Source organism: Selenomonas sp. F0473 (assembly GCF_000315545.1).
In the GTDB taxonomy this organism is placed as follows: domain Bacteria; phylum Bacillota; class Negativicutes; order Selenomonadales; family Selenomonadaceae; genus Centipeda.
Map to the genome: position 1 here is coordinate 1,308,197 of NZ_JH992902.1, position 112,872 is coordinate 1,421,068.

Genomic DNA, 112,872 nt, shown 5'->3' on the forward strand with positions numbered 1-112,872 from the left:
TGGACTCGAGTTCGCGCAGGCGCTCCTCAATGAGACCCTGATATCCGTCGCTGATGCCCCAAACCCGCACGCCCTCGTAGAGCGCCGTCCGGGCGACGGCGCGCGCCGCGGCATTCATGCCCGGACTGTCTCCTCCGCTCGTCATGACCGCAATGCTCTTTAACATCGCAATTCCCCCTGCCCATTTGCAAAATACACACGCTCCGCCTGCATCCATTTTCCTAAACTTCCTTCATCATATCACAAATGACAAAAAAAATCCCCTATTTTTTCAGGGGATTGGACGTTTCACGTGAAACAATTTGGAGGCGAGGCTTTATGCGGGACAATTTTATTCGGCGCCAACTGCAAATATTCTACTTCAAGATGCAGTCTAAGCGACACGGAAGTTTCGATGCGTGGCGAGGAATGACGAGAACGCGAGGGAAGGTGTAGTTAAAAGCCTACGTCGACCGAAGCGTTTGACGACATGACGATGCCGGGCGCGAAAATCCCGCGTCACGTTTATGGTTCGCGGGCAAGGTCGCGGAACCTGGTATACTCCTTTTGGAAATACAGCTTGACCGTATCGGTCGCGCCGTTGCGGTGTTTGGCGATACTGAGCTCCGTAATGTTCGCGTTCTCCGTGTCCTGATTGTAGTAATCCTCACGATAGAGGAACATGACGATATCGGCGTCCTGCTCGATGGACCCGGACTCGCGCAGATCGGAGAGCATCGGCCGCTTGTCCGAACGGCCTTCGGTCGCACGCGAAAGCTGCGAAAGGACGACGATCGGCACGCTGAGCTCACGGGCAAGTATCTTCAGCGAGCGCGTCATCTCCGCCACGGCAAGTGTGCGGTTCTCCACACGCCCCGGCGCCTGGATCAGCTGGAGGTAGTCTATCGCGATAAGATCGAGTCCGTGCTCCGCCTTGAGGCGCCGCGCACGCGAGCGAATATCCGTGACCGTCGTGCTGCTCGTATCGTCGAAGTAGAGTTTGGTCTTCATGATGCGGTCGGCCACCTTCACGAGGCGCTCCCACTCCGCATCATCGAGCTCGCCGCGCGCAAGATGCGTCGCGTCAATCTGTCCCTCCGCGCAGAAAATACGATGCATGAGCTGCTCCCGCGGCATCTCGAGGGAGAAGAAGGCCACCGTTTTCCCCTCCAGCGCCGCATGTGCGGCAACATTTAGGACAAACGCCGTCTTGCCCATGGCCGGACGCGCCGCCACGATGATGAGGTCCGATTTCTGGAGGCCCCGGGTCACGCTGTCGAGGCGCGCAAGGCCCGTAGAAAGGCCCGTAATCCCGCCCTTTGACTTGGACAGTTCATTCAGACGGTCTACGGCGTCAAAGACGACACGCTTCGCAGGAATGAACGACGCCGTCGTCTGCCCGCCCGCAATCGCGAGGATCTTACGTTCCGCCTCACTCAGTTGTACGGCAATCTCATCGCCGGCCTCATAAGCCGCGCCCGCAATCTCCGTACTCACATCGATAAGACTGCGGAGGATCGCTTTTTCCTTGACGATCTTCGCATAATGTTCTAGATTCGCCGTGCTTGGCACGGCGTTCGTGAGGTTCGCAAGGAAGGAAATTCCGCCGACCTGTTCGAGGAGGCCGGATTTCCTCAGAGCCTCTGTTACCGTAACGATATCTACGGGTTCTCCCGCGCGAACAAGCCCCTCCATCGCGTCAAAGGCGGCGCGATGCGCCTGACGATAGAAGTCCTCGGCACGCAGGAGTTCGAGGGCCTGCGTTGCGGCGCTGGGCTTCAGCATCATCGCGCCGAGCACAGACAGTTCCGCCTCAATATTCTGCGGCGGTATACGGCCTTCCGGCATAGTTTTTCTCCTTTCGTCGATATCTGCTGCGGAGGCTCATGCAGGCTCCGCCGTTTTATGTTCCGACGGCAAAGTTTCCTTGGGCGGCTTTTCTTTCCACGAGTCGTCCGTAAAGAGGACGGCAAAGGCATCCTCCGCGCGTTTCAGGCGATGAATTTCAAGATCAAGATGCGCCTCGGGAATATCCTTCTCATTCTCCCACGGGATGATGAGCGTGGTAATCCCCGCCTGGCGCGCGCCGTACGCCTTCTCAAAAACGCCGCCGACCGGCTTGATCTCTCCTTGGAGCGAAATCTCGCCCGTAACCGCGACGTCCTGGCGAATCGGCACGCCGGTCACGGCGCTGACAATTGCGGCAAGAATTGCCGTTCCCGCGCTGGGCCCGTCGATGTTGCCGCCGCCGATCGCGTTGACGTGGATGTCGTAGTCATGGAGATCGCGTCCCGTGAGGCGGCGCATCACCGCCGCCGCGTTAAACACAGAGTCCTTTGCCATGCTGCCCGCCGTTTCGTTAAACCGCACGGTCCCTTTTCCTTTTTCAGCGGCAGGGAAGGCGACCGCCTCGATCTCAATGATGGAACCGAGGAACCCCACGACACCGAGGCCGAAGACACGGCCGACCGCAGGCGTGTCGGACGCCTTTTTCCGTCCAAACGGATAGAGACGGCTCACCTGTGCCACCTCGTAAATATCGCCTCTTGTGACAACAACATTGAGATTTTCGGTGCCTGCAAGAGCGCTTGTTTCACGTGAAACAGGCTCATCCGGGTTCGATATGTGCGCAGCATTCGACGCCGTCTGCACGGTGGAAGAGGGAGCCTCTCCGTTATCGGGAGTGCCGCACGCCGCAGCTCTATGCGCACCGCCCGAATCGGCGGCCCCTGAAGACATTGTTTCACGTGAAACGTCCGCGGGCGCGCCGTTTCTTACAGTTTCTTCCGTGCCGCGAGCGGCGTCCGGCGCGGTGTTTTTCAGTTCATGTTTTTTTTGCAGGCCAAATGGCCGACGGGCCGTCTCCGCATCGGCATTCTCCGGTGTTTCACGTGAAACAATTCGGGCGATCTCATCGTCGCCGAGGCGGTTGAGGGCGAGGCTATAGGCGTCGGCAAGGATATTAATCGCTTTGCGCCCCTCGACGGTGTACTCGCTGATGAGCTCTGCCGCGCCGGGTGCGAGCGTCACATGCAGGCGCTTTGCCGCATTCTCCACGATCCGCAAGATATGCGCGGGCGTCAGCGGCTCAAAGTAGATCTCCGCACAGCGCGACCTGAGCGCGGGGTTAATATGGTCCGCATCCCGCGTTGTCGCCCCGATCAACACGAAATCCGCCGGTGCGCCCTCCTCGAACAGTTTCTTGATATAGGGCGGCACCCGCTTATCGTCGGGGTCGTAGTACGCCGACTCAAAGTATGCGCGCTTATCTTCAAGCACCTTGAGAAGCTTATTCTGCAGCATCTCGTCCATCTCTCCGATCTCATCGATGAAGAGGATGCCGCCGTGCGCCTCAGTCACGAGTCCAGGTTTCGGTTCCGGCACGCCGCTGTCCGCGAGGTTTTTCTGTGCTCCTTGGTAAATCGGATCATGTACCGAGCCGAGCAGGGGATTCGTCATGTCGCGCGGGTCCCAGCGCAGCGTCGTCCCGTCCGTCTCCACGAACGGAGCGCTCTCGGCAAAGGGGGACACCGCGCGCTTTTTCGCGGCCTCGAGCACAAGGCGCGCTGCCGTCGTCTTTCCGACGCCCGGCGGACCATAGAGCAGGAGATGTTGGGGGTAGGGGGAACTGAGTTTTGCCATGAGCGAGCGCACGGCCCGCTCCTGCCCGACGATCTCCTCAAAGTTCTGCGGGCGCAGGAGCTCCATCACCGACTGTGTAAGCCGCACGTTTTCGAGGGCCTCGAGATTCTCCCGTTTCTTCTTGTCGTGCGGCGACTCCGCTCCGGGGCTCTCCTCGGAGATTACCTGCCGCCGGATATCCTCCACGTACTCCTCATGGTCCTGCTCGAGCTTTTCGCTGACTTTGCGCTCGATGCGGTCCTCGAGGTCGCGGCGCGCGCGGATATCCGCGAGCTGCTCCGTCATATGCATGAGGATCTCCGGAATCTCCGCCTCTGCCGGCGGCGGCGAGATCAGGGGGTCCTCCTCGAGGATGCGCATGAGGGCGAGCACGCGCTCACGGCGGTCCTCCGACCGCATCAGCTTCATCGCGTTCATCTTGCCCGCTTCTATGACGAGGTTCTCCGTCCCCATCGTATCTGCAAGCATACGAAAGATAGCGGCAATCTCAATGTCAAGCGCCGCCTCCTGAGAAGGAGACGGCGGCACATCGGATGTACCGCCGTTTGATCCAAACAAATCCTTAAAAAAAGACATAGATTATTCCTTACGAACGTGAATCTTAATCGTTGTCGCAATGCTCGGATGAACCTTGACGACCGCCTCGTAAAGGCCTTCTCCCGTCACCTCTCCGCGGATGGCGATTTTGCGCCGATCCACGTCGATGTTGCGCTTTTTGAGGGCCTCCGCAATATCCTTGCCCGTCACGGCGCCGAAGAGGCGGCCGTTCTCGCCGATACGCACGGGGATGTCCACCTCGACTTTTTCGAGCTGCGCAGCCATCAGCCGTGCCTCGTCCGCCGCCATTGCGTCCTTGCGGGCCTTTGCCCCCGCCTGTGCCTTTGCCACGTTCACATTCTCTGTGCTTGCGGGCAGCGCGAGTTTTTTCGGCAGAAGAAAATTGCGCCCGTAGCCGTCCGCGACCTCGACAATCTCGCCCTTTTTCCCAATATTTTTAACGTCAGCCTGCAGTATCACTTTCACTGTGGTCACTCTCCTCTATATACGCTCTTGCCTGTTCGATAACGCCGGCACGCACCGCGCTGAGCGGGACGCCTTTCACTTGTGCGCCGGCCACGTTTGCGTGTCCGCCGCCGCCGAAATGCTCCATAATCACCTGCACGTTCATCTCGCCCGATGCGCGCGCGCTGATCCCCACCGTATCGCTGTCAAGCTGGAACACATAGATGCTCATACGCACCCCGTCCACACGCAGCATACCGTCCGCCGCCTGCGCCGCGATGATCTGCCCGTTCTGGAGCTGCTCCGGGATACTGCCGACGATGAGCCCGCCGGGGAAGAACTCCGCATTCGCTTTTGCGCGTGCGAGCGCCACCGTCGTCTCATAGTCGCTCTGGAAGAGGCTCCTGACGAGCACGGGGTCCGCTCCCGCGCGGCGCAGGTATGCCGCCGCGTCGAATGTGCGGATCCCCGTATTCACGTTGAAATTTTTCGTATCCACGACGATTCCGGAATAGAGCGCCGTCGCCTCAAACTTCGTCGGCCTGATATTATCGCCGAAATACATCAGCAGTTCGGTCACGAGTTCGCTTGCCGAACTCGATGCCGTCTCGATATAAACCAGCAGGGGATTCTTCACAAAATGTTCACTGCGGCGGTGATGGTCGATCACGACCACCTTCGGAATGCGCTCGAGGAGCGTCGGATCCGCAAGGATGTGGGGGATATGTGCATCCACCACGACGAGCAGAGCCGATGCCGACGAAACGCTCACGATATCGCCGGCACGGACGAAGAGATCCGCGTAGATCTCCTCCTTCATGAGCACATCCTCAAATCGATCGATGCCCTCGTTCATATCGCTGAGCACGATGCGCGCTTTTTTCCCAAGCGCCCGCGCCATGCACGCGACGCCCAGCGCCGCGCCGAAGCAGTCGTAATCCTCGTTGTGATGCCCCATGACGTAGACCTCGTCCGCGCTCTCCATGATATCGCGCAGGGCGTGCGCCACAACGCGCGCCTTCACGCGCGTGTGTTTCTCCACGGCCTTGGCCTTCCCGCCGAAGAACTGCGTCTTGCCCGCGATGTCAAGCGCCACCTGATCGCCGCCGCGGCCGAGCGCAAGGTCCAGTTTCGCCTCCGCCTCCTCGCCGAGTTCCTTCAGCGACTGGTCGGCGGCGAGCGAGAGACCGATGGAGAGCGTCACGGGGAGGCCCTTCGTATTCGTCAGTTTGCGTACCTGATCGAGAATATCGAACTTCTCCGCGATCGCATGATCGAGCGCCGCACGGTCGAGGAGAGCCACGAACTCACCGTCCGAAACGCTGCGCATGAAGCCGCCGAGACTGTTCATCCAGGCGTCGAGGCGCTCGCGCACGGCAAGTAGGAGCATCGAGCGCTCCGCCTCCGTCTGCCCCTGCATGATCTCGTCAAAATTATCGAGTTGGATGTAGAGAAGGGCAGTGCGGCTCGCATGAAAACGCTCTCGGAGCGTCGTGAACTCCGTCTGGTCCTCCACATAGAACGCCATGAGCGGATCCAGCTGCGGCGGCGTCGGGAGCGGCCGGTGGTAAACATGGTAAGTGCGCCCCGCATGCGAGAATCGGTACTCGCCCTCGGTGCCCCATACCGGGTCGACCACAAGCTCCTGCCAAAAATCCGCAACCGCGGTGCCCTGTTCCGGTTCCACGCCGCCGAGATACTGTCCCAGCTGATGATTGCACCATTCCAGATGCCCGTCCTTGCTCACCACAAGGATCGCCTGCGGCAGACGGTCCACGGCGTAGTTCATGACATTATTAACATTGCGAATAATGCTCATACAATAGCGTTCAAATCGCCGTTCTCTGTCATGACATCGTTCCCACGCAAATGCGGCAAGCGCCGCCCACAGGACGAGCGCCGCCATGCCGACGTAGGAATTGTAACAGAATGTCACAAGCGCCAGCGCGAGCATAACGATCAGATGGATCGTCAGATCGATCCACGCGGATAAGTTCCGCGGCATAGTATCACCTTCTTCAGGAGGGCGTATAGGGTGCGGCCTCCTTATTTTTACCGCTATAAAGCGTGCATCAGAATTTTATTGTATGGTTATCGTCTATTCAGCTAATATTTTATAATAAAACTGCTCTCATGTTTCACCGTGCATCTTCCCGCGGTAGTCGTAGACCATATCGACGAGCCCCGTCCACGAAACGACCTGTGTGATGACCGCATTCACCGCAACGAATACGTAGAGCAGCGTGCGCACAAGCGGCGACAGTCCGAAGCGTTTCATCATGAAGTGCATGAGCGAGAGTCCCTGGATCAGCCCCGCGAAGAACGCGATGAGATAGACGTTCAGCGCCGCCCGGTAGAGCAGCGCGATATCGCGCGTCGCGCCCCAGTAGAGGCCGACGAGCGCAAAGCCGAAGAGATAGGGGAAGAGTACCGGCAGGCGCCACTCCTCGAACGGCGAGAACGATACGGTGCGGATTCCCAGACGAGCAAGCGCCTTGTACAGAACCGTCATAGAGAAGCCCGCCTCGATGACGGCGCTCGTCACGAGGAGGGAGGGCAGCATCTGGAGAACCGTCGTCATGACCCGTTCCATCGCCGCCCGCGTCTCCGTCAGCTGCGCCTCGTTCATGCCCAGCGCGCGATAGATATCGATCGTCTGCTCCACCGCCCGGCTCATCTCCGACGGTTCGAACACGAGCGGATTCATACCGAAGATCGCAAGCACCAGTCCCGCACTGATAAGTTTTCCGCCGAGCGCAGCCCCGGCGCCCGCCATGAGCACCTTGACCGCATCCATATGACGCCGCAGGAGCGCGCCGATCGCGAGCCCCGTCGGTGCGAACGCCAACACGAAGAAGGCCCCCATCGCCGGCGTTGCAAAGAGCGTCAAGATAAGGAGCGAAGTCGCCGTCATGAGCAGGCCCCAAGGCAGGCCGGCACGCACGACAACCAACGCGACAAAGACCGGCCAGAGCGCTCCCATGACCATGGTCAGCATCGGCAAGTAGATTGCCGCGAGCGCATAGACTGACGCTGCGGCCGTCATTACGCCCGCAGTCGCAACAGGGCGCGCATATTGCTCGTTCATCCCGTATCCTTTCGGCGGCCCCGCCGCCCGCTGTCCCCGTTAAACACGCTTCCTTATTATAGCAGGTTTTAAGTGTGCTGTCACGGACGGCGGGCGAAGCGAAATTTTCAATATCGCACGCGCCGCCGCCGGCGATCTGTCAGCCGAATCGACGGATTTCCTCACGGAACGCCGGCGGACCTCCGTTTTATTACGGCTCGCTATGCGTCGGCGCGGCGCGCAAGCGCCCCTCGTCGATGATCCCCGCCATGCGCAGCAAATACTGTGCGTTCGTCGTCCTACACCGCCCCTCGCGTATCTTGAAATCAAAGAGAATCTTATCTCCCTCGTAATGCTCCTCAAAGTGCGCGTTTGCGATGGGAATTCCCTCGCGGCCAAGATCGCACAGCTCGAAGTCGTGCGTCGTCACAATCGTGATCGCATGCGGCAGCGTCAGATACCGGATCGCCTCGCGCGCACCGACGATACGGTCGGCGGAGTTCGTCCCGCGGAAGATTTCGTCAATCAGGATGAGCATCGGCCGCCCCTTGCGGCTGTACGCCATCATTTTCTTGATACGCAGGAGCTCCGCATAGAACGTCGAAATCCCGCCCGCGAGATCGTCGTGAATCTGTATCGACGTGTAGACCGCCATCGGCGTCAGCGCAAACGACCGCGCGCACACAGGCGCGCCGGCGTATGCAAGCACCGTATTGGAGCCCAGCACGCGCATATACGTTGTCTTTCCGGACATATTCGATCCCGTGATCACGAGCGTGCCCGCCGTGAGGTTCGCGTCATTCGGCGTCCCCGCCTCCTCCGTCAGCACCAGCGGCATCGCGCCCTCGGCCGTGAGACGCGGCGCGGGCTCGTCGAGGAACCGCGGGAACGTATAAACCTCGCGCGTATGCCCGATCATCGCGAGCGAAAGCAGCAGCTCCATCTCCGCCCAAACGTCGAGCCAGGCGCCCGCCGCCGCGCCCGCCCGCCGGCGCCAGAGCGCAAAATACGCGCGGCAGTGGAAATCCCAAAGGAAGAGCGCATTTGCGAGGATAAAGAACACGAAGTTCCGCCGCATCGCCACACAGTCCGCGAGGCGTGTCAAGCGGCCCTGCGCCCGCGTCGCACGCAGGGGGACAAAGAGCGGCGCAAGGATCCCGCGCAGAGCGTCGCCGCGCAGGGGGGCGCGCTCGAGCGCACGAAAGATATTCCCGTAGAGCCGCAGTTCCTGCGCCATGCGGCCGAGCGGCGCGAGCACGCGCTGCGTCCGCGGATAAACCGCGAGCGCAAGCGCCGTATTGACGGACCATATCGCGAGCGCCGGCGCCCATGAGCCGCCGCCAAAGGCCGCCCATAGGAACGATCCCAGCCCCGCAAGCGAAAAGAGCGTCCCCGCCGTGAAGTAGAGACGCGGCGAGATCGCCGGCGGCTCCGCCAGCTCCCGCACGAGATCTCTCGTATCGTGTCCGTCCGGCAGACGCGCCCCGCGCGCCGCCAGCTCGAGGCAGAGCAGGGGATGGGAGAGCAGCTCCCGCACCGCCGCTTGGCGCCGCTTCGTCTTGAGGAGATCCCGCGGCGCCGCCGAAAGCGCCCGTGCGAGGCGATCGCGCCCCGCCTTTGTCCGCGCGCAGCAAAGATACTGATAGAGCGACGCCGTGCCGAAGATATGCAGATCGCGATCGGGCGGGCGCTTTTCCTTGCGGTACTGCGCGCCCGTCACAGGCTCATTTTTCCAATCGCCCGTGAACCGCGCGAGATAGGCCGCCACGACGCCGAGATACGCCCGCATGAACCGCCTGTGCCGTTCGAGCCGCGCATGCCGGACCACAAGAATCGCAAAGAGGATCAGCAAAAACAGTCCGAGCAGCATCTCGCCGGGCAGCCGGCGGTCATAGCCGTGGATCAGCAGCGCCGCCATCAGCGGGAACACAAGCGAGCGTGCGAGCACCAGCCGGCGGTTCTGTCTGCGCAGCGCATTGATGAGCGCGAGCGTGTTCTCCCATGTATTTTCGTAGAATGTTTTCTTCAAAAGACACTCCTTCTCCATCTGTCGTTTGATTTTATTATAGCACAGCGCCTCTGTGTGGACAATTTCTCTCCGAACTGGTAGAATATGGACACTTCGGTCAACGAATGTCAAGGAAAGGCGGATCGGATCGCTATGAGAGATACGGCAGAGGCCGCCGCGCGCCTTAAAGCCGCCGTGCGGAGCCTTGACCTGCGCATGCGCGCCGCGGCGGGCGACCTCGACTACGAATCCTATCTGCACAAAAAGCGCGCCCTCGAAGCCGCGCTCTTCGCCCTCAGCCGGGGGCGCGCGGCGGATGAAAAGGTTGACCCCGGCACAATTTCATCCTGATTTCAGGCCTGTATGATAGATTGAATTTCATTAAGATGAAAGGAAAATTACTATGTCACAGCGTATGACAATGGAAGAAGTTCTGAAGGAATACGGCGTCCCGCAGATCCGTCTCGACGTACACGCGACGCGCAGCGATCTGCTGAAACTCCGCGAGAAACTCATGGCGATCCGCGACCTCTCCGACGGGCGCGAGCAGGGCTATCTCGACATCGACTGCAAGCTCTACATCGACGTCGACGACATCGACCGTTACCTCTCGGGAGAACTCGATACCGTGGGGGAGATCTATGCGTTTCCCGAGGATATCAAATCTTTTAGAGAGTGATGCGGGATTTTCGCGCCTAGCGTCGTCACTGTGAAAAATACCGCGGTCAACGTGGCGCTGCCACGCCTCCCTTGTATTTCCTCGTTCCTTGCTATGCATCAAAACTTCCGCGTCACTTATGTTACGGCAGCAAGGCGAAGGGCATGTTGATACGTCCGTGAATCGCCTCCCCGCGGGGGCGGCGTGCGCCGACACGTTCTGCAAAAAGGACGTGCCGCCCAGCCGCGGAACCGCCCGGCGCATGATTTTCCGCCGGGTGGTGCGGCGCCCTGTCCATAGAGCACATATGCATCGCGCACGCCGTTTGCGATAAGTGGCGTAAAACATGCCCTGAGCCCCCCACAACATAAAATCAAAGGAGAACATAAATGAACTTCAAGAAACTCTTCGCCGCCGCAATCATCGCCTCCTTCGCCTTCGGTGCGGCGCCGACCATCGCCCCCGACCTCACCGCGGGCATATTCATTTCAGAGGCGGAGGCTGCACGCGGCGGCGCGCGCATGTCGCCGCGGCGCGCCGCGCCTGCGGCGCCGAAATCCGCCCCCGCGCAGAGCGGCGGCGGCAAGTCCGTCTCCGGCAACGGGGCCGGCTATGCGCCCTCAAAGAGCGCCGACCGGCTCGATAAGAACGCGCCGAACGCCGCCTCCGCCAAACCGGGCGCAGCGGCAGGCGCGGCCAATCCCGGGCGCGGCGCCACCGGCTGGGGCAACGCCCTCCGCAGCATCGGGTTCCTCGCGGGCGGCATGCTCCTCGGTTCCATGCTCGCCTCCATGTTCGGCCTCGGCAGCGGTTTCCTCGCAGACCTCCTCGGCGTATTTGCGAACATCGCGCTGCTCTTTGTCGCCCTCACGGTCGTCCGCTGGATATGGAACCGTTTCCGCGGACGCAAGGAAGAGGAGAACGTTTACCGCAGCGCCGCGCGTCCGCAGCAGGCCGCGCCCCGCGCGCCGATCGCCGATATCCGTCCACCCGGAGCCTCGGCCCCGATGCCGACACGTGCCGATGCGGACGACAGCCCCCGGGCCGTCGCCGACCGCTATCGGAACCGGTGACCCCCTGCCTCGGCAGCGCCGCTCCGCGGGCGCGGCTTGATCCGGATCGCCGTATCAAAGGAGTTCTTTTATGCTTCCCGACAAATTCTTCGACTGCCTGAAATACGAGGGCGTCGTCGCCATCGGCACAGCCTCCGCGCAAGGGGAGGCGCATATCGCGAACACGTGGAACAGCTATCTCATCGTCACGGAGGAGGAGCGGATCCTCATCCCCGCGGCAGGCATGCATAAGACGGAACGGAACAGCAACGAGAACCCGCACGTTGAAATCACGCTCGGCACACGCGAGGTCGAGGGACACCGCGGCCCCGGCACGGGATTCCTGCTTACGGGAACCGCAGCGTTCCTCAAAGAAGGCGCCTTATTCGACCGGATGAAGGAAAAATGCCCCTTCGCCGCCCGCGTACTCGTTTTCACTCCGGAGCGCTGCCGCCAAACATTATAACCGCATAGAATCATCGGTAAAACATGACCGCCGTACGAAGATCGTTCGTCCGGCGGTCTTATATTTTTCTCGTCCGCCTGAAAATATCCCTCCCGTAAATAAATAAAAAATAATTCTATAAAATACCTATAAATAAATATAAATTACAATAAATACTTCTGAAATTCCATACGTCCTCCTTCCGGTTTATGCCGCAGCGTACGCCGAGACACCGGTTTCAACGCGGCGCAGGATATGATGAAAGGGAGAGGGGCGGCGGCGTTCGGCAACATAAGCGAAACGTTCGCCTCGCGTCACCGATTCTTCCCTTGAAAAAGGAATCATAATCGTTCATAATGGAAGGAAACAACATGTCACAAAGGAGCGATACCATGGCCAAAGAATCTGCCTATGCCGCCGTCGATACGCTGACTGCGCGCTATCCCGCGCTCGAAGTATGTGCCGCGGATGTCCGCGCCGCGATTACGGCGCTCTGCGATTGTTATCACGGCGGAGGCAAACTCATCGTCTGCGGCAACGGCGGTTCCGCATCGGATGCGGAGCACATCGTCGGCGAACTGATGAAGGGCTTCCTCCTGCCGCGCCATCTCGACGAGGCGATGCTCGACAAGCTGCACGCGGCATGCGACGCGAAGGATCCGCGTGCGGTCGATTACTTCATGCAGAACTTACAGGGAGCGCTGCCCGCGGTCTCGCTGCCCTCGCAGCTCGCGATCAGCACGGCGTTCTCGAACGATCAAGCGCCCGATCTGACGTTTGCCCAGCAGGTGCTCGGCCTCGGGAAACCGGAGGACGTCCTGCTCGGCATCACGACCTCGGGCAACTCGAAGAACGTCATCTACGCGTTCGAGATCGCACGGGCACTCGGCCTCACGACGATCGCCCTCACGGGCACCCCCGGCGGACGCGTCGCGGCGGACGGTCTCGCGGATATCGTGATCAAGGCGCCCGCGAGCGAGACGTATGTCATTCAGGAGTATCATCTGCCGATCTATCATGCGCTCTGCATCGCAGCCGAAACGGAGTTCTTTGGTGTGTGATGCGCGATATTTGCGCCTCGCTGTGTCACTGCGAAAAATCCTGCGGTCGACGTAGGGCTGTCTACGACTCCTTTGGATTTTTCTCGTTCCTTGGCGCATCACTTAGGTTACGGTACTGAGCGCGCCATGTCGCTTCGGTCACGGTACCGCACGTGCCGCAGCGTTTAAGCCGCGCTTTTTTCGCAGGGCAAATGCCAAGCGGCATGAAACGCCATCATGAAAGAACCTCATTTCATTAACGAAGGAGACGACGCTATGCCTCTCACCCACGCCGACTTCATGAAACTCGCCAACGGCAGCGATATCCGCGGGGTTGCCGTGCCCGGCGTCCCGAACGAGCCCGTGACGCTGACGCCCGAGGCAGCCAACCGCATCGCCGCGGGCTTCATCCGTTTCCTCTCGGAGAAGACGGGCAAGCGTCCCGAGGAACTGCGCATCGCCGTCGGGCACGACTCGCGCATCTCCGCGCTCGCCATCAAGGACTGCGTCCTCACGGGCATCACCCACACGGGCGCGCACGGCATCGACTGCGTGCTCGCCTCGACCCCCGCCATGTTCATGGCGGCCATCTTCGAGGACACCGCGGCCGACGGCTCCGTCATGATCACTGCGAGCCATCTCCCGTATAACCGCAACGGGCTGAAATTCTTCACCGCCGCGGGCGGCACAGACAAAGACGACATCGTCAAGATCCTCACTTACGCATCGGAGGCGGAGGAGGCGCACGGAACGCTCGACCACGTGCTGAAATTTGACCTCATCGGACGTTACAGCGAATACCTCGTCGACAAAATCCGCGCGGCGCTCGGCGGTGCAGAGCAGCCGCTTGCGGGCATGCGCATCGTCGTCGACGCGGGCAACGGCGCGGGCGGCTTCTTCGCGGGACGGATCCTCACGCCGCTCGGTGCGGATACCGCGGGCAGCCGCTGTCTCGACCCCGACGGCCGTTTCCCGAACCACGTGCCGAACCCCGAGGATCCCGCGGCCATGCTGTCCATCAAGGAAGCCGTCATTGAAAATGACGCCGATCTCGGCCTCATCTTCGACACGGACGTCGACCGCATGAGCGCCGTGCTCGCGGACGGCACCGACATCAGCCGCAACGCCCTCATCGCCATGATGGCGGCCATCCTCGCGCCCGACTATCCCGGCAGTACGATCGTCACCGACTCCGTCACCTCCGACGGGCTCCACGACTTCCTCGAGAAAGACCTCGGGCTAAAGCATCTCCGCTATATGCGCGGCTATAAGAACGTCATCAACGAGTGCATCCGCCGCAACGAGGCGGGGGAGATCTCGCCGCTCGCGATCGAGACCTCCGGCCACGGCGCGCTCTCGGAGAACTACTATCTCGACGACGGCGCCTATCTCGCGGTCAAACTCCTGATCGCCGCCGCCAAGGCGCGCGCGGAGGGGCGCACCCTCGACGATCTCATCGCCGCGCTGCGCCGCCCGGCGGAGGCGCGCGAGATCCGCATCGGGATCATCGGGGAGGACGACCCGAAAGCATACGCCGCAACTGTTCTCGCGGCATTCGAGGCGCGCGCCGAGGCCGCGGGTCTGCGGATCGCGTCGCCCTCCTACGAGGGCGTGCGCATCGTCTTCCCGAACGGCTGGGCGCTCCTGCGCATGTCCCTGCACGACCCGAATATGCCGCTCAACATCGAGTCGGACGAGACGGGCGGCGCGGACGGGATCGAACGCCGCGTGAAAGAGCTGCTTACAGGTTTCGGCTCTCTTGATCTGTCTTGTTTTCACGTATAATGAAAAGCGCCCGCAGGCCGCGCCGCCTTCCTCGATAAGGAGGCGGCGCTTTTTCATGGAGCGCCTATACTTTTTCATTTTAAGTATGCTATAATAAATTGCCGCTTAACGTATCCGTATGCTATGGAAAATATGTTCCGGCAGTCAAAAGGGAAGGGGAAGCCTGCGTGAACAAGATGATCAAATTCCTGCGAAGCAACCGGATTACGCTGCTCTGCATCGGTCTGCTCACCTTGATGGTCGTCGCCGCATGGCAGTCGATGAAGACGCCGCTCGATCCGTCGATCGAAGCGGAATACTTTGTGCTCGAGGGGGAGCCTGCGTACGGGGATATCGTCGGCTTCCATGCGGACGATATCGACTGGAAGCCCTACGATTTCCCAATACCGCCGCCGATGCCCGCAGGCGCGACGACCGTCTATCTCTCGTTCGAGATACCGGCTTCGGCGCGCTTCGTCGGGGATCACTTGCTCTTTACGACGACGAATCAGGACGCTTACGTCTATGTCGACAACGACCTCGTTTATACGCACGGCGATTGGGCGTCGCTGATGGACACGCGCGGGCGCGCGTTTCACTATGTATATCTTGACAACACATCGGCGGGCAAACGTCTGACGATCATGCTGCATTCGGGCTATCGGAACTGGCTCGGCAGCATCGACTACCTGAAGTTCGGGAACGAGCGCCTGCTCATCAACAAACTCAGCGCGACCGACGCGATCTACATCGCGAGTCTCGCAGTCGCGTTCTCGCTCGTCGCGCTCCTCATCGTCGGCCTCATATGGCGCGACACACATCTGCGGCGGCGAACCAATCTCTACCTGATCCTGTTCCTCGTAAGCTTCATCCTTTGGACCTCGGGAACCTCGTCGTTCTTCCCGCGCGTTTTCGGCATGGCGCATCTGTGGTGGGAAGTGCACCTTATCATGCTCTACGTCCTCCCGCTCTCGCTCATCCCGATCATCCGCGAAATCGTCTCGCCGCGCTTCATCAGACACGTGCAGACGATGTGGAACCTCTTCCGCCTCGTCTTTGCCCTCGCGACCCTCGCCGAACTCGTCGGGATGGGCGGTTATATGAACTTCCTCTTCATCTACTATCCGCTGCTCCTCGTCGGCTTCCTCATACTCATCTTTACCGTCGTCCGCTCGAACTGGGACCGTCATCCCGTATGCCGCTATGCGACGCTCTCGCTCACCTCGTTCATCATCTTCGGCGGACTCGACGCGTACCATTGGGAGTACCACCGCACGGCCGTCATGCTCGCAACCACCGTATTCTCCGTCTACACGACCCTGCCGTTCATCTTCTTCCTCATGCGCGAGCAGATGCTGAACGACGCCAAAATCGCCCGGGAGAATACCGCGCTCTCACAGGAGCTCGAACAGACGCAGGCGGAGGCCGTACACGACTATCTCACGGGATGTTACAATCGGCAGTACCTCCAAACGGCCTTCGAAGACTTTTCTCGGCTGGCCGACGAACGCGGCTTCCGGTTCTCCTTTGCCATCTTCGACGTCGATCGCTTCAAATCGGTCAACGATACGAAGGGACATCTCGAGGGCGACAACGTCCTCAAAAAGATTGCCGAAACCGTACGCGGGGAGATCGACCGCCGCCATGTGTTCATCCGCTACGGCGGCGACGAGTTCATTCTGCTCGCCCTGCACTACGACCTCGCGGAGATGGCCGCGTTCTGCGAAGATCTCCGCGGGAAGATCGCCGGGGCGCTCGGCGGCGTCACAACGAGTTTCGGCGTCTCCACATGGCACGGGCCGAAGGACCGCCTGCGCGCCCTCATCGACCGCGCCGACCGCGCGCTCTACCTCTCGAAGGAAAAGGGGCGCAATGCCGTCTCCGCCGAGGACGAGGGGGACGTCGTATAAAATTCGCATAGGGAACACAATAGGGCACCCGTCGTAAAAGAGTCGGATGCCCTATTTGATTTGGGCAAGCGATTCATGCTACAATGACCGGAGATTTCACCCTGCCGTATGAACGAGAGGAACGATTATGCACACACCAGATCACGGAATAAAGGAAAATTTCTTCCGCTTTGCGGGGCGTCTCAACCGGCGGCGCTACCTCCTGCGCTCCCTCCTTCTCTTTGTCCTCACGCTCGCGCTCTGCGCCGCCATCGTCGCGGTCATCGCCGCCCAGGCGTTTGATCCGACTCATCCGGAGCCGGGCGAGTTCGAGATCACGGGGGAGATGTCGGCGGCGCTCGGCGGCCTCCTGCTGCTCTTCATCCCCATCACGGTCTCGGGCAATATGCTCATGATACGCCGCCTGCACGACCTGTCGATGTCGGGCTGCTATATCCTGCTCCAATTCATCCCGTTCCTCACGCCCGCGCTCATGCTCTATCTCTTCTGCAAGAAGGGAACCGCGGGGGAGAACGCCTACGGCGCAGACCCGTGCGCCGCCGCGCTCGCGCCGGATACGGCGCCCCTGCCGGCGCCTGCCGCTGCGGGCGCCTTTGATACGGCTGCGCCCGCAGGGGATGCGGCGGACGAGATGCCCGCGTTAGGCGCCTCATCTATGGCGGACGCTGCGCCGCTGCGGTTCTTCACGAGAACCGGCAGGCTTGACCGCGGCGGCTTTGCCATGATAATCGGCACATTCATCGGCCTATGGGGGCTCATCACATGGCTCGAAGACGCCCTGCTGCTCGCGCCGATTTATCTCCTCTCCGCCGGACTCCTCCGCGAGAGCACGCCCGCATTCTGGGTGCTCAGCATCTCCGTATTTGGCCTCACCCTCCTATGCGGCCTCTTCATCCTGCCGCTGCTCAGCATCCCTGCCGCACTGCGCCGCCTGCACGACATCGGGCGCAGCGCGTTCTTCATCCTGCCCCTTGCCCTCTCGAGCATCGGCATCATCGTGTTCGGCGTCGGCGCCTCGTTCATGAGCAGCGGCCTCATCGGGTTCGCACGCATCGGCCGCGGCGCCGCTTCTCCGGAGGAGGGCGCCGTCGTGCTCGGCATGTTCGTCGTCGGCAGCCTCATCGTCACGGTCATCGTCCTCTTCCTATGCATCTACGGCGGATGGCTGTTCCTCAAAAAGGGCGCCCCTGGAGAGAACGCCCACGGCGCGCCCCCCGCACCGGCCGCGCCCTTCTCCCTGGGCGCGGCATATCTTTCCGCCGCGGGCACGATCGACCGCGACACCTTCATCCTGCGCGGCCTCATCGCCGTTGCCGCATCCCTCGCCCTCTGCAAGATGATAGATTCCCTCATCGTCACACCGCTCGGCATGATTGCCACGGGGCTCGAACTCATCCCGTACGGCGTGGACGACTATATCAGCCTCCTATTGATTACCCTCGCGCCGCTCGGCGCGCTCCCGCTCGTCCTGCGCCGCCTACGGGCGATAGGGCGCAGCGGCGCCGAAGCGTTCTTCGTCTTCGCCGCGCTCCTGCCGTACCCCATCGTCTGCGTCCCCATTGCGCGCGTGCTCGGGCTGCTGCAGGACAATGCGTTCCTCCATGGCGGCGACCCGCAGGTGCTCTTCGACATGCTGACCGTCACCCCGACGAGCGGCTCCATCGCCGTCGCCGCATTCGCATTCGTCTGCGGCGTCGCGAGCGTCGTCGGAATCGTACGGCTGCTCCGCAGGTAGCCCGCGCCGCATGCCGGCGACATTGCCGGCCCCGCGCTCAGCATCCTCTGCTGTATCGTCAGCATCGTCAGTATCGCCCGTTTACTCCAAAATGACATCCGACAATAGATATCCTATTGAACTGCGACACGTCTCTATGGTACAATCGTAACCGTATTTATCGTATCAACAGAAAGGAACTATCATGTACACAATCGACACCGGGATCAAGGGGAACTTCTTCAACTACGAAGGACGTCTCAATCGGAAACGCTACATCTTCCGCAACCTCGCGCTGTTCGGCATCGGCGTCGCGCTCTATGTCATCGTCATTGTCCTCTTCGTAATCGTCGCCGGCAGTCAGCCGCAGTCCGTGCAAAACGAGAACGCGCTTACGGCGACAGTGTTCGGCCTATACGGGCTGTTCTTCCTCCTCTGCCTGCCGCTCACTGTTTCCGCCTACATGCTGATGATCCGCCGTCTGCACGATACCAACCAGTCGGGCTTCTTCTGCCTTCTGAATTTCGTGCCGTTCGTCAACATCGGCCTCGGGCTCTACCTGCTCTTCAAAAAAGGGACCGAGGGCGACAACGACTACGGTTCCGATCCTCTCGATATGACGGGCTACGTCTACGGCGGGGATGCGCCCGCAGTGCCGGAGCATGACGACAATCCCTACGCACGCACAGATACCGCGCCGAAAGAATAATATCATAGAAACGGGGGGTGCCGCACGAAACAAACTCATGCGGCACCTCCTTGCTTTTCCTCTGCACAGCTTTTAATATGCTCATGATACCGTAAATGAAAGGATTTCCATGCACCCGATCGACCATGGCTTCCGCGCCCATTTCTTCGTGTGGCGCGGCCGTCTCAACCGCATGCGTCATTTCAAGCGGCAGGTGGCCGCCCTCGCACTTTACTGCGCGGTGCTGGCCTTGCTCATATTGGTTCTAGATACGCTGGAACCGTACATGCAATACGATATGACGGATGCGTATAAAACCGTCACATTGATCGTCGTTGCTCTGATGGTTCTCGTATCGCTTTTGTATCTCGTATCCGGCACCATGCTCCAGATCCGCCGCCTGCACGATCTCAATATGTCTGGTTATTTCTTATTACTCACGCTCGTGCCGGGCCTCGATGTCATCCTCTTCCTGTATCTCACATTTGCAAAGGGAACGGAGGGCGACAACCGGTTCGGTCACGACCCGCTCGGCCCCGCCGACACGCCCGATTTCAGGAAAGAGAATCCCCCCGCGTGCGCCGCCTCCGGCACGCACGACGCACAACGGGGCGACAATCACAATAGGTGCACAAAGGAGGGAGAATATATCCCCCTTGATCTCCTTTCCCGCAGCGGCAGACTCTCGCGGCGTGATTTTGCACTGACTGTCGGCATCCTATTCGGCGGCTCCGGCCTCATATTCCTGCTCCTAGAGGTGCTCTCCATTCCTCTCATTTACTACATCGCGGTATTTTTCTTCCGTGATATGACAGCCGCATTCTGGACGATGATGACCGGCGCTTGGTTCATCGCCTGTATCGCCGTTTGTCTCGCCCTGTTGACGCTCTCGCTCCCCGCCGTCATTCGCCGCCTGCACGATATGAACTGCAGCGGCTGGCTCGCCCTGCCGCTTGTCCCGTGCTCGCTCATCATCCTTGGGTTCACGCTCATCTCGTCCCTCCTGAGCATCGGCATTGCCTTGTCGGTGATTATCAGCGGCAATCCCACCGGATACATCGACGGATTCGACCTGACAACCGATATGAATGAATTTCTCACCGGCTCGATTTTTCTCATCTTTCTCATATTTATGGTCACTCTTCCGCTCCTATCGGCCTACGCCGCATTTCTCTTCTTCAAAAAAGGCAGTCCCGCTGAGAACCGCTGGGGGGCTCCGCCCATCTCTGATAAACGCCCACCCGAGCGCGCGGCCTTCTTTTCCACGAACGGCAGTATCGAGCGCAGGCTGTTCATCACACGAACTCTGCTCCTCCTCGCTGCCGCGGGCGTCATCATCCCGACCGCCCTATATCTCGTCAGCGTCCCGATATTCTTTATCCTCATAGGGCTCGGTATCCTGCCATTCGGCGCACATATGCACGTATTTGCCATCGCCCTGGCGCTTTATCCCATCGCCGCACTCCCGCTCGTCATCCGCCGCCTGCGCACGCTCGGACGCAGTCCCTACGAGGCCGTCTTCGTCTTCGCCCCGCTCATTCCCGTTCCCTTCGCGCTCTCCCCGATATCAGAATCCTTCGGTATCCTACAGTTTATCTCATTCGCCCATGATGTGCCGCTCCGCAGTCTCCTCGACCCGCTCATCGTTACGCCGACGGCCGGCTCCATCGCGTTCGCCGCATTCTCCTTCGTCTGTGCCGTCTCCGGCATCATCAGCATCGCCCGACTCGTCAAAAAATAAAAAGTGAGGTCGCTATGTTCTGCCCAAAATGTAATAAATTCATCCCGTCCGCCGCGCATCGCTGCCCGAACTGCGGCATCGAGATCATCTCCGGGTTCTCGCCGAACTACGGCGCGGGCTTCGATCTCGGCGATGACGACACCGAGAGCCGCAACGACGCGCCGCCGCGTCCCTCCGCGGACTCCGACCTCTACGACGACGTACCCGATACGGATGCCGCAGGGGAGGGGACGGCAGCGAACGTAAAATCCTCCGGGCTCGGCGGCAAACTCAAATCGCTGTTCGGATTTGGACGGGGAAACTGAGGCGCAGCAAAAAATAATAAAGAACGGAGCCGACGCACATTTTTGCTGCGCATCGGCTCCGTTTTCTATGCGGTTTTTGATATTTTCTTATTCCGTCGGCGGATCGACGGTCATGTTCATGGTCGCCATCGATGCGACGCGGTCGTTCTCTGCGATGGTCATGAGCTTGACGCCCTGCGTGTTGCGGCTGATGAGCGAAATCTCGTCGACGGTCGTGCGGATGACGATGCCCTCGGTCGTGATGAGCATCAGCTCTTGGCTGCCGCGGACGACGCGGATGCCGACGACGGGACCCGTTTTCTCCGTGACCTTCATATTGATGAGGCCCTTGCCGCCGCGCGTCTGCGTGCGGTACTCGTCCGCCGCCGTACGCTTGCCGTAGCCGCCCTCGGTGACGGTGAGCACCTCCGAGTCGCTCCTCAGGACATCCATCGCGACGACCTCGTCGCCCTCGGCGAGGGTGATGCCACGCACGCCGCGCGTGACGCGTCCCATCGAGCGCACGCCGCTCTCGGGGAAGGTGATCGCCTTGCCGAGGCGCGTGCCGAGCATGATGCGGTTCTCGCCGTCGGTGAACTTCACGCCGATGAGCTCGTCGTCCTCGTCGAGGTTGACGGCGCGCAGGCCGCTCTTCCTGATATTCGCGAACTCGGCGAGCGGGGTCTTTTTCACGACGCCCTTGCGCGTGCCGAGGAAGAGGAACCGGTCGGGCTTGAACTCGCGCACTTGGATGACGGCGGTGATGCGCTCGTCCGCCTCGACGGCGAGCAGGTTGACGATGGCCGTGCCCTTTGCCGCGCGCCCGCTCTCGGGGATTTCGTAGGCCTTGAGCACGAAGGCGCGCCCGCGGTTCGTGAAGAAGAGAATCGCATGATGCGTGGTCGTAATCAGCAGGTCGCTGACGATGTCCGTCTCCTTCGTCCCCATGCCGCGCACGCCGACGCCGCCGCGCCGCTGCCGGCGGTAGGTGTCGAGCGGGATGCGCTTGATGTAGTTGCTCATGGTGAGCGTGACGACGACGTCCTCTTCGGCGATGAGGTCGGTGATATCCATCTCGCTCGCGTCGAACGTGATCTCCGTGCGGCGCTCGTCGCCGTACTTGTCGCGCACCTCGATGAGCTCGTCCTTGATGATGGCGAGCACCTTGCTGCGGTCGGCGAGGATGCTCTTGAACTCCTCGATGGCGGCGAGCACCTCTTGATACTCCTGCTCGATCTTCTCTCGTTCGAGCCCCGTGAGGCGCTGGAGACGGAGGTCGAGGATGGCCTGCGCCTGTTTCTCCGTGAGGTTGAAGTCCTCCATGAGCGCCGTGCGCGCGATGTCGGCGGTGCGGCTCTCGCGGATAGTCGTAATCACGGCGTCGAGGTGGTCGAGCGCGATGGTGAGGCCTTCGAGGATATGGGCGCGCGCCTCGGCCTTTGCGAGCTCGTACTGCGTGCGCCGCGTGATGACCGTCTCCTGATGACTGATGTAGTGGCCGAGCACCGAGCGCAGGTTCATGATGACGGGCTGGCCGTCGACGAGCGCGAGCATGATGACGCCGAAGCTGTCCTGGAGCTGCGTGTGCTTGTAGAGCTGGTTGAGGATGACGTTCGGCGCGCTGTCGCGGCGCAGCTCGATGACGATGCGCATGCCGCTGCGGTCGGATTCGTCGCGGAGATCCGTGATGCCGTCGATTTGCTTGTCGCGGACGAGCTCGGCGATTTTCTCAATCAGACGCGCCTTGTTGACCTGATACGGCAGCTCCGTGACGATGATGCGCGGCTTGCCGTTACTCATGGTCTCGATGTGGGCGCGCGCGCGCATCTTGATGACGCCGCGTCCCGTGGTATATGCCTTGCGGATCTCCTCCGTGCCGAGGATGAGCCCCGCCGTTGGGAAATCGGGGCCCTTGATGACGCCCATCAGTTCCTCGACCGTTGTGTCGGGGTTGTCGATGAGCATGAGCGTGCCGTTGATGACCTCGACCATGTTGTGCGGCGGGATGTTCGTCGCCATGCCGACCGCGATGCCCGCCGTGCCGTTGACGAGCAGCTGCGGGAACTTTGCCGGCAGGACGGTCGGTTCCTTCTCCGAGCCGTCGTAGTTGTCCGTGAAGTCGACCGTTTCCTTGTCGATGTCGCGCAGCATGAGCTCCGAGATTTTCGACATGCGCACTTCGGTGTAGCGCATCGCCGCCGCAGAGTCGCCGTCGACCGAGCCGAAGTTGCCGTGCCCGTCGGCGAGCATGTAGCGCATGGAGAAATCCTGCGCCATGCGCACGATGGCGTCGTAGACCGAGCTGTCGCCGTGCGGGTGATATTTACCGAGCACTTCGCCGACGATACGCGCCGACTTCTTGTACGGCTTCGTGCTCGTCATGCCGGAGCCCTGCATCGCGTAGAGGATGCGGCGGTGCACCGGCTTCAGCCCGTCGCGCACGTCCGGCAGCGCGCGCGCCACGATGACGCTCATCGCGTAGTCGATGTAGGAGTTCTTCATCTCGTGTTCGAGATTGACCGGGACGACGCGGCCGCCCTGTCCAAAATCCAAATCCAAAATGTCACCTCTTCGTGTTCGTCTCATAAAATCCGTCGTTATTATAGCATTTTCGCGGAGAAAAGTCTACGAGAGGGCGGGGCGTTAAACCGTGGCGAAACGCGCGGCTTTATGATAGAATGATTTAGTTGAATTGAACCGCCTACAGGAAGGGCCTATTATGAACGTGAAACTCGACGCAGCCTCACGCGAGGCGCGCATCCTGCGCACATCCTATATCGGCATTGCCGCCAACGTCCTCCTCGTCGCCGTTAAAGCCGGCGTCGGCAGCCTCGCCGGGTCCCTCGCGCTGGTCACCGATGCCCTCAACAACCTATCCGATGTTATTTCATCCGCGGTCACCATCGCGGGAACAAAAATGGCCGGTAAAATGCCCGACGCGGAGCACCCCTTCGGTCATGGGCGCCTCGAGTACATCGCCGCCCTGATCATCGGAGCGATCGTCCTTGCCGCCGGTCTCGGCGCTGCCGCAAGGTCTGTGGACGGCATTCTGCATCCCGCGCCGGTCGCGTACTCTGCCGGCTTTATCGGTATTGTCGTCGTCACGATCATCGCCAAAGTGTCCCTTGCCGATTACACAATCAGGGTGGGGCAGTCGGTTCACTCGGGCGCGCTCAAGGCCGCCGGTATCGACGCCAAAAGCGATGCCGTCATATCGGCGGTGACGCTCCTGTCCGCGGCGGCCTATTTCCTATGGGACTTGAACATCGACGCCTATGCGGGCGGCCTGATTTCCCTCGCCGTTATAAAAGCGGGCCTTGATATTCTGAAAGAAACCGGTTCTGCGCTCCTCGGAGAGCGCGTCGACAGCGACCTCACAAAAGCCATTTACGATAAGGTGCGCTCCTATCCCGATGTTTTAGGCGCCCACGATCTGCGGCTCAACAACTACGGGCCCGATTATTACCTGGGTTCCATCCATGTGGAACTTGACGGGAGCCGGTCTTTGAGCGACACGTATCCCGTGCTCTTTCAAATCGAGCGGGAGATCCTAAAAGAATTTAACTGCATCGTTACGGTCGGCTTCTACGCCGTCGACTTCGCCTCGCCGAACACCAAGAAGGTGCGCGGCATCTTAGCGCGTTACGCCGCCGCGGAAGAAGCCATCGCCGGATTCCACGGCATCTGCCTCTACGACGGCCGCAAGGAACTCTTCTTCGACGTTACCTTTCACTTCGGCTATGACTACCGTCCGCTCCTCAAAGCCATCCGCGAGGAGATCTCCGCCCTCTTTCCCGACTATACCGTCATTGCGAGACCGGACATCAACTACTCCGACGGGGAGTATTAAAAGTTAAACAGTCTCTGCGAAGCTCATTAGAAGAAAGGGGCGCTAACGAAAAGAAGCGGGATCGGAGAACTCGTTCGGATTCAAATAACGCGGCCGCCGCCGCGCTTTTTTATTTTCGGCAAATCTTGACAGATACCGTCGCCGATGATATTCTAATCCTAATATAAAAATGATATAAAAATAAATGATATTTATTGAGCAATGTTTGGCGCCGGCCTTTCTCGGGGAATACGCATGTCGTCCGTCGTTTAGAAAGGGGCTTTTGTCATGAGGAAATCTTCGGCCGCGCTCGCAGCGGCGCTTCTTTTGACGCCGCTGTGGGGACAGCGGCACGCCTGCGCGGAGGATATCCCGGAGTATACGCTCGCGCCCGTCGATGTGCGGGGAGAGAGGGCGCAGGTGCTGCCGGGCGGATTTCAGTCGGACAGCGGCGCGGTCGGCATGCTTGGCAGGCAGAATGTCATGAAGGAACCGTTCGACCAGACGAACTACACGGAGAAGACGATTACGCGCTTTGCCGACCCGACCAACAATTTCGTCAGCATCATGCTGACGAATCCGAGCGTTCGGAACGGGAGCATCGTTACGCACAGCCATTTCTTCGTCCACGGCGTCTATACCCACGGCTCGTACATCCTCATCAACGGCGTGCCGAACCTGCTGGGGCAGTACTCGACGCCGACGTTCTTCGCCGACCAGATTGAACTGACGACGTCGCCGAATATGGGGCTCAACGGCAGCCGCGCCTCCTACGCGTCGGGCAACCAAGGGAACGCGTCGCCGGCGACCATCAATTTCCGGACAAAGGCGGCCGGCGCGGTTCCCGTCACGCGGTACACGCAGGCCGTTTCCGGACGGGGCGCGCTGACGGAGCAGCTTGACGTCGGGTGGCGCTTCGGCAAGGGCGACGCATGGGGCGCGCGGCTGAACATCCTGCGGACGAAGGGCGAGATATCGATTCCGGGCGTGGACAGGGACGAATACGGCTACACGCTCAATCTGGACCGGCGCGGGCGCAGCGGCAGCAGCAACTTATTCGTCGGCACGTATTATCTGAACCTTGACGGCGGCGGGCGGTGGTTCTCGCTCGGGCCGAACGTCACATCGCTGCCAAAGGTCCCGGATCATTACAACAATTACGATTTTGACGGCCAGTACAAATGGGAAAAGATTTATATGGCGGCATTCAACCACGAGCAGAAACTCGGCGGCGCATGGCGCGCATTTTTGAACGCGGGGTACTCCGACCATCGGTTCCACTGGTCGCTCGGGAGCGGCTATGCCGGATGGACGATTAAGAACGATGCGGGCGATTTTGACACGCGCATCTACACGGACTATCAGGATTGGAAGACCTACTACGCGCAGCTCGGCCTGCGCGGCGACCTGAAGGCCGGCGCGCTCATCCACCATGTGTCGCTGGCGTTTGATAAGAGCTGGTTCGACGCCCGCGGGCCGCAGAGCTCGCTCAGCTTTCCGACCGACCGCGGCGGCGGCAACATCTACGAGCCGTTTGACAGGCGCGTATCGCACTCCACGGCGCCGCATCCCGCAAAGGTGCAAAAGGAGCGCGAATACATCAGGAGCTATTCGCTGAACGACAACATTGAGATTGGGAAGTTCAACGTTCTTTTGGGGATTCAGCACCACGACGCCAAGGTGACGGCGGGGGCGGGGCAGCGCATGCTGTCGGATTCCGCCGTTTGCCCGACGGTGGGGTTCAATTACACGCCGGCGGAGAACATCGCCGTCTATGCGAGCCACACGGAGGGCTTTACGCGCCCGAGCGTGGTGGGCAACCAGTACGTCAATCGCGGGACGATACTGCCGGCGACGAAACTCAAGCAGAACGAAATCGGCCTAAAATATAAAACCGAAACGTCGCTCTTTACATTCAGCGCGTTCCGCATCACGCAGGCGCAGAACATCGCAATCAGCATCGCGCCGGGCCGGGAGCGGTTCATCGGCGACGGGCAGGTGCGCTATATGGGGTTCAGCGCCTCGTATACGGGGCAGATCGGGGAGAAGTGGAACGCGGTCGGCGGCATTGAGTATGTGAACAGCCACCAGATGAAGACCGACCGCGGCATCTTTGAAGGCGCGTCCGCCTACGGCACGCCGAAGTGGAACGGGGTGCTCGCGCTTGAGTACCGGCCCGACAAGCAGTGGTCGATTCTCGGCCGCATGGTGTTCACGGGCAAGGCCAACACGGTCAACACGAACAAGACGAAGATGTTCGATGTGCCGTCCAATACCGTCTTTGATTTGGGCGTGGGCTATCGGACGCAGTGGAACCGCGTGCCGGTGACGCTCAACCTCATGTGCTACAACCTGTTCGACCGGAACTACTGGTACGGGAGCCGCACGGGGCTCATGCTCTCGCAGCCGCGGACCGTAACATTCTCCGCTGCGTTTGATTTGTAAGGCGGCGCCTTTGCGCGTCTTCTATATAAGGAGAGAGCACGATGAGAAAAAGATATACGGCGCCGCGGCATTTCGCATATCTGCTGTGCATCGCCCTTGTCCTTCTCCTCTGCGGCGGCTGCCGGCAGCAGGAGGCGCCGCCGGCCGAGGCGCCTGCCGCACAGACCGTTACGGTCGCAGATTCTGCCGGACGCCGGGTGGAGATTCCCTATCCCGTCACGCGCGCGGCCGTCTCCAACAACTATACGATGGAGATGATCGGAACGCTCGGCGCATGGGATGCCGTATGCGCCGTCGATTTCGACATGTATAACAACAACGCGGCATGGACGCATCCGTACACGATGGAGCAGGTTTTTGCCAACAACCAGCGCAACGTCAATTTTGAAAAGACCATCGAGCTGTCCCCGCAGGTCGTCATTCTGCCGGACAACGGCGTGTGGCGCGAGGCGGAGGAAAAACTCGCGCCGTTCGGCATCAAGGTGCTCGTCGTCAATCCGTATTATGCGGACGAGTTCGCGGACAGCATGACCCTGCTTGGACAGGTCTTCGGCAAAGAGGAGCGGGCGCGGCAGGTGGCGGACTACTTCACGGAGCGGATGCGGTACATTGAGACGCAGCTGGAGGGAAAGCCGCGCAAAACGGTCTACGTCGAGTACAACCCGACCGAGGAGACGACGATTCCCGGCGATTTCTTCTACGGCATCGCAAAGTATTCGGGCGGGAAGAACATCTTTGACGACGCGAAGGCCATTCGCATCGATTTGGAGGAAGTCACGCGGCGCAACCCCGACTACATGGTCATCATCTCCGATAAACAGGCGCCGCGCAATATCATCCCGCCCACGGAGGAGCAGTACCGGGACCTCCTGCAGCGCATCGCCGCGCGGCCGGGATGGGACGAAATCAGCGCCGTAAAAAACGGACGCGTCCTGCTCGTCTCAATGACCGGACACGAGGGCGCGGGCAAACTCGTGGGCGCCTTCTACGCGGCGAAGTTCCTCTACCCGGAGGAGCTGCCCGACCTGCATCCGGAGGCCGTCTTCAAGCAGTGGGTAGACTGGCAGGGCTCTCCGTACCGCCCGGGGCATACCTATCCCGCGTTCTCCCTGGACGATTGACCGCACCCCCTTCGGCGCGGCCGCAATGAAAATAAAACGGAACACAGTCTCGGCACGGCGGCGGGGCTGTGTTTTTTTGAACAGGAAAACAGATGGGACGCATTTCATCGTTATAGAAAATACCTTCGAAGGGGCCCTCTATGGTATTTTGATTACGTATACGCTATAATAATAATAGGATTTAATCTGCTTTTTGAGGGAGGTTCCCATGTCAGATATCATCACCGTCGCCCCGGGCGATACGGCGGCGACCGGCGCCGTGCGAGCCCTCTTAGAGCGTGAGGGGCTGCGCCTCGACGCGCATGTGGACTATACCTGCGCCATCCCCGATGAGAGCGGCGCCTTCATCGCGACGGGGAGCTGCGCGGGGAATACGCTGCGCTGTTTTGCCGTCGACGGTGCGCATCGCGGCGAGGGGATGCTGCACCGCCTGCTCGACCATCTCATGGCGGTGCAGCGAGCACGCGGCAACGAGAATGTCTTCCTCTATACGAAATGTCAGACCGCGCCCTATTTCGAGAGCCTCGGGTTCCATGAGGTCGCGCGCGTGCCGGAGCGCGTCGTCTTCATGGAGAACCGCCCCGACGGTTTTTCGGGGGCGCTTGCCCGCTGGAAGGCGGAAACGCCGGCGGGGGATTACAAAAATGTCGGCGCCGTCGTGCTGAACGCGAACCCCTTCACCCTCGGGCACCAATATCTCGTGGAGTATGCCGCCGCGCGGAGCGGTCTCCTGCACGTCTTCATCGTGAGCGAAGACGCGAGCTTTTTCCCCGCCGATGTGCGCGAGCGGCTCGTGCGCGCGGGCACGGCGCATTTGCCGAACGTCGTTTGCCACGCGAGCGGGCCGTACATCGTCAGTCAGGCGACGTTCCCGAGTTATTTTCAAAAGGATGAGGACGAGGCCATCCGCGGCCATGCGGCGCTCGACCTCGTCGTCTTTACGAAGATTGCCGCGGCGCTCGGCATTACGCGGCGGTTCGTCGGCGCGGAGAAGGCGAGCCACGTTACGAGCCTCTACAACGACAGCATGCACCGGCTGCTCCCGCAGGCGGGCATCACCTGCGAGATCATCCCGCGCAAGGAATACGCGGGCGCGCCTATCAGCGCCTCGAGCGTCCGCACCTGCATCCGGGAGGGGCGCATGGACGACCTCGCCGCGCTCGTCCCCGCGCCGACGCTCGCCTATCTGACATCCAAGGAGAGCGCCCCCGTGCGCGCCGCCATCCGGCGCGCGGAGAACGTCGTGCATTACTGAGCCGGTATGGGATCGCCTGCGCGTTAACGGGGGCCTATCAAACAATCTAAATAGGACGACTGCACGGCAAACGAAGTGCAGTCGTCCTATTATCGTATATACGATTTATCTACGGTACCGATAGACGAGAGCGGGCGGGAAATTCCGCAGCTCGTAGTCCGCATCGACGCGGGCAAAGTGCCGCCGGAACGCGAAGTACATCTGCGGCGTGTACTGGAACGCGATGAAACTGCCGCCTTCATGCAGCGCCGCGCGGACCGCCGCAAGGATACGGACGCGCAGCTGCCGTTTGATCACGGCAAAGGGCAGACCGGAGACGATGCAGTCCACCTTTCCGATGCCGTACTTTTTCAAAATAAAGGGCAGGTTCTCCGCCCGGCCGCCGAACGACATCTCCGGGAAGCGCTCCGTGAGCGCCGCGCGCATCACGGGGTCCTGCTCGACGATGACGGCCTTGCAGTCCGCGCGTTTATGCCGCGCGATATATGCGGTAAAGACGCCCGTCCCCGCGCCGAGTTCGACGATGCTGCCCGTATGCGCCCAATCGACGGTTTGGAATATCTTCCGCGCGAGATACGCAGAACTCGGCGTGAGACTCCCGACCTTTGCCGGCGCGGACAGGAACTCCCTCAGAAAAAGGCTGCGGTCCGCGGCGATGCGCAATGCTTCCATGATTTTCCTCCTGCGTTTTTTTCTATCGTTCATGATGAAACGGCGCGCGGCATACAATTTTCGGCACAAGAGCCCCCGCAAGATACCACGAGAGATATCCGAAAAATATCCCGAGCGCGGCGCCCGCGATCACGTCGGTCGGATAGTGGACGAAAAGGTAAATCCGGGAGAACCCGATGACCGCGGCCACGGAAAGCAGCGCCGCGCCGACGGGGCGCCGCACCCCGCGGGCAAGCGCCGCCGCCATCGCAAACGCGCCGAAGGTATGCCCCGACGGGAAGGAATAGTTCGTCGGTCCGCCGTTCGCCAGCACGGAGACGAGCGGATACGTAACGCAGGGGCGCTCCCGCATAAAAATATTTTTCATCGCGAGATCGCCGACAATGAGGCAAAAGAGAAGCGCGAGAATGGCTGCAATCCCCGCGCGGCGATACCGCCGCGTATAGATCAACGCGACGGCGAGCACGCCCCAAATGACGCCGACGCTATGGAGATCGCCGAGGGACGCCGCGCCGATCATCCACGGCGTCAGCCATGACCGTACGATGTGTTCCTGCACCCAAAAAATCGCGGCCGTATCCCAGCCAAGTACCATATCCATACGTTCATTCCTTCTATTTGACATGACGCTGCCGCCCGCATAGGAGCGTCGGATAAAACGATACCCGCAGAGCGCCTGACGGTCGCCTGCGGGATCGCGGTGTTGATTTTTCGATTTTCTATTATGCGGGAGTCAGTCGTCGATGCGGCTCGAGAGCACGGTGCCGGTCGAAGCGTCGATGCGGACTTTGTACTTCACGTTGTCCGCCGTGCAGGCGACGTTGTAGACGGGCAGGAAGGCGCGTGCCGCGCCGTTGTCTCCCGGCATCGGAGCGCCGTTCGCTGCGGGCATGCCGGCGGGAGGCTGCGCAGCTGCGGCGGGCGGCGCGGCCCCTTCCATCCGTTTGGATTCGACGAGACGGAAGTAATCCTCGGTCGTCACTTCGCCGGGATCTTTATGCCGGTCGTGCCTGCCTTCTTTCCGACGGTCGTCTTTCTTCCTGCGGTCATCCTTTTTCTCATGCCCGTCTCCGCGCTCGGCGGCATTGAAGAGCTCCACGCGGCGGAATGTCAGCGCGCTCTCATCCTTTCCGACTGCCTCGGCGGCAATCGATCGGGCTTGATCCTCGGAGATGAGGCTGACATTCTCGCGCTCCGCCTGCGCCGCGATCATCGTCGTCCTTGCCGCTGCGGCGGCGGTGCGCTGCGCGATCTTCTGCTCGTGCCGGTAGTACGAAGCGCCGCCTGCAACGACTGCCGCGAGGACAAGGAGCGCGCCCAGTTTTTTCATACGCGACTTGGTGACGATGCCGGAGACTGCGTTTTTGATATTTTCTTTTTCCATGACGTATTCCTCCTATGATATATGCCTACATTTTTTTGCGTGCGGTCATGCCGCCCCTTCGATATGCATAGTATAGGGGAAAGGTATAAACAATTCGTAAACAAAAGGAAAAGAATGTCTAAATTATTCGCTGCCGCCTGTTTTCGGGCATAAAAAAAGCGCCTACACGGCGCGGTACGGCAGCTCTTGATATCTATAACGAATACGGTTCACGGAAAAATCGCGAGCATCAGCCCCCCCGCGGCGATCATGGCGATGGCGATCCCGTGCATGAAACTGACGCGTTCGCCGAAGATGACGAGGGCGAGCACGACGGCAAATACGACGCTGAGCTTGTCGATCGGCGCGACCTGCGTCACGCTGCCGTCCTTGAGCGCCATGAAGTAAAAGAGCCACGAGAGCGCGCCCGCGATACCGCTGAGCGCGACGAAGAGGAGCGCCTTCCTGTCCGCGAGCACGCTCGGCAGATCCGCCGCGTGCCCCTCGGCGAGGACGACGCCCGCGAGGAAGACGGACATGATGACGGAACGCACGGCCGTCGCCGCGCTCGTATCAAGGCCGGCGACGCCGACCTTGCCGAAGATGGAGACGAACGCCGCGCACAGCGCCGACAGCAGCGCGTAGAAAAGCCACGAACTCATAGCCGCTCTCCTTTTGCCGGAATGAAACCCGCGGGATTGTTCTTTTGCGGTCGCATACGGCGGGCTGCGATGCGTATAAAAGATCGGAATCACAGCCCTTATCCTGCCGTTATGATAGCATAGGACGCGTCAAAAGACAAGCCGCTCGACCCCCGCGCCCGCTTGGATCATCAACAGGAAGACCGCATTCGCCTGCATAGAAAAGAAACCGCCCAACGAATCTTCTTCGCTGAGCGGCTCCGGCTGCCCGCCGTTCGAGACGCCGCGCAGGCGGCATTGTCTGCGGCGGACGCCTTATTTCTTATTATTGATCCCCTGACGGAGCATCCAGATCTTTTTAGAGAAATCCTCGATATAATCGTCCATCAGCGTGGAGATGAGATAGTTGCTCTCTTCGTCCGCGGTCTTCTTCACATCCTGCACGAGCTTGAGCAAATATATAAAGTCCTTCTCCACGACGGGGAAGAGCTTGTCCGCCTGGATAAAATCGGACTTCGGCTCCTTAATCTTCGTGAGCGTGAGGAACTCTTTCTGCGTGGCGACCGGCTTGCCGCCGATCTTCAAAATGCTCTCCGCCACAGCGTCGACGGCATCGCGAACGTCATCGTAATATTCTTCCAGCTTCGCATGAACGGTGAAAAAACTGTGCCCCTTCACGTACCAATGAAATAACTGCAGCTTATGGTACTCGGTCTCGAGGTCCGCCAACAGCTGATTCAACTTCTTTTCCATCATGAATCTCCACCCTTTCATTTGTAAATGAAAACTTCCCCTTCGGAACAATGTCATTATAGCACAACGTTCTTTTTTGTACAAAAAATAATTTCCGCGCGATGCGAAGACGATCTGCGGACCGTGAAAATCGCTCGTCGACGAGGTTTTGAAGATGCTCTTGACACAGTACCGCATCGGCAAAGGCATCTGGCTGACCAAAGAGCTTTGAAACGTGAACCTGTTCTGCCATAAGAAAGAGCGCGGGCATTGCTGCCTGCGCTCTTTTCTATGTGTTGGACGTCGATATCATACCTTAAATTTGCCGACCAGCCCCTCGAGGTTCGATGCGAGCTGCGCAAGGTTTTCGGCGGTGGCGGTGAACTCCTCGATGGAGGCGGTTTGCTGCTCGATGGCGGCGGCGGAGTCCTCGGAGAGGCTCGCGATATGCGTGGCGCTCTTTGCGACGCCCTGCGTCGTCGTCTCCATGTCCTTCGTATCGGACGAAGTCGAACGACTGAGCGCGCTGATCTCGGCGACGGCATCGGCACTGGCGCGCGAGCTCTCCAGGATGGTGTCAAGAGCGCCCGTGAGCCCTTTCACGACGGCGATGATCTCATCGAGCTCGCGCACGAGCGTGTCGTTTGCCGTGCGTGTCTGCGTGACCTGACCGCGGATGTCGGCGATTTTTTTCGTCACCTCATCGGCGGCGTTGCCGGAGTTCTCGGCGAGTTTGCGCACCTCTTCGGCGACGACGGCAAAGCCGCGTCCCGACTCTCCCGCGCGTGCGGCCTCGATGGCGGCGTTGAGGGCGAGGAGGTTGGTCTGCCCGGAGAGTTCCTTGATGATGTCGACGATCTGGTTGATGTCCTCGGCGTATTGGGTGAGCGTCCGGACATTTTCGTTCATCTCGTCAACGATGCCGCGCAGGCGATCCGTCTGCGCCGAGACGTTGCTGACGTTCGTACGTCCCGCTTCCGCGTTCTCCTTCGATCCGACCGAGAGTTCGGACGAATGCTGCGCATAGTCGAGCATCTGCGTCATGTTGCCCGCAATCGCAGTGACCCGGTCGGCAAGCCCCTGCATGTCTGCATTCTGTGCGTTCGCGTCGCCCGCAACGTCCGTAATGATGTGCGCGACATGTTCGACGGCACGGCTGCTTTCGCTGCTCGCCTGCGAGAGGTTCGTCGAGAGTGCGGAGACCTGCTCGGCGGCGTCCTGTGCGCCGCGCATGATGGTCTGTAAATTTGCGACAAATTTGTTGAAATACTGCACGATCTGCCCGATCTCATCGTCGCGCTCGGCGTGCATCCGCTGCGTGAGATCGCCGTCCCCCTCTGCGATATCCGCAAAAGAGTGCGTCAGCATGGCAAGCGGGCGCAGAATCTGCGTGAATATGACGAAGAATGCACCGCCCACGATGATGAGGGCGAGCAGGATGACGATCTCCTGTACGGTCTTGGAGGCGGCGATCTTTTCCTGACTTGCGGCGTCGTACGCCCCGACGAGCTTATTGACCTCGGCAACGTAGTCCGCGACGGAGGCGGCGACTTTGGTGTCCGCCGCTGCGCGCGCCTCGGGGCTGTCCGCGTTCATCACGGCGGTGACCTGCGCGCGATAGGCTTCCCAGCGCGGCTTTACCGCGTCGAGCTGCGCGCGTGCGGCAGGATCGTCCGTTTTCGTGAGGTTCAGCGCGGGATCGCCTGCATCGAGCCCTTTGAGAATCTTGTCGTACTGGGCGATAAATTCTTCGATGTTCTTCCGGATCGCGCCGGCTTCCGTGTCGTCCGCCGAGACGAGACGCGCGGAGAGCCACGAGAGTTGGTACGCCTTCATGCGCAGCGACCCGGAGGCGTTCACCATCGGCGAGTCGCCTTTGAGCTGGTCGAACGTGTGGAAGTTGAATCCAACGAGCGCAACGATGAAGACAAAGAGCGTGATGAGAATGGAGAGGAGTTTGACGCGAATGGACATTGCTTTCAGAACCTTTCTGCATAACGTAAAGCTATTATGCCGGGGCAAAACATGCGCCCGGTTCCTATATTATACTTTTGTGATAATAACACAGTAAAATATAAAATTCAAGTTGGAGCGTGCGCGAGCAGTGCCGTTAAGGTTCAATTGGTATATCAAAACGGCTATAAAAACAGGGCTTTCCGTGCGGCAATGTATTGTGTCGTGTAGAAAGCCCCGATTGTATATGCGATGTATATACTTTTCTCTTACTGATAGGTCGCAAGATACGCCGTCCACATCTCGTTCGGGACAAAGCCGCCGCCCGTCGCCCATGCGATCTGTGTGGACGCGGCAAGCCGCTGCGGCGTGAGGCCGTGCGCTGCGCAATATGCCTGCGCAGCGGGGAGCCGCAGGAGGTTCAAGGGACCGACGAACGCCGCGCAGCTCGACGGCTCGATGCGGATGCCCTCGCTCTCGTCAAGGAGACGCAGATAATCATAGAGTTTCGCGTCGATGGCGGTAAAGATGCCCGCAGCCTGATTCGTCATGAGACGTGTCACGAAGCCCGAGGGGCAGGGGACGGCGAGCCCGTCCGCCTCGGTGCGCCCGGAGATGCCGAAGTCATGGACGCTGACGCCCTCGAACGCCTGCGTCGCGATGCCGAGGAGCACCGACGGACAGGTCGCCGGCTCGACAAAGAACGCGTGCACGTCGTCGCCGTAGATACGGCGCAGACCGTAGGAGACGCCGCCGGGCGAGCCGCCGATGCCCGCGGGGATGTAGACGACGAGGGGGTGGTCGGCGTCCACGGGGATATTCATTTCCTCCAGTTGATTTTGGAGACGCGCTCCCGCAACGGTATAGCCCATGAAGAGATCGCGCGAACGCTCGTCGTCGACGAAGTAGCTCATGGGATCGACGGCTGAGGCGCGGCGCCCCTCGCGCACCGCGCGGGCGAAGTCGTCGTCGTACTCGACGACCTCGACGCCCCTGGCGCGCAGGAGCTCCTTCTTCCACTGCTTGGCATCGGCGGACATGTGCACGCGCACGCGGAACCCGAGCGCGGCGCCGACAACGCCGATCGAGAGCGCAAGATTGCCCGTCGAACCGACCTGTATCATATATTTGGAGAAGAAGTCCTTCATCTCGGCGAACTTCGCGTAGTCGTCGCGCACGGTGATAAGACCCGCATCAACCGCGAGCGCCTCCGCGTGTTTCAGCACCTCGTAGATGCCGCCGCGCGCCTTGATGGAGCCGGCGACCGCGAGGTGACTGTCCATCTTGAGATAGAGGCGGCCGGGAATGTCCGCGCCGTACGTTTCGGAAAGCGCCCTCTGCATCGCGGGAATAGGGCGCAGCGGCGACTCGATGATGCCCTGCGTTTCCTCCGTCTCCGGGAACGCGCGGCGGAAAAAGGCTGCGAACCGCACGAGCCGAGCCGCCGCATCGGCGATGTCCGCATCCGAAACGACCAGCTCGGAGATCCCCTTCGTCATGTCGTACGGGAGCAGGCGCGAATTGATCCACACCGCTTCCTCCTGCCGTGCGATCGGGACGAGCGACGGGTCGCGCGCGAGATATTCTTCACAGTTCATAGGATTCCCTCCAAATCTATCGCTGCTCCGCCTTCGGCGGCTCAGATATCTGTCTGTATACAGGGCGATTATAGCATATTTTTGAACTGTGGGCGAATGTATCTATACACCATGTGGCGGACGCATCTGTTTTATGATATGATTCTGCCATGATCAGTCAAAGGAAGGCGACGCACATGGATTTTACGTTGATGGATTTTGCACCTACCGAGCGCAAAGTCTTGTCTCCCAACTCAAAAACCCCGCTGTTCACGTTCGGCGCGATGTCGTATCTGGCGGAAGGGACACTCGACATCGCGAGCATGGACTGCCACATCCTCGTCGGTCGCTATACGGCGCTTGCACATCGTCTGAAATTTTCCATCGCGGGCAACCACGACTATCGCTGCCTGACGACATTCCCCGAGTATATAATCACGGGCGAGGATGCGGCGGAGCTCACGAACATCAATCCCGGCTCCGCTGCTGTCAACCGCAATCAGCTCGTCATCGGCAGCGATGTATGGATCGGCTCGGATGTCTTACTCCTCGGCGGGGTGCGCATCGGGAGCGGCGCCGTCGTCGGGGCGGGGGCGGTTGTGACGAAGGACGTCCCGCCCTATGCAATCGTCGGCGGCAATCCTGCGCGCATCATAAAATACCGGTTCGACACGGAAACAATCGCGCGCCTCCTGCGCATCCGGTGGTGGCACTGGCCGCATGAAAAGGTGAAGGAGTACATCCCCCTCTTCAATCATGATATGAAGTGCTTTCTCGATCGTTTCGACCCGGGCGTACAGGAAAAAACGCCGCCGGATGAGACTGTCGCGGCGATGCTTGCCAAAGGGAAAGAGGGCATCCTGCGTTATTATTTTATCCCGGATCTCGATGCGCCCGAGCAGCACGCCGTTTGGCCGCGCCTCATCGGAACGTATCTCTCCGCATATACCACGTCGGATCCCGTCCTCCTCATGATTGCCGTGCCGGAGGGGGACGGGCATCCCCAATTTTTTGCGGCGGTGCAGGCACGCCTTGATGAGCTCGGCGATGCGGCGCCGCATATTTATATGCATATGAACAGAGACGGACAAAAGTTCTCGCCCGCCTTACTGCAAGCCGCCGACATCTATATCACAACGCGAGAGGATAGCTGCTCCATAGCCGTTGACTATGCGGCAGACGCGGGGCTCATGATTCGCTACGGTCTTGACCCGCGTGAACTGCTCTTTCCGCCGGTATAGATACGATGCGCAGTACCGCGTCGATATCTCCGTCGATGACGATGCTCTGCGGGCGAATCTTCGGCGGCACATAGCGCATACCGAGATTGACTGATGCGAGCGTCACGCCCGTACGCGCCGCCGTCATGCGCCAAAAGGGATACTTGACGATGCCGGGCGTATTCATGCCGACACCAAGTTCGAGGAGCAGGGTGCGGCGTCCCTCCGTATGCGCGAGAAAGTCCCGATAACGCGCGGCGGCCGCATGCCAGCCCGCATCCTCGACGAAGGATTCGTCCGCGCGCAGGTTCGTCGTCATCTCCCTGCCGTCGTCGGGGCAATAGGGGATCAGTGCGGTCGGAATCGCCATTGCCGGCGCGCCGATATCCGGCAGGAGGAGCGCGCCGTCCGCGCCGAACGAAAATCCCTGCGCGCGCACCATAGCGCGGATCGTCCCCTCATTGTCGTAGGTTTTCCCGGCCGACGGACCCGCGGGCGCGCTGCTCTGAAAGAGTCCGAAGTCCCCCTGCGTGTAAAAGAGGCGCTCTTTATCGAACCTCGCCCGCTGAAAGGCATGATCCACATTCGTCGTGAGGACGAAATAATCTCTCTCCCGCACGAGCGAGAGAAGACGCGCATAGGTATCGCGCGGCAACGGCGCGTAGCGGTTGACGTAGATGCTGCGGCTCCACCAGCCCCAGTAGAGTTCTCTGCTTGGAAACGGATAGAACCCGCCGCTGTAGATATCCTCGATGCCGAACGTCGTGTGAAAATCCGAGAAATATTTGAGGAACCGCGCACCCGCGTAGTCGTATCCCGCGGCCGCCGACAGTCCCGCCCCCGCGCCGACAAGGATCGTCTCAGCATCTGCGAGCGATTTTTCGAGCGCTTTGATTTCGTTGGTCATGATAACAGTCTTTCGTAAATATGATAATCCTCGTCCTTGAACACATTGAACACGACGCGTTCAACGGAGGATTCCGATATGAGGAATTCCCGCACCGTCCGCACGGCTATCTCGGCCGCCGCCGCGTTCGGAAAGCGGAACTCGCCCGTAGAAATGCAGCAGAACGCGATACTCCTAAGACCGCGTTCTGCCGCGAGGGCGAGGCAGGAACGATAGCACGAGGCGAGAAGTTCCCTGTGCCGATCGGTGAGCGCGCCGTCCACGATGGGGCCGACCGTATGAATGACATGACGCGCGGGGAGATTGTACCCCGCCGTGATCTGCGCGCCGCCCGTCGCCTCGGGATGCCCCTGCGCGTGCATGATGCGGCCGCATTCACTGCGTAACTGCAGTCCTGCCGCGCTGTGGATCGCATTGTCGATACAGCGATGCAGAGGGATGAAACAGCCGAGCAACGCGCTGTTCGCGGCATTCACGATCGCATCCGCGGCAAGGCGCGTAATATCGCCCTGCCACAGCGCGATGCGCTGATTGTGCGGGGCGGCAGGAAGCTTCATAGCGTCCACCGTGCCGCGTTCCTCGCGCTCCAATGAGAGGAGTTCGTCCTGTCGTCTATAAAATTCGTCCGGGAGCGGCATCGGCGGGCATACATTCATCAGCGACCGGAGCAGCCGCCGCTGCGACGTCTCATCCGCGCCGAAGGATGTCGCCTGCGCGCGGTATTCCTGGAGCCGCGCGAGCAGCATTTCGTTTAATCGTTGAATCTTTGACAAAACCATGGGAACACCTTTTTCTCTCAAAAGTTACGCCGCAACCCATTGCTGCAGGGTGGCACAGATTGCTAGAGCCCTGCGGAAATACAAAAGAGAGCCGACGCATCGCGGATGCGTCGGCTTTTGCAATAACCGCCCCTTAAATTATGCCTGCACGAGCGAGATGCGCTCGTTGATGTGACCGCCCGCCTCGATGAGATCGGCCATGCCGACCGCGTAGTCCGCATAGCTGATGACGCTCTCGCCCGCGGCGCTCAGCGTCAGCTCCTCGCCGCCGAGTTTATATTTCCCCGTGCGCGCGCCGTCTTCTACAAAGTCCGCGGCCGGGCTAACATAGACCCACGCGGCATCTTTGCGCGCGCGCAGCGCATCAAGCGCCGCGCCGTGTGCGCGTGCGAGCGGAGCGAACTCCGCCGGGAAATCGGGCGTATCGAAAAGCTGCGTCTTGTGCGTCGCATCGACATAAAGCGAGCCCGCCCCGCCGACGATGTAGAGCCGCGTCTTCGTCCCCGCGACGAGATCGGCGAGGTGTTGGCTCGTTTTGGTAAAGTTGTCCATCAGTGCCGGATCGAGCACGCCGAACCCGCTGACTACGGCGTCGAATCCCGCGAGATCCTCCTTTGTCAGCGCTAGAATATCCTTCTGCACGAACTTCTTCGCCTCGCTCCGATTCGCGCTGCGCGCGAACCCCGTCACCTCATGTCCGCGCGAGAGCAGCTCCTTGATAACGAGCTGCGAAACCTGACCGTTCGATGCGACGACTGCGATTTTCATAATTTATACCCCCATCTTTATTTTTTGAAATCACCTTGATTACAAAACAAAGCATACCATGCATTAAACAGAACGTCAATAGATACAATAAAAATATTTTCATCGGTAATGAACCTGTTGACGAATTATGATTGGAATGGCACAATAAACATACAAAAGGCACCGCTGATAAGCGGCCGCCTCTTATGTTGGAAGAATAATCCGCCTACAGTTGAGAGAGTAAGGCGGGTTTTTCTTGTTTATGACTTGACCGCGAGAATCAAGGCGATGAGCAGGATCATAAAGATAAAAATCTCGTAGATGTCCATACCGTCACCCCCTCTCAATAAGATGAAAGGGCAAGAATGGCTGCCTACCGCTATATGCAGTGACTAGACGGAGTATGTCATAAGAACATACGCAGTACAATATATCAAAATAAAAAGCTGCCGGTCGGCAGCTTTTTGTATGCGCAGATATGATTCAAATATCGAGGTTCCGCACGAGGCGCGCGTTCTCCTCGATGAACTGGCGGCGCGGCTCGACCTTGTCCCCCATGAGGATGGTAAAGAGCTCGTCGGCGGCCTCGGCGTCCTCGGCGGCGACACGCAGCATGGTGCGCTCCGTGGGGTTCATGGTCGTCTCCCAGAGCTGCTCGGGGTTCATCTCGCCGAGGCCCTTATACCGCTGGATGGTGACGCCGTCGCGCCCGATCTCGTCGAGTTTCTTCGCCTGCTCCTCGTCCGTATAGGTGTAGAAATGCTTCTTGTCCTTGCGGATCTGATAGAGCGGCGGCTGCGCGATGTAGACGTGGCCGTGGTCGACGAGCGGGCGCATGTAGCGGTAGAAGAACGTCAGCAGCAGCGTGCGGATGTGCGCGCCGTCGACGTCCGCATCGGTCATGATGATGATCTTGCTGTAGCGGCGCTTGCTGAGGTCAAACTCCTCGCCGATGCCCGTGCCGAACGCGGTGATCATCGTGCGGATCTCAGCATTGGCAAAGATCTTGTCGAGGCGCGCCTTCTCGACGTTGAGGATCTTGCCGCGCAGGGGCAGGATCGCCTGGAAGCGGCGATCGCGTCCCTGTTTCGCCGAACCGCCCGCAGAATCGCCCTCGACAATGTAGATCTCGCACTGGTCGGGGTCCTTGACGGAGCAGTCGGCGAGCTTGCCCGGGAGGCTCGAGACCTCGAGCGCGTTCTTGCGGCGCGTCAGCTCTCGTGCCTTGCGCGCCGCCTCGCGCGCGCGGGACGCCATGAGCGCCTTGTCGAGCACCTTCTTCGTGACGTTTGGGTTCTCCTCGAAATACTCGGTGAGGCCCTCGGTGACGATGGAGTCGACGATGCCGCGCACCTCGGAGTTGCCGAGTTTCGTCTTGGTCTGCCCCTCGAACTGCGGCTCGCGCACCTTGAGACTGATCACGCAGGTCAGCCCTTCGCGGACGTCCTCGCCGGAGAGGTTGCCGTCCTTGTCCTTCAGGACGCTCAACCGGCGCGCAAAATCGTTTGCCGCGCGCGTGAGGGCGATCTTGAACCCCGCAAGGTGCGTGCCGCCCTCCTCCGTGTTGATATTGTTGACGAAGCTGTAGATGTTCTCCTGGTAGCTGTCGTTGTACTGCATCGCGATCTCGACGACGGTGTCGTCCTTCACGCCGTTGAAGTAGATCGGCTCCTCATTGATGGTCTCCTTCTTGCGGTTGAGGTGGGAAACAAAGGAGCGGATGCCGCCCTCAAAGTGGAAGGTCTCGCTGCGCGGCTCCTCGCCGCGCTCGTCCGTCAGCGTGATGGTGATGCCGTGGTTGAGGAACGCCAGCTCGCGCAGGCGGTGCTTGAGCGTCTCGAAGCTGTAGGTTGTGACCGTAAAAATCTCGGGATCGGGAACGAAGTGGACGCGCGTGCCCGTCGTCTCGGAGGTCCCGACTTCACGGAGTTTTTCAGTCGTATTGCCGCGTGCGAAGGAGATCTCGTAGATGCGGCCGTCGCGCCGCACCTGCACGTCCATGGAGGAGGAGAGGGCGTTGACGACGGAGACGCCGACGCCGTGCAGACCGCCCGAGACCTTGTACCCGTCGCCGCCGAATTTGCCGCCCGCATGGAGGACGGTCAGCACGACCTCGACGGCAGGCATGCCGCTCTCGTGCATATCGACGGGGATGCCGCGGCCGTTGTCGACGACGGTGATACTGTTGTCCTTATGAATCGTGACGGCAACATTGTCGCAGTAGCCCGCGAGCGCCTCGTCGATGGCGTTGTCCACGACCTCATAGACGAGATGATGCAGACCGCGTTCCGATGTCGATCCGATGTACATACCGGGGCGTTTCCGCACGGCCTCGAGTCCCTCGAGCACCTGAATCTGTCCCGCGCCGTAATCCGCATCGACGGCCGTAACGTCGGCGCCCATCTCCTCCGCGGAGATCGCAATGCCAGTCAGATCGGGCGCGTCCGCCATCTCCGCGGCCTCCTTTGCCTCCTCCGGCGTGAGCGGACGAACTTCCGTCCGCTCTTCTTGCATGTTAAGGTCTATTTTTTTCGCCATTATTTCCTCTCCTTAGATTCATTATATCTATGAAAATGATGGTTGTATTCCATTCATGAAGCGTCTCCGGAATGTGTTTCGCAACGCGGCGCATCACAGGTGACAGCATGAAGTATATATAGCATTCTACTTCTTGGATTTCTTTTTTAGATTCTCCCAAAACTCCCGCGTCGTTATGAGTTCATTTCTAAGTTCCCAAAAGGTCAGCCGGATATGTTTCGGCGTGACCGCATCGCGCGGCAACGTGCGATGAAGCATCGTGATCATGTAGGCGTTCTCGCCGCTCTGGTCGCCGTACTCCGTTCGGCTCGCAATCTCGCGCACGAGGTCGGCACGCTCGCTGCCGAGCGTAAGAGCGGTGCAGGAGGGAACCTGTGCGACAACTTCCGAGAGTTTTGCCCACGGCGTCTGCCGCAGGACGGCGCGTACCTGACGGCGCCGTTCCCGTTCCACGGCGCGCGCGCAATCGAGGCAGACGCCGTGAACGAGCCTTCCGCAGGAGGGGCAAGGCGTATCGCCGCGCTTCTCCTTGAGCCGCCGCGCCTTGACCGAGGTCTGATAGGCGCGTTGGAGGCGCCTGACGAGGTCGTCATCCTCAGCCGCATGGGCAAGGGCATCTCCGCGCGCGATCTCCGCATCGCTGAGTCCCGTCTGCACAACGGCGCGCGCATAGTCCGCAGACGTCTCCACATCCCCGCCGTCCTCCTCCGGAACCTCTTCCCGCACGCGCCGCGTGAAGGCGATCTCTTTGATCATGCGCCCGCCCGCATAGTTGTTGACGCGCCGAACGATCTCAGGGGAACTCATGCGCATTTCGTTCTTCCAAACGGCGTCGGGGGCGTAGAGGAACAATTTTCCATCCTTGACATAGACGGCGCTCACACGGCGTGCAACCATATCCCCCATGATGTCGTTCCAATGATTGAGCGTCGTATGGACGATGTAATCGCGTTCAAACTGTGCGCCGAGCCGCCGTACGGCGGCGCGCACATCGTCGTCTGCCGCGGCTGTGCCGAGGATGGTTCGCACTGTGGCTGCGCCTCCTTGAAATTTGTTCTGCATGCGGTTCCGGGTATGTTTTTTCTAAACGCATCCCCGAACGAAAGCCGCCATCGTGACGCGGAAGTTTCAATCCCGCGCCACAACAGTCCCGGCGCGCACATACCGATAGGTCGCCCCCGTCTGCTCCGCCGGGAAATACGCCGCATCGGTCGCGGTGATGAAGGTCTGGATGCGCTCGCTCCGGATGAAGGATAAAAGAGCGGCGCGGCGATCCGCGTCCAGCTCGCTCATCACATCGTCGAGGAGGAGGACCGGCGCCTCTCCCACGCTCTCGCGCAGATAAAAGAGCTCGGCGAGTTTCAGCGCGAGCGCCCCCGTCCGCTGCTGTCCCTGCGAACCGTACCCCCTGAGATTCATCCCTCCGACGGAGAGGACGAGATCGTCGAGATGCGGCCCTACCCCCGTCGCGGCGCGCGCAATATCGCGCGGGCGGCATTCGGAGAGCATCTTATTATACCACAGTTCGAGCCGCTCCGCCATGCCGTCTTTTTCTCTCGAGAGATCCTCCGGCGCATGTGCGATCTCATAGGATATCGTCAGCTCTTCCCCCGCGGCGAGCACCGCCTGCACATGTCCCGAGAGCGCGCCGAGCCGCTCCGCCGCCGCGATGCGCCGCGTCACAATCCGCGCGGCGCTCTCCGCGAGCTGAGTATCCCACGGCTCGAGCGCATCCGCTGGCGCAAGCCGTTCCCGGATGTCCTTCAGCACCGCGCCGCGCTGGCGCAGGATATGCGTATAGCGCAGGAGCTCGCCGTAGTAGGCGGGGCTCGCCTGCGAGAGCTCGGCATCGAGATAGCGGCGACGCAGGGCGGGCGCGCCCTTCACGAGAAAGAGGTCTTCGGGCGAAAAGAGCACCGTCGGCAGGAGACCCACGAGCTCACGCTGCCGCAGCGGCTCCCCGGCATGCAGGATGCGGCGCCGGTGCCCGCGTTCGAACCGAAAGGAAAGTTCCCCCGCCGCCTCGTGCCGCAGAAAGGAAAGATCGATCCGCCCGCCGGGATCGCCCATACGAATGAGCTCCGCATCGCCGTTCGTGCGATGGGAGCGTCCAAAAGAGGCATAGTAAAGCGCCTCGATGATATTCGTCTTGCCCTGTGCATTCGCGCCGAGGAAAATCTGAACGCCGGGATCGAACTCGAGCCGCAGCGTCCCGTAGTTCCGGTAGGAATGCAGTTGAAGCGCAGTAATCCGCATTGCTACACAGAGGCGACGCGATACGTTCCGCCGCCCTCCACCGCAACGATATCTCCGGGGACGAGTTTCCGCCGCCGCGCCGTCTCGAGCACATTGTTGCGCGTAATGCGTCCCGCGGCAACGAGCCCCTTGACCGCGCCGCCGCTCGGGACTTCGCCCGCACGTTTTAGAAACTGATCGAGCCGGATATCCCCGGTATGAATCTCTACATCCGTCAAGTTAATGTGTCCTCACAGGCGTTACAACGTAGATATAGTCCGGATCCGCATCCTCTCGAATCGTGATGGGAGAGAGGTTCTGCCCCTGCTCGTTCGGGCCTTGGAGCGCGAGCACGCAGGTATCGCTGTCGAGCGACTTCATCGCGTCGAGCAGGTAGGACGCGTTGAACGCGATCGCTGCGGGATCGCCCTCGACCGCCGCCTCGATCGTCTCCTCCGCGGCGCCGACTTCCGGACTGTTCGAACTGATACGGAGCAGGTTGTTCTCAAACTCCAGTTTGACGATATTGTACTGATCCGTGCGAGAGATGAGCGATGCGCGGTCGACGGCCGCGGCAAAATCCGCCGCGCTCATCGTGACCTTCGTGCGGATCTTGTCCGCGCTCGGAATGACGCGGCGATAGTCGGGGAAACTGCCCTCGATGAGGCGAGAGGTCATATAGACGCCCTCCGCGGACACGCTGATCTGATTGTGGGAGCACATGATCTCGATGTCCGTCGGGACTTCGCCCGTGACGGTGCGCGTGACTTCCTCGAGGAACTTCGCCGGAACGACCGCGCGGATCTCGCCCGCGTCGTGCTCGATGCGCTCGCTCTTCACGGCGAGGCGGTGTACATTCGTCGCGGCGAAGGTGACGGACTGTCCTTCAACTTCGAGCTGACAGCCGGTGAAGACGGGACGGCGGTCGCGCTGCTCTTCTTTGAGACAGGCGAAGGCGGATTTCTTCACGAGGCGCGCGAGCGTACGGTCTTTGACGGTAAAACGCAGCGTTCCGTCCATACGCCGGAGAACGGGGAAGTCGTTGACTTCCATTTTGCGCAGGGTGAAACGCGCCTTTCCCGACGTGATGACGGCGAGGCCTTCTTCGCTGACGCAGTCGACGGAGATATCGTCTGCCGGCAGTTTGCGCGCGAACTCCGTGAGATACTTGCCGGGAAGGACGGTCGTGCCGGGCGTTTGGACCTCTGCCGGGACGGTGAGAATAAACCCGATCTCGTAGTTCGTCGATTGGAGCTCGAGCTGTCCGTCTTTCGCCGAGAGATAGATCCCCGAGAGGATGGGGGTCTGCGGCTTTGTCGAGAGACCTTTGCTGACGATTTGGAGCGCCGAGAGGAGATCGCTTTTTCCGAGCGTGATGTTCATGTGTCCGTCCTTTCTGCGGGAGCGCGTCCCGTTTTCTATGGTTGCTTGTATAAAATAAATATAGTAGTCGTAGTAGTAGGGGCTGTTGATTTGTTGAAATGCGGAGAGAAGTCCCGCAGCGCCGCGCGGCGGATTGTTGAAAAACTGTGGAGAACTGCGTCTGTGTTGTCCACAGTTTGCACAGATCGGCGCCGTATGCGGAGTCGTCCACAAAACATCCACAGGATATGCCGCGGCGCATCCACAAATATATTCACAGGCGGAGCGACGACATATTTTGCCGCTTAAATTCCCGCATCGGCCGCAGCGAACGGCACGGGGCGCAAAAATCCCACGCCGCGCCTATAGACCGCGAATCTGCATCGTCAGCGATTTAATCAACGCGTCCGTTTCGGGATCTTCGCTTGTGAGGCTTTGGATCTTCTTGTGCGCGTGAATGACCGTCGAGTGGTCGCGGTTGAAGAATCCGCCGATCGTCGGCCACGATACGTCCGTCAGCTCGTGGCAGAGGTACATCGCCACTTGACGGGGGAACGCGATATCGTTGCTGCGCTTCGAGGAACGGATGTCTTCGCTCGTCACCTTAAAATGGGTGCAGACCATGCGCTCGATCACCTCCATCGTGATCCGGCGTCCCGTCTCCCCGCGCAGATAGTTCCCGAGCGCCGCGACGCACGTCGATTCGTCGATCGGCAGGCGCATCGTCGAGGCGTATTTGATGAGGCGCGTGAGCGCCCCCTCGAGCTCGCGGATGTTGCTGTCCACGCGGCTTGCGATATAGGTGACCACATCGCCCGGGATGTCGATCTCCTCCGACTGCGCCTTTTTCTGGAGGATCGCCATGCGGGTTTCGAACTCCGGCGGCTGAATGTCGACCACCACGCCGCCCGAGAACCGCGAGACGAGACGGTCCTCGAGATCCTTCACGTCCTGCGGTTGACGGTCGCACGTCATGATGATCTGACGGCCGCTGTCGCGCAGCTTGTTGAACATCTGGAAGAACTCCGTCTGCGTCTGCAGCTGGCCGGAGAAAAATTGGATGTCGTCGATGAGCAGCACATCGATGTTGTAGTATTTTTCACGGAACGCGTCCATGCTCTTCTCGCGGATCGAACGGATGAATTCGTTGGTAAAATCCGTGCTGGCGATGTAGAGCACGCGCTTGTTCGGATGATCCGCGATGATCTTGTGGCCGACCGCGTGCATCAGATGCGTTTTGCCGAGCCCGACGCCGCCGTAGATGAAGAACGGATTGTTCGACGGCAGACCCGGAGCGTCGGCGACCGATTTTGCCATCGCATAGGAAAACTGATTCGAACGGCCCGTGACGAACGCGTCGAACGTGTACTTTGGATTCAGCGTCGTCCCGTCGTCGGGCGCGGCGGCATGCGCGCTTTCGTTTGCCGCGGGAGACGGCGTGAGCGGGAGCGTTCCCTGTGCGGGCGAAGTCCCGCCGCCGTAGGGCGTTTCCGATGTTTCGGCCGTGAGGAGAACGTCCGCCGGCGTCATATCGTCGGCAGGGGCGAATTTTGCGGCGGACGGGTCGATGATCAGACGGAACGTATAGGACGTGCCGAGAGCCTCGTGCGCCGCGTCGCTGAGCAGCACGAGGTAGCGGCGCTCGATGAACTGCTTCGTGAACGTATCCGGCACCGCCAGAACGAGTTCGTTCTCGTCGAGAGTGACGGGGGCGATCCGCGGGAGCCAGTTCGTTACGGCTTCCTGCGGCAGAATGCCGTCCGTCTTTTCCAGAATCTGCCGCCACAGCGCGGCAACGGGGGGATGCTTTTCTTCCATGCGCTCGAATCCCTTCAAAAAAATTGTATTATCAACAGCGTTATTCACAGTTGTGGATAAATCCGACCAACCGAATGACAAGAAAATGCAAGCGTGTGAAAAATTATGCACGATTTTTTCACAGGTTTTCAACAACGGGGCGGGGATATCTCGGCAAAATCCGACGGACTTATGAACGGGTCGATCCGCCCCTGCGACAAAGATCACGAATTGGAAATTATTTTAACAAAAAAAGCGATACTTATCAACAGAGGCTTTTGTCCCGATCTCGAAAAAAACACCCGAAAGGCGCGCTAATTGCCTTGACAGCGGCCGTTTCGTTCGTCTATAATGACCGAGGGCGAAATCATAGATTGGAAGACGCCGCGGCATCTGCGGCGGTGAAGGAGGTGACGATGAGGTGAAGAGAACGTATCAGCCGAACAACCATTGGAGAAAAAAGACGCACGGATTCCGTGAGCGCATGAAGACGAAAGGCGGCCGCCTCGTAATCAAGAGAAGGCGTCAGCGCGGCAGAAAGAAACTTTCGGCGTAACGTGTCCGGCAGCTTATTGAGACATCGATAGGACGTCGATTGAAAGCAGGAGGTCACCGCGGGTGACCTCTTTTTTACTGAACCATGAATAAACTGAGATACACGCTCCCGCGCGCGCGGATGATCAAGCGCCGCGGCGACTTCCAACTCGTCTATCATAAGGGGCGGTCCGTGCCCGGGCGGCGCATGATCCTCTATGTCCTGCGCGACCCGCGCGTCGCGGGAAAGGTCGGCTTTGCCGCCGGCAAAAAACTGGGCTGCGCCGCCGTGCGCAGCCGCACCAAACGACTCATGCGCGAGGCGTATCGGCTCATGCAGCACGACCTGCGGCAGGACGTCGGTATCCTCCTCGTCGGGCGCGCCGGTCTTGCCGCATGCAAAATGCAGGATGCCGCCGACGAGCTGAGAAACCTCGCGCGCCGCGCGAAAATCCTGGCGGCCGGCAGAACGGCGCGCGCGGAGGAGCAATTATGAAACGCCTGCTCCTCTTCGGCATACGATTTTACAGAAGCTGTATCTCGCCCTTTCTCCCGCCCACGTGCCGCTATCGGCCGACCTGCTCTGCGTATGCGATGGAGGCCGTCGAGCGCTACGGCGTCCGGCGCGGCGGGTGGATGGCCGTGCGGCGGATACTTCGGTGTCATCCGTGGGGGGGGAGCGGCTACGACCCCGTCCCTTGAGGCGTGAGACGTGATCTTTGCGCACAGCGTTGTCATAACATCGAATGCTTCGGTCGACGTAGGTTTTCACTACGCCTTCCCTAGCATTCTCCTTATTCCTAGCTGTGCATCAAAGCTGACGCCTCACTCAGGTATCCGATCGAGACGCGAGATCTTGGCGTCCAGCGTCGTCACTGCGAAAAATCCTGCGGTCGACGTAGGCATCTACTACGACTCCCTTGGATTTTTCTCGTTCCTTGCTGTACATCCAAGCTTTCGCCCCGCTTACCGTACGGCAGGATTTTCGCGCGCTGCATCGAAACTGCCGCGTCACTTACCGTATCGCCTTTACAGCGGGCTTTCCGCGCGCTTTGTCATCGCCCTTCCATGAACGCATCGTACAAACGCAACCGAACGACAGAAACGCTTCCCTAAATCGGAGGAGGAACTACACTTGATCGAATTTTTCAGCAATCTGTTTGCGCCCATCATCCATTTGCTCCAGATGATCCTCGGCGCATTTTACACCGTCACCAGCGCCGTGGGGCTCGAGAGCTACGGCTTCCCCATCATCCTGCTCACCGTCCTCATCAAGCTGGTCACCTATCCCTTGACCGTCAAACAGGTCAAGTCCATGAAGGCCATGCAGGAAATCCAGCCCAAGATGAAAAAGATCCAGGAGAAATACAAGAACGACCCGCGCATGCTCCAGCAAAAGACGGGAGAGCTCTTCCGCGCGGCGGGCGTCAATCCCCTGGCCGGCTGCCTGCCGCTTCTCGTGCAGATGCCGATCCTCATGGGCATGTATTACGCCCTCTTCAACTTCGCCTATCCGAGCGAGGCCGCGGAGGCGTTCCTCTGGCTGCCGCATCTGTCGGCGCCGGACCCGCTCTATATCCTGCCCGTCCTCTCGGCGCTCACGACATTTCTCCAGCAGAAGATGACGAGCACCGAGATGAACCAGCAGATGAAGATCATGATGACCGTCATGCCCCTTTTCATCGGCTGGATCAGCCTTAACTTTCCGGCGGGGCTCGTCCTCTACTGGGTGACCATGAACATCGTACAAATCGCGCAGCAGTGGTGGATGTACCGCGGCGAAGAAAAACCCGCAAAAAAGGAGGCGGCATAACATGGCAGAGATCATCGAGACCACAGGGAAAACCGTAGAGGACGCGCTTTCGACAGCGCTTGATAAACTCGGCTGCGGCCGCGAAGAGATCACCTATGAAGTCCTGCAGGAGCCGTCGAACGGATTCCTCGGGCTTTGGGGCAAACGCGCGGCGCATATCCGCGTCACCACGCGCCCCGTCATCCCGGCGCAGCGTACGGAGACGAATGTCCCCGCCCCGACCGTGACGTCTCCGCAGGCCGCACCCGCGGATGAATTTCCGCAGCGGACAAAGCGGTTCCATACCGACCTCAGGAGCAGCGCGCGTGCGCGCGCAAATCATGCGGAGCACGCCGCGCCGGCATCGCGTGCGGAGCGCCCGGAACGCGGCGGGCGCGGCGACCGCCGGGAAAGGGGGGCGGAGGCGGAGGACCGATCCGCACGCCGCTATGACAGAGAGCGTTCGTCCTATGACCGCGCGCACGCGGGCGCCGGCGAAGAGCAGCCGCGCCGCGCCGACCAGCTCCCGCTCGTGCCGCCCTCGCCCGAGATGCTCGCGCGCGCGGAGGGCTTCCTGCGCGACATATTCGGCGCGATGGCGCTGTCCGTCACGCTCAGCCGCAGCGACAGCCCGATCGGCGTCACCTACAACATGCAGGGCGAGAACCTTGGCATCCTCATCGGCAAGCATGGACAGACCCTCGACGCGCTCCAGTATCTCGCCAATCTCGTTGTCAACAGGAACCGCGAGACCGCCGGTTACACCCGCATCATCCTCGATGTCGAGGACTACCGCACGCGGCGCGAGGAGACCCTCACGCGCCTTGCGGGGCACCTCGCGGACAAGGCGTGCCGCATCGGCGAGGAGATCCGCCTCGAGCCCATGAGCCGCCACGAGCGCAAGATCATCCATATGGCGCTCCAGGACAACCGCCGCGTCACCACTTACAGCGCCGGCGAGAACCCGCGCCGCTACGTCGTCATCGTGCCGAAGCGCCGCCGCTATAACCGCGGCGGGTATGCGGAGAATACCTTCGAGGACGGGTACGAGAGATAAGGCATCCTAAGGAAAAAAGAAAGAAAAAGGACAATCCGCGTCGGATTGTCCTTTTTGCATTGAGAAAATACTCTCTATTAGCGCGTATCCGCGCATCCCGCCCGTGCCGCCGCGCCGGCCTTTGATGCTGGGGCGATCGGCGCGGCGTGCGGGCGTTTCCCTGTGCGGAGGGATGTTGTCTTGACGAGGCTGTCTCGGCGCCTGCGCATAACGTGCGGCAGTCACGGCCGCATATTGCGTACGTTGACCATCTTCTCGCCCTTCAGATAGCGCGTCAGATCCTCCAGGCCGATCTCGACGGATGTTTGCATGGTGTCGCAGGAGGTACCCGCGAGATGGCTGGTCAGCGTGATGTTGTCGAGCTGCAGATAGGGATGGTCCTTGGGCAGCGGCTCCGTATCGTAGACGTCGACGGCCGCGCCGCCGATCGCATGCGTGCGCAGGGCCTCCGTGAGTGCGGCGGTGTCGACGAGGCCGGCGCGCGCGGTGTTGATGAGGTATGCGGTCGGCTTCATTTTCGCCAGTTCCGCCGCGCCGATGAAATGCGCGGTCTCCGCCGAGAGGCGCAGATGGAGCGTCACGATGTCCGACCGGGCGAGCAGCTCGTCCGCGGAAACGAAGGAGACGTCCGGATCGGAAACCGTCTGCGGATCGACATAGGGATCGTGCACCAGCACGCGGCACTCGAATCCCGTCAGCCGCTGCCGCACGCGCCGGCCGATGTAGCCGTAGCCGATGATGCCGACGGTCATCCGGCGCATGTCGTGGATATAGGCTTGATTGACGTACGCCTTGCACCAGTTTCCCTCCATGAGGAGGCGGTGGCTGCGCGCGATGTTCTTGTTCTCCGCGATCATCATGCCGACGGTGAAGTCGGCGACGGCGTTCGCGCTGCGCCACGGGGCGTTGACGAGGAGAATGCCGCGTTCGGTCAGCAGCGGCACGTCGGCGTTTTCATAGCCGCCGCGGAGCACGGCCGCCACTTTGAGGCGCCGGGCCCGCGCGAGGACCGCGCGGTTGACGGAGGCGACGTGGACGACGATGATGTCCTTGTCCGCGCAGTGTTCCAGCAGCGCCGCGCAGGTCGGCGCGGCGTCGATGCCCTTTTGCTCGATGAGCGTCATGCGGTCGGTGATCGGCCCCATGGCGTACATATCCGTATCCTCGACGATCGTGACTTCGGCGCCGTACCGCTCGAGCCGGCGGAACTCCTCCATCATCTCTACGGTGATGCCGCCGTCCGCGACGCAGAGAATCTTCGTTTTATCCATAGGGAACCCCCTCCTTTTCTTTGCGGAATGCCGCGGCGGTCACGCCTTGCCGGCCGAGCCGACGAGCGCGATCTTGCGGCGCACGACCTCGCGCAGGGCGGCGAGCGGTTTTTGATAGAGCTGGTGCGGCCAGATCGCGAGGTGCGCGGCGTGCGCGAGCTCTTCTTTCAGCGCGCCGTTGAAGGCCGTCAACATCTCGGAGAAGATGTTCAGCTTGCAGATGCCGAGCGCGACGGCTTTGCGGATCTGATCGTCCGGCGTGCCCGAGCCGCCGTGCATGACCATGGGGACGGAGGAGATGTCGTTCAGCGCCGCCAGCCGGTCGAAATGCAGTTTCGGTTCGCGCACGTACAGGCCGTGCGCCGTTCCTACGGCGACGGCGATGCAGTCCGCCTCCGTGCGGGCGATGAAGTCGGCCAGCTCGTCCGGCTGCGTGAGGAAGTCGTCGGGGTCGTCGAACCCCGATTTTTTCTCCGCGCCGATCTCGCTGCTGCCGACGATGCCGTCGCCCACGTGGCCGAGTTCCGCCTCGACGGTCACGTCGAAACGATGCGCGTAGGCGACGACCTCCCGCGTTTTGCGGATGTTCTCCTCCAGCGGGAGCACGGAGCCGTCGAACATGACGGAGGAAAAGCCGCCGTCGACGCACTCCTTGATGAAGTCGAGATCCGTCGCGTGATCGAGATGCACCGCGACGGGGACGTCCGCCGCGGCGGCGAGCGCCTTCACGGAGGAGAGCCAGTAGGGGAGACGGCCGTCCGCGAGGTCCGGGGTCAGCCCCATGAGGATGACGGGGGAGCGCTGCTCCCGCGCGGTTTCCGTGACCGCCGCCGCCATATCGAGATTGCTCACGTCGAACGCGCCGACCGCGTATTTGCCGCGCCGCGCGTCCGCGAGCATTTTTTTCATATTGACCAAGGGCATGAGGATATTCCTCCCTTCAAAAACGTTATTTTCCGGCAGAGGCGCGCGGCCGGTCTCCCGGTTCCCACAGTTCCCGCGTGCTCGTCATGATGCCGTCGAAACCGCGCCGCCGGAGCCGCTCGGCAAAGTCCTTCCGATTGATGAAACCGCTCGCAAAGATCTTGCCCGAAAAGACCTTGCGGAACACGTCGAGGAAATCGTACGCGCAAACTGCCGGGCGGAGTTCGACGGCGTCGGGCTTCGTCACTTCGATGGAGCGGAAGGCCATCTCGAGGGAGAGCGAATCGAGCAGCGGGACCTTCCAGATCGTCTTGAGCCCGACGGCCTTCGCGCGGCTGATGTGATAGGGGTTCGCGCCGATGACCGCGTCCACCTTATACGCCTTTTTCAGCATTTCAAAGGCGACGGTGTCGCTCCCGAGGCCGCCGATGAGTTCGTGGTTGACGATCGCCTCCTTGCCGTGCCTATGGCAAAGAGCCGTGAGCTCGGCGAGATTGCCGATATGGGAGACCGTACTCAGCAAAATCTCGCGGTGCCGGGACTGTAGGGCGCGGTCCAGCGTCCGCATGTCCCGCACGGACGGGATCAGGATAAACGCCTCAGCCATCGCCCGCTCCGTCCCAGTAGCGCAGGAGATGTTCGTTGAGCCGCTGCCACTGTGCGTAGCGGTCCCGGTAGAATGCGGCCTTCTCCGGATCGGGGAGAACCGGCGCTTTCAGTTTCACGGAGCGCGCGAACGCGTCCTCGTAGCTCTCGTATACGCCCGCGCCGATGCCCGCGACGATGGCGACGCCGTGCGCGCCCGTCTCGTCGGAGGCCACGATTTCGACGGGGAGCTGCATCGTGTCGGCAAAGATCTGCGTCCACACGGGGCTTTTCGCCATGCCGCCCGTCAGGCGGATCAGCGTGGCGGGCAGGCCGGCGCGGATGAGGAAATCGATGTGGAATTTGTGGATGAACGCGATGCCCTCGACGACGGCGTAGCAGAGATCTCCGTAACTCGTATGCGTGTTGATGTTCGTAAAACCCGCGCGCGCGTTGACGTGGATGCTCGGGGAAGCGATAAAGGGCTGGAAATACGGCGTGTCCATCGTCGGCTCCGCCGCGCGGATCCACTCGTTCAGCACGTCGTAATAGCCGCGCTGCTCATAGACCGCGGCGAGGCGCGCCTTGTCGCCGAGCACATGGTTGAACCATTCGTAGTTCGTGGCGGATGCGCCCGTATACGAGCAGTTCAGATATTCGTTCTTGTGAATGTAGGGCATGTTGCTGGACGCGTTCGGTATGACGCGGCTCGAGTGCGTCTCGTTGATGCACCATGAGCCCGCGATCGATGTGATCACGCCGTCGCCCGTTGCGCCGGCCCCGACGAGGCTCGCGAGGATGTCCATCATGCCCGCGGCGATCGGCGTGCCCTCTTTGAGTCCCGTCTCCCGCGCGGCCTCCGCCGTCACCGTTCCGACGATCTGTTCGGGACTCGTGTGCAGCGCGGGCAGCTTGTCGAACATCTCGGGAATGCCGTACAGCTCCAGCAGCTCCCGCGAATACTCCATGGTGTCCATATCGACGAGGAACGAACCGCCGATGATGTTGAGATCCGTGGCGAAAACGCCGGAGAGGCGGTACATCAGATAGTCCTTGAACATCAGCACGCTGCCGATCCTGTCGTAGACGGCGCGCTCGTGTTCCTTGTACCAGCGCAGGATCGGACCGGGCTCGCCCGCAAAGAGCGTGCCGTGCACGATCCGGTTGATCTTGTCGTACGTGCCTTCCTTTTGATAGAGCGCGAGGATATCGTTCGCGCGGTAGTCCTGCGAAAAGCAGCCGGGCGCGATCGACCAGCCCTTTTCGTCGAGAAAGACGACCCCGTTGCCGAACGATGTGACGCCGATGCCCGCGATGTCCTCGGGCGCGATGCCGGCATCCTCGATCGCCTGTTTGATGCACTGCGAGACGATGTGCCACAGTTCGTCGACGTCGAACTCCTCGAAGCCCCTGCCCCGCGGCGCGAGATGCATGCGTTCGGAGCTCTTCGTTGCGGCTGCGGCGACGACCTTGCCCACGTCGTCAAAGATGACCGCTTTGCTCGACGTATTGCCGGCGTCGATGCCGATCAAATATTTCGTCATGCTCAAAACCTCCTTCCAATCGACCGATCAGCGCATCAGCATGCCGCCCGTGGCGTCCAGCGTGATGCCCGTCAGATAATCCGCTTTGTTCGAACACAGGAAGACGACGCCGTAGGCGACCTCCTCCGCCTGCGCCACGCGGCCCAAGGGGATCCGCTTGCAGTAGTAGTCCATGCGCGTCTCCAGCGCCGCGCGGATCATGGGGGTGTCCATGATGCCCGGCGCGACGGCGTTGACGTTGATGCCCTGCGGCGCGAGCTCCCGCGCGAGCGATACCGTAAAGGCCACGAGGCCCGCCTTGGACGCCGCGTAGTGCGCGTGTCCCGTCGTCGAGCCGCAGAACGCCGCCTGCGACACCACGTTGACGATCTTGCCCGCGCGGCGCTCCGCGCTCAGGTGCCGGGCAAAGTCGCGGCAGAGGACGAACGGGCCGACGAGATTAACGTCGAGCGTCCGCCGGAAATCCGCCTCCTCCATATCGAGGACATAGGCCTGCGGCCAGATGCCCGCGGCGTTGACCAGGATATCGAGCGGACCGAGGATATCGACGGCCGCGCGTACGGCGTCCTGCCGGTCCGCGCCGCCCAGGTCGCAGGCGACGCCTGCGGCGCGGACGCCGTATGTTTCACGCAGTACGGCTGCCAGCGCCTCTCCTTCGTCTCCGTGGCGGCTGACCGCGACGATGTTCGCGCCCTCCTGCGCAAGCAGTTCGCACACCGCTTTGCCGAGGCCCTTCGTTCCGCCGGTGACAAGCGCGTTTTTGCCATGCAGTCCGAGTTCCATGCCGCACCTCGTTTCTATCGTACGATCCAGCGCGAGGATCTGTCGCCCGAGAGCGCGGGCGCCATCTCCTGCGCGAGCAGGACGGGCGAGCGCAGAAACGCGTCCGTGGTCCCGCCCGCCAGGTGCGGCGTGAGCGTGACGTTCGGGAGCCCTACCAGGGGATCGTCCGCTCCCGGCGGCTCGTGTTCAAAGACGTCGAGCGCCGCCCCCCGCAGCTGCTTGTTCTTCAGCGCCGCGGCGAGCGCCGCCTCGTCCACGAGCCCCGCCCGCGCCGTGTTGACGAAGTACGCCGTCGGTTTCATGAGAGAGAACGCGCGCGCATTCATCATGCGCTTCGTCTCGTCCGAGAGCCGGCTGTGCAGCGTGACGAAATCCGACTGCATGAGCAGATCGTCGAGCGGAAGCCGCGCGACGAAGTCCGGGAAGGATGCCGCGTAGGGGTCGTAACCGACAAGGCGTACGCCGAACCCGCGCAGACGGCGGGCGACCTTGACGCCGACCTGTCCCATGCCGATGATGCCGACGGTCTTGCCCTCCAGATCGGGCACGGCGCCGGCGTTCGCATAGTCTCTGACCCAGCGGCCTTCTTTCAGATTTGCGTGCGCTTTCGCGATGTTGCGGCACTCGGCCAGCAGCATGCCGACGGTGAAGTCCGCCACCGCCGTCGCGTTCCGTCCCGGCGTGTGGAATACGGCGACGCCCTTTGCGGATGCGTACGGCACGTTGATATTCTCATAGCCCGCGCGCAGGACACCGACGAGCTTCAGTTTTGTGCAGGCGTCCAGCACCTTTTTCGTGACGGGACAGAACTGCGTGATGAGGATCTCCGCATCGCGCAGTTTCTCCACGAGCGCGTCCGGGACGTCGTAGGCCTCGCTGCCCTGCGTCTCCACGCGCAGGTTGATGTTCTGCAGCTCCTCGTAGTCCCGCAGGGGCCAGTCGACGGTCTCGACCGTCACGCCGCGTTCCCTGTACGGTGCAAAGCCTTCTTCTATGTACGACGACGGGATGAGCAGGTCGCCGATGCCGATGAGTTTCATATTGATCGCCTCTTTATCACATGCCGATGAGCTGTCCGAGCTTGATCAGCGCCCAGCCGACGGGCGTATTATACGCCGATACGAGATTTCCCAGCTCCGTCGAGGTCACGTTGCTCGGCAGCCGGACGTTCGCCTGATCCGCCGCCATGCCGTAGACGCCGGAGAGATCGCTGCCCGCGTAGAGCGCGAGCGTTACGATGACGAGACCCGTGACGAAGATGCGGAACATGTTCCGCTTGCAGAACGGCGCGACCATCGAGATGAGGAAGACGATGGACGCGAGATCAACGAAGGGCAGCATGCGGTTGCCCGGCAGAATAATGGAGATGAACAGCGTCGCCGGGATGAGCAGGAGGCCCGTCGCGATGATGCACGGCTCGCCGATGAGCAGCGCCGTATCCATGCCGATGTTGAACTCTCTGCCCGGGAAGACCTTTTTCAGCACCGTTTCGGCCTGGTCGCGGACGATCATGACGCCCTCCACCGTGATCTCAACCATCTTCGGCAGGAGAATCATGACGGCGGCGACCTGAACGGCGAGGAACGCGCATTGACCGACGCCCCAGCCCGCGAGGATGCCCATGCCCGCGCCGAGGATCGTCGCGAGGGTGATCGGTTTGCCCAGAACGCCGAGTTTTTCAATAACGCCCTCGGGGCTCAGGTTGATTTGACTCAGCCCGGGGATGCGCTCGATGACCGCGTTGACGAGGATGCCGATCGGCACATAGACGCCGCAGGTCGCGTGGACGAACGCGACGCCCTTGAGGTTGTACATCTTCTGGATCGCGGGCGCCGTCTTGTCGGCGATGATGAAGGCGATCAGATAGAGAATCAGCGAGCCCGCCGTGCCGATCGCGAGACTGCCCGTCTCGCAGTAGATCATGGAGCCCGGCAGGAGGATCAGCCAGTAGTTGAAAATATCGATGTTCAAAATCTGCGTCTTTTTGAGTGCGAGCAGGATGATATTCAGGAGGATTGCGCCCGGCACCACCATGGGGATCAGCGGCGACGACCAGCCGATCGCCGCGCTCGTCGCCCAGCCGGCGTCGATGACCGTCAGGCTCGCGCCGAACCGCGCGACCATGTCCTCGGACGCGGGGCCGAGACTCCCCAGCAGCATGGACACGATCAGGTTGATCCCGGTGAAGCCCACGCCGACCAGCATGCCCGCTTCGAACGCCTTGCCGACGGGCAGGCGGAAGCAGATGCCCAGGATGAAGAAGATGACGGGCATCATGACCGTCGGACCCAATGCTAAAACTTCGTTCAGAAATTCCATGTCATTCACCTCGATATCAAAAATGCATCGTCATTTACCGGTAAATATCCTTTGCGGCGAGCATGCCCGCGAGCGTATACGCGGCGGCCGCCGCCTCCGGCCCGGAAGCCTCGACCGTAACCTCGCTGCCGCAGGTGATGCCGAGTCCCATGATTTCGAGCACGTCCGTCGCCTTTGCCTCCTTTCCGTGTGCGTGCAGACGAATCTCCGCCTCGAACTTTGACGCGCGGTCGGCGAGCAGCACGGCCGGGCGCGCATGAAGCCCCGAGGGGTTCTCCATGACGATCGTCACTTTCATGTCGGTCCCTCCTTTCTTTGATAAATAAAAAAGCGGCATTAGGAGATAAGGAGACCCCTCATCTCTTAATACCGAATTCTTTTGCATACTTCAGTAGTCAAGCTATTTTGTTGTAAATCCCTCTCTTTTTCTGAATTATAATAATCATATCACATCTCTTGTAAACCTGCAAGAAGAATTTGCGATGCAGATGCAGTAGGACGAATCTCCGGCCGCATGCCCGGCAGCGCCGTATTTTCTTCGAGGAGAACGCGCCGTGCCCAACGGGGGAGACGAATATAAAAAGGAGCTGCCGCACGCACGTGCGGCAGCTCCTTGCGCCCTCGGTCAAGCAGGATTCTTCAGAGAAACGCGGCTATGCGCGAAGATCCGCGTCACGCCTTATGCCCCAGAAGTTCCCGCGTATGCGCGGCCACATCCTCCGGGGTGATGTCCGTCTTGCGCGCGACGCCCGTCTCGAGCGCGGCCTTTGCGACGGCGGCGGCGACGGTGGGCGCGACGCGCGGGTCGAGCGGGCTCGCGATGATGTTGGTCTCGTTGAGCTCGCTCTCGGGGATGAGGGAGGCGATCGCGCCCGCGGCGGCGATCTTCATCTCCTCGTTGATTTCCTTCGCGCGGACGTCGAGCGCGCCGCGGAAGATGCCCGGGAACGCGAGGAGGTTGTTGACCTGGTTCGGGAAGTCCGAGCGCCCGGTGCAGACGATGCGCGCGCCCGCTTCCTTCGCCTCGTCGGGCAGGATCTCGGGCACGGGGTTCGCCATCGCCATGACGACGGGCTCCGGGCTCATGGTCTTGATCATCTCCTGCGTGAGACTGCCGGGGGCGGAGACGCCGATGAAGATATCCTTGCCGCGGACGATCTCGGCGAGGGTACCGCGCTCTTTCCCGAGGTTGGAGACCTTTGCGATGCTCTCTTTGTACGGGTTCATGTTCTCGGGGCGGCCCTCATAGATGGCGCCCGTGGTGTCGCAGAGGACGACGGTGGTCGCGCCGTAGGCGAAGAGGAGACGCGCGATGGCCTGGCCCGCTGCGCCCGCGCCGTTGATGACGATCCGCGCGGCGCGCAGATCCCGTCCGAGGTATTTATACGCGTTGAGGAGCGCGGAGATGACGACGATGGCGGTGCCGTGCTGGTCGTCGTGGAACACGGGGATGTCGAGGGTTTTCTTCAGCTCGTTTTCGATGTCAAAGCATTGGGGCGCCTTGATATCCTCGAGGTTGATGCCGCCGTAGGTCGGCGCGATGAGTTGGCAGACCTTCACGACGTCCTCGACCTTCGGGCTGTCGACGCAGACGGGGACGGAGTCGACGCCCGCAAAGCCCTTAAAGAGGATGGATTTGCCCTCCATGACCGGCAGTCCCGCGCCCGCGCCGATGCTGCCGAGACCGAGGACGGCGGTGCCGTTGGTGACGACGGCGACCATGTTGCCCTTCGTCGTGTAGTCGTAGATGCTCTCCGGGTCGTCCTTGATCGCAAGACACGGCGCCGCGACGCCCGGGGTGTAGGCGCGGCTGAGATCGTCGCGCGAGGTCAGCGGGACGGTCGGGGTGACGGCGAGTTTGCCGTGGTGGCTCTTGTGGAGGTCGAGTGCTTCTACATCAAATTTGCTTGCCATGGTGTGAGACTTCCTTTCTTTCTCCTACTGCTGTTTTCCTGCATTTGCGGCGCCGCGCGTGGGGGCGCCGCCGGCGGATGAGCGCGTGTCGTCGCCGCCCGCGAAGGAACCGCCGCCCGCGCGGGTGCTGGCGTGACGGCCGGTGTCCGGGGATTTGGCCGACGAGCCGCTGCGGCCCTGCGGCGCTGCGGATCCATCGCCGCGCGTGCTCCGGGTGCCGGAGGCGTCGCTGCCGGTGCGCTGCTTGCCGGATTTCCCGGAGGGGCTCTTCGCGTCCGCGTCGTCCGTGTCCTTTGCGCGGTCGGATTTGCCCAGCGCCTCATCCGCGCTGACGGCGCGCCCGACGGAGGTGTCTCCTGCCGGGAGTTCGGTCGCGTTTGCGGGGATGGAGTCCTCGTATTCGCGGATCGCGCGCTCCATGCGGCTGCGCTCGGCGGGGCTGAGCGTGACGCCGAGGGTGCTCGCCATCGAGCGGCGGAGCTCCGACATGTTCGGGATCCAGTAGCTGACCTCGTCGATGTAGAGCGGCCGTCCGGGCACCATATCGGTGCGCAGACCCTTCGCCTGCGACTCGCGCAGGGTGCCGATGAACTCGAGCATCTGTCGGAGCGAGAGATCGGTCTTCACGCTGTCGATGACGCTGCTGATGATGCTCGGCAGGCGCGGGATGATGGCGGGGGTCGTGACCGCGTCGACGCATGCCTTCATGAATTTTTGCTGGCGGCGGACACGGCCGATGTCGCCCTCCTCGTCGCGGTAGCGCACGTAGGTGACGGCGGTCTTGCCGTCCATGTGCTGCATCCCGGGGCGCAGATCGATGACGAGACCCCCGTCGTCGTCCCACGGGTCCTCGTAGTACATGCGCTTTTCGACGTTGATATCGATGCCGCCGATGGCGTCGACGATCTTTTGGAAGGCGTGCGTGTTGATGATGACGTAGTGGTCGATGCGGATGCCAAGGAAATCCTCGACGGTGCGCTGGGTGAGTTTCTCGCCGCCGTAGGCGTATGCGGCGTTGATTTTGTCGTAGCCGTTCCTAGGAATAGCGACGCGCGTGTCGCGCGGGATGGAGAGCAGCGCGGCCTCCTTTTTCCCCGGGTCGATGGTCGCGACCATGAGGGTGTCGCTGCGGCCGACGTCGTCCGCGCGCTCGTCGACGCCCATGATCATGATGGTCGCCTTGTCCTTGGCGGTGAGAAGCTCTTCTTTTTGCACGTCCTGCCGCCTGTCCAGCAGGCTGCTCTCGGCGAAGAATACGCCCGCGATCGCCGCGAGGACGAAGACGAATATGGTGCCGAGCACGACGAACGGCCATGTTTTCTTTTTCGGTTTGACCGGGCGCCGGGGCGGTGGTAGTTTGCTCAAATGACTCTCCTATCTGATGCGAGGCGAGATCCTTGTGCCTGGCTTCGCCGCATCGCGCATGCCGCGGGATGACGCGGCGAGATGCCCGTCTTCGTCACAAAGCCCGATGATTCGCCGGATTGCTGCTTGTCTGAGATCCCTACACCTCGATGAATTGCCTTGCGTTCGCTCATATCCTAGATTATACTGGATGACAAAAGAACGCGGGATTCATTCAGTATCAAATAATATATAGCAAACGCCGCCAATATGCAACCTATTTAATCATGTATTCATAGAAGGGACGCGGTTCTCATGGGCGTTGAAATCGAACGAAAATTTCGGGTGCGGGAGGATTTTCAGCCGCGGGGGACGGGCACGCGCATCGTCCAGGGCTACCTCTCCCGCGATCCCGCACGGACGGTGCGCGTGCGCGTCGCGGGAGACCGCGCGTACCTGACGGTGAAGGGGGAGACGCACGGCGCGCGCCGTTCTGAGTTCGAGTATGAGATCCCCGCGGCAGACGCGCGGGCGATGCTCGCGCTGTGCGCGCCGCCACTCGTCGAGAAGACGCGCCGCCGCGTGCCGTATGCGGGGCATACGTGGGAGGTCGACGTCTTCCACGGGGCGAACGAGGGGCTCCGCGTTGCCGAGGTGGAGCTCCGCGACGAGGCGGAGGATGTGACGCTGCCGCCGTGGGTGACGGTCGAGGTGACGGGGGAAAAACGATACTACAATGCGTCTCTCATCGCGTATCCCTTTGCCCTGTGGACAGCGGCGGAAAGGGATGTTCATCCACTGTGATCTGTGGATAAGTATACATGGGCGGTCTACAAAATATGGAATTCAGATATTTTCCAGATTCAATATATGGTGTTATCCACTACCTTATCCACGTTATCAACAGAAATCGGAAAACCGTTCGGAAATTTTTTCCACACTGTGTAAAGATATGTGGATAAAGGAAATTTCGGGCTTTTGCACAAATCTATCCACAAGGTTTTACACAACTGGGGATAACTTGTGATGAAGTGTTGATTTTATAATTTATTCTGTTATGAAAGGGATTTTTACAGATGCAAGAATGGGAAATCTGTCTGCGGCTCGTGCTCTCCTGCGTGATGGGCGGGATCATCGGCTACGAGCGGCAGATGCGGCATAAATCGGCGGGGCTCAGGACGAACATGCTCGTCTCGCTCGGCTCCTGCCTCATCATGATCCTATCGCAGGCGCTCTACGACAACGTGGAGGGCAAGACAAACGCCGACCCCGCGCGGCTCGCGGCGCAGGTCGTCAGCGGCATCGGCTTCCTCGGCGCGGGCGCGATTATGAAGGAGGGTCTGACGGTCACGGGGCTCACGACGGCGGCGTGCCTTTGGGTCGTCGCGGGCGTCGGCCTCGCGGTCGGCGCGGGGTTTTACTTCGGCGCGGCGGTGACGACGCTCATCGTGTTCCTCATCCTCGGCAACCTTTCGCGCCTCGACGCGTGGGTCGATCAGGACCAGCTCCTCTCGCTCTCCGTGCACACGGTCGACCGCCCGGGGCAGATCATGCGCATCAGCGCGTGCATCGAGGATCTGCACCTGCGTTCGCGCGGCGTGAAGGTAAAGACGGACGAGGACGAGGCGGAGACGCCCGGGGAGCGGCGCATCTACGTTAGTTTCGAGGTCTACAATACGGAGAATCTGAAACCCGTCTTTATCGTGGACGCGCTGCGGCAGGTGGACGGCGTGCTCCGCGTGGATGTGGTTTGACTTACGGATGAAAGAGGCGGCAAAATGATTATCACATGGGACGAGTATTTTATGGGCATCGCGATCTTCTCCGCATATCGGAGCAAGGATCCGCACACGCAGGTCGGCGCGTGCATCGTGAACGAGGATAAGCACATCGTCGGCGTCGGCTATAACGGCATGCCGAACGGATGTGACGACAGCGAGTACCCGTGGGGGCGGACGGGCGAGTTCGCGGATCAGAAATATCCCTACGTCGTGCACGCGGAGCTGAACGCGATCCTCAACGCGAGCACCTCGCTCAAGGGCTGCCGCATCTACGTCTCGCTCTTTCCGTGCAACGAATGCTGCAAGGCGATCATCCAGAGCGGCATCCGCGAGGTCGTCTACCTCTCGGATAAATACGCCGCCACCGACAGTACGAAGGCGTCGAAACGGATGCTCGCCTCCGCGGGCGTTGTGTGCAGGCGCATGGAGACCGACCTCACCGAGGTGCCCGTGTCGTTTGCGGTGGAGGAGTAGCCAAGGAACCGAGGTGAGCCAAATGGAAGATTTCTTGACGATGTATTCTGTCCACCGAAAATAATAAATTTATGATATAATAGCCGCTATGATAACAAAACGGATTTTTGCGCCGAGGAGGACGTATACATGCAGAGTTTTACCTTTCATAGCCCCACCGAGATCATCTTCGGGCGGGGCGCGGAGGACCATGTCGCAGAGAAACTGCGCGCCTATGGGGCAAGCCGCATCCTCATCCTCTACGGGGGCGGCAGCGTCGTCGCATCGGGCCTCCTCTCGCGCATTGAGAAGAACCTGACGTCCGTCGGGCTCGCCTTCCTCGTCATCGGCGGCGTCCGTCCGAACCCGCGCGTCTCGCTTGTGCGCGAGGCGATCCGCGAAGGCGTCGCGGCGGATGTGAACTTCGTCCTCGGCGTCGGCGGCGGCAGCGTCATCGACTCGGCAAAGGCCGTCGCGCACGGCATCGCCAGCCCCCATGTCGATATCTGGGATATCTGGACGCATAAGGCCCCGCTCGAAAAGACCACCCCCTTCGGCTCCGTCCTCACCATCCCCGCGGCGGGCAGCGAGGTGAGCGACTCCGCCGTCCTCACGAACGAGGACACGGGGCGTAAGCTCGGACTCAACACGCCGCTCAATCGGCCGCTCGTCGCCTTTATGAACCCCGCGCTCGCGTTCACGCTGCCGCGCGCGCAGATCGCCGCGGGCGCCTCCGATATCATGATGCACACGATGGAGCGGTACTTCACGAATGTCAAGGAGCCGAACGTTTTTACCGACCGCGTTTCCGCCGCGCTCATCCGCACCGTCATGGAGTGCGCGGAGCGCCTGCTCGTCAGCCGCAAGGACTACGATGCGATGAGCGAACTCATGTGGTGCGGGAGCGTCTCGCACAGTGGGTTCACCGAGCTCGGCCGCTGCAAGGATTTTTCCGTGCATAAACTCGGGCACGAACTCTCGGCGCGCTTTGATTCGACCCATGCCATGACGCTCACCGCGCTCTGGGCATCGTGGGCGCGGCACGTCTATCAGTACGACCCCGCGCGGTTCGCACAGTTCGCCGCCGACATCTTCGGCGTCAATGCGGGGACGGACGAGGAGCGCACCCGCGCGGGCATCCGCCGCATGGAGGAGTTCTTCGCCTCCATCGAGATGCCGACGAGCCTTGCGGGCCTCGGCATCGGCACGCTCACGAAGGGCACGATAGAGGAACTCGCGGGCGCCGCCACGGCGAACGATACCGTCCGCCTCGGCTCGTTCCACCCGCTCACCCGTGCCGACGCGGCCGCAATCTATACTGCCGCGAATCATTGAGCAGATAAAGAGAAAAGCTGCCGTATGCGTAAATCATACGGCAGCTTTTTTGCTGTATCGTTTTTATGCGTCGAACCGGGTGCCCTTCTGATTCGCGTTTTTTTGCCGCGCAAGCATCTGTATGCGGATGGAATTGATGCGGTTCTTGATGGCGGTGACGAGCTCCTGTTTTTGGTCGGGCGGCATGGCGGATTTCTTGACCGTTTCAAGCTGCCGTTGGAGATTGCGGAGCTCTGTTTCAAGCGGGTTTTCCTTGTGGCGGGGGTCGTTTTCTTCCGCAAGGCCGAGCGCCTTTTCCGCCTCTCGTTCCTGTTTGGTCTTGGCGCGCGTCCAGCGGCCGTCGGGCAGCCGGTATTGGTAGCCGAACTCGCGCTGCCGCGCAAGGCTCCTGATGAATTCGATTTCGTCGGGTGCCTCCCCGAGTGCCTCGTCCATCTCCCTCGCCGTGTAGCGAATGGCGTCCGTGTCGCCCCCGCGTACGGAGTGCTGCAGGCGCTCATAGGTCTTATCCATGCCCTTGATGCGCAGAGCGTCGCGCCACAGCGCCCCATCGCCGTAGGTGAATGATGTGCCCATGATGCGGTCCAAGAATTTTGGGTCGTCGGGGGAGGTGAGGAAGGAGCGGTAGGCGTCGGCGGTGTCTTTGAGGCCGGCCTTCTGGAGTGCATCCGTAATCTCCCCGCGGGTCTTATAGGCGCCCTGCGCGACCTTTACCCAGATATCGTCCGCCTCGCGGTGGCGCGCCATGAAGTCAAGCTGCTTGACGCCGATGTTGGCGAGCGAACCGTTGTATTCGTAGCGGATTCCAATGTCCGTTGCGGGGTCTGATGTGACAAATACGCCGGCGCGGCTCTGCAGCTCGCTCGCGTAGGCCTTCGTCCGCGCGTATTCGGCATGTATGGTGCGTCCGCGGGCAATGTGCTTATCGATTTCGCCGTCCGTATGCGTGATGTTGGCGATTGCGGCCATTGAGGCAAAGAGTAGGTTGTACTTCCGGAATGTCTCTTCGCCGCCGCGCTGGATTTTTGAAATGATGCCGCGGTACCGTTCGAACTTTTTATCCGCCTCGGGAAAGAGCGGCGTCCAAAAATCAAGCCGCCGCTGTTTCATCTGCTCTTCGTCAAGGTGCCAGCCGAGCACTTGGTCGCCGAGCAGCTGCAGCTCGGCATCTTCGGCGGTGAAGGCCTTTCCGAATATGGTGGCATGCTCCTTGCCGAACTTCTCCGCCTCGGCGTCCCGCGCGGCGCGCCACTGCCGGTAGAACTCTTCCTGCGACTGCGGTTCGGCGGTGATGGTCCCGTCGAATTGTTTAAAATTCTGCATGAGCCACCGGAGCCTATCCTCGGGGGTCATGTTCTCAAGACGCGCGCGCGTACTGAGGTCGACGGCATAGGCGGGCGTGTCCTTTTGCTCCGGTCCCTGCTGCTGCGCGGCGGCGGCGTTTTCGTTCCTAGAGACTAGTTTTTGTCCGCGGGGGGGGGGGGGATAGGGGCGTCTACGCTCCGCGGTACTGCGGCTCCTGTGGTTCCAACCTTCATCGTTGTGTCACACTCCTTTGCTGACTGATGAGAATAAACCTCTTATCTGTGATATCGTATAGTAATGAAAAAATATAAGAGAATTATGGCGCTGTATGCCGTTATTTCATAGAAAAACCGCCGTCCGAACGTATTCAGGCGGCGGCCATGTATCCTGTTCATAGAAGGCTGCGTATCACATAAACGGCAGCGATACATGCGAGCACGAAGAGGTACTCGCGGAAGGAGCCGACGGTGAAGAGGCGGATGCCGTACTTCTCCGACGGGGTGAGGAGCGGGACTTTGCCGCAGACGGCGTCCTCGGCGATGTGCAGGAGGGCGCCGATGAGGAGCCAGGTGAGCACGGAGAAGAACGCGGCGTCGTAGAAGAAATACCCCGCGCTGTGCGTGAGCGCGCCGAGGAGGGCGAGGTAGAGGAGCGGCCAGTGCGACCAGCCGCGATGGCGGCTGCGCCATGTGCGCCAGCCGACGCTGCCGGGCGTGCCCTCAATTTTATCCGGAAGAATCGCGCCGACACATGCCGCAGCGGCGGGGAGCGGGTCCTGTGTTGCGGCGTAGGCGATGGTGCCCGTTAAGGCGATGTGGCTTATCCACTTCATTTCGCCGCGCGTATCTCCCGGCGCGCGTCCGCCGCCACGTCCGCAAGCGTCATGCGCGACATCTCGCGTTCCATCGCGCGCTGTATCTCGGTGAGCCGCCCGTCCAGCGCGCCGTGGATGCTGCGCCCCACGGGGCAGGCGGGGTTCGGGTTCTCGTGAAAGCTAAAGAGCGCGTCGCTCCCGAGGCTCTCCACGGCGTGAAATATATCGGCGAGCGTGATATCGGTGAGCGGCCGCGCCAGATGCGCCCCGCCCTCGCGGCCGCGCGTCACGCGGATGAGGCCCGCGCGGCGCAGCTGGCCGAGGATGCGGCGGATGACGACGGGATGCGCGCCAATGCTGCCCGAGAGCGACTCGCTCGTCTCGGTCTCCGTATCGCCGAAGATGTCGATACAGACGAGAATGTGTACGGCAATCGTAAAACGACTTGAAATCTGCATATTGTATCCTCCACTGTTCTGTATGATACAATGGAAGTGAGAAAAATGCAAGCGTTTCGTCGTAGACCGTCGCATCCATCGCGCAGAGCGCAAAGACCTGCGGGCAATCTAGCCGTATACCTGCACGGCGCTGAGCTGCTGCTGCGTCGTGACGACGAGTTTGAGATGCACCGTATGCGCCTCCTTTGCGAGGCTGCGAATCGTCGGCTGGCGCCAGAGGGAGTGAACGATCTCTCGGCTTTGGAGACAAATATCGGTACCGCCCGGCGCCGACCGGTCCATGTCGTATCGGTGCGAGATGTTGATGTAGCCGAGCGTCCCGCGCCGCCCGTCCACCGGACGCATCATAACGGGGACGAGCACGCACCCGAGCCCGATCGGCAGGGGGATGTTGCGCCGCCGCGAAAGGCTGCGTCCGGCATTGCGGCGGATGAGCCGCAGATCCTTGTCCTCGCGCTCCGCCAGACAGGAGAGCACGTATTCGGCCGCGGCGATGAGCGGAAAACTGCCGCCCGCAACGGGGTAGACATGCGTCCGGTTTCCACCGTCCGCACCCGTTACCGGAACGACTGCAAGGATGTCCGCCGCCGGGGGCAGGCACTGCATCAGTTGTTCGCGCTTGGAAAAATTCATATCGGATCTCCTTTCTCTGCTTCTCCGCGGTTGGCGAGGCCGCGGAACAGTTCTGTATAGGATCACCCGTTTCCTTTCTGAAAGATATTATATAGAAAATACGTTCGTATGTAAAGAAATTTTTCGAACGCGGTTCCTCCTTTTTTGACCTGCGGCAGGTATAGAGATGTAAGGCTTACAAGAATAGAGAGAAAGGAGTTGATCCGGATGGCACGCAAGAATGCAGCGAGCAGGCTCACGCTGAAGGTCGTGACGGGCGTCGGCGCGGACGGCAAGAACACCTATGCCAACCGCTCCATCGGCAGTCTGTCCCCGGCGCTGACCGACGAGGATGCGCTCGCGGTCGGCAAGGGATTCGCAGGCCTCCAGAAGCACGGCCTCGATACCGTAACGCGTACGGATTCCGCCGTCCTCGAGGACTAAGGGATCCGATGAATGAAGAGAAAGGAGGGAAGCACGATGGCAACGAAGAAACTGCGCATGACGCTCGGACTCGAAGGCGGCAAGGCATTCATGATGAGTCTCGCCGACCCGAAGGACGGCCTGACGAAGGCAGAGGTCACAACGTGTCTGCAAAACGTCATCGACAAGAAGGCGATTGTCTCGGGCACGGCATACCCCGTCTCCATCAAGGAGATCGCCGTTCAGACCGTCGAGACGCAGGTGCTCGCCTGATATATTAGGACCCCGAGGTCCTCGTATCGAAGGAACCGCCCCGCAGGGAAATGCGGGGCGGTTTTTTTCGTGCCGGAGGTGCACGGCAGCCGACACAGATTCGCGTCCCGCCGTATTTTTGTGCGAAAATATCGTCCGTGCGGCTCCTTTGAGAGATTGCCGCGCGAGGGCTTGCATATCCGTCGGCGGTCTGATAAAATCTATATCACTTGCGGTTGTAGCTCAGATGGATAGAGCATCTGCCTCCTAAGCAGAGGGTCGCGCGTTCGACTCGCGCCAATCGCACCACAGTATATAAGTCTTTGAGAAGGAGCGCGGCGTGCCTACGCAACGGTGACCTTCCAAACGGTTTTTGAGTGACGGTACGGAGATTTTCCGTACCTTTTTTTGTTGGAGAATCGTACCCTCGTATTCTGTTACCTTTGGCGCAACTCATTTAAAGAGTACGTTCTGTTGGACGAAATATTACCGCGTTTTTCATATAGAGGCTGATCGCGTCGATATGTGCGGCAGTTTGTCCGATGCAGCGGAATAAATAGGTATAGGGGTGGAAGTTTGTGCTCGTTTTTTATTCTCAATATGGACGAAGTGACCGTATATGTATTATACTAACTCAATAGGAAATATCGTCGGCTTTTATTGTTGAAGAATGATGCTGCAATATGTATATTTTGCGGCAGATATGGGATGTATGGCAGTATGAAATACGGTGACGGATGGTTGCATTTCACAAAAAATGCGTGGGATGACGGAGCGACGGTGTGGGGAGAATATCCATTGTGTACGTTGTGATAGGCCGCGATCGAACATGTACGGAGCTTGGGATGGGGCGGGCGCAATATCGTTTGGCGCGGTATGCCGCGTATCGGAGAAATCGCTCTGATAGAGCGCGATGTGACTATAGATTAGTGAGTCATCCGCAGCAGAGTTGCACGGGCGGAGAAGTTGGACAAGAATAATATGGCTCAACACAGCCGGCTGATGGAGGTGTTTCGCCGCGTGGGCATCGTCCGTGATCCTGCTGTACAGTACGTTAGCGGTTTGAGAAGATACGGTGAACGACATTGTACGGTGCGGCAAATATCTAAATCTATGTCGCGTGGTGATGAGAGGATGCAGTGTAAATGGTCACACGTGACGAGGTTCTAGCGAAGGCAAGTCGGTTTTACACCGCAAAGGATTATGCTGCGGCAGCGGAAACGGCGTGCATATGGCTCGCGCATGAATCGAATGACGCAGAGGTGCGCTATGTGCTTGCGGCCGCGCGTACGCGCTTGGGGGCATACGATGAGGCGAGAGCGGAGATTGTGCGGATTCGTGAGATTGAGCCTGCGCACGCGGGTGCAGCGATGCAGGAAATCTATATTGACCGCGCAGAGGGAAAGATACGGACGGAGATTTTCCACCTGCGCGCAATGATTTCCGCACTCACGGAGCGCATCGAACGCGATCCGGAGAGCCGCGCGTATCATACGATTTTCCTTGCCGAAGCGTACAGCCTCCTCGGATCGGCGCTCACACTGACGGGCGAGACGGACGCCGCCGTGCGCGCGTTCGTTCGGTCGGGCGATTTGGAGACGACGCGGGAGAAGAAGGCGGTCGAGTACAGCAACGCGCTCTTTGCCGTGAACTACCTGCCGGAGGCGGCGCGCGGCGCCTATGAGGGACTGCCGCAGCGCTATGCGGCGCTCTATGCGGATATGCGCCCGCTCCGTACGCCGGGCGATATGTACGGTCACGAGAAAATCCGCGTCGGCTACGTCTCCCCCGATCTTCGCCGGCATCCCGTCGTCTCGTTCCTATATCCGCTGCTACACGCGTTCGACGCGGAGGAGTTCGAGGTCTATTGCTATGCGAACAACGCGGAGGACGCGGTCTCGCGCGCGCTGCGGCGGGAGCGGATCGTATGGAGGAATATCTGGGGGGTGCCCGCCGCCGATGCGGCGGCCTGCATTTGTGGCGACGAGATCGATATCCTCGTCGATCTTTCGGGACATACGAAGGACAACTGCCTTCCTGTGCTCGCGCACCGTCCCGCTCCTGTACAGATGACAGGGATCGGATATTTTAATACAACGGGGCTGCCCGCCGTCCGGTACATGCTCTCGGACGTCTATCTTGACCCGCCCGGGACGGAGGCGGACTGCACGGAGGAGGTTGTGCGGCTGCCGCACAGCCATTTTTGCTATGTGCCGCTCTCGCGGATGCCGGATCCTGCGCCGCCGCCGTCGGATCGCGTCGGTTATGTGACGTTCGGCTGCTTTAATAATTTCAGTAAGGTAACGGACGAGGTGCTCTGCGTATGGCGCGCACTCCTCGACGCGGTGCCCGATGCGCGGCTCCTCGTGAAGAGCAAGCTGTTTGCCGGGGCGCAGGGGCGCGGCGCGGCGGAGGAGCGGTTCGTGCGCGCGGGGATCGATCCGGTGCGCGTGACGATGCGCGCGTTCAGTAAGGACTACCTTGCGGAATACGCGGAGATGGACGTTGCGCTCGACACGTTTCCCTATACGGGCGGACTGACGACCTGCGAGGCGCTTTATATGGGCGTGCCCGTCGTGACGCTCCGCGGGCGAAGCCACGGCGCGCGGTTCGGGGAGAGTCTGCTCGCGAATATCGGGATAGAGGAGCTCGCGGCGCCGACGTCCGACGCGTATGTGAGGATCGCCGCGGGGCTGGCTGCCGATGTCGATACGCGTCGCGCGCTGCGCGAGAACCTGCGCCCGATGATGCAGGCGTCGCCGCTGATGGATATCCGCGGGTATACGCGGGACGTGGAGGCGGCCTATCGTGCGCTTATGACGCGGAATGATAGGGCGTAGCGTCGCCATCGTGGAAAACGGCGCGCTGCCGGAGGCGTTTGGTTATCAACCGCGGGTGCTGCTTGCGGTTTCGGGAAGAGGGCGCTATAATGGACGCACATGAAGGCGAGATGTGCAGGCCATCGGTGCAGGCGCGGGTGGCTTTTTTGACGAAACGGCGAAGGGGATAGGATGCGAGGAGAGCGCGACACGATCAGTCAGATCGCAACGCCGCCGGGGGCGGGCGGCATCGGTATCGTCCGCGTGAGCGGGGCGGATGCGCTCGATATTGCCCGCGCAGTCTTCCGCCCGGCGCGTGGGGGGCGGCTCGAAGAGATGGCGCCCTATACGGCGCGCTATGGTCATATCGTCGCAGGGGACGGCGCGGTGATCGACGAGTGCGTCCTGCTCTGTATGCGCGCGCCGCATTCCTATACGGGCGAGGATACGGCGGAGCTGCAGTGCCACGGCGGCACGGCTGTTCTGCGCGAGGTGCTCCTGCGGACATGGGAGGCGGGGGCGCGTCCCGCCGAGGCGGGCGAATTCACAAAGCGCGCCTTTCTGAACGGGCGGCTCGATCTCGCGCGTGCGGAGGGCGTGATGGAGCTGATCGCTGCAAAGAGTGCGCGGGCGGCGCGTGCCGCGCGGGAACGAGCGGCGGGCGCGCTCTCATCGCAAATCAAGGGGATCCGGGCGCGCCTGCTCGGAGCAGTCGCGCATATCGAGGCGGGGATCGACTTCCCCGAGGACGATATTCCGGAGGCGCGGACGGCGGCGCTCGCGGCGGATATCGCCGCGGCGTCCGAGGATGTCGCGCGGCTCCTCGCGGGTGCGGAGGCGGGGCGCATCCTGCGCGAGGGGCTCAAGACTGTGATCGTCGGGCGGCCGAACGTCGGCAAGTCGAGTCTCCTCAACGCCCTGCTCGGCATGGAGCGCGCCATCGTGACGGATGTGCCGGGGACGACACGCGATGTGATCGAGGAGCAGATACTTGTCGACGGGATTCCCCTGCGCCTGCTCGATACGGCGGGGCTGCGCGCGGCGGAGGATGCCGTCGAGCGGATCGGGGTTGCACGGACGGAGGAGCAGATCGCCGATGCGGAGCTGATCCTCGCCGTCTTTGACGGCACGGCGCCGCTGACAGCGGAGGACTGTGCGCTGATGGAGCGTCTGCGGGATGCGGCGGCGGATATCATCGTCCTCTGCAACAAGGAGGATCGTACGCCCGTCCTCGCCGCGGCAGACTTTGCAGCGCTCAATGCACCGGTGCTCTTTATCTCGGCGCGGGCGGGGACGGGGCTGGACGCGCTGCGCCGTGCGATTACGGATATCGCCCTGCGCATGGAGGGAGACCTCGGCGACGGCGCGCTCCCGAACAAGGAGCGCGAGACGGAGGCGCTCGGGCGCGCGGCGGCGCATCTTCGGGCGGCGGAGGAGACGCTGGCGGCGGACATGGGCACGGATTTTGTGTCCATCGATCTGCGCGCCGCCTATGAGATCCTCGGCGAGATCCTCGGCGAAACCGTAGACGCCGACCTCATCGACAGGATCTTCAGCGAGTTCTGCATCGGGAAGTAGGGATGCTTGTAATGAAGACCATACTCCCCTTATATATGTAAGGACGCCCTTTTTCGTGTTGCCGGAAAATTTAGTGAGCCGCAGGGATGCGCGCGGCGTTCCGTGCAGCGGCAGGAAATATGCCTAAGCGCCATAGTAAAGCCTGATTTGAAATAATAAGAAACATAACATGAAAGGAACTATGAATAAAGCGACAGACTATGACATCATCGTCGTCGGCGCGGGCCACGCGGGCGTCGAGGCGTCGCTCGCGGCGGCGCGGCTCGGGCGGAAGACGCTCTGCGTGACGCTCTCGCTTGACAACATCGCCATGATGCCCTGCAACCCGTCCGTCGGCGGCCCCGGCAAGAGTCACCTCGTGCGCGAGATCGACGCGCTCGGCGGCGAGATGGGCATCGCGGCGGACCGGGCGTCCATTCAGCGGCGCCTGCTCAACACGGGCAAGGGACCCGCCGTCCACGCGCTCCGCATGCAGGCGGATAAATTCCTCTATCAGCGCATCATGAAGGAGACGCTCGAAAATACGCCGCACCTCGACGTGCGTCAGCTTCTCGTAACCGCGCTCCTCTCGGAGGAAACGGCGGCCGGCAGGCGCGTCACGGGCATCCGCTGCGAGACGGGCGAACAGATCACCGCGCGCGTCGTGATTCTCGCCACGGGGACGTATCTGCGCGGGCGCATCATCCTCGGCGAGACCATCTACGACGGCGGGCCGAACGGACAGCGCCCCGCGATGGCGCTTTCGGATTCCCTGCGGGAGCTGGGGCTGAAAATCATGCGGTTCAAGACCGGCACGCCCGCGCGGGTCGATGCGCGCACGGTGGACTTTGCCCGCACGCAGGTGCAGGAGGGCGAGGAGAACGCGCCGCCCTTTTCCTTTATGACCGGAGAGATGCCGCGCGCGCAGATGCGCTGCTGGCTCACCTATACCAACGCCGCGACGCACGACGTCATCCGCGCGAATCTCCACCGCGCGCCGATGGCAAACGGCGTGATCGAGGGCATCGGGCCGCGCTACTGCCCGTCCGTTGAGACGAAGATCGCGCGGTTCCCCGATAAGGAGCGGCACCAGCTCTTCCTCGAACCGGAGGGACTGCATACGAACGAGGTGTATGTGCAGGGGATGTCGACGAGCCTGCCGACCGATGTGCAGGAGGCGTTCCTCACGACGATCGCGGGGCTCGAGCATGCGCGCATCATGCGCCCCGGCTACGCCATCGAGTACGATTGCTTTGACCCGCTGGGTCTTGAGCCCTCGCTTGCCGTAAAGGATGTTGCGGGGCTTTACAGCTGCGGGCAGGCGAACGGCACGAGCGGCTACGAGGAGGCGGCGGCGCAGGGCCTCGTCGCAGGCATCAATGCCGCGCGGGAGATTGCGGGGGAGGAACCGCTCATCCTCGGGCGCAGCGACGGCTACATCGGCGTCCTCATCGACGACCTCGTGACGAAGGGGACGGAGGAGCCCTACCGCATGATGACGAGCCGCGCCGAGTACCGCCTCATCCTGCGGCAGGACAACGCCGACCTGCGCCTGACGCCCGTCGGACGTGAGATCGGGCTTGTGAGCGACGCGCGCTGGGCGAAGTTTACCGCGAAACGCGACGCCATCGAGGCGGCGCTCCGTCTGCTCGAAATGACCAAACTCACGCCCGATGCGGCGACGGAGGCGCGGCTCGCGGCGGCGGGGCTGCTGCCTCTGCGCACGCCGATGAATCTCGCCGACCTGTTGCGGCGCGAGGGCAGCTATGACGCGCTCGCGCGCATCTTTGATCTCCCCGCGCTCGCGGACGATGTGAAGGAGGAGGTCGAGATCACCGTGCGCTACGACGGCTACATCCGCAAACAGCGGGAGCAGATCGCGCGCATGGAGCGGCTCGAAGCGCGCCGTATCCCGGAGGGGATCGACTACGCGGCGATCGCGAGCCTGCGTCTCGAGGCGCAGGAAAAACTCGCCGCCGTCCGTCCGCGCTCCATCGGACAGGCGTCCCGCATCAGCGGTGTTTCCCCCGCCGATATTTCGGTATTGCTGGTCTATCTTGAGAAAGCCCGAAGGGAGGCGTGACAGCCGATCTTGGCGCACGGCGGTGTCATATCGTTGAATGCTTCGCTAGGAGTAGCCTTTAACTACGCCGTCGCTTGGATTTTTCTAGTTCCTTGCGATGCATCGAAACTTCCGCGTCACTTGGGTTGCGGTAGGAGCAGGGGCGAAATTGACTTTTTGCATGTAAATGCTATAATGATTGCAGAAAGATACGGTTGGCAAGTTGTCACCAAACGACAAATCCCCTAGAGAGTGTTGGGGCACTCCTAGGGGCTTTTTGTATGCAATTCACGCGCTAGAGATTATGCAGGACTCGCTTCCTGCACTGGCGCACCCCCGTCGTACAGCGTCTCGGGTGCGATGTCGATCGTGCCGCCCATCCATGTTACGACGCCATAGTCAATATAGACGGAGTGAAACGTCTCCGGCGTCCTCAGCGGGGCGAAGATGGGCAGCTTAAAAAGCGGCTTACAGTCGAAAATCTTCGTTTCGCCGGTACTGAACCGCACCCACAGGCGAAAGTCGTCGAGCGGACGCACGCCACTGACGCGTAGCGCAGGCTTCTGTTCTCCCGCATAGGCAATGCCGTCGATGATATACATAGCTCTGCCTCCCTTATCTGAGCGGATCGATTTTGTCGAATGCCAGACCGCGTACCGCATTGTTCCATGCGGCATATAATTCATCCTCGTGAATGGCGAGCCAGGCTTCAATGAGCCGCAGCTGTTTGACAGGGATGCTGCCGGCAAGGAGTTCGCCATCAATTCCGATGGATGCCTCATATTCATTAAAGTAAACGTGCACATGCGGTTTATGGTGCTGACTGTTATCTTTGAAAATCATCTTTACAACGATGCCAAAAAAGCGGCTTAACTCGGGCATATACTCATCTCCTTTATAATGAGTATAGCATGTTTATGATTACCTGCGCAATTCACCTTTTCAACTGCGCATCGACAAACTGCCGAATCTCCGCGTCCATTGCTGCGGATTCGGGCAGCTCGGGCAGGAGGATCGTCCGGTTGTGCGACATATGCGGGTAGATGGTAAACTGCACGGGGCCGCCTGCGGCATCCGCTTATCAATTACCGTGCAGCACGGCTTGCAGCGCCGTCAGATCGTCCGGATCGGGCGCCGCGCCCATATATTCCATATCATACCGTGTGGCGATGCGCGACATGATATACGGCAGCTGTTCGATCGTCGTCTCCGAGGGGCCGATGCCCTGCATGAGGAAATAGAGCTTCTTCCCCGCGAGCGCCTTGACGGGCTTGTCCAGTTCGTAGAGGCGGTCGATGAAGGTCTTGAGTGCGCCGCTCATCGTGTGCCAGTAGACGGGCGTGCCGATGACGATGGTGTCCGCCTGCTCCATCGCGGCGAGCACGGCGGCGAGCTGATCGTCGTCATAGTGCTGGCCAAGCTGATAGATTTTGTAGTCGTTCAAAAAGAGCGTGTCGTGCGGGATGCCCGCAAGGAACGATTCGCCCATCTTGTATGTGTTGCCGTCGGGACGGTGGCTCGTGTTGACAAAGAGGATTTTTGTCTTGAGCGCGAGGGGCGCCGCCTGCGTACTTGCCGTCGGCTGCTGTGTCGGCGCGGCGGCCTGCTGCGCGGCGTTGCAGCCCGCGGCGCTGAGCAGGAACAGCGTCAGCAGGCACAGCGTGAGGATCTTTTTCATGATGCACACTCCTTTCGGGAGGGGGGGGAACAACCGCTGTACTCATTGTACGGCGCGTGCCCCGTGCTGTCAATCGTGAAGCGCGGTTCGGCGCGCATGCGTGCGCGGCTGCCGATGCATTTAATAGAAAAATATTGATTTTTCTATAGAATCCCATGGTATAATGTTTTTAAATAATTCGGCAATATTGTACCAAATAACGGCGCATATTTGCTGTCTCGGAAAGGATGACCGCATGAAATTCAAACACGTACGCGTCGTTCTTGTTCTCATCGCGGTGACCGCGCTCTCCGTGATCGCGTACCGCTCCTACAGCACGCAGACGACGCGGGCGCAGCTCCTCACGGGTACGGTTGAGGCGATGCGCATCGACATCAGCGCGAAGGAGAGCGGATACATTGAGGAGCTGCTGCTCACGGAGGGCATGGCGGTGCGCTCAGGGGACGTTGCCGCGCGCATTCGGCGCCCCGACCTTGCGGCGGCACGCCTGCGGGATGAGGCCGCGCTTGCCCACGCGGAGGCGAATCTCGACCGCGCCGTGCACGGCAGCCGGGCAGAAGACATCGCCGCAGCCGCGGCGCGCACGCGGGCGGCCCGCGCCGCGGCGGACAAGGCGGCGGCGGACTATGAGCGCGGGGCGCAGCTCCTTGCTGTGGGCGCGATCGCGCCGCAGGCATTCGATGCGCTGCGCGCGGCGAAGGAGACCGCCAAGGCAAATCTGGTCGCGGCGGAGCAGCAGGAGGCGCTGCTCATCCGCGGCAGCCGTCCCGAGGATATCCGCATGGCCGAGGAGGATGTGAAGCGCCAACAGGCGATCCTCGCGATCGACGACGCTGCCGTCGGCGATCTCACGGTCAGCGTCCCCGCGGACGGCGTCGTCCTGACGAAGAACTACGAGCCGGGTGAGTACGTCCGCGCGGGCGCGGCGATCGCGACCATCATCGACCCGCGGGACGTCTGGGTGAAGGTCTATGTGACGACCGACGTCCTCGGCGATCTGCGCATCGGCGACGCGGCGCTCGTCTACATCGACGGCCGCACGGCGCCGCTCGACGGGACGATCACGGAGATCAGCGACGCGGCCGAGTACACGCTGCGCCAGAGCATCACGAAGGACGAGCGCGCGCACCTCGTCTTTGCCGTCAAGGTCGCGGTCCAGAACGAGGACGGCGCGCTGAAGCCGGGCATGCCCGCCGATGTGGACCTGGAGTGGCACCATGCAAAATGAAACGTCCGCCGTCCCCGTCATCGAGACGCATGACCTCACGCGCGTATTCGGCAGCTATACGGCCGTCGACGGGCTGAACCTCACCGTGCGGCGCGCTTCGATCTTCGGCTTCATCGGCGCGAACGGCTCGGGCAAATCCACCGCGATCCGCATGATCTGCGGCCTGCTCCCGCCGACGCGCGGCACCGCGCTCGTCCTCGGCTGCGACACCGCCGCGCACCCCGAACGGGTCAAGCAGTCGATCGGCTATATGTCGCAACGCTTTAGCCTATACGAGAACCTTACGGTGTGGGAGAATATGATGTTCTACGGCGGGCTCTACGGCCTCGCAAAAGAGGAGCGCCGCCGCCGCTGCGCAGACGTGCTCGCGCAGATGCAGCTCGTCGAAAAGCGGGACGTCCTCGCAGGCGGTCTCTCGGGCGGACAGAAGCAGCGCCTCGCGCTCGGCTGCGCGATCCTGCACCGTCCGGCGCTCCTCGTCCTCGACGAGCCGACGTCCGCCGTCGATCCGACGTCCCGGCGGCTCTTTTGGAACCTGCTCTCGGAGATGGCGGGCGGCGGGGGCACGACCATCTTCGTCACGACGCATTTCATGGACGAGGCGGAGCACTGCGATGAGATCGCCTTTTTGCAGGCGGGGCGCAAGATTGCCGCGGGTTCGCCTGCCGCGCTGAAGGCCGAGCTGCCCGCGCGCCTGTTTGTCCTGCCCTATGAGAGTGCGGAGGCGGCGGAGGCGGCGCTGCGCGCGGCGTATGCGCCGTTTGACGAGGTCTATGTGTTCGGGCGGCAGGTGCGCGCGCTCATCCCGCGGGACGCAGAGCTGCCGCCGGAGGTCCGGGCGCAGCCCGCAGCGCTCTCGATGGAGGACGTCTTCATCTATTACGACAGACAGCAGAGGGGGTGAGGAGATGACGCGCATTGCGGCGCTCCTGCGCAAGGAGCTCATTCAGATGCGGCGCGACCCCATGACGATCGGGGTGACCTTTCTCCTGCCGCTCGTCTATCTCATCGTCTTCGGGACGGCGATCAGCACGGATGTGAAGCATCAGTCGACCGTCGTGTTCGACCAGTCGCGGAGCGAGGAGAGCCGCAGTTTCCTCGCGGCCATGACGGCGAGCGGGTATTTTGACCTGCGTTATATCGTCTACAGCTATGAGGAGCTCGATGCGCGGATCGAGAGCGGGGACGCGCGCATCGGCATCGTCTTCCCGCCCGATCTCACCGCGGAGGCGAACCGGGGGCGGACGGTGCCGATCCAGGCGATCGTGGATGCCTCCGACTCCATCGGCTCGACCGCCGCGATCGCTGCGCTCACGGGGCTCGGCATACATGTCCGGCCTGCTGCCGCACGCGGCGCGCCGGCGGCCGCGCCCGCCTACGACGTGCGCATCCGCGCGTGGTACAACCCGGATGCCGTCACCGCCTACTACATGCTGCCCGCGCTCATGGGCATCATCCTCAGCCTCACGATGGTGCTCATGACCTCGATGGCAATCGTGCGCGAGCGTGAGACAGGCACGCTGGAGCAGCTCCTTGTCACGCCGCTGCATGTATGGGAACTGCTCATTGGCAAGATACTGCCGTACATCGCCCTCGGCTATATCCAGGCGACCGTCTCGATCATCGTCGCGCTCGCCGTGTTCGGCGTGCCGCTGCGCGGGAGCATTCCGCTCCTCTACGCGCTCACGACCCTGTTCCTCCTCGCCTCGCTCACGATGGGCCTCATGATCTCCTCGCTCGCGCGCAATCAGCTGCAGGCCGGGCTCCTCAGTCTCGCGACACTCCTGCCCGCCGTCCTCCTCTCGGGATTCATGTTTCCGCGCGATGCGATGCCGACCGTTTTTCAATACATCAGTCTCGCCATCCCCATGACCCACTACATCGAGATCCAGCGCATGATCTTCCTCAAGGGCGGCGGCATCGCCGCGCTCTGGCACCAGACCCTCTTCCTCGCGGGCTTTACCCTCCTTTTCTTCGGCGTCGCCCTACGGGGGTTCAAGCGCTCCGTTGAGTGAGGGGATATAGGCTTCTCCTTAACTTCGTTGCTCGAAAATATGTTTTGTGGTAGAATAAATACGTCCCGCGACTGGGCATTATAAAACGAACGATTGAAGGTGCGGTATGTATAAGGCGATCGATCTTTTTGCCGGAATCGGCGGAATACGATTGGGTTTTGATCAGGCCTTTGAAAAAGATATCGATACGGTATTTGTCAGCGAATGGGATGAAAAGGCGCAAATCACCTACCGAGAAAATTTTCACGATCCGTTTCCGATACGCGGCGATTTAACGAAAATACGAGAAGCAGATATCCCCGCGCACGATATTTTATTGGCGGGGTTTCCGTGTCAGGCGTTTTCGCTCGCGGGGAAAAGGCGGGGGTTCGAAGATACGCGAGGGACGCTTTTTTTCGATGTCGAACGCATTGCGCGCTTTCATCGTCCGCGCGTTATTTTTTGCGAAAACGTAAAGAATCTCGTGAACCACGATCGCGGGCGTACGTTTCGCGTCATTCGGAGTATTTTTGAAAAACTCGGCTATCGTATTTTTTACAAAGTTCTTAACAGCAAGGACTTCGGGGTTCCGCAACATCGCGAGCGTATCTATATCGTCGCGTTCCGAGACGACGCGGATGCGATCGATTTTTCATTTCCGGAAGCCGCGGGCACGCCCGCTTGTATCGAGGATATTATGGAATCGCGGGAAGTTTCTCCGAAATATTACTTATCGGATCAATATCTGCAGTCGTTGATTCGACATAAAAAACGTCACGAAGCGAAGGGACACGGATTCGGTTTCGAGATCAGGGCGCTTGACGATGTGGCGGGCGCGCTCGTTTGCGGCGGCATGGGGCGCGAGAGGAATCTCATCGTCGATACGCGCCTTACCGATTTTAAACCCGTCACACATATTAAGGGACATATCAACCGCGATTTTATACGCAAAATGACGCCGCGAGAATGGGCGCGCCTGCAGGGCTTTCCCGATAGTTACCGCCTGTCGGTCGCCGACACCCATCTCTATCGGCAGTTCGGGAATTCCGTCACCGTCCCCGTGATTCGGGCGATTGCGGAGATGATTTATGAAAACCTCCGGAAATCGGAATCGGCGCGTCCGGAGATTTGTAAAAAGGATACGATCGCATGTTGACCGGAAATAAAGGCGAATGGTCTGAGCTTTACGTGTTTCTAAAACTTCTCTCGGAAGGGAAACTATACGCCGCCGACGAAGCATTTAATAAGTCGGATTTGTTTTTCCCCGTCCTGAGCGTGCTGCGGAAAGAGACGGAAGAGAAGCGGGCGGAGTATAAAACGGGAGAGTTTGTAAAAATCTATATCAACGATGAAAATGTCGGCGAGATAGACGCGCGAGATATCGAGCGCGAGGCGCGATATTTATTGGACGAGCTACGCGGCGCGACGCGCGGAAGCAGTCTGGCGTTCGAGCGGACGGAAGCGTTTGCGCGAAGAATGTTCGTATTTCGATTGGCGGAGCCGCCGGCGAATAAATCCGATATCGTCGTTCACCTGCTGGACGTTCATACGGGATATCGTCCGATCGTCGGGTTTAGTATCAAATCGGAATTAGGAGACAGCCCGACGCTGTTAAACGCCGGGAAAACGACGAATTTTATTTATAGAGTTTCGGACGCGGCGATCTTGTCGCTCGCGGAGGAACAATCAAATTACGGCCGCGCGGGCGAAAAGCGACGCGCGGAGCTCCGCGAAAAAATAGCGAATCTCATACGAGAGGGACGCGTGTTTTCTTACTTCGGCATGGAGAAAAAAGTTTTTCGCGATAACCTTTTACTGATTGACAGCAATATGGATCGCATAATTGCCGAGACGCTCCTCTATTATTATCGGGACGGGATATCGTTGTGTTCCGATATGGTCAAGCGTCTGGAGCTAGAGGATCCCTTATCCTTCGGGAATATCCATGCCTATGCTTATAAGTTCAAAAAACTACTTTCCGCCGTAGCGCTCGGCATGAGGCCCGCGACCGTTTGGAACGGGGAGGACGAGGCGACGGGCGGTTATATCGTCGTGACCCGAGAGGGCGAAGTCGTCGCGTACCATCTGTACAATCGCAATTATTTTGAGAATTACCTGCTCGCGCATACGCGATACGAAACCGCCTCCACCGGGCGGCATGGATTCGGCGATTTATATGAAGAAGACGGGGATTCTTACATGAAGTTGAATTTGCAGATTCGGTTCGTTTAACATAGAGCATGCGACGGTTACCGGTATGGATATATTTAGCGCGAAAAAACGCTCCGCGATTATGCGGAATATTAAATCCAAGAAAAATAAATCGACGGAATTACGATTGATCGAGATATTTCGTCGCTACGGCATTAAAGGATGGAGGCGGAACTACTCCGTTAAGGGGCGTCCGGATTTCGTCTTTTTATCGTTTAAGATCGCCGTTTTTGTGGACGGCTGTTTTTGGCACGGGCACGATTGCAGGAACACCCGGCCGGCAGATCATCGAGATTATTGGGAAAAGAAGCGCGAGGCTAATCGACGGCGCGACGCGGAAGTCACGGCGCTGTTTGAAAATCGAGGATGGCAAGTGATTCGCATTTGGGAGTGCGAGTTAAAAAAGAAAAATGAAGATCGCTTGAAAGAAAAAATAGCGGGTCTTTTACCGACGAGCTTAAATTCAAACGTTCCGGCGGACGAGAATATGTGATTAAATATACAAGATAGAGCCGGCGCACTTATTCGGCGCGCCGGCTCTGCCTTTGTATCCGGGTAAAATTTGGAGAGGCGTGCGAGCGTATGCGCAGTCGTGTTTCCGCATGTTTTGGTATCTACAGCGCCGCGATCAGCCGGTCGACGTCCTCCGCGCGCGTCGCCCAGCTCGTCGCGATGCGCATGACGGTCGTCTCGTCCGAGATTTTTTCCCAAAAATCAATCTGCACATGCTGTTCGAGCCGCTCCCGCTCTGCTGGGCTCAGCGCGAGGAAGATCTGATTCGTCGGGGTCTCCCACGCGAATCGATAGCCGCGCTCCCGGAGCGCCGCACGGATGCGGTCGGCGGCGGCAATAGCGTGTGCGCCGCAGCGCTCGTAGAGACCGTCCGTAAAGAGCATGTCGAACTGGATGCCGAGCAGACGCCCCTTCGCCAGCAGCGCGCCGCATTGCTTCACGATGGAGAAGAAATGCGGCACCGTGCCCGGTTGAGGGAAGACGACCGCTTCGCCGATGAGCGCCCCGCATTTCGTCCCGCCGATGTAGAACACATCCGTGAGGCGCACGATGTCTGCGAGCGTTACTTCGTTTGCACGGCAGCCGAGCGCGTAGGCAAGGCGCGCGCCGTCGAGGAAGAGCGGCACGCCGTGCGCGCGGCAGACATCGCTGACGGCGGTGAGCTCCGCGCGCGTGTAGAGCGTCCCGTACTCCGTCGGATGCGTGACATAGACCATGCCCGGCATCACCATGTGGCCGCGGTTCTCGTCGTCCGCATAGGCGCTAAGACACGCCGCGACCGCGTCCGCCGTCAGCTTCCCATCGACGGCGGGCAGCGCGAGCACCTTGTGACCGCCGCGCTCGATCGCGCCCGCCTCGTGCAGCGCGATGTGTCCCGTCTCCGCTGCGACGACGCCCTGATACGGGCGCAGCATCGCGGAGATCACCGTCATATTCGTCTGCGTCCCGCCCGTGAGGAAGTGGATCTCGGCACTCGGCGCAGCGCACGCCGCGCGGATCTTTTCGCGCGCTCTCTCTGAGAATGCGTCCAGTCCGTAGCCCGCCGCCTGCACCATGTTTGTCTCCGCGAGGCGCTGCAATATCGCGGGATGTGCGCCCTCCATATAGTCCGACGTGAAGCCGGGACGGCTCGTTTCGCTCATCATCATCACTCCGTTCCTTTCGCTCATTATACGGCGGCGGCGGAGAAAATACAAACCCTGCGCGCTTCGCTTAAATCCTGCGCGAAACGTTCGATACTATGGATAAGGACAGCGATACTCTGCAGGACGCACGAAGGGAGGGAATCAGATGGAATTTGAAAAGCTTTACGCCGGGCGCGGGGTGTCTGCGGCGGCGGCGGTGACGGCACAGACGCCCGCGCGGCGCGTATTGCGCGGTGAGGACGCCGCCGATACGTTCGCGCACATTCTGCAGAACCTGCGCGCGGCGAAGCCTGCGAACAGCCGGGCGCGAGACGATAACGCGGAGGGCGACACCGTCGTGACGCGCGTGCTTGCCGACGGCTCCGTCATCGTGCAGGTGTTCCGTGACAACAAATTGATTTCAGAGAGTATGACGCGCGGATCGGATCCCGCGGCCGGCAAGGAGATCATGAGCACACAGGTCGAGAAGAAGGTGCTGCAGGATCCCGACGATCCCGGGCAGAATCCCCTGCGCGCGTCGCGCGCGGCACAGGGGGCCGTCGGCACGGCGGCGGCCGCCATGATGAGCACGATGCTCTAGACGCGGCCCGACGCAAAAGCTCTCTCACCTTACGGCCGGGCGGGAGGGCTTTTTTAGTTCTATTTGGGCGTATAAGACCTATATTGTGAGAACGTTACATACAGTTCGAAAAATTTTTAAATAGTATCATAACGTTTCTCCAAGCGAAACTTAACATATATCCTTGATACTATTTACAAGATGCATAGAATTTACCGAAACCGCGAAAGGAGGGACCATGATGGCACTTGAAAAAATTTCCGGCAGCCGCGCTGTGACGGCGGTGAGACCGGTGCAGCGCTCGGCACAGAAAGAGGCTTCCGACGCGTTCGAGGACATCTTGGAGGATCTCCGTCGGTCAGATGCCGCGGACGATCGTGACGATTCCGCCGCGGAAGGGGACGCCGTCTTCACGCGTCTCCTATCGGACGGCTCCGTCCTCGTGCAGGTCTACCGCGGCAGCCGACTCATTTCGGAGACCCGCATGCGCGGCGCAAACGCCGCGGTACAGCAGCAGCTCATGCGCAGCATCGCGGGCCCCCCGCGTTCGGGAACCTCCCTCGGACGCGCGCCTCTGCTCGCCTCGCGTGCCGCACAGGGCGCGGGCGGCGTGGCCGCACTGGTCAATCAGGCGGTGTAACGGCACCAAAAGACCTCTCATTCCGCGGATGGAAGAGAGGTCTTTTTCATTGCGCGGCCTTAATTCAGCAATGCCGCTCGGTGGTAAAGCGCCAGATGCGGACGGGAACGTCCGCGGGGATGCCCGCGCAGCGGCGCGCGGTTTTGATCTGATCCTCGACGGTCGCGATGCCCGCTTGATTGGGCAGGACGAGGCCGCGGCGCGCGCGGTACTCGACGATGATGCCATAGCGCTTTACGTCAAGGTCCGCCGCGCTCCCCGCGAGCTCCGGTTCTGCGAGTACGTCGACGGTATAGACGAAGGCGGGCAGCTCCTCCTCCCGCACGGGCGGGAAGCTCGGATCGCGCAGGGCGGCGTCCGCGGCGCTTTTAACGATCTCGGCAGCGACGGACGCTTCCGTCGGCTCGAATGCACCCGCGCGACCACGCAATGCGCCGTCCGCTTCGATCGTGACATAGACGCCTGCACGCGCCGTCATCTCAGGCGACAGATCCTGCGGCAGCGGGGGGAGCGTTCCCTCCGTGACGACCTGCTCGACCGTACTGCGCGCGAGCCGTACCGCATCGTCCTCGGCGGATCTGCGTTCGGCGAGGGCATGCCGCTCCATGAGCTCGTAGCGTTCGGCGAACGCGCGGCGCGGATCCTCGCGCGTCACCCTGAGCGAGACGACGCCGTAGCCGATGCCCGTCGTCCCTTGATAGGAGAGTTTTTTAATCTTCAGCGCGCGGGCGTCGAGCGCGCCCGCCATCATCCACAGGGCGCGCAGGCCGCATTCGCCCGCGGCCTTTGCGAGGGCGGGATCAATGCGCAGGAGTTTCAGAAAGTCCCCTTCCTCGAGGTATTTCATACACGCCTTGTCAAAGCGCGCTCCCTCGGGCGCAAAGCCCTGCGGCGCGTCGGGGGAGAGGCGGTGCGAGAGGTTGGCGCTCGCGATGAAGACGGTCTTGCGGCCAAGCGCCTCGGCGGTCTGCGCGATGCACATGCCGAATCGGTAGTGGGCGAGCGGCGAGAGACCCGAGAGCCCGACGCGCACGAGGCGGAAATCCGTGCGGTGCGCCTGCAAAAAATGTAGCGGCACCGTCACGCCGTGGTCAAGCGCGGCGTTGCGCCCGCCGACGGGCCCTGCCTCCAGCCCCGCGGCGCCTGCCGCCTTTTCGAGCGCCTTGGCGAACGGCTCGTCATAGACGGCGTCCACCTTGATATCGGACGCGCCGAAGGCTGCGAAGTCGCCCATGGCCGCGTCGCCCGGCGCGATGTGGAAGTAGTCCGCGTACGACACCGTGTGCGGGCTCGCGATGATAACGGTGTCGGGCTGCGCGGCGGCCGCCTCCTTCATCGCGCGCTCATAGGCGTTCGCCGTGAGCATGAGCTTTTGTTCGGCGCCTCCGCCGATCTCCGGCAGGATGGACGGCGGATGGGGCACGACATAGGCGGCAATGATGGACATGGGAATCCTCCTCTCGGCACTCTGCGTTCCTTACTATCTATTCGCTGCGGGACGCAAAAGCCCTGCCGACATAGGACAATGTATGCCGTTTATGTGCCGGATCGGAGATGATGACGCACGCATGATCCATGTATACATGGACATTTTCCTATATTTTTGATATGATACGCGCATATTTTCATATTCTTTTGACGGAGGTATGCGCCGTGGAATCATTCATTCCCGCTCTCAAAGCCATCGACTCCTTTCTCTGGGGCGTGCCGCTCATCACGCTGCTCGTCGGGACGGGCATCCTGCTGACCGTGCGGCTCTCGCTGATCCAGGTCACGCGTCTGCCGCGCGCGCTCGGCCTGCTCCTGCGCGCGAAGAGCAGGGGGCTCGGCGATGTCTCGAGTTTTAAGGCGCTCTGCGTCGCGCTCGCAGCGACGATCGGCACGGGCAACATCGTCGGAGTCGCGACGGCGGTCCAGGTCGGCGGGCCGGGCGCGGTCTTTTGGATGTGGACGGCGGCGTTCTTCGGCATGGCGACAAAATACGCCGAGGGGCTCCTTGCCGTGAAGTACCGCACGACGGATGCGCGCGGCGAGATCGCCGGCGGCCCCATGTACTACATCCGGCGCGGCATGGGGGAACGCTGGCGCCCGCTTGCAGGGTTCTTTGCCGTGGCGACGGTGCTCGTCGCGTTCTTCGGCATCGGCACGTTCCCGCAGGTAAACGCGATCGTGGATGCGGTGGAGCTGTCCTTCGGCGTGCCGCGGCTCTATACGGACGCCGCGCTGACGCTACTCATCGCGGCGATCACGATCGGCGGTCTCAAGAGCATCGCGGCGGTGGCGGCGCGCATCATTCCCTTTATGGCGGCGCTCTATGTCGTGATCTGCGCGGGGATCATCCTTGCGCATCTCGGCGATATCCCCGCGGCGGTCGCGCTCATCGTTGACAGCGCGTTCACGGGTACGGCGGCAGCGGGCGGCTTTGCAGGCGCGACCGTCATGATGGCAATGCAAAACGGCATCGCGCGCGGCGTCTTCTCGAACGAGTCGGGGCTCGGCTCCGCGCCGATTGCGGCGGCGGCGGCAAAGACCGAAGAACCCGCCGAGCAGGGGCTCGTCTCCATGACGGGCACATTTATCGACACGATCATTATATGTTCTATGACGGGACTGGTTCTTGTCCTGACGGGCGCATGGCAGGGAACTGCGGCGGGCGCCGCCATGACGGGCGCGGCGTTCTCCGGATTCTACGGGGAGATCGGCGGGGCGCTGTTGACCGTATCGCTCGCGCTCTTTGCATTTACCACCATCCTCGGCTGGAACTACTACGGCGAGCGTGCCGTCGTCTATCTCGCGGGGCGCGGCGGCATCCTGCCGTACCGCGCCCTGTTCATCGTCCTCATCGCGCTCGGCGCGTTCCTCAAACTCGAGGCGATCTGGATCCTCGCCGACATCGTGAACGGCCTCATGGCGATCCCGAACCTCATCGCCCTGCTCGCCCTCTCGGGCGTCGTCGTCCGCGAGACGCGGAAGTATATGGAGAAGCCGGGGGGGTGAGACTGCGGCGGAGTGCCGCCGACATGTGGGCCGTCATTCATATCGTAATAGGGACTGAGACGCTTGCACGTTCAAATGCAAATGTTACGGTCCCTTTTGTTTCTGTTTCTCAATTGACAGCGCTGCTCAAGGGAGGAATATATTCTAGAGGCGGTGGAATCGTATCATAATAGAGCATAAAGCGCATTATATCGCTCTATAACGGGCCAACGCATCTAAAAGGAGATCCATATGAGCGAGCCGGAAGTGTATTGCATGCGCGCGATGATTGCGGCAGTTGTCATTCTCTCGGGGCGTGCGTTTATTCATGTCCTGTATTGGCATCATAAGGGCGAAGCGAGTACGCCGCTGCTCTTTGTGATGTCGAGTTTCTTTTGCGCGGTGATGATGGGGGTGATCCCCTATCTTGCGGACCTATATTCCGGCATGGTTCTTTCATTCGTACATACAGATTTAGGGTGGAAGGTCTTTGTCTTCTATGTGTGGATGATGAACCTCATCCCGTGCTATGGGGTTCGCGTCTATACGCGCTATTGGCGGCGTGTTTTGCTTGAGGGGCTGCCGCGCGTTGACCTCAAGTACTTTGCGTTCCTATGGCGGCTGGAAATTCTCACATGGGGGGTTCCTCTCTCTCTGTTCGTCCTGCTTTATCTGTTGTGGCTGATCTGCACCAATCAATTTTAGCGGGTGTCATTCGCATCTCGTTAGAAGTAGGCTGATATGAGCGTTCACATAAAAAACTGATGATTGTCGCGTCGTTGTAGTCGTATGCTGCGCTCAAGGGTATAAGCAGGATCTTTTAGAACGAGGAGGGCGGTCCTATAAATATTTATTCGATTATCCTGTACTTTTTTACCATTACTATTGTCTCGATCGGTATGGCAATCCGGGCAAGGGAACAGTATAAAAAGGGGCGGCTCAGTAAACAAGGGGTACACGTATTGATAGGATATTCTTTTACGACGGCGATGTTTGTGAACTTAACGATCACAGCGTTTTTCCTTTTACCGAGATATTTTATCAACACGGATTCGGGGAGCGGGTGGTTTGCGTTTTATGCGGGGCTGACTCTTTTCGGGACTTGGTATCCGGCGCACCGGTATCGCCGCTATTTGAAACGAACGGATGTGTGTGATCTTCCTTTTTGGGATGCGCAATATCGGTCGTATAATCTGTGGGTGACAAGACACGATTGGATGTGGCCGCTTGCTCCGGCGTTAATGATCGGCGGGCTCTACGTATTCTTCAAATATCTATGAATATACGGCAACATATGAGAGGGGGAGTATTATGCTCGAACTTTTGGAACAGGCGGCAGGGCGGTCGGAGTTTTGGTTCGCGACTATACTCCTGATCGGTACGATCTGCGTTATCACATATAGTATATGTTTCAAGCAGTCAAAGTATCCGCTCGTGCTGCGCTGGGGCTTTCGGCATCTGTTTATCTACGCACTGCTCCCGTGGGAGCTGATTTTTTGGCTGATCACATTGGAGGGTCCCTATCAGGATATGCTACTGATTGTACTCCTTTATCATAGCGGTATCCTTATGATTTTGCTACGGCGATATTCAATTGTGTTCATGCGAGAGATGCCGCAGGTGGACCCGAATTTTAATCCGAGGGACTATTATCGTATCAAGGATTTGGCGGAAAGTACTGTTTTTTATTATCTAATCCTTGGATATTGGTTTGTATCTGGTACATTTTTTCTTTATCTCATTCTCGAACGGCGCGGGTATGTGCCGGCCTTGTTCGGCTAAAGTGGGAGCCGCCGCATATTGAAAGACACACATGCTTTCGCTATCATAGGATGCGTGAATGCGGCATTCGTATGCCGATATCCTCTCCCCGCGCCCGTCTATCAACCGCCGCATCAAAATCTATGCTATAATATCATTCTGTTCGTACCGGTTCAATCGAAAGGAGGGGCTTGTGAACACGCCGAAAAACATTCCCGCCGACGATCAATTCTTCCAGAAACTGCTGCTCGTACTGCTCGTTGCCATCGTTTTCGCCGCGGTGCTCAATCACTATGAGGCGGTGCTGCGCGGTCTCGCGTTCATCGGGAACGTGCTCTATCCGATTTTCGTCGGGATCGCCTTTGCCTTTGTGCTCAACATCCCCCAAAAGAGTATAGAGCGCGTACTCGCGCGCCGCAAGCGGTTCGCGTCCCATCGCCGCGGGCTGTCGATCGCGCTCTCGCTGGTCGGCGTCGTTTTCATCCTGTACCTATTCGCGAGCGCGTTCATCCCGCAGTTCATCCAGACGATGCGCTCGCTCGCCGCAGCGCTCCCGAACTCCCTCGCGCAGGCGGCGGCGGCGCTCGCGCAGATCCCGTCGCTGCAGGAATATGCCGTGCGCTTGCAGACGGTCGATTGGGACGAGGTCATGCGCCGCGGGCAGGAGTTCCTCGTCGGCGGTCGGACGGACGCCTTTTACACGGCGGTTCACACGACGGCGGAATTCGCGGCGCGGATCGTGCAGACCTTCGTCGGCGTGATCCTCGGCGTCTATTTCCTGCATGCCAAAGAAATGCTGACGCGGCAAATAAAACGGCTGCTCTACGCCGCGGGGGAGAAGAAAACGGTCGACCTGCTCATCCACATCGGGGCGGTGTTCAATCAAAAATTCTACTCCTTCGTCTGCGGACAGATGCTCGATTCCTTCATCTTCATGATGGGGCTGTTTGCCTTCATGGTTCTCTTCGGCCTCCCGCACGCGGCGATGATCTCGGCCATCGTCGTCTTTACGGGGCTGATCCCTCTGGTCGGCGGCGTGATCGGCGGCGGCATCGGCGCGGTCTTCATCTTCGTCGAGTCGCCCGCGCAGGCGCTGATCTTTTTGGCGATCCTCATCGTTCTGCATCAAATCGACAGCAATTTCATCTACCCCAAGATCATGGGGAAATCGCTCGGCCTCCCCGAGGTGTGGAGCTTCGTCGCCATCATTGTGGGCGGCGGCATGTTCGGCGTGCTCGGCATGTTGCTCGGCGTGCCCGTGTTCAGCGCGGTCTACACGCTGCTTGCGGAGTTTGTGCGGCATCGGCTGAAAGAGCGGGATGCGGCGCCGTGAAAGATGCGTGCAGTTCGTTATCGTCGGGGCGGTAGCAAAGGCGCCCGCGCATAAGCGGGGAACATCATCTACGGAGGAGGCGGTTTCATGACGGAGGATTTTGCGGATATCCTGGCCGCACGCGCGGCGGAGGCGGGGATCCCGCTGACGGACAGGCAGTTGGAACAGTTCTCGCGTTATAACGCGCTGCTCCTTCGATGGAACGAGCGCATGAATCTGACGGCGCTGACGTCTCCCGAGGATGTCGCCGTGAAGCATATCGTCGACAGTCTCGCCGCCTACGATGAGGACCTCTTTGCGCGCGCGCAGACGCTCGTCGACGTCGGCACGGGCGCGGGCTTTCCGGGGCTGCCGCTCGCGATCTATGCGCCGCACGTTTCGGTGACGTTGATGGATGCGCTGAAAAAGCGGATCGCGTTCCTCGAGGAGGCCGTGCGGGAACTCCGTCTGACAAATGTCGCCTGTATCCACGCGCGCGCGGAGGGCGCGGCGCGTACGCATACCTATCGGGAGCAGTACGATATCGCGGTCAGCCGTGCGGTCGCGCGCCTGCCCGTTCTCGTCGAGTACGCCCTCCCCTTCGTCCGCGTCGGCGGCACGTTCCTCGCGCTCAAGGGGCGGGTCTACCGTGCGGAGATGGCGGAGAGCACGGCGGCGGTGCGGCTCATCGGCGGCGGCGAGATGCGCGCGCGCCCCGTCTCCCTGCCGGGACTCGACGATGTGCGCGCCGTCGTGTATATCCGTAAGGAGCGCCCCACGCCGGATGCGTACCCGCGCCGCGCGGGACTGCCGGGCAAGGAACCGCTCGGCCGCGGGGTAGGGGCGCATACCGCCGCGGCGGCGGGGTCCGTACCCCGGCGGGAGGAGAACCGCGCGGAGGAGAACAACGCGGAACGGGCACATATGGTAAAGGGCTATCCTAAGGGGCTGCGACGGCGGAAATAAATATTTTAATGAAGGGTTTATATCCTTTTCGTCGAAGTATGAAACCAGGTTGTGTTTCCTATGCGCTTTTTCAGGATCGGATGAGACCGGCTTACGGGGGATTTTAGCGCGGCGGGGACGGTAAACCGGGAATCGTTGATAAGGGGATGACGCAATGAACCGAGCGAAGAGATTGGCCGCGGGGCTCCTTGCCGCGCTCGTCTTCGTACTGCCTCTTGCGGGCGCACAGGCCGCGCCGGAGGAAACCGCGGCGGCTCCGCACCGTACGGCGGACGAGACGCAGACGGGCGGGCTCAAGAGCGCGCCGCCGGAAGCGAAGACGGCGAAAGACGCCGCGCGCGCGCAGCAGAAAGCGGAGCGCGACGCGCAAAAGGCCGCGAAGAAAGCGGTCAGGGATCAAAAGAAGGCCGAGAAGAAGGCCGCCAAAGAGGAAAAGAAACGCCAGAAAGCCGCGCGGTTCAAGCGCCTTTTTGTCGACAACGGATTTACCTATTATCTTGACTCCAAGAACTCGCGGTGGCTGCCGCGGCCGAACAGTAATTCCGAGCGCATGATCGAGGCGTGGGTACGGCTCGTGGAGGACGCGGCGGATAGCGCGTCCGCGGAGACGGGAGACGCCCGTCCGGGCAAGTATTTCCTCGAACATTATTATCTCAGTCCCACGCGGCGCGAGATCATGTTCATCTCGGAGCTGGAGGTGACGGGCCGTCCGGAGAACGCCATCCATGAACGCCCGTACGATCCGGCGAACTGGGAGCATCTGGTTCCCGGCTCGATTGAGGACGATCTCTTCGACGCGATTGTGGCGCAGATGAAACAGGCGCCCGGCGAACGCCGCGGCGCGCTGAGCGGGACCAGCGGGATGAGCCTGCGCGACATGCTGGAGGAGTTCGGGCGTATCTCGCTGTGACGGATTGGGGGAGAAAGGACCGGGAGGATGACGTTTTGAACGATAACGCATCTAATTACGACCGGTGTCAAGTCACGGGACTCCTCAACATGATGCAGTTCATGCGGTATGTCTCCGTGCGGATGCAGGAGGGGGCGGCGGGGAAACTCACCTTCCTCTATTTTGACATTGAAAATTTTAAGAGCTTCAACCAGCGCTACGGGTTCCCGCAGGGTAATCAGTTCCTGCGCTATATGGCGGACCTCCTGCGCGAGACGTTCGAGGGGGACCTGCTCGCGCGGTTCAATGACGACCATTTCGCCGTGGCGACGCTGCGGGACGATATCCCCGCGTGCATCCGGCAGATCCACGAGCGCGTGCGCACTTATGAGCTCGGCGTCGCGATGGAGGTCAAAGCGGGCATCTACCGTCCTTCGGAGGATGTGTACAATGTCGCGCTGATCATGGACCGCGCGAAGATCGCGTGCAACAGCATCAAAAAGACCTATGACCTCACCTGGGCGGAGTTCAACCCCGCGATGGAAGAGGATATCAATTTCCGCAGCTACATCATCAGTTCGTTCCAGGATGCGATGGAACAGGGACACATCGAGGTATTCTATCAGCCGGAGATCCGCACGATGACGCGCGAGATCTCGGGATTCGAGGCGCTGGCGCGGTGGCGCGATCCGATCCACGGGATGATCTCTCCGGGGGTCTTTGTCCCCGTGCTCGAGGATGCGCACCTCTCGCCCCAGCTCGATCTCTACATCATCGAGCAGGTATGCAAAGACTACATGCTCGTCCGCGGGAACATCCTCGGCTGGGAGCCGATGCGTGTCTCGGTCAATATCTCGCGCGCGGATTTCCGTCTGCTCGATATCCTGCAGGCGGTGGAGGATATCCGCATCCGCTACAACATGGAGCGCAGCATGCTCAACATCGAGGTGACGGAGGGCGCGCTCAACGAGGACGAGGCGTTCCTCCAGAGCGAGATCGCGCGCTTCCGTGCGGCGGGCTATGAGGTCTGGATGGACGACTTCGGCAGCGGCTATTCCTCGCTCAACAACATCAAGGACTACGTCTTTGACGTGCTCAAAATCGATATGGCGTTCCTGCGGGACTTTGAGACGAATCCGAAATCCCGCGTGGTCATCCGCTCGATCGTCAACATGGCGAAGGAAATCGGGATGCACACGCTCGCCGAGGGCGTCGAGACGGAGGAGCAGTTCGCGTTTCTCCGCGAGATCGGCTGCGAAAAGGTGCAGGGATATCTCTTTAGCCCGCCGATTCCCGTGGATAAAATGGTCGCGTTTTGTCAGAAGCACGGCGCGGTTGCGGGCGTCGAACCCTACGGGCTCGCTTCGTATTACGCGCAGATCGGCGCGATCAACGTGCTCTCGAGCCAGCCGACGGAGCGGCGCGGTTCGCCCGAGATCGGCGATGCGCCGTCGATCGCGATCCTCGAGCGCAAGGACGGGGAGATCCGCTATCTCTATCGAAGCCGCATGTTCGACCTCTTTTTGCACAACATCGAGCTGGACGACGAGAGTGCGGACACGCCGAATTACGAGCGGCGGCTCAAGCAGAACCGGCGCATGATCGGGCATATGATGGACGAGGCGGAACGCACGGAGCGCGAGGCGTATACCGACTTCATCACGCGCAACTCGTTCAACAGCGTGCGGCTGCGGCAGGTCACGCGCGACGATTCCGGGACGCGCGCGGTATTCCTCATGGCGACGGTCAACATCTCGCGGTTCAGCCCCGAGGCGGGGTCGATGCAGGAGGCGCTCAATCAGATCGTCGCGCTTTACGACCGCATTGACCTTTACGACCTCGGTACGAAGAAGGTGACCTCGCTCTACCGCGATGTCTATGAGCCGCGCTACGTCGAGGCATACGACCATTTTGAGGAGATTGTCGCGCGCTACGCGGACGAGATGGTCGTTCCCGAGGACCGCGCGGCATGCAAAGCGTTTTACGGAGAGAAGCACCTGCGCGGCGTCCTGGCACATCCGGATGAGAGCGGCCATACCGCCGTGCTCCTCCACAAGTTGATGCCGGACGGGGAGCGGCGCCTGCGCCTGCATCTTCTGATCCCGTTCCGCGTCGAAGAGCACGACTATGTGATCTCCTGCATCCAGACCATCGACGAGAAGGGGATTGGCGCCGCCCTTGCCGCGCTCTCGGAGTGAGGCTGATATAAGCGTATGCGGATGATGCCGCCGCGGAGGAAACTTTTGCGGCGGTTTTTTGCGCGCGGTTTCCTTATGTTCCGGCAGACGCGGAGGGCGTCCGCATGCCGACCGGGGGCCGCGCATCTTTTTAGAGAAACGGCCGTATCGCCCTCATACGCGTTTTGCACGGCGGCGTTCTTCCTGCTATACTCCTTTCAAATAAAAACATGTGTTTGAAAGGAGAAATATGTTATGAAAGAAACGACGAATGCAGATGCCGACGCGCGGGACTGTGCGCGCGGAGCGCACCCGCCGCTGACGAAGCAAGAAGAGGACGCCGTGATCGCGCGCGCCGCAGCGGGGGAAACGGCGGCGCAGGAGGAGATGTACGGGCGGTACCAGGGGCTGATCCTGCGCGCGTCGCACGCCTCCTATCTGCGGAGCGAAACGCTTGCAAGCGAGGCCGAGAGCATCGCGTCGCTCGCCTTTTTTGAGGCGCTGCACGACTATGATCCCGCGCGGGGCGTATATTTTGCGGGCTTTGCGGCATGCAGGGTCCATACGGCGCTCTATACGGCGTTTCGCCGCGCGCGCCGCCTGTGGGGCAGAGAGGCGCATCCGGCGCGGGACGCGGCGGGCGGAGACGCATGGGAGCGAATCGGCGGCACGGTACATCCGACCGCGGCCGCAGACCGCCGGCTCCTCGTGCACGCGATCCTCGCGCGGGCGATGCACCGTCTCACCGACCGCGAGAAGGCGATCCTCTCCCTGCACTATTTCCGCGACCTCACGCTGCGGCGCATCGCCGCCCTGCTCGGCACCTCGGCGAACGCCGTCAGCAAGAGCAAGGCGAATCTTCTGCGAAAACTGCGCATGGATATCGTCCTTCCTCTTGCGCCCGCGTGAGAAATGTGATATGCTGTTTATGGTAACGAATGTGTAAAGGAGTTGTCATACATGGCACAGACCAGCATCAGCATTCGCATGGACACTGAACTCAAGAAAAACTTTGAGAACTTTTGCAATGCCGTCGGCATGAACATGTCCACGGCGATCAACATGTTTGCCATCGCCTGCGTCCGCGAGCGGCGCGTTCCGTTCGAGATCTCGGCGCAGCGCGGCCTGCCGGGCGAGTCGCTCGACCTCTTTACCGACAGCACGTGGAGCGAGGGCGCGCATTGATACGCGTGAAATGGGGGGAGCCGCCGTACACTGTCGCCTGAAGACAGCGGTGCGGCGGCTTTTTTTATTGATTTGACGTACGGCTGCCGGGGAGCAAAAACCTCGTATCATTAAATTGATACTTTTTCCACATGTGTAACTTGTGCAACAGCACGGGGGAATGAATCTCACCTATACTATATAAATCGATGAAAACAACTTTCATTTATATAGAAGGAGTGATTCCGATGGCAGAAGAGAAGAGGCCCGAGCCGGGACATGAGTTCCTCGCCAAACTTGGCAAAACGCGCCTGCGTCCGGGCGGACGAGAGGCGACGGAGTGGCTGCTCGGACAGGCGGATTTCACTGCCGACACGCGCGTGCTCGAGGTCGCCTGCAACATGGGGACGACGATGGTGGCGCTCGCCGAGGCGCACGGCTGCCGGGTGACGGGGCTCGACATGAACCCGAAGGCGCTCGAGAAGGCGCGTGCCAATGTCGAGAAACACGATCTGTCGGACGTGATCGACGTGGTCGAAGGCAACGCCCTCGCCCTGCCGTTCCCCGACGAATCGTTCGACGTGGTGATCAACGAGGCGATGCTGACGATGCTGCCGCGCGATAAGAAGGCGGTCGCCGTCGGCGAATACTTCCGCGTGCTGCGTCCGGGCGGCGTCCTTCTGACGCACGATGTCGCCCTGCGCGCGCGCGACGAGGAGCATGCGATGGAGCTGCGCGCGGGGATTTCGCGTGCGATCGGCGTGAACGTCGACCCGCTGACCGGGGAGATGTGGCTGTCGGTATTCCGCAACGCGGGCTTTGAACCCGAGGCGAAGACGGGCGATATGACGCTCCTCGACCCGGCGGGGCTCGTGCGCGACGAGGGATTCGACGGCGCGATGAGGATCATCCGCAACGGTCTGCGCACGGAGAACTTCGACCGGTTCCGCAGGATGTTCAACTTCTTCTTCGATCACGGCAAGGAGTTTGCGTACATCGCCGTCGTGAGCACCAAGTAAATATCGTATCGGCGCATGCGAACCGCGCGCACCATACGGAGATAATATGAGAACCCGATAGAGAGAAATCGCCTCGGCCGGAGGAAAACTGCGGCCGAGGCGATTTTATTTTGTAAAATTATTTTCGGTAGAATAAATAAGGATAAATAACTATAAATATGTATAAAATGAAATAAATAAAACAGCCTTTATCCGGCAGCCGAATTATAAGGGAGACAGAGGGAAACGACAACGGAGGGCACATCTTTCGGACTGCCAAAACAAAGGGACAGACGCACGGCTTGGCGCGTCTGCCCTTTCCGACGTATGCGGATGCCGATTTAGAATTTGAACTTATTCGTGGTGTTTTGGAGATCCGTTGCGAGCGTCGCGAGCGACTGCGAGGCCGAGGCGATCTCCTGGCTCGAGGCGGACTGCGACTCGGACGAGGAGGAGATGCTCTGCATGTGGTCCGCCGTCGTTTTGCTGATCTCATTGATGTCGTCGACGGCGCGGACGATGTTTTCGGCACCCGTCGATACAGTCTGCATGGCGTTGTCGATCTCCGCCATCTGGCCGTTGATCGTATCGACCATCTTCATGATGCTCTCGAACTGGGCGCCGACGTCGTGGATCGCGGCGGTTCCTTCCTGTACCTCTGCGGTGCCGCTCTGCATGGCGGCGACGGCCTCGGCAGTGTCTTTTTGTACGCCCGTAATGCGTTCCTTGATCTGCTCGGCGGCCGTGCGGGATTCCTCGGCGAGTTTGCGGACCTCCTCGGCGACGACGGCAAAGCCGCGGCCGCTCTCGCCGGCGCGCGCCGCCTCGATGGCGGCGTTGAGGGCGAGCAGGTTGGTCTGATCAGCGATGGCGGAGATGGTCTCGACGATCTCGCCGATCTGCTTGGAGCTCTCGCCGAGTTTTTCGACGACCTCGGCCGAATGCAGAACGCTCTGCTCGATGCCCGTCATCTTCGCCATAGCTTCGTTCATGAGGGTTTCGCCCTTTTGGGCGGCGTCTGCAGTGGCGGCGGCACCGGCGGCGACGCGCTTCGCGTCGTCGGTCATCCGGCGGATATCGCCGGATACGGCTGCGACGCCGGCTTTTGCTCCGGAGACGTTCGTGAGCTGTTGTTTGGTGCCGTCGGCGACTTCGACGACGGTGGAGGCGACGTTCGTTGCGGACTCCGCCATCTGATGCGCGCCCGCGGTGAGTTCTTCGCTTGCCTCCGCGAGCTGCTCGGCGGTGCCGGCAACCTGCTTGATGAGACCGTGGATGTTTTTCATCATGGCGTTAAAGTTGGATGCGAGCCGGCCGAGTTCATCCTCGGAGGTGACGGGGAGATCCGGAAGGTTCAGTTCCCCCTTTGCCAGCGCGCTGACATGCCCCATCAGGCGTCCGGTCGCGCCTGTGATGGCGGCCGCAAAGCGCAGGAGGGCGAAGATGATGACGCCGACGAGGATGATGCCGAGGAGACTCATCACGGCGTAGGTCAGTTTGAGGCTGTTCAGCTCGGCAAAGGCGACGGATTCCGGTACGGAGACGGCGACAATCCAGCCGTTTACGGGGACGGTCGCATAGGCGATGATCTGCTCTTCGCCGTCCTTTTCCATTGTGAAGTAGTCGGCTTTCTTTTGCAGCATCTCGGGGAAGCGCGTTTTCAGCACTTCGTTCTGGTCGAAGCGCTGCATTTCCTGCCCTTCGGAGGAGGCGAGGATGATGCCGCTCGGATCGATAATCGCGGCTTGTCCCTCGCCGTGATACTTGAGGTTTTTGATATGTTCGGCGAGCGGGGCGAGGGAGATGTCGACGCAGACGACGCCCGCGACCGTATTGTTTTTGTCGTTGTACGGAGCGATTGCCGAGATGAGGATCTTCTTGGTGTTGAGGTCTTCATACGCCTTGGTGAATCCCTGTTTCCCATTTGCCTTGGCTTCGTTGTACCATGGGCGTTCGTGCGGATTGACGCGACCCGTGGCGTCGCCCGTCGTCCAGCGGATGTACCTGCCGTTCTCCGCACCGTGGATGATGTTAAGCACGTCCTTGTCGTCCGCACCGAGGCTGAGCATGCTTTGGTCGAACTGCTCGGGCCTGCCCGCGTATTCGGCGAGGAGATTTGCCGTGGCTTGGGCGATACGCCCTTTTTCTTTCAGCCAGCCGTTCAGCGTTTCGCTCTCGACGGTCAACGTCGCCTTGATCTCGCCGGAGATGCTGTTTTCGAGTGCGCTTTGCGCCTTGAAATAACCGATGCCGCAAATCGCGACGACGAGCGCTGCCATGAGGATTCCCGTCAGCAGGAGTTTTTGTTTGATCCCCAAAATAATCCCTTCCTTCAAAAACACGGAACCACTCTATAGGGAAGCCGATTCTATCGCGTTCCTTTTTTATTCTATATAATCCGCACAGCTTAATCAAGCCCTTATACGTATTTAGGGAAAATTTTCCGAGATATCCGGGGGATGATGGTTCGGCCGTGTCGCATACGCCGCGCAGACATGAAAAAGGCACGGCGGGGAATACCTCCGGCGTGCCTTTGCGGATCCAATAGTTGATCGGAGCCGATTAGAATTTGAACTTGTTCGTGGTGTTCTGGAGATCCGTCGCGAGCGTCGCGAGTGCCTGCGAGGCCGAGGCGATCTCCTGGCTCGAGGCGGACTGCGACTCGGACGAGGAGGAGATGCTCTGCATGTGCTCGGCCGTCGTTTGACTGATTTCGTTGATGTCGTCGGCGGAGGCAACGAGATTCTCGGTGCCTTTGGCGACGGTCCGCATGGCGCCGTTGATCTCCGCCATCTCGACTTTGATCTCGTCGACCATATGCATGATGTTCTGGAATTGTGCGCCGACCTCGTGGATGGCGGCGGTTCCTTCCTGTACCTCTGCGGTGCCGCTCTGCATGGCGGCGACGGCTTCTTCTGTGTCGCGCTGGACGACGGTGATGCGCTCCTTGATCTGCTCGGCGGCCGTGCGGGATTCCTCGGCGAGTTTGCGGACCTCCTCGGCGACGACGGCAAAGCCGCGGCCGGTCTCGCCGGCGCGCGCGGCCTCGATGGCGGCGTTGAGGGCAAGGAGGTTCGTCTGATCGGCGATGGCGGAGATGCTCTCGACGATCTCGCCGATCTGCTTGGAGCTCTCGCCGAGTTTTTCGACGACCTCGGCCGAATGCATGACGCTCTGCTCAATGCCCGTCATTTTCGCCATCGCTTCGTTCATGAGCGCTTCGCCCTTTTGGGCGGCGTCGGCGGTGGCGGCGGAACTGCCGGCAACTTTTTCCGCCTGTCCGCTCATGCGCGTGACGTCGGCGGAGACCCCGTCGATGCTCTCCTTTGCCCCTGCGACGCTGTCGAGCTGACGCTCGGTGCCGTTCGCGACCTCGACGACGGTGGAGGCGACGTTTGTTGCGGACTCCGCCATCTGATGCGCGCCCGCGGTGAGCTCTTCGCTTGCCGCCGCGAGCTGCTCGGCGGTTCCGGCAACCTGTTTGATGAGGTCGCGGATATTTTTCATCATGGCGTTAAAGTTGGAGGCGAGTCTGCCGAGTTCGTCCTGCGAGGTAACGGGGAGTTCCTCGAGGTTCAGCCGGCCTTTGGCGAGCGCATCCACGTGATGCATGAGGCGGTCGGTCGCCCCGGTGATGGTGGCTGCAAAGCGCAGCAGGGCGAGGATGATGCCCGCGACGAGTACGATGCCGATGAGGCTCATGACGGTATAAGTGACTTTAAGGCTGTTGAGCTGAGCAAAGGCGACGGACTCGGGGACGGCGATGCCGACGATCCAGCCGGTCGAGGGGACGGTGCTGTAGGCGATGATCTGTTCCTGTCCGTCTTTTTCCATCGAGAAGTAGCCGCTCTTATTCTGCAGCATCTCGGAGAAACGGACTTTCAGCACCTCGTTTTCGTCCACCTTGTGCATGGCCTGCCCCTCGGAGGAGGCGATGATGAGACCGTCGGACTCCACAACGATGCCTTCGCCGACGCCGTGATATTTCAGCTCTTTGACTTTGTCTTCGAGGGCGCTCAGGGAAATATCCGAGAGCACGACCCCGCGGAACGTACCGTCGGCGCCTTTGTACGGGACGGCCGCGGAGATGATCGGCTTCTTCGTGGAGTCGTCTTGATAGACGGGCGTGAAGAGCGGCTTGCCGGAAGCTTTTGCGTTTTTGTACCAGTCTCGGACGAGCGGGTCAAACTGCCCCGTAAAGTTGCCGTCCACCCAGCTGATGAAGCGGCCGTCCTCGGCTCCGTAGGCGAGGTCGATGACTTCCTTGTCGTCGCGCGCGAGGCTCATGACCTCGCGTTCCATCTCGACGGGATTGCCGTCGAGCGCGGAGACGAGGTTTGCGGCGCTCTCCGTACGCTGCATCTTGCGCGACATCCAGCCGTCGAGTTTATCGGATTCGTCGTGCAGGACGGCGTTGATCTCGCCCGCGATGCTCTCCTCGAGCGCGCTTTGCGCCTTGTAGTAGCCGACGCCGCAGATCGCGACGACCAAGAGCGCCATAAGAGTACCCATGAGGAGCAGTTTTTGCTTGATGCCCAAATGTAATCCCATTCCTTTCCTTGGATTGGAAGCGCCGATTCCTGCGACGGCGTTTCCAAGAAACATCCAACCTGTATTTTATACCTTTCAATGAATTTAAGCAATGTTTTAGAGGAAGATTTATGATTAGAAAATAATCCTTATAGGAAAATGAAATACGATGCGGCATTGTGCCGATCGATGCGGCGGCGTGCGCTTGGGGAACGGCTGTGCCCGGCGGGCAATGAGCCGTTACCGTTCCACTATAGGACTTTGATGCCCGACGTTCCCTATTATAGCGATTTTAATATATTTATCAAGAAGTTTTCATCGATAGGGGAGCATTGGGAAAAGATTTGCGCGGCGTGTCGAATTATGATAGGATAGGGCGGTATATTTTATTGTTAGATGCCGCGGACAGCGCTGCAATGCGTCCGACGGCGGCAATGAGGAGGAACTATGACAACTGAAGAGAGACGTGCGGACGCCATCGCCCGTGAGGCGAGGCGTACCGCGGCTGCTGCCGTGCTGTTTGCCGCGGCGTGGACGCTGCTGGGCTTCGGGCTCGCAGACGTAGATGTGACGGTCGCGGGGTTCCCGCTGTGGGCGGTGACGGGGACGGTCGGCGTGATGGCCGTCGGGGCGCTGCTTGCCGTGTACCTTGCGCGGACGGCGGCGGATATTCCCTTTGACGATGCGGCGGGAGAGGGGGAGACGCGATGAGTACGCTCTATGTGCTCCTCCCCCTGCTCGGCTTTATGGCCTTTATGCTCGCGCTCGGCGTCTATGTGCGGCGGCACGAGGGGACGGGCGGGTTCCTCTCGGGCTACTTCGTCGGCGGGCAGTCGCTCGGCGCGTTCGTGCTCGCGATGACGATGGTCGCGACGTACAGCTCGGTGAGTTCGTTCGTCGGCGGCCCGGGCATGGCGTACGAGATCGGCTTCGGCTGGATCTACATGGCGGTCATTCAGGCGATGACGATATTCCTCGTGCTCGGCATCTTTGGAAAAAAGGTGGCGCGCCTTGCCCGTCGGATTCACGCGGTGACGATTGTGGACATCATCCGCGACCGCTATCGCTCGGATGCCCTCGCGGCGCTTGCGGCGTTCGCCATTGTGCTCTTCTTTGCGGCGTCGATGGTGGCGCAGTTCGTCGGCGGGGCGCAGCTCTTTGCGGCCGTGACGGGCTACAGCTACGAGCTGGGGCTCGTGCTCTTCGGCGTTGTGGTCGTCGTCTATACGTCGATCGGCGGGTTCCGTGCCGTTGCGCTGACGGATACCTGCTGCGCGCTTGTGATGATGGCGGGGATCGTGCTGCTCTTTTACTATGTGCTGGACGCGGGCGGCGGACTTGCGGCCATCCTTGAGACGCTGCGGACGGCGCATCCGGAGATGCTGACGCCGACGTCCGCGGGGCATATGCCCGTCTCGCTCTACATCTCGCAGTGGCTGCTCGTCGGGGCGCTCACGATCGCGCTCCCGCAGTCGGTCGTGCGCGCCGTCAGCTATCGGAGCAGCCGCGATATGAGCCGCGCGATGATCATCGGGACGATCGTGATTGCGTTTATGAATATCGCGGTGAATCTCGTCGGCGTGCTCGGGCGCGGCGTGCTCTCCGTCCCCGCGAAGGAGCTCGGCGGCGTCGACAGCGTGATCCCGCACCTCATGACGGCGGTGATGCCGCCCGCGCTGCTCGGGTTTGCAATCATCGGCCCCCTGGCGGCGTCCATCTCGACGATTTCGGGCGTGCTTATCGTTGCGTCCTCCGCGGTGGTGAAGGACGTCTACCTCCATCACATGAAAAAAAGCGGCCGGTCCGTCCCGGAGCAGACGCTGCGGCGTCTCTCCATGGGCATTACCGCCGCGCTGGGGGTCGTCGTATTCATTCTCGCCGTCGCGCCGCCGTCGCTCATTTGGCTCATCAACATGTTCGCGTTCGGCGGCCTCGAGACGGCGTTCTTCTGGGTGCTCGTCTTCGGGCTCTTTACGTCATGGGCAACGCGCACGGGCGCGCTCTGCTCCATGGGCGGAGGGACGCTCGTCTACTGCATCGCGATGGCGGCCGGTTTGAAACCGTTCGGCCTGCACCCCATCGCCGTCGGCATCGCCGCCTCGCTCGCGTTCTTCCTCGTCGGGAATTGGATCGAGCGGCGCGGGACCGCTTGACAATTTTCGCGGGAAAAACTATAATAAGAGCACAAAAAGAGTGACAGCCGAGTGGTGTCGTCGGTCACTCCCTAGAATCTAGTAGATTGAAGAAGAGCCGACACGAACCGTGGACGGTTCTTTTTCTATTGCGTCAGAGACGCAGCAGAGCAGAAATAATGCCGACAATCAGCGTCAAAGCGGCAATCGCAAGCGAAAGCATCTCGTAGAGCGTCATGCGCATCACCTCCCGACGGGAGGCCGAACCTCGTCTGTCACTTGTATCTATTATAGCACATATTTTCGATAATGAGAAGAGCGAATATCCTATGATTCCGCGGTGACAAGCGGTACGAAATACGCCTCGGTCCCCGCGATCTCCTCGGGGGAGAAGCGCGCGCCGACGGCGGACGGCTCGCCGAAGAGCATGAAGCAGGACAGCGTGAGGTACCCGTCCTTTGTGCCGGAATCCACCGTGTGCCGAAAGCGCGGCTGACGGATGAAGTCCTGGCACATCGCCTTGCGGCTGGTACGGCAGACGATGTCGTCGTAGTTCTCCACATACTTTTCAAGGGCAGTCCGCGTGCGGCTGCCTTCTTTTTGTACGATGCTGACGTTGCGTCCCTCGCGCCCCCAAATCTCCTTGCGGATATAGGCGCCGTCGGCGAGTGCGGCGAAGTCGTCCTCGAAATACGACGGCGCGAGATAGCGCAGGGCGAGCGCGCATTCCTCCGCGGAGAAGAATTGCCGCGTCCGCGCGAGGGCGTAGACGAGCGCCATAAAGGATTTGTTCTGCAAAATGATCGCCTCGGGCGGGTTCATCATCGCAAACTTTCCCTTGTTGTAGAGGTCGAGGAACATCGCGCCGAGGGGCTCGTCCGCGGGCGTGCGCTCGTCGATGAGGATCTCCATCGGGTGCAGGCGGTAGAGCGCACCCGCATAGGCGTCGTCGGGGAGGACGATGCCGTTCGTGTCGATCTCCATATCGTAGAACGAGAGGAAGCGGATGTCCGCCTGCGGATGCGTCTCCCGCATGAGCCGCTGTAAAAAGAGCGTATTCGCCAGATCCTCCGGGTAGTCGTCAAAACAGGCGAAGACAAAAGGTGCCGCGGTGCCGGCGCAGCGCTCCCACACATGCGAGAGAAAGACGCGCAGCTGCGCCATGGTGCCCGCGTTCGGGTCGGCTTTACCGAAATAGTCCGCGGCGACGCCGTTCGCATAGTAGCTCTCGATGATGAAACAGGGCGTATCCGCGTTGATCTCCACCATGCGGATCTGTCCCGTCTCGTCCAGCACATAGTCGAACCGCGAGAGCCATGTCGGCAGTCCGAACGCGTTCGGCGCGCGCAGATAGGGCAGCAGCTCCTCGGGCATGTCCATCGCGCGCGCAAAATCGTCGGGCGCCTCCCGGAACACCGCCGCCGCCTTGCAAAACACATGAAAAAGCCCCCGCGACGCCGCACGCATCTCCTCGTAAAGCGTCTGCGGGAACTCCTGCGCCGTATGGGCGGGATAGCGATCCGCATAGTCGCCGTAATTGATATAGGTGAAAATATCGGGATCGAGCCGATCGATGTAGGTTTCGGATGCGCTCATGGCAGATTCCTCACGACCCGTGTCCGGACGAGCGCACCCCCGCGCGCCCAAAGCCAGATTTCCGCGTCAGCTGTTTGACATTCCCGCTCTTCTTCCCGTCATAATTCGTGCCGCTGCGTCCCCAATAGCCGCGTCCGGCGCCGCCGTGGTAGCGGGACACCCCTTGGACGCGGCCGGGCGGCGCGGGCAGCGCCTCGAGCGTCCCCACGGGGCGATAGGTCATCGCAGACACATCCATCGCGCCGCCGGGATAGGCGATCCCGTGGAATGCGAAATAGTTTGCGGCAATCGGCGCGAGGAGGCTCGCCGTGCCGTACTCCCAGATGAGATTGCCCGCCTCGTCGCGGCGAAACGTCACCGCCGTGTCGTCGTCGTAGAGCGCCGTCTCCGTCCCGTCGCCGCCGTTCATGAGCGTATAGCGCCGCCCATAGGCATCCGCGAGTCGCTGTTCGCCCGCATTCCATGCGGGATGTACGAGCGCGCACAGTTCATATGTGATGTCGTTGCGATAGTAATATCCCGCGCCGAGCGCCGCGACCGAAACAAATACGGCGGCGAGAATTTTTGCCTTTCGTCCTGCGTTCTCCATGGCGCGCCCCGTTAGCGCAGCGCGCCGCTGATCACGAGCGCAAGCCCGACAAAGATGCCGAAGACGAAGATGCCCGCCGCCGTATTGCCGCGCATGATCTCTTCGGGCAGCTCGTATTTCCGGTGCCAGATATTGATGATGAAGAACCCGAGGATGAAGAAAACAATGCCGACCGCCGCATAGACGGCGCTCGCGACGGCGCCGCCCACGAAATCAAGCGGCGCAGCATCATAGACGGGCGCAGCGATGACCGCCCGCAGAATCTCGCCGATCCCGATGAACGAACCGGCCGAGAGCCACGCGACCGCACGGTTGCCGCGCCGAATCTCCTCGGAGAAATCCCCGGGGATGAAGAAATCGATGACGACGTTCGAGACAATCATCATCAAGATGCCGAACATGGCGTAAAACGCGGTCAGCATGAGGACGGACAGATCGATCATAAGGGGCACTCCTATCTTCTCCTAAACTGCTACGGACGAACGACAACGGAACGACCGCGCACATCCCCTGTACGGACAACCTCCGCGTAGCGTGCGAGCGTATAGTCCCGTTTGAGTTTTTCCTGTGCGGGCGTGTCGTCGGCGCCGCGCGGCGCACAGGCAATGCGCGCCGTCCCCGCGGATGCGGCGGTGATCCGCGCCTCCTCCTGCACGGTGCGCAGGACGAAGGGATGCGCCGGCAGAGAGAGCTCCGTATGCCCCTCCATGATGCGCCCGTCGATACCCTCGATGAGATCGAGCGCCGCCGTCCCCGCATCCGTATCCACATCGTAGACCTTCGCGCCGTCCGCGCTGTGTTCCTTCGATTCGTACGGCGCATCCTCGACGCGCTCCTCCATCGCGTAGGGCATCCCCGCGAGGCGGCGCAGATCGTGCCATGTCCCGATATCGGGCATCTCATCGATCATGAAGAAGAAGAACAGCCCCACACCGAGAACGGTAACGCTCTGTGACAGCCCGTTCATGAACCGCTTCTTTCGCGCCGACCACTTCATCGCGCCGACGCGCGTCTCAGAGACCTCGGGATCGAGACGAATGTCCCCCGGCTTTACACTGTGTCCCTCGGCGGCATCCTGTGTGCCGCCCTTCCATGATTCGATGAAAAAGAAACGCTTTCCGTCCACATGCCGATACTGTCGGTACGATGCCGTATCCCCGACGGAGGCATCCGTGTCGCCCCACACGCCCGTGACGACCTGCTCCCCCTTGTCTCGGAGCGCGTAGCCCTGCGGCGCGGTCGACCGATGCGCCGTCCTGCTGAGCGTGCACGCGAGATTGTCCCCTTCGACGGTCAGCCACATGCGGCTCGCCTCACCCTCGGCGACAAGTCCGTATTCCGTCCAGCGGTCGTCCGAACCCTTCTCCTTATACCGGATTTTCTCCACGATCGTGTACGGCTTCCCCTCGACGAGGATGCCCGTCCAACAGTCGAAATCCATGAGAATACGCCCCTCTCATGATATGTTCTCTCTATTATATAATGAATATTTTGAGATAGCAAATGGGAGAGACCGCACGGGATTATGGGAAAAAGAGCAGTTCCACGAGAAAGACCGTCGCCGACGCCGCGGCGGCCGTGCGAAAGAGACTCGCCCCGTGCCACGCAAGCCAGCCGGAGACGGCGAATGCCGCCGCGCCCGCCGCCGGGAGACGCGTCGCCTCGACGATGGCGGGGAACGTCATCACCGCCAGCGTCACATACGGCACATAGTAGAGAAACGAGCGCACGAAGACATTTTTGATCTCGTGACGCAGGAGAAGTGCCGGCGTGAGACGGATCGCGATCGTTACCGCCGACATCACCGCGATATAACTCCAAATATCATGCATCGCCGTTCTCTCCTTCCGTGCGCACGGGGAAGAGCGCCGCGCCGAGACCCGCGATGAGCAGCGTCAGGATAATCGTTCGCGTGCCGCCCGAGAGATCCGACACGAGGGGCGCGTGTGCCGTCGCAAAGGACAGCAGGAAACTCGCGAGCACCATCCCGCCGATGACGCGGCTCTTTTTCGCGGGCGGCAGGATCACCCAGACGAACATGCCGTAGAGCGCGACCGAGAGCGCCGAGAGCGCCGCCGCGGGGAGAATCCCGCCCGCCATGATGCCGATCGACGTGCCGATCGACCAGACGGGAACCGAGACCGCGATCGCCCCGTAGTTATAGTACGGATCGATGCGGCCGCCGCGCGCGACCGTGATGCCGAAGATCTCGTCCGTTACGCCGAAGGAGACCGCAAGGCGGTGGGCGAGGGAGGTTTCCGAGGAGAACCGCTGCGTGAGCGCTGCCGCCATGAGCAGATAGCGCGCATTCGCCACAAGCGTCAGCACCGCCAGCTCGAGGTAGGGCGCATGCGCCGCGATCACCGTGAAGCCCGCGTACTCGCCCGCCGAGGCGATGTTGAGAAGACTCGTCACGAACCCCTGCCACGGCGTGAGGCCCGCGGTCTCCGCGAGAATGCCGAGCGTGAACGCCACGACAAAATATCCGAGCGCGATCGGCACCCCGTCGCGCATCCCCTCCATGAACGCCGCGCGGCGCGACGGCCGCATCTCTCCTTCGATCATATAGAATATCGACCTTTCTCGTATCTTTTTTCGCATCGTTCTCGAAATCCCATGAAAACATACTCTATTGTATGATAAAACGATTGCTTTGTAAAATAAAGACGCAGACACAAATGGAGCGGCACGGTTGAAAATTCCGCGCCGTTATTGTACACTATGGGAAAAGGAGGCGATCGGGATGGCCGTCATTGTCGAACTCACGGGAGAGGAAGAACGGCTCGCACAGAGCTATGCCAAAATCCACGGAACGTCTGTCGAAGAGGCGATGAAGCGAAACTTCTTCGAGATGATCGAGGATGAGTACGACGCCGCTGTGGCGGATGCGGCGTATGAGGAGTATGTCAAGAGCGGGAAAAAGTCGCGCCCCATCGAGGAACTGTGGGAGGAACTTGGCCTGTGAAATACCGCGTGGAGAGTGCAGCGAGTTTCGATAAAGACTTTAAGAAACTAGATAACTACACGAAACGCATGATTCAATCGTGGATTGAAAAGAATCTCATAGGCACCGAAGACCCGCGGGCACACGGCAGAGCGCTCACCGCAAACCGTAAGGGACAGTGGCGGTACCGCATCGGCGATTACCGATTGATCTGTCTTATTGAAGATACAAAGCATGTCATTCTTCTGCTAAGTGTAGAGCATCACAGGGATATATATACTGCCTGAGTTCATATATGAACAGTAAACGGGGCAGGCGCGCGAAATACCATCGCGCGTCTGCCCCGTTTCGTATGAGATGATACGGCGTCAGCCTAGTTCGTAGCCCGCATCGTCGAGGACGGCGGCATTCCCTCAGAGCCGCGCCTACCAATCCCTTTCGCGAATGGCTTCTTCGATATCGATGTCGATGCCGTGCGTCCATAGGATATAGCCGACGCCCTCGGCGATGCTCTCGCGCGCCGCCGTCTCGATTTCGCTGTCATTTTCTGCGAACACGTCCTCCAAATCGTTGATGGCGTTCACGATCTCGTCGAGCTTTGCCTGCACCGCATCGATTTCCGTCACACCGCCCGAGAGAAAATCGTCGAGTTTCAACAGCTGCGCCTTCACCTTATCGACCAAAAAGTCGGGGAAATATTCGTCGTCGTACATATCGCCCAGCAGTTCGTAATCGGGAGAGAATCCGCACTCGGCCACATCTATGATAGGTTTCGGCGCGGGGGGAACAGCCGGCATCGACTTACATCCGCCTGTCGCAAAATCGCTGAAGCATTGCTCCGGTATCTCCATCAACATGCCGTTGACATGCAGTTGATACATTCTCTTCGCTGGATTCTGCACAAAATGCGTCGCATCGATGCGTGCAATCTGTTTGTCTGCATACTTCTCGAGACGGAGCGTCCCCGCCCCAAACTCCTCTGTGAACGTCCGGTAATCGTCGTAGTTCAAGCAAAATAATTTCCCATCGACCGATGCGATGTGGTTCATCGTGTGCCGCCTTTCTAAGACCGTGATCGATTCCAACGATACGCGCCTATTATAAGAGAACCGCGTGAGGCGGAAATTAAAATCACGTTTCTTGCAAGCGCATATAATAAAAACTGCCGCAAGCGAAGTTCCGCATGCGGCAGTTCCTTTTTTGAGTCGGGTTAGCCCAATTCGTAGCCCGCGTCGTCGAAGGACGGCGGCGAGCTCCGTATGCGGGATGTCGCGGCTCGTCTTGAACATCGCGGTGCCGGCCTCGAGGCTGACGTTTACATCCGAGACGCCCTCCATGCCGGAGAGCGATTTCGTGACGTGCTTGACGCAGTTGGGGCAGGTCATGCCCTTGACGCTGATTGTTTTTTCCAATGATAAAAAGATGAGTTTTCTTAGGGATACATAATCAACGTAGTTTTATCGACAATCTTCAAGAGGAAGACGACCATGTGGATGCAAAAATCCTGCATGGTCGTTGCTTTATGAGAGTATATCTCAAAAAGTACTTGCAATTTCTGCCTCGGCGAGTGATAGATAGACATGGAAAACCACACCATTACAAAGGAGGACAACATCATGGAACGCAATTACAACGTGAGCGGAGCAGACCGCAAGCGCCTAGTCAAGACTATCGGAGATGCTTTGGGAATCAGACCAAAGTATATGGAGACACCGAGCTTTGCCTTTCAGATTGGCAGTTACGAGGTCACTAAGCACGGCGTGCTGATTTTCGAGAAGGATGAGCAGACGGCAAACGTCCTCGCAGCCATTGAAGCAGCAGGATTCATGGCAGAGCAGTCCGAAGGGGATGTTCTCACTGACAGCAGTATGGAAGAGGCCAAGGACACTCTGCAGGAGGAGGGTACACAGATTACGGAGATTGAAGCGATGGCGCAGACAGTCGAGGAACACATCATGGAGGAATCTGCCCCCATTGAGTCACAGGAGGATATCGTCAATCTTTCTATCAGTATGCCGAGGGAAAATTTCTCCGACACTGCATTGGCAAATTTAGATGCCTTGCTCAAAAGCAAAGGGAATCTCATCAAGGCGGCGTTCGACATCGAGGAGGTAAACTATACGCTGACAGAGGAGCGGATTACTTTCGCATGGTTTCACGGAACACTCACGCCGGAGGCGTATCGTGCCTACGCTGATTTCATCAGCAAGCTGTGCGATATGGCACAGCGGCAGAAGCGTGTACTTGCCAAAGAAAAGAAAGTGGACAACCCCAAGTACGCATTCCGCTGCTTCCTTTTGCGATTGGGGTTGATTGGAAATAAGTATAAGACCACCCGGAAAATTCTCCTTCAGAATCTTTGGGGGAACAGTGCATTCAAATGCGGACATCGCAAAGGAGACTGCTTATAATGAAATTTCCCAGTAAAGAACACATCGAAATGTTCCGCAAAAAGTACCCCGCGGGGACGGTGGTCGAGATTATCTCGATAGAAGATACCCAAGCGCCTCCTGCCGGGACATTGGGGACGGTTTGGGGAGTAGACGATGCTGGAAGCATTTTGGTGCGCTGGCAAAATGGCTCATCCCTAAGCCTTATTCCTGAAGTGGACGAATTCCGAAGTATGAAGGCTGCAAATAAAAAGTCAAGCCATCAACAGTAAAAAGATGAGGAGTTGAGGAAAGGCACGGAAAGATTTTTTCTCCGTGCCTTCAGATTTACGCAAATATAGTCTTCTCGAAATCTGTGTAGGCTTTTTTCCTTAA

General features: G+C 60.4%; 108 protein-coding genes, 1 tRNA gene and 2 pseudogenes (2 of these 111 only partly in view). 55 read left to right on the forward strand and 56 right to left on the reverse strand.

The window, feature by feature from the left end; genetic code table 11:
• The 7 genes from pfkA to HMPREF9161_RS06050 all read right to left on the reverse strand — a co-directional run.
• Positions 1-166 carry the 5' portion of a 6-phosphofructokinase gene (gene pfkA / locus HMPREF9161_RS06020; protein WP_009728800.1) on the reverse strand. It extends 797 nt beyond the left edge of the window, so only the first 166 of its 963 coding nucleotides appear in the window; it begins with the start codon at positions 164-166; its stop codon lies beyond the left edge, outside the window.
• Between the two features lie 338 nt (positions 167-504).
• Positions 505-1,827: a replicative DNA helicase gene (dnaB, locus tag HMPREF9161_RS06025; protein ID WP_009728801.1), complete on the reverse strand. Its 1,323-nt coding sequence runs from the start codon at positions 1,825-1,827 to the stop codon at positions 505-507.
• A gap of 36 nt (positions 1,828-1,863) precedes the next feature.
• The gene (locus HMPREF9161_RS06030) at positions 1,864-4,197 is read right to left on the reverse strand and encodes a S16 family serine protease (RefSeq protein WP_009728802.1); all 2,334 of its coding nucleotides are present in this window, start codon (positions 4,195-4,197) and stop codon (positions 1,864-1,866) included.
• A gap of 3 nt (positions 4,198-4,200) precedes the next feature.
• Positions 4,201-4,644, reverse strand: a complete 444-nt coding sequence (gene rplI, locus HMPREF9161_RS06035; protein ID WP_009728803.1) for a 50S ribosomal protein L9 — start codon at positions 4,642-4,644, stop codon at positions 4,201-4,203.
• Complete coding sequence (locus HMPREF9161_RS06040) at positions 4,622-6,628, reverse strand: DHH family phosphoesterase (RefSeq protein ID WP_009728804.1); 2,007 nt, start codon at positions 6,626-6,628, stop codon at positions 4,622-4,624. Before HMPREF9161_RS06040 ends, rplI begins: the two co-directional genes overlap by 23 nt.
• Positions 6,629-6,754: 126 nt before the next feature.
• The gene (locus HMPREF9161_RS06045) at positions 6,755-7,711 is read right to left on the reverse strand and encodes a YybS family protein (RefSeq protein WP_009728805.1); all 957 of its coding nucleotides are present in this window, start codon (positions 7,709-7,711) and stop codon (positions 6,755-6,757) included.
• Between the two features lie 190 nt (positions 7,712-7,901).
• A complete protein-coding gene (locus HMPREF9161_RS06050) occupies positions 7,902-9,719 on the reverse strand; it encodes a hypothetical protein (RefSeq protein ID WP_009728806.1) in 1,818 nt (605 codons plus the stop codon).
• A gap of 132 nt (positions 9,720-9,851) precedes the next feature.
• On the opposite strand from HMPREF9161_RS06050, the gene HMPREF9161_RS06055 reads away from it, so the two are divergent.
• From HMPREF9161_RS06055 to HMPREF9161_RS06105, 11 genes are all read left to right on the forward strand, one after another.
• Entirely contained in the window at positions 9,852-10,049 is a 198-nt protein-coding gene (locus HMPREF9161_RS06055; RefSeq protein ID WP_009728807.1) for a hypothetical protein, read from the forward strand.
• A 52-nt stretch (positions 10,050-10,101) separates the two neighbouring features.
• Positions 10,102-10,377: a hypothetical protein gene (locus HMPREF9161_RS06060; RefSeq protein ID WP_009728808.1), complete on the forward strand. Its 276-nt coding sequence runs from the start codon at positions 10,102-10,104 to the stop codon at positions 10,375-10,377.
• A gap of 368 nt (positions 10,378-10,745) precedes the next feature.
• Complete coding sequence (locus HMPREF9161_RS06065; RefSeq protein ID WP_009728809.1) at positions 10,746-11,429, forward strand: hypothetical protein; 684 nt, start codon at positions 10,746-10,748, stop codon at positions 11,427-11,429.
• A gap of 70 nt (positions 11,430-11,499) precedes the next feature.
• Positions 11,500-11,874 (forward strand): pyridoxamine 5'-phosphate oxidase family protein, encoded by a 375-nt coding sequence (locus tag HMPREF9161_RS06070; RefSeq protein WP_009728810.1) that lies wholly within the window; start codon positions 11,500-11,502, stop codon positions 11,872-11,874.
• Between the two features lie 371 nt (positions 11,875-12,245).
• Positions 12,246-12,914, forward strand: coding sequence for an SIS domain-containing protein (locus HMPREF9161_RS06075; RefSeq protein ID WP_009728811.1), 669 nt, complete (start codon positions 12,246-12,248; stop codon positions 12,912-12,914).
• A gap of 255 nt (positions 12,915-13,169) precedes the next feature.
• Entirely contained in the window at positions 13,170-14,678 is a 1,509-nt protein-coding gene (locus HMPREF9161_RS06080; protein WP_009728812.1) for a phosphomannomutase/phosphoglucomutase, read from the forward strand.
• Between the two features lie 176 nt (positions 14,679-14,854).
• Positions 14,855-16,567: a diguanylate cyclase gene (locus HMPREF9161_RS06085; protein ID WP_369791788.1), complete on the forward strand. Its 1,713-nt coding sequence runs from the start codon at positions 14,855-14,857 to the stop codon at positions 16,565-16,567.
• 127 nt (positions 16,568-16,694) lie between these two features.
• Positions 16,695-18,302: a DUF805 domain-containing protein gene (locus HMPREF9161_RS09650; protein WP_009728814.1), complete on the forward strand. Its 1,608-nt coding sequence runs from the start codon at positions 16,695-16,697 to the stop codon at positions 18,300-18,302.
• Between the two features lie 184 nt (positions 18,303-18,486).
• Positions 18,487-18,990 (forward strand): DUF805 domain-containing protein, encoded by a 504-nt coding sequence (locus tag HMPREF9161_RS06095; RefSeq protein ID WP_009728815.1) that lies wholly within the window; start codon positions 18,487-18,489, stop codon positions 18,988-18,990.
• A 109-nt stretch (positions 18,991-19,099) separates the two neighbouring features.
• The gene (locus HMPREF9161_RS06100) at positions 19,100-20,710 is read left to right on the forward strand and encodes a DUF805 domain-containing protein (RefSeq protein ID WP_009728816.1); all 1,611 of its coding nucleotides are present in this window, start codon (positions 19,100-19,102) and stop codon (positions 20,708-20,710) included.
• 14 nt (positions 20,711-20,724) lie between these two features.
• Entirely contained in the window at positions 20,725-21,015 is a 291-nt protein-coding gene (locus HMPREF9161_RS06105; RefSeq protein WP_009728817.1) for a zinc ribbon domain-containing protein, read from the forward strand.
• Positions 21,016-21,102: 87 nt separating this feature from the next.
• Here the strand turns inward: HMPREF9161_RS06105 and gyrA are convergent, their stop codons facing one another.
• Positions 21,103-23,553, reverse strand: a complete 2,451-nt coding sequence (gene gyrA, locus HMPREF9161_RS06110) for a DNA gyrase subunit A (RefSeq protein ID WP_009728818.1) — start codon at positions 23,551-23,553, stop codon at positions 21,103-21,105.
• A gap of 160 nt (positions 23,554-23,713) precedes the next feature.
• Between gyrA and HMPREF9161_RS06115 the strand changes: the two genes are divergently transcribed.
• From HMPREF9161_RS06115 to citC, 4 genes are all read left to right on the forward strand, one after another.
• Entirely contained in the window at positions 23,714-24,844 is a 1,131-nt protein-coding gene (locus tag HMPREF9161_RS06115; RefSeq protein WP_009728819.1) for a cation diffusion facilitator family transporter, read from the forward strand.
• Between the two features lie 267 nt (positions 24,845-25,111).
• Positions 25,112-27,268: a TonB-dependent siderophore receptor gene (locus HMPREF9161_RS06120; protein ID WP_009728820.1), complete on the forward strand. Its 2,157-nt coding sequence runs from the start codon at positions 25,112-25,114 to the stop codon at positions 27,266-27,268.
• Between the two features lie 41 nt (positions 27,269-27,309).
• The gene (locus HMPREF9161_RS06125) at positions 27,310-28,389 is read left to right on the forward strand and encodes an ABC transporter substrate-binding protein (protein ID WP_009728821.1); all 1,080 of its coding nucleotides are present in this window, start codon (positions 27,310-27,312) and stop codon (positions 28,387-28,389) included.
• Between the two features lie 208 nt (positions 28,390-28,597).
• Positions 28,598-29,644 (forward strand): [citrate (pro-3S)-lyase] ligase, encoded by a 1,047-nt coding sequence (citC, locus tag HMPREF9161_RS06130; protein ID WP_009728822.1) that lies wholly within the window; start codon positions 28,598-28,600, stop codon positions 29,642-29,644.
• A gap of 105 nt (positions 29,645-29,749) precedes the next feature.
• Here the strand turns inward: citC and HMPREF9161_RS06135 are convergent, their stop codons facing one another.
• From HMPREF9161_RS06135 to HMPREF9161_RS06165, 8 genes are all read right to left on the reverse strand, one after another.
• Positions 29,750-30,316 carry a class I SAM-dependent methyltransferase gene (locus HMPREF9161_RS06135; RefSeq protein WP_009728823.1) on the reverse strand — a complete coding sequence of 189 codons (567 nt, stop codon included), beginning with the start codon at positions 30,314-30,316 and terminating at the stop codon, positions 29,750-29,752.
• 22 nt (positions 30,317-30,338) lie between these two features.
• Entirely contained in the window at positions 30,339-30,917 is a 579-nt protein-coding gene (locus tag HMPREF9161_RS06140) for a phosphatase PAP2 family protein (RefSeq protein WP_009728824.1), read from the reverse strand.
• 132 nt (positions 30,918-31,049) lie between these two features.
• Positions 31,050-31,700, reverse strand: a complete 651-nt coding sequence (locus HMPREF9161_RS06145; RefSeq protein WP_009728825.1) for a PepSY domain-containing protein — start codon at positions 31,698-31,700, stop codon at positions 31,050-31,052.
• Positions 31,701-31,909: 209 nt separating this feature from the next.
• Positions 31,910-32,341: an EamA family transporter gene (locus HMPREF9161_RS06150; protein WP_009728826.1), complete on the reverse strand. Its 432-nt coding sequence runs from the start codon at positions 32,339-32,341 to the stop codon at positions 31,910-31,912.
• A 294-nt stretch (positions 32,342-32,635) separates the two neighbouring features.
• Entirely contained in the window at positions 32,636-33,073 is a 438-nt protein-coding gene (locus tag HMPREF9161_RS06155) for a DNA starvation/stationary phase protection protein (RefSeq protein ID WP_009728827.1), read from the reverse strand.
• Positions 33,021-33,305: a hypothetical protein gene (locus HMPREF9161_RS10000; RefSeq protein WP_198002158.1), complete on the reverse strand. Its 285-nt coding sequence runs from the start codon at positions 33,303-33,305 to the stop codon at positions 33,021-33,023. The genes HMPREF9161_RS06155 and HMPREF9161_RS10000 overlap by 53 nt, the downstream gene beginning before the upstream one ends.
• 56 nt (positions 33,306-33,361) lie before the next feature.
• Positions 33,362-35,026 carry a methyl-accepting chemotaxis protein gene (locus HMPREF9161_RS06160; protein ID WP_009728828.1) on the reverse strand — a complete coding sequence of 555 codons (1,665 nt, stop codon included), beginning with the start codon at positions 35,024-35,026 and terminating at the stop codon, positions 33,362-33,364.
• 248 nt (positions 35,027-35,274) lie between these two features.
• Positions 35,275-36,603, reverse strand: a complete 1,329-nt coding sequence (locus HMPREF9161_RS06165; RefSeq protein ID WP_009728829.1) for a D-serine ammonia-lyase — start codon at positions 36,601-36,603, stop codon at positions 35,275-35,277.
• Positions 36,604-36,779: 176 nt separating this feature from the next.
• Between HMPREF9161_RS06165 and HMPREF9161_RS10165 the strand changes: the two genes are divergently transcribed.
• A complete protein-coding gene (locus HMPREF9161_RS10165; RefSeq protein ID WP_009728830.1) occupies positions 36,780-37,823 on the forward strand; it encodes a CatB-related O-acetyltransferase in 1,044 nt (347 codons plus the stop codon).
• On the opposite strand, the gene HMPREF9161_RS06175 is transcribed toward HMPREF9161_RS10165, so the two are convergent.
• From HMPREF9161_RS06175 to dnaA, 9 genes are all read right to left on the reverse strand, one after another.
• Positions 37,771-38,709, reverse strand: coding sequence for a hypothetical protein (locus tag HMPREF9161_RS06175; RefSeq protein WP_009728831.1), 939 nt, complete (start codon positions 38,707-38,709; stop codon positions 37,771-37,773). The genes HMPREF9161_RS10165 and HMPREF9161_RS06175 overlap by 53 nt on opposite strands.
• Complete coding sequence (locus HMPREF9161_RS06180; RefSeq protein ID WP_009728832.1) at positions 38,706-39,488, reverse strand: protein-ADP-ribose hydrolase; 783 nt, start codon at positions 39,486-39,488, stop codon at positions 38,706-38,708. Before HMPREF9161_RS06180 ends, HMPREF9161_RS06175 begins: the two co-directional genes overlap by 4 nt.
• Before the next feature lie 138 nt (positions 39,489-39,626).
• Positions 39,627-40,256, reverse strand: coding sequence for an NAD(P)-dependent oxidoreductase (locus tag HMPREF9161_RS06185; protein WP_009728833.1), 630 nt, complete (start codon positions 40,254-40,256; stop codon positions 39,627-39,629).
• Between the two features lie 462 nt (positions 40,257-40,718).
• Positions 40,719-42,773 carry a DNA topoisomerase (ATP-hydrolyzing) subunit B gene (gene gyrB, locus HMPREF9161_RS06190; protein WP_009728834.1) on the reverse strand — a complete coding sequence of 685 codons (2,055 nt, stop codon included), beginning with the start codon at positions 42,771-42,773 and terminating at the stop codon, positions 40,719-40,721.
• A gap of 126 nt (positions 42,774-42,899) precedes the next feature.
• Positions 42,900-43,802 (reverse strand): DUF721 domain-containing protein, encoded by a 903-nt coding sequence (locus HMPREF9161_RS06195; RefSeq protein ID WP_009728835.1) that lies wholly within the window; start codon positions 43,800-43,802, stop codon positions 42,900-42,902.
• A 99-nt stretch (positions 43,803-43,901) separates the two neighbouring features.
• The gene (recF, locus tag HMPREF9161_RS06200; protein WP_009728836.1) at positions 43,902-45,029 is read right to left on the reverse strand and encodes a DNA replication/repair protein RecF; all 1,128 of its coding nucleotides are present in this window, start codon (positions 45,027-45,029) and stop codon (positions 43,902-43,904) included.
• A gap of 2 nt (positions 45,030-45,031) precedes the next feature.
• Positions 45,032-45,247: an RNA-binding S4 domain-containing protein gene (locus HMPREF9161_RS06205; RefSeq protein ID WP_009728837.1), complete on the reverse strand. Its 216-nt coding sequence runs from the start codon at positions 45,245-45,247 to the stop codon at positions 45,032-45,034.
• 1 nt (position 45,248) lies between these two features.
• Positions 45,249-46,391 (reverse strand): DNA polymerase III subunit beta, encoded by a 1,143-nt coding sequence (gene dnaN / locus HMPREF9161_RS06210; RefSeq protein ID WP_009728838.1) that lies wholly within the window; start codon positions 46,389-46,391, stop codon positions 45,249-45,251.
• A gap of 342 nt (positions 46,392-46,733) precedes the next feature.
• A complete protein-coding gene (dnaA, locus tag HMPREF9161_RS06215; protein ID WP_009728839.1) occupies positions 46,734-48,188 on the reverse strand; it encodes a chromosomal replication initiator protein DnaA in 1,455 nt (484 codons plus the stop codon).
• A 400-nt stretch (positions 48,189-48,588) separates the two neighbouring features.
• Here dnaA and rpmH point away from each other — a divergent pair, with 400 nt between their 5' ends.
• From rpmH to jag, 5 genes are all read left to right on the forward strand, one after another.
• A complete protein-coding gene (gene rpmH, locus HMPREF9161_RS06225; protein WP_037348618.1) occupies positions 48,589-48,723 on the forward strand; it encodes a 50S ribosomal protein L34 in 135 nt (44 codons plus the stop codon).
• 84 nt (positions 48,724-48,807) lie between these two features.
• Positions 48,808-49,197 (forward strand): ribonuclease P protein component, encoded by a 390-nt coding sequence (gene rnpA / locus HMPREF9161_RS06230; RefSeq protein WP_009728840.1) that lies wholly within the window; start codon positions 48,808-48,810, stop codon positions 49,195-49,197.
• A complete protein-coding gene (gene yidD / locus HMPREF9161_RS06235) occupies positions 49,194-49,403 on the forward strand; it encodes a membrane protein insertion efficiency factor YidD (protein ID WP_009728841.1) in 210 nt (69 codons plus the stop codon). Before rnpA ends, yidD begins: the two co-directional genes overlap by 4 nt.
• 433 nt (positions 49,404-49,836) lie before the next feature.
• Positions 49,837-50,514, forward strand: a complete 678-nt coding sequence (locus HMPREF9161_RS06240; protein WP_009728842.1) for a YidC/Oxa1 family membrane protein insertase — start codon at positions 49,837-49,839, stop codon at positions 50,512-50,514.
• Between the two features lies 1 nt (position 50,515).
• Positions 50,516-51,550 carry an RNA-binding cell elongation regulator Jag/EloR gene (gene jag, locus HMPREF9161_RS06245; RefSeq protein WP_009728843.1) on the forward strand — a complete coding sequence of 345 codons (1,035 nt, stop codon included), beginning with the start codon at positions 50,516-50,518 and terminating at the stop codon, positions 51,548-51,550.
• A gap of 221 nt (positions 51,551-51,771) precedes the next feature.
• Here jag and HMPREF9161_RS06250 read toward each other — a convergent pair whose 3' ends face one another.
• The 10 genes from HMPREF9161_RS06250 to HMPREF9161_RS06295 form a co-directional block, all read right to left on the reverse strand.
• A complete protein-coding gene (locus HMPREF9161_RS06250; protein ID WP_009728844.1) occupies positions 51,772-52,821 on the reverse strand; it encodes a 2-hydroxyacid dehydrogenase in 1,050 nt (349 codons plus the stop codon).
• A gap of 39 nt (positions 52,822-52,860) precedes the next feature.
• A complete protein-coding gene (locus tag HMPREF9161_RS06255) occupies positions 52,861-53,745 on the reverse strand; it encodes a class II fructose-bisphosphate aldolase (protein WP_009728845.1) in 885 nt (294 codons plus the stop codon).
• A gap of 25 nt (positions 53,746-53,770) precedes the next feature.
• Positions 53,771-54,352 carry a glycerol-3-phosphate responsive antiterminator gene (locus HMPREF9161_RS06260; protein WP_009728846.1) on the reverse strand — a complete coding sequence of 194 codons (582 nt, stop codon included), beginning with the start codon at positions 54,350-54,352 and terminating at the stop codon, positions 53,771-53,773.
• Positions 54,345-55,874 (reverse strand): FGGY-family carbohydrate kinase, encoded by a 1,530-nt coding sequence (locus tag HMPREF9161_RS06265; RefSeq protein ID WP_009728847.1) that lies wholly within the window; start codon positions 55,872-55,874, stop codon positions 54,345-54,347. The genes HMPREF9161_RS06260 and HMPREF9161_RS06265 overlap by 8 nt, the downstream gene beginning before the upstream one ends.
• Positions 55,875-55,901: 27 nt before the next feature.
• Complete coding sequence (locus HMPREF9161_RS06270; RefSeq protein ID WP_009728848.1) at positions 55,902-56,657, reverse strand: SDR family NAD(P)-dependent oxidoreductase; 756 nt, start codon at positions 56,655-56,657, stop codon at positions 55,902-55,904.
• 14 nt (positions 56,658-56,671) lie between these two features.
• On the reverse strand, positions 56,672-57,697 hold the full coding sequence (locus HMPREF9161_RS06275) for a 2-hydroxyacid dehydrogenase (protein WP_009728849.1): 1,026 nt from the start codon (positions 57,695-57,697) through the stop codon (positions 56,672-56,674).
• Positions 57,698-57,713: 16 nt separating this feature from the next.
• Positions 57,714-58,976 (reverse strand): PTS transporter subunit IIC, encoded by a 1,263-nt coding sequence (locus tag HMPREF9161_RS06280; RefSeq protein WP_009728850.1) that lies wholly within the window; start codon positions 58,974-58,976, stop codon positions 57,714-57,716.
• Between the two features lie 34 nt (positions 58,977-59,010).
• Positions 59,011-59,274: an HPr family phosphocarrier protein gene (locus HMPREF9161_RS06285; protein WP_009728851.1), complete on the reverse strand. Its 264-nt coding sequence runs from the start codon at positions 59,272-59,274 to the stop codon at positions 59,011-59,013.
• A 374-nt stretch (positions 59,275-59,648) separates the two neighbouring features.
• Positions 59,649-60,890: an NADP-dependent malic enzyme gene (locus HMPREF9161_RS06290; RefSeq protein WP_009728852.1), complete on the reverse strand. Its 1,242-nt coding sequence runs from the start codon at positions 60,888-60,890 to the stop codon at positions 59,649-59,651.
• Positions 60,891-60,914: 24 nt separating this feature from the next.
• On the reverse strand, positions 60,915-62,255 hold the full coding sequence (locus tag HMPREF9161_RS06295) for an LCP family protein (RefSeq protein WP_009728853.1): 1,341 nt from the start codon (positions 62,253-62,255) through the stop codon (positions 60,915-60,917).
• Positions 62,256-62,549: 294 nt separating this feature from the next.
• On the opposite strand from HMPREF9161_RS06295, the gene HMPREF9161_RS06300 reads away from it, so the two are divergent.
• The 4 genes from HMPREF9161_RS06300 to HMPREF9161_RS06315 all read left to right on the forward strand — a co-directional run bounded on the left by HMPREF9161_RS06300 (position 62,550) and on the right by HMPREF9161_RS06315 (position 65,803).
• Positions 62,550-63,038 carry a CYTH domain-containing protein gene (locus tag HMPREF9161_RS06300; RefSeq protein ID WP_009728854.1) on the forward strand — a complete coding sequence of 163 codons (489 nt, stop codon included), beginning with the start codon at positions 62,550-62,552 and terminating at the stop codon, positions 63,036-63,038.
• Between the two features lie 272 nt (positions 63,039-63,310).
• Complete coding sequence (locus tag HMPREF9161_RS06305) at positions 63,311-63,988, forward strand: MgtC/SapB family protein (protein WP_009728855.1); 678 nt, start codon at positions 63,311-63,313, stop codon at positions 63,986-63,988.
• Positions 63,989-64,012: 24 nt separating this feature from the next.
• On the forward strand, positions 64,013-64,489 hold the full coding sequence (locus tag HMPREF9161_RS06310) for a dCMP deaminase family protein (RefSeq protein ID WP_009728856.1): 477 nt from the start codon (positions 64,013-64,015) through the stop codon (positions 64,487-64,489).
• Between the two features lie 129 nt (positions 64,490-64,618).
• Positions 64,619-65,803, forward strand: a complete 1,185-nt coding sequence (locus HMPREF9161_RS06315; RefSeq protein WP_009728857.1) for an iron-containing alcohol dehydrogenase — start codon at positions 64,619-64,621, stop codon at positions 65,801-65,803.
• 63 nt (positions 65,804-65,866) lie between these two features.
• Here HMPREF9161_RS06315 and HMPREF9161_RS06320 read toward each other — a convergent pair whose 3' ends face one another.
• From HMPREF9161_RS06320 to HMPREF9161_RS06335, 4 genes are all read right to left on the reverse strand, one after another.
• Positions 65,867-67,126: a hypothetical protein gene (locus HMPREF9161_RS06320; RefSeq protein WP_009728858.1), complete on the reverse strand. Its 1,260-nt coding sequence runs from the start codon at positions 67,124-67,126 to the stop codon at positions 65,867-65,869.
• 373 nt (positions 67,127-67,499) lie between these two features.
• Positions 67,500-67,940, reverse strand: a complete 441-nt coding sequence (locus HMPREF9161_RS06325) for a metal-dependent hydrolase (RefSeq protein ID WP_009728859.1) — start codon at positions 67,938-67,940, stop codon at positions 67,500-67,502.
• A complete protein-coding gene (locus HMPREF9161_RS06330; protein ID WP_009728860.1) occupies positions 67,937-68,380 on the reverse strand; it encodes an Rrf2 family transcriptional regulator in 444 nt (147 codons plus the stop codon). Before HMPREF9161_RS06330 ends, HMPREF9161_RS06325 begins: the two co-directional genes overlap by 4 nt.
• Positions 68,381-68,488: 108 nt before the next feature.
• On the reverse strand, positions 68,489-69,013 hold the full coding sequence (locus HMPREF9161_RS06335) for a hypothetical protein (protein ID WP_009728861.1): 525 nt from the start codon (positions 69,011-69,013) through the stop codon (positions 68,489-68,491).
• A 207-nt stretch (positions 69,014-69,220) separates the two neighbouring features.
• On the opposite strand from HMPREF9161_RS06335, the gene HMPREF9161_RS06340 reads away from it, so the two are divergent.
• From HMPREF9161_RS06340 to mnmG, 6 genes are all read left to right on the forward strand, one after another.
• Positions 69,221-69,436: a DUF1659 domain-containing protein gene (locus tag HMPREF9161_RS06340; protein ID WP_009728862.1), complete on the forward strand. Its 216-nt coding sequence runs from the start codon at positions 69,221-69,223 to the stop codon at positions 69,434-69,436.
• Between the two features lie 36 nt (positions 69,437-69,472).
• The gene (locus tag HMPREF9161_RS06345; RefSeq protein WP_009728863.1) at positions 69,473-69,688 is read left to right on the forward strand and encodes a DUF2922 domain-containing protein; all 216 of its coding nucleotides are present in this window, start codon (positions 69,473-69,475) and stop codon (positions 69,686-69,688) included.
• Positions 69,689-69,899: 211 nt separating this feature from the next.
• Positions 69,900-69,976, forward strand: a tRNA-Arg gene (locus tag HMPREF9161_RS06350).
• A gap of 836 nt (positions 69,977-70,812) precedes the next feature.
• Positions 70,813-72,507, forward strand: a complete 1,695-nt coding sequence (locus HMPREF9161_RS06355; RefSeq protein WP_009728864.1) for a hypothetical protein — start codon at positions 70,813-70,815, stop codon at positions 72,505-72,507.
• Positions 72,508-72,678: 171 nt separating this feature from the next.
• The gene (gene mnmE, locus HMPREF9161_RS06360) at positions 72,679-74,064 is read left to right on the forward strand and encodes a tRNA uridine-5-carboxymethylaminomethyl(34) synthesis GTPase MnmE (protein WP_009728865.1); all 1,386 of its coding nucleotides are present in this window, start codon (positions 72,679-72,681) and stop codon (positions 74,062-74,064) included.
• A gap of 181 nt (positions 74,065-74,245) precedes the next feature.
• Positions 74,246-76,126, forward strand: a complete 1,881-nt coding sequence (mnmG, locus tag HMPREF9161_RS06365; protein ID WP_009728866.1) for a tRNA uridine-5-carboxymethylaminomethyl(34) synthesis enzyme MnmG — start codon at positions 74,246-74,248, stop codon at positions 76,124-76,126.
• A gap of 281 nt (positions 76,127-76,407) precedes the next feature.
• On the opposite strand, the gene HMPREF9161_RS06370 is transcribed toward mnmG, so the two are convergent.
• The 4 genes from HMPREF9161_RS06370 to HMPREF9161_RS06380 are packed head-to-tail and all read right to left on the reverse strand — an operon-like array spanning position 76,408 to position 77,783.
• Entirely contained in the window at positions 76,408-76,707 is a 300-nt protein-coding gene (locus HMPREF9161_RS06370) for a DUF2442 domain-containing protein (protein ID WP_009728867.1), read from the reverse strand.
• A gap of 13 nt (positions 76,708-76,720) precedes the next feature.
• On the reverse strand, positions 76,721-76,987 hold the full coding sequence (locus tag HMPREF9161_RS06375) for a DUF4160 domain-containing protein (RefSeq protein ID WP_009728868.1): 267 nt from the start codon (positions 76,985-76,987) through the stop codon (positions 76,721-76,723).
• 52 nt (positions 76,988-77,039) lie between these two features.
• Entirely contained in the window at positions 77,040-77,162 is a 123-nt protein-coding gene (locus HMPREF9161_RS10150) for a hypothetical protein (protein WP_009728869.1), read from the reverse strand.
• 24 nt (positions 77,163-77,186) lie between these two features.
• Entirely contained in the window at positions 77,187-77,783 is a 597-nt protein-coding gene (locus HMPREF9161_RS06380; protein ID WP_009728870.1) for a flavodoxin family protein, read from the reverse strand.
• Between the two features lie 235 nt (positions 77,784-78,018).
• Here HMPREF9161_RS06380 and HMPREF9161_RS06385 point away from each other — a divergent pair, with 235 nt between their 5' ends.
• The 6 genes from HMPREF9161_RS06385 to HMPREF9161_RS06410 all read left to right on the forward strand — a co-directional run bounded on the left by HMPREF9161_RS06385 (position 78,019) and on the right by HMPREF9161_RS06410 (position 83,709).
• Positions 78,019-79,011 carry an HlyD family secretion protein gene (locus tag HMPREF9161_RS06385; protein ID WP_009728871.1) on the forward strand — a complete coding sequence of 331 codons (993 nt, stop codon included), beginning with the start codon at positions 78,019-78,021 and terminating at the stop codon, positions 79,009-79,011.
• Positions 79,001-79,915: an ABC transporter ATP-binding protein gene (locus HMPREF9161_RS06390; protein WP_009728872.1), complete on the forward strand. Its 915-nt coding sequence runs from the start codon at positions 79,001-79,003 to the stop codon at positions 79,913-79,915. The genes HMPREF9161_RS06385 and HMPREF9161_RS06390 overlap by 11 nt, the downstream gene beginning before the upstream one ends.
• Before the next feature lie 4 nt (positions 79,916-79,919).
• Positions 79,920-81,026: an ABC transporter permease gene (locus tag HMPREF9161_RS06395; RefSeq protein ID WP_009728873.1), complete on the forward strand. Its 1,107-nt coding sequence runs from the start codon at positions 79,920-79,922 to the stop codon at positions 81,024-81,026.
• Positions 81,027-81,132: 106 nt separating this feature from the next.
• The gene (locus HMPREF9161_RS06400) at positions 81,133-82,161 is read left to right on the forward strand and encodes a DNA cytosine methyltransferase (RefSeq protein ID WP_009728874.1); all 1,029 of its coding nucleotides are present in this window, start codon (positions 81,133-81,135) and stop codon (positions 82,159-82,161) included.
• The gene (locus HMPREF9161_RS06405; RefSeq protein ID WP_009728875.1) at positions 82,155-83,237 is read left to right on the forward strand and encodes an HpaII family restriction endonuclease; all 1,083 of its coding nucleotides are present in this window, start codon (positions 82,155-82,157) and stop codon (positions 83,235-83,237) included. The genes HMPREF9161_RS06400 and HMPREF9161_RS06405 overlap by 7 nt, the downstream gene beginning before the upstream one ends.
• Before the next feature lie 25 nt (positions 83,238-83,262).
• Positions 83,263-83,709: a very short patch repair endonuclease gene (locus HMPREF9161_RS06410; protein ID WP_051010569.1), complete on the forward strand. Its 447-nt coding sequence runs from the start codon at positions 83,263-83,265 to the stop codon at positions 83,707-83,709.
• A 121-nt stretch (positions 83,710-83,830) separates the two neighbouring features.
• Here HMPREF9161_RS06410 and HMPREF9161_RS06415 read toward each other — a convergent pair whose 3' ends face one another.
• Positions 83,831-84,871, reverse strand: coding sequence for a low specificity L-threonine aldolase (locus HMPREF9161_RS06415; RefSeq protein WP_084786822.1), 1,041 nt, complete (start codon positions 84,869-84,871; stop codon positions 83,831-83,833).
• Between the two features lie 148 nt (positions 84,872-85,019).
• On the opposite strand from HMPREF9161_RS06415, the gene HMPREF9161_RS06420 reads away from it, so the two are divergent.
• Both HMPREF9161_RS06420 and HMPREF9161_RS06425 read left to right on the forward strand, forming a co-directional pair.
• The gene (locus HMPREF9161_RS06420) at positions 85,020-85,454 is read left to right on the forward strand and encodes a hypothetical protein (protein ID WP_009728877.1); all 435 of its coding nucleotides are present in this window, start codon (positions 85,020-85,022) and stop codon (positions 85,452-85,454) included.
• Positions 85,455-85,674: 220 nt separating this feature from the next.
• Positions 85,675-86,073 (forward strand): hypothetical protein, encoded by a 399-nt coding sequence (locus HMPREF9161_RS06425; RefSeq protein ID WP_009728878.1) that lies wholly within the window; start codon positions 85,675-85,677, stop codon positions 86,071-86,073.
• 64 nt (positions 86,074-86,137) lie between these two features.
• Here the strand turns inward: HMPREF9161_RS06425 and amrB are convergent, their stop codons facing one another.
• The gene (gene amrB, locus HMPREF9161_RS06430) at positions 86,138-87,520 is read right to left on the reverse strand and encodes an AmmeMemoRadiSam system protein B (RefSeq protein WP_009728879.1); all 1,383 of its coding nucleotides are present in this window, start codon (positions 87,518-87,520) and stop codon (positions 86,138-86,140) included.
• Between the two features lie 206 nt (positions 87,521-87,726).
• Here amrB and HMPREF9161_RS06435 point away from each other — a divergent pair, with 206 nt between their 5' ends.
• From HMPREF9161_RS06435 to HMPREF9161_RS06480, 10 genes and pseudogenes are all read left to right on the forward strand, one after another.
• Positions 87,727-89,070: a sodium:alanine symporter family protein gene (locus HMPREF9161_RS06435; RefSeq protein WP_009728880.1), complete on the forward strand. Its 1,344-nt coding sequence runs from the start codon at positions 87,727-87,729 to the stop codon at positions 89,068-89,070.
• Between the two features lie 231 nt (positions 89,071-89,301).
• Positions 89,302-89,754 carry a hypothetical protein gene (locus tag HMPREF9161_RS06440; protein WP_009728881.1) on the forward strand — a complete coding sequence of 151 codons (453 nt, stop codon included), beginning with the start codon at positions 89,302-89,304 and terminating at the stop codon, positions 89,752-89,754.
• 606 nt (positions 89,755-90,360) lie between these two features.
• The gene (locus tag HMPREF9161_RS06445; RefSeq protein WP_009728882.1) at positions 90,361-90,831 is read left to right on the forward strand and encodes a hypothetical protein; all 471 of its coding nucleotides are present in this window, start codon (positions 90,361-90,363) and stop codon (positions 90,829-90,831) included.
• A 172-nt stretch (positions 90,832-91,003) separates the two neighbouring features.
• Positions 91,004-92,143 (forward strand): AI-2E family transporter, encoded by a 1,140-nt coding sequence (locus HMPREF9161_RS06450; protein ID WP_037348621.1) that lies wholly within the window; start codon positions 91,004-91,006, stop codon positions 92,141-92,143.
• 87 nt (positions 92,144-92,230) lie between these two features.
• Positions 92,231-92,950 (forward strand): annotated as a pseudogene (rsmG, locus tag HMPREF9161_RS06455) (16S rRNA (guanine(527)-N(7))-methyltransferase RsmG); the annotation flags it as partial.
• Between the two features lie 292 nt (positions 92,951-93,242).
• Positions 93,243-93,998: a hypothetical protein gene (locus HMPREF9161_RS06460; RefSeq protein ID WP_009728885.1), complete on the forward strand. Its 756-nt coding sequence runs from the start codon at positions 93,243-93,245 to the stop codon at positions 93,996-93,998.
• Positions 93,999-94,087: 89 nt separating this feature from the next.
• Positions 94,088-96,175, forward strand: a complete 2,088-nt coding sequence (locus HMPREF9161_RS06465; protein WP_156804673.1) for a GGDEF domain-containing phosphodiesterase — start codon at positions 94,088-94,090, stop codon at positions 96,173-96,175.
• Between the two features lie 234 nt (positions 96,176-96,409).
• A complete protein-coding gene (locus HMPREF9161_RS06470) occupies positions 96,410-97,063 on the forward strand; it encodes a sigma-70 family RNA polymerase sigma factor (RefSeq protein WP_009728887.1) in 654 nt (217 codons plus the stop codon).
• 51 nt (positions 97,064-97,114) lie between these two features.
• Positions 97,115-97,339, forward strand: a complete 225-nt coding sequence (locus HMPREF9161_RS06475) for a type II toxin-antitoxin system RelB/DinJ family antitoxin (RefSeq protein WP_009728888.1) — start codon at positions 97,115-97,117, stop codon at positions 97,337-97,339.
• Between the two features lie 227 nt (positions 97,340-97,566).
• Complete coding sequence (locus HMPREF9161_RS06480; RefSeq protein ID WP_009728889.1) at positions 97,567-98,337, forward strand: class I SAM-dependent methyltransferase; 771 nt, start codon at positions 97,567-97,569, stop codon at positions 98,335-98,337.
• A gap of 320 nt (positions 98,338-98,657) precedes the next feature.
• Here the strand turns inward: HMPREF9161_RS06480 and HMPREF9161_RS06485 are convergent, their stop codons facing one another.
• Together HMPREF9161_RS06485 and HMPREF9161_RS06490 are read right to left on the reverse strand one after the other, a co-directional pair.
• Positions 98,658-100,634: a methyl-accepting chemotaxis protein gene (locus HMPREF9161_RS06485; protein WP_009728890.1), complete on the reverse strand. Its 1,977-nt coding sequence runs from the start codon at positions 100,632-100,634 to the stop codon at positions 98,658-98,660.
• Between the two features lie 244 nt (positions 100,635-100,878).
• Positions 100,879-102,855 (reverse strand): methyl-accepting chemotaxis protein, encoded by a 1,977-nt coding sequence (locus HMPREF9161_RS06490; RefSeq protein ID WP_037348623.1) that lies wholly within the window; start codon positions 102,853-102,855, stop codon positions 100,879-100,881.
• Between the two features lie 438 nt (positions 102,856-103,293).
• Here HMPREF9161_RS06490 and HMPREF9161_RS06495 point away from each other — a divergent pair, with 438 nt between their 5' ends.
• Complete coding sequence (locus tag HMPREF9161_RS06495; protein WP_009728892.1) at positions 103,294-103,557, forward strand: DUF997 family protein; 264 nt, start codon at positions 103,294-103,296, stop codon at positions 103,555-103,557.
• A complete protein-coding gene (gene panF / locus HMPREF9161_RS06500; protein WP_009728893.1) occupies positions 103,554-104,999 on the forward strand; it encodes a sodium/pantothenate symporter in 1,446 nt (481 codons plus the stop codon). Before HMPREF9161_RS06495 ends, panF begins: the two co-directional genes overlap by 4 nt.
• 306 nt (positions 105,000-105,305) lie before the next feature.
• Here panF and HMPREF9161_RS06505 read toward each other — a convergent pair whose 3' ends face one another.
• From HMPREF9161_RS06505 to HMPREF9161_RS06530, 6 genes are all read right to left on the reverse strand, one after another.
• Positions 105,306-106,574, reverse strand: a complete 1,269-nt coding sequence (locus HMPREF9161_RS06505; protein WP_009728894.1) for a glutathionylspermidine synthase family protein — start codon at positions 106,572-106,574, stop codon at positions 105,306-105,308.
• 10 nt (positions 106,575-106,584) lie between these two features.
• Entirely contained in the window at positions 106,585-107,163 is a 579-nt protein-coding gene (locus HMPREF9161_RS06510) for a hypothetical protein (protein WP_009728895.1), read from the reverse strand.
• An 11-nt stretch (positions 107,164-107,174) separates the two neighbouring features.
• Positions 107,175-107,606 (reverse strand): DUF350 domain-containing protein, encoded by a 432-nt coding sequence (locus HMPREF9161_RS06515; RefSeq protein ID WP_009728896.1) that lies wholly within the window; start codon positions 107,604-107,606, stop codon positions 107,175-107,177.
• A 29-nt stretch (positions 107,607-107,635) separates the two neighbouring features.
• Positions 107,636-108,604 (reverse strand): DUF4178 domain-containing protein, encoded by a 969-nt coding sequence (locus HMPREF9161_RS06520; protein WP_009728897.1) that lies wholly within the window; start codon positions 108,602-108,604, stop codon positions 107,636-107,638.
• A gap of 82 nt (positions 108,605-108,686) precedes the next feature.
• Positions 108,687-108,995, reverse strand: a complete 309-nt coding sequence (locus tag HMPREF9161_RS06525) for an AzlD domain-containing protein (protein WP_009728898.1) — start codon at positions 108,993-108,995, stop codon at positions 108,687-108,689.
• Positions 108,988-109,728, reverse strand: coding sequence for an AzlC family ABC transporter permease (locus tag HMPREF9161_RS06530; RefSeq protein WP_009728899.1), 741 nt, complete (start codon positions 109,726-109,728; stop codon positions 108,988-108,990). Before HMPREF9161_RS06530 ends, HMPREF9161_RS06525 begins: the two co-directional genes overlap by 8 nt.
• Before the next feature lie 178 nt (positions 109,729-109,906).
• Here HMPREF9161_RS06530 and relB point away from each other — a divergent pair, with 178 nt between their 5' ends.
• Together relB and HMPREF9161_RS06540 are read left to right on the forward strand one after the other, a co-directional pair.
• A complete protein-coding gene (gene relB, locus HMPREF9161_RS06535; protein ID WP_009728900.1) occupies positions 109,907-110,128 on the forward strand; it encodes a type II toxin-antitoxin system RelB family antitoxin in 222 nt (73 codons plus the stop codon).
• Positions 110,125-110,394, forward strand: coding sequence for a type II toxin-antitoxin system RelE/ParE family toxin (locus tag HMPREF9161_RS06540; protein ID WP_009728901.1), 270 nt, complete (start codon positions 110,125-110,127; stop codon positions 110,392-110,394). The genes relB and HMPREF9161_RS06540 overlap by 4 nt, the downstream gene beginning before the upstream one ends.
• A 138-nt stretch (positions 110,395-110,532) precedes the next feature.
• On the opposite strand, the gene HMPREF9161_RS10200 is transcribed toward HMPREF9161_RS06540, so the two are convergent.
• Positions 110,533-111,156 carry a DUF5713 family protein gene (locus HMPREF9161_RS10200; RefSeq protein ID WP_009728902.1) on the reverse strand — a complete coding sequence of 208 codons (624 nt, stop codon included), beginning with the start codon at positions 111,154-111,156 and terminating at the stop codon, positions 110,533-110,535.
• Positions 111,157-111,317: 161 nt separating this feature from the next.
• A pseudogene (locus HMPREF9161_RS10205) lies at positions 111,318-111,519 on the reverse strand (heavy-metal-associated domain-containing protein); the annotation flags it as partial.
• Positions 111,520-111,723: 204 nt separating this feature from the next.
• On the opposite strand from HMPREF9161_RS10205, the gene HMPREF9161_RS06555 reads away from it, so the two are divergent.
• A complete protein-coding gene (locus HMPREF9161_RS06555) occupies positions 111,724-112,518 on the forward strand; it encodes a hypothetical protein (protein ID WP_009728903.1) in 795 nt (264 codons plus the stop codon).
• On the forward strand, positions 112,518-112,769 hold the full coding sequence (locus tag HMPREF9161_RS06560) for a DUF4314 domain-containing protein (protein ID WP_009728904.1): 252 nt from the start codon (positions 112,518-112,520) through the stop codon (positions 112,767-112,769). The genes HMPREF9161_RS06555 and HMPREF9161_RS06560 overlap by 1 nt, the downstream gene beginning before the upstream one ends.
• A gap of 55 nt (positions 112,770-112,824) precedes the next feature.
• Here the strand turns inward: HMPREF9161_RS06560 and HMPREF9161_RS06565 are convergent, their stop codons facing one another.
• Positions 112,825-112,872, reverse strand: partial view of a restriction endonuclease subunit S gene (locus HMPREF9161_RS06565; protein ID WP_009439031.1) — the end only. It continues 1,332 nt past the right edge of the window; only the last 48 of its 1,380 coding nucleotides appear in the window; its start codon lies off the right edge, out of view; it ends in the stop codon at positions 112,825-112,827.

What these genes read in the sequence shown, in the direction of transcription:
- dnaB (WP_009728801.1), bottom strand. Translation starts at nt 1,827, where the DNA reads ATGCCGGAAGGCCGTATACCGCCGCAGAATATTGAGGCGGAACTGTCT.
- HMPREF9161_RS06030 (WP_009728802.1), bottom strand. Translation starts at nt 4,197, where the DNA reads ATGTCTTTTTTTAAGGATTTGTTTGGATCAAACGGCGGTACATCCGAT.
- HMPREF9161_RS06040 (WP_009728804.1), bottom strand. Translation starts at nt 6,628, where the DNA reads ATGCCGCGGAACTTATCCGCGTGGATCGATCTGACGATCCATCTGATC.
- HMPREF9161_RS06045 (WP_009728805.1), bottom strand. Translation starts at nt 7,711, where the DNA reads ATGAACGAGCAATATGCGCGCCCTGTTGCGACTGCGGGCGTAATGACG.
- HMPREF9161_RS06055 (WP_009728807.1), top strand. Translation starts at nt 9,852, where the DNA reads ATGAGAGATACGGCAGAGGCCGCCGCGCGCCTTAAAGCCGCCGTGCGG.
- HMPREF9161_RS06060 (WP_009728808.1), top strand. Translation starts at nt 10,102, where the DNA reads ATGTCACAGCGTATGACAATGGAAGAAGTTCTGAAGGAATACGGCGTC.
- HMPREF9161_RS06065 (WP_009728809.1), top strand. Translation starts at nt 10,746, where the DNA reads ATGAACTTCAAGAAACTCTTCGCCGCCGCAATCATCGCCTCCTTCGCC.
- HMPREF9161_RS06070 (WP_009728810.1), top strand. Translation starts at nt 11,500, where the DNA reads ATGCTTCCCGACAAATTCTTCGACTGCCTGAAATACGAGGGCGTCGTC.
- HMPREF9161_RS06075 (WP_009728811.1), top strand. Translation starts at nt 12,246, where the DNA reads ATGGCCAAAGAATCTGCCTATGCCGCCGTCGATACGCTGACTGCGCGC.
- HMPREF9161_RS06080 (WP_009728812.1), top strand. Translation starts at nt 13,170, where the DNA reads ATGCCTCTCACCCACGCCGACTTCATGAAACTCGCCAACGGCAGCGAT.
- HMPREF9161_RS06085 (WP_369791788.1), top strand. Translation starts at nt 14,855, where the DNA reads ATGATCAAATTCCTGCGAAGCAACCGGATTACGCTGCTCTGCATCGGT.
- HMPREF9161_RS09650 (WP_009728814.1), top strand. Translation starts at nt 16,695, where the DNA reads ATGCACACACCAGATCACGGAATAAAGGAAAATTTCTTCCGCTTTGCG.
- HMPREF9161_RS06095 (WP_009728815.1), top strand. Translation starts at nt 18,487, where the DNA reads ATGTACACAATCGACACCGGGATCAAGGGGAACTTCTTCAACTACGAA.
- HMPREF9161_RS06100 (WP_009728816.1), top strand. Translation starts at nt 19,100, where the DNA reads ATGCACCCGATCGACCATGGCTTCCGCGCCCATTTCTTCGTGTGGCGC.
- HMPREF9161_RS06105 (WP_009728817.1), top strand. Translation starts at nt 20,725, where the DNA reads ATGTTCTGCCCAAAATGTAATAAATTCATCCCGTCCGCCGCGCATCGC.
- HMPREF9161_RS06115 (WP_009728819.1), top strand. Translation starts at nt 23,714, where the DNA reads ATGAACGTGAAACTCGACGCAGCCTCACGCGAGGCGCGCATCCTGCGC.
- HMPREF9161_RS06120 (WP_009728820.1), top strand. Translation starts at nt 25,112, where the DNA reads ATGAGGAAATCTTCGGCCGCGCTCGCAGCGGCGCTTCTTTTGACGCCG.
- HMPREF9161_RS06125 (WP_009728821.1), top strand. Translation starts at nt 27,310, where the DNA reads ATGAGAAAAAGATATACGGCGCCGCGGCATTTCGCATATCTGCTGTGC.
- citC (WP_009728822.1), top strand. Translation starts at nt 28,598, where the DNA reads ATGTCAGATATCATCACCGTCGCCCCGGGCGATACGGCGGCGACCGGC.
- HMPREF9161_RS06135 (WP_009728823.1), bottom strand. Translation starts at nt 30,316, where the DNA reads ATGGAAGCATTGCGCATCGCCGCGGACCGCAGCCTTTTTCTGAGGGAG.
- HMPREF9161_RS06140 (WP_009728824.1), bottom strand. Translation starts at nt 30,917, where the DNA reads ATGGATATGGTACTTGGCTGGGATACGGCCGCGATTTTTTGGGTGCAG.
- HMPREF9161_RS06145 (WP_009728825.1), bottom strand. Translation starts at nt 31,700, where the DNA reads ATGGAAAAAGAAAATATCAAAAACGCAGTCTCCGGCATCGTCACCAAG.
- HMPREF9161_RS06150 (WP_009728826.1), bottom strand. Translation starts at nt 32,341, where the DNA reads ATGAGTTCGTGGCTTTTCTACGCGCTGCTGTCGGCGCTGTGCGCGGCG.
- HMPREF9161_RS06155 (WP_009728827.1), bottom strand. Translation starts at nt 33,073, where the DNA reads ATGGAAAAGAAGTTGAATCAGCTGTTGGCGGACCTCGAGACCGAGTAC.
- HMPREF9161_RS10000 (WP_198002158.1), bottom strand. Translation starts at nt 33,305, where the DNA reads ATGGCAGAACAGGTTCACGTTTCAAAGCTCTTTGGTCAGCCAGATGCC.
- HMPREF9161_RS06160 (WP_009728828.1), bottom strand. Translation starts at nt 35,026, where the DNA reads ATGTCCATTCGCGTCAAACTCCTCTCCATTCTCATCACGCTCTTTGTC.
- HMPREF9161_RS06165 (WP_009728829.1), bottom strand. Translation starts at nt 36,603, where the DNA reads ATGAACTGTGAAGAATATCTCGCGCGCGACCCGTCGCTCGTCCCGATC.
- HMPREF9161_RS10165 (WP_009728830.1), top strand. Translation starts at nt 36,780, where the DNA reads ATGGATTTTACGTTGATGGATTTTGCACCTACCGAGCGCAAAGTCTTG.
- HMPREF9161_RS06175 (WP_009728831.1), bottom strand. Translation starts at nt 38,709, where the DNA reads ATGACCAACGAAATCAAAGCGCTCGAAAAATCGCTCGCAGATGCTGAG.
- HMPREF9161_RS06180 (WP_009728832.1), bottom strand. Translation starts at nt 39,488, where the DNA reads ATGGTTTTGTCAAAGATTCAACGATTAAACGAAATGCTGCTCGCGCGG.
- HMPREF9161_RS06185 (WP_009728833.1), bottom strand. Translation starts at nt 40,256, where the DNA reads ATGAAAATCGCAGTCGTCGCATCGAACGGTCAGGTTTCGCAGCTCGTT.
- gyrB (WP_009728834.1), bottom strand. Translation starts at nt 42,773, where the DNA reads ATGGCGAAAAAAATAGACCTTAACATGCAAGAAGAGCGGACGGAAGTT.
- recF (WP_009728836.1), bottom strand. Translation starts at nt 45,029, where the DNA reads ATGCGGATTACTGCGCTTCAACTGCATTCCTACCGGAACTACGGGACG.
- dnaN (WP_009728838.1), bottom strand. Translation starts at nt 46,391, where the DNA reads ATGAACATCACGCTCGGAAAAAGCGATCTCCTCTCGGCGCTCCAAATC.
- dnaA (WP_009728839.1), bottom strand. Translation starts at nt 48,188, where the DNA reads ATGGAAGAAAAGCATCCCCCCGTTGCCGCGCTGTGGCGGCAGATTCTG.
- rnpA (WP_009728840.1), top strand. Translation starts at nt 48,808, where the DNA reads ATGAATAAACTGAGATACACGCTCCCGCGCGCGCGGATGATCAAGCGC.
- yidD (WP_009728841.1), top strand. Translation starts at nt 49,194, where the DNA reads ATGAAACGCCTGCTCCTCTTCGGCATACGATTTTACAGAAGCTGTATC.
- jag (WP_009728843.1), top strand. Translation starts at nt 50,516, where the DNA reads ATGGCAGAGATCATCGAGACCACAGGGAAAACCGTAGAGGACGCGCTT.
- HMPREF9161_RS06250 (WP_009728844.1), bottom strand. Translation starts at nt 52,821, where the DNA reads ATGGATAAAACGAAGATTCTCTGCGTCGCGGACGGCGGCATCACCGTA.
- HMPREF9161_RS06255 (WP_009728845.1), bottom strand. Translation starts at nt 53,745, where the DNA reads ATGCCCTTGGTCAATATGAAAAAAATGCTCGCGGACGCGCGGCGCGGC.
- HMPREF9161_RS06260 (WP_009728846.1), bottom strand. Translation starts at nt 54,352, where the DNA reads ATGGCTGAGGCGTTTATCCTGATCCCGTCCGTGCGGGACATGCGGACG.
- HMPREF9161_RS06265 (WP_009728847.1), bottom strand. Translation starts at nt 55,874, where the DNA reads ATGACGAAATATTTGATCGGCATCGACGCCGGCAATACGTCGAGCAAA.
- HMPREF9161_RS06270 (WP_009728848.1), bottom strand. Translation starts at nt 56,657, where the DNA reads ATGGAACTCGGACTGCATGGCAAAAACGCGCTTGTCACCGGCGGAACG.
- HMPREF9161_RS06275 (WP_009728849.1), bottom strand. Translation starts at nt 57,697, where the DNA reads ATGAAACTCATCGGCATCGGCGACCTGCTCATCCCGTCGTCGTACATA.
- HMPREF9161_RS06280 (WP_009728850.1), bottom strand. Translation starts at nt 58,976, where the DNA reads ATGGAATTTCTGAACGAAGTTTTAGCATTGGGTCCGACGGTCATGATG.
- HMPREF9161_RS06285 (WP_009728851.1), bottom strand. Translation starts at nt 59,274, where the DNA reads ATGAAAGTGACGATCGTCATGGAGAACCCCTCGGGGCTTCATGCGCGC.
- HMPREF9161_RS06290 (WP_009728852.1), bottom strand. Translation starts at nt 60,890, where the DNA reads ATGGCAAGCAAATTTGATGTAGAAGCACTCGACCTCCACAAGAGCCAC.
- HMPREF9161_RS06300 (WP_009728854.1), top strand. Translation starts at nt 62,550, where the DNA reads ATGGGCGTTGAAATCGAACGAAAATTTCGGGTGCGGGAGGATTTTCAG.
- HMPREF9161_RS06305 (WP_009728855.1), top strand. Translation starts at nt 63,311, where the DNA reads ATGCAAGAATGGGAAATCTGTCTGCGGCTCGTGCTCTCCTGCGTGATG.
- HMPREF9161_RS06310 (WP_009728856.1), top strand. Translation starts at nt 64,013, where the DNA reads ATGATTATCACATGGGACGAGTATTTTATGGGCATCGCGATCTTCTCC.
- HMPREF9161_RS06315 (WP_009728857.1), top strand. Translation starts at nt 64,619, where the DNA reads ATGCAGAGTTTTACCTTTCATAGCCCCACCGAGATCATCTTCGGGCGG.
- HMPREF9161_RS06320 (WP_009728858.1), bottom strand. Translation starts at nt 67,126, where the DNA reads ATGCAGAATTTTAAACAATTCGACGGGACCATCACCGCCGAACCGCAG.
- HMPREF9161_RS06325 (WP_009728859.1), bottom strand. Translation starts at nt 67,940, where the DNA reads ATGAAGTGGATAAGCCACATCGCCTTAACGGGCACCATCGCCTACGCC.
- HMPREF9161_RS06330 (WP_009728860.1), bottom strand. Translation starts at nt 68,380, where the DNA reads ATGCAGATTTCAAGTCGTTTTACGATTGCCGTACACATTCTCGTCTGT.
- HMPREF9161_RS06335 (WP_009728861.1), bottom strand. Translation starts at nt 69,013, where the DNA reads ATGAATTTTTCCAAGCGCGAACAACTGATGCAGTGCCTGCCCCCGGCG.
- HMPREF9161_RS06340 (WP_009728862.1), top strand. Translation starts at nt 69,221, where the DNA reads ATGGCACGCAAGAATGCAGCGAGCAGGCTCACGCTGAAGGTCGTGACG.
- HMPREF9161_RS06345 (WP_009728863.1), top strand. Translation starts at nt 69,473, where the DNA reads ATGGCAACGAAGAAACTGCGCATGACGCTCGGACTCGAAGGCGGCAAG.
- HMPREF9161_RS06355 (WP_009728864.1), top strand. Translation starts at nt 70,813, where the DNA reads ATGGTCACACGTGACGAGGTTCTAGCGAAGGCAAGTCGGTTTTACACC.
- mnmE (WP_009728865.1), top strand. Translation starts at nt 72,679, where the DNA reads ATGCGAGGAGAGCGCGACACGATCAGTCAGATCGCAACGCCGCCGGGG.
- mnmG (WP_009728866.1), top strand. Translation starts at nt 74,246, where the DNA reads ATGAATAAAGCGACAGACTATGACATCATCGTCGTCGGCGCGGGCCAC.
- HMPREF9161_RS06370 (WP_009728867.1), bottom strand. Translation starts at nt 76,707, where the DNA reads ATGTATATCATCGACGGCATTGCCTATGCGGGAGAACAGAAGCCTGCG.
- HMPREF9161_RS06375 (WP_009728868.1), bottom strand. Translation starts at nt 76,987, where the DNA reads ATGCCCGAGTTAAGCCGCTTTTTTGGCATCGTTGTAAAGATGATTTTC.
- HMPREF9161_RS06380 (WP_009728870.1), bottom strand. Translation starts at nt 77,783, where the DNA reads ATGAAAAAGATCCTCACGCTGTGCCTGCTGACGCTGTTCCTGCTCAGC.
- HMPREF9161_RS06385 (WP_009728871.1), top strand. Translation starts at nt 78,019, where the DNA reads ATGAAATTCAAACACGTACGCGTCGTTCTTGTTCTCATCGCGGTGACC.
- HMPREF9161_RS06390 (WP_009728872.1), top strand. Translation starts at nt 79,001, where the DNA reads ATGCAAAATGAAACGTCCGCCGTCCCCGTCATCGAGACGCATGACCTC.
- HMPREF9161_RS06395 (WP_009728873.1), top strand. Translation starts at nt 79,920, where the DNA reads ATGACGCGCATTGCGGCGCTCCTGCGCAAGGAGCTCATTCAGATGCGG.
- HMPREF9161_RS06400 (WP_009728874.1), top strand. Translation starts at nt 81,133, where the DNA reads ATGTATAAGGCGATCGATCTTTTTGCCGGAATCGGCGGAATACGATTG.
- HMPREF9161_RS06405 (WP_009728875.1), top strand. Translation starts at nt 82,155, where the DNA reads ATGTTGACCGGAAATAAAGGCGAATGGTCTGAGCTTTACGTGTTTCTA.
- HMPREF9161_RS06410 (WP_051010569.1), top strand. Translation starts at nt 83,263, where the DNA reads ATGGATATATTTAGCGCGAAAAAACGCTCCGCGATTATGCGGAATATT.
- HMPREF9161_RS06415 (WP_084786822.1), bottom strand. Translation starts at nt 84,871, where the DNA reads ATGAGCGAAACGAGCCGTCCCGGCTTCACGTCGGACTATATGGAGGGC.
- HMPREF9161_RS06420 (WP_009728877.1), top strand. Translation starts at nt 85,020, where the DNA reads ATGGAATTTGAAAAGCTTTACGCCGGGCGCGGGGTGTCTGCGGCGGCG.
- HMPREF9161_RS06425 (WP_009728878.1), top strand. Translation starts at nt 85,675, where the DNA reads ATGGCACTTGAAAAAATTTCCGGCAGCCGCGCTGTGACGGCGGTGAGA.
- amrB (WP_009728879.1), bottom strand. Translation starts at nt 87,520, where the DNA reads ATGTCCATCATTGCCGCCTATGTCGTGCCCCATCCGCCGTCCATCCTG.
- HMPREF9161_RS06440 (WP_009728881.1), top strand. Translation starts at nt 89,302, where the DNA reads ATGAGCGAGCCGGAAGTGTATTGCATGCGCGCGATGATTGCGGCAGTT.
- HMPREF9161_RS06445 (WP_009728882.1), top strand. Translation starts at nt 90,361, where the DNA reads ATGCTCGAACTTTTGGAACAGGCGGCAGGGCGGTCGGAGTTTTGGTTC.
- HMPREF9161_RS06460 (WP_009728885.1), top strand. Translation starts at nt 93,243, where the DNA reads ATGAACCGAGCGAAGAGATTGGCCGCGGGGCTCCTTGCCGCGCTCGTC.
- HMPREF9161_RS06465 (WP_156804673.1), top strand. Translation starts at nt 94,088, where the DNA reads ATGATGCAGTTCATGCGGTATGTCTCCGTGCGGATGCAGGAGGGGGCG.
- HMPREF9161_RS06470 (WP_009728887.1), top strand. Translation starts at nt 96,410, where the DNA reads ATGAAAGAAACGACGAATGCAGATGCCGACGCGCGGGACTGTGCGCGC.
- HMPREF9161_RS06475 (WP_009728888.1), top strand. Translation starts at nt 97,115, where the DNA reads ATGGCACAGACCAGCATCAGCATTCGCATGGACACTGAACTCAAGAAA.
- HMPREF9161_RS06480 (WP_009728889.1), top strand. Translation starts at nt 97,567, where the DNA reads ATGGCAGAAGAGAAGAGGCCCGAGCCGGGACATGAGTTCCTCGCCAAA.
- HMPREF9161_RS06495 (WP_009728892.1), top strand. Translation starts at nt 103,294, where the DNA reads ATGACAACTGAAGAGAGACGTGCGGACGCCATCGCCCGTGAGGCGAGG.
- panF (WP_009728893.1), top strand. Translation starts at nt 103,554, where the DNA reads ATGAGTACGCTCTATGTGCTCCTCCCCCTGCTCGGCTTTATGGCCTTT.
- HMPREF9161_RS06505 (WP_009728894.1), bottom strand. Translation starts at nt 106,574, where the DNA reads ATGAGCGCATCCGAAACCTACATCGATCGGCTCGATCCCGATATTTTC.
- HMPREF9161_RS06510 (WP_009728895.1), bottom strand. Translation starts at nt 107,163, where the DNA reads ATGGAGAACGCAGGACGAAAGGCAAAAATTCTCGCCGCCGTATTTGTT.
- HMPREF9161_RS06515 (WP_009728896.1), bottom strand. Translation starts at nt 107,606, where the DNA reads ATGATCGATCTGTCCGTCCTCATGCTGACCGCGTTTTACGCCATGTTC.
- HMPREF9161_RS06520 (WP_009728897.1), bottom strand. Translation starts at nt 108,604, where the DNA reads ATGGATTTCGACTGTTGGACGGGCATCCTCGTCGAGGGGAAGCCGTAC.
- HMPREF9161_RS06525 (WP_009728898.1), bottom strand. Translation starts at nt 108,995, where the DNA reads ATGCATGATATTTGGAGTTATATCGCGGTGATGTCGGCGGTAACGATC.
- HMPREF9161_RS06530 (WP_009728899.1), bottom strand. Translation starts at nt 109,728, where the DNA reads ATGATCGAAGGAGAGATGCGGCCGTCGCGCCGCGCGGCGTTCATGGAG.
- relB (WP_009728900.1), top strand. Translation starts at nt 109,907, where the DNA reads ATGGCCGTCATTGTCGAACTCACGGGAGAGGAAGAACGGCTCGCACAG.
- HMPREF9161_RS10200 (WP_009728902.1), bottom strand. Translation starts at nt 111,156, where the DNA reads ATGAACCACATCGCATCGGTCGATGGGAAATTATTTTGCTTGAACTAC.
- HMPREF9161_RS06555 (WP_009728903.1), top strand. Translation starts at nt 111,724, where the DNA reads ATGGAACGCAATTACAACGTGAGCGGAGCAGACCGCAAGCGCCTAGTC.
- HMPREF9161_RS06560 (WP_009728904.1), top strand. Translation starts at nt 112,518, where the DNA reads ATGAAATTTCCCAGTAAAGAACACATCGAAATGTTCCGCAAAAAGTAC.